Raw genomic sequence first — 115,343 nt, 5'->3', positions numbered from 1 at the left:
TTCCGTCCATTCCATGTCCCGTTCCGGCGGGCTGTCCGACAGGACGAACCAGCGTGCCGTATCCGCGCCGAAACGGTCGATGATCGTGATCGGCGCCACGGTGTTGCGCTTGGATTTGGACATCTTCTCGACCCGGCCGACCGTGACCGCGTCACCGGTGTCACGGCGGGTTGCCCCCGTGCCCGTGCGTTCGACCTCATCAGGATAGAGCCAGTTGCCAGCCGCGTCGCGATAGCTTTCGTGGTTGACCATCCCTTGGGTGAACAATCCGTCGAACGGCTCATCAACATTCAGGTGCCCGGTTTCATGCATCGCGCGGGTAAAGAAACGTGCATAGAGCAGGTGCAGGATCGCATGTTCGATCCCGCCGATATACTGGTCCACCGGCAACCACCCGTCCGCCGCCGCGACCACGGTGGGGTGTGGGGCGTGTGGGGCGGTAAAGCGGGCGAAATACCATGAACTGTCCACGAATGTGTCGCAGGTATCCGTCTCGCGCGTGGCGGGCGCGCCGCATCTGGGACAGGCGACATGCTTCCATGTCGGGTGATGTTCAAGCGGGTTGCCCGGACGGTCGAACGTCACGTCATCGGGCAGGACCACCGGAAGCTGCGCGTCGGGGACAGGTACCGCACCACAGGTCTGACAATGGATGATGGGGATGGGGCAGCCCCAGTAACGTTGCCGGGAAATGCCCCAGTCACGCAGGCGCCAGTTGACCACGCCACGGCCCACACCCAACCCTTCCAGGCGGGCGATCGCCTCTTTCTTGGCGCTTGCGATGTCGAGGCCGTCAAGAAAGGCGGAATTGAACAGCGTGCCCTGTCCGTCGGTCGCCTTGTCGGTGACGGCGAAGGTCTGTGGGTCGGCATCGTGCGGCAAGATGACGGGAATGAAGGGCAGGTGGTACTTGTTGGCGAAATCAAGGTCACGCTGGTCGCCGCAGGGGCAGCCGAACACGGCGCCCGTTCCATAATCCATCAGGACGAAATTTGCGATCCAGACCGGGAACGACCTGTCCGGCATGAAGGGATGCGACACGCGCAGGCCGGTATCGAAACCACGCTTTTCCGCGGTCTCGATGGCTTCTTCGGACGTGCCCAGGCGATGGCATTGCGCAATGAATTCACCCGCTTGCGCATTTTTCGCCGCGACCTTGGCCGCCAGCGGGTGGTCAGCCGCGATGGCGAGGAACGACATCCCGAACAGCGTATCAGGCCGTGTGGTGAACACCTCCACCGAATCAAGATCCACGTCGAATCCTGCCGGTGGCTGATGCAGGCCAAAGCGCACGCGCGCGCCCTCTGACCGGCCGATCCAGCGTTCCTGCATCGTGCGGACCCGTTCGGGCCAGCGGGGCAGGTGCGACAGCCCATCAAGCAGTTGCGGCGCGAATTTTGTGATCTTCAGGAACCATTGCGAAAGCTGTTTCTGCTCGATCAGTGCGCCTGAACGCCAGCCACGACCGTCCACAACCTGTTCATTCGCCAGTACGGTATTGTCCACCGGGTCCCAGTTGACCCAGCTTTCACGCCGTTCCACCAGGCCAGCTGCCAGCATGTCAAGGAACAGCTTCTGCTGCTTGCCGTAATATTCAGGCAGGCAGGTTGCGATCTCGCGGTCCCAGTTGAAGGAAAAGCCAAGCTGCTTGAGCGTGGTGCGCATGGCCGCGATGTTGTCCATCGTCCATTTGCCCGGATGGACCCCGCGTTCCCGCGCGGCGTTTTCCGCCGGCAGGCCGAATGCATCCCATCCCATCGGATGCAGCACGCTGAACCCCTGCGCACGCTTGTAACGCGCAACCACATCGCCCAGCGTATAATTGCGGACATGGCCCATGTGCAACTGCCCCGAAGGGTAGGGAAACATTTCCAGCACATAATATTTCGGCCGGTCGGCGGGGGGCACGTCAGGCACGTCGAAGACGCCGCTCTGTTCCCATCGCGCCTGCCACAGCGGCTCGGCGGTGGCGAAGTCATAGGCAGGGACGGCGGCGGTATCGGCGGGGGTCTTGGAATCGGTCATCTTGGTCATCTGGTCCGGGCGCGAGGAGTTAGTTCTTGTGGCCGTTATCGGCACGCAGTTGGCGCGCACGGGTCAGGATCTTGGAGGTGATGTCGGACACCGTATTGGCGGCGACGGGGGTATCGGTCCACTGACCGTCCTGCAGCACCTGGCGGAACACCGAAACGCGTACGGCGTCAGAGCGCAGGTCGCTCGACAGGATGAAGCAGGTGATCTTGAACCGTTCGTTCTGCGTGGCGGGTGGCGTGTACCAGTCCGTCAGGATGACCCCCCCGATCGCATCGGCGGAAGCGAACGGCATGAACGACAGGGTATCGATCGCCCCACGCCACAGATAGGCGTTGACGCCGCTTTTTTCCAGTTGGTCATTACCCCCCGTCGCCCCGCGGTCTTCCTTCAGGAGCTTGTTCTGGGGCCGGGCGAGGCCGGTGCTGTCATGCGGGCCTGTCGAACACGCGCCAAGCAGCGTGCCAAGCATCAGGACCGGCAACCCCATGCGCATGGCGCGGCGGGAGGGGGGGCGAAGGGCGGAAGTTGGCGGACGAAGGGTCATGATGCCTCTATGGACGCCGGGGATTGGCCCCGCATGTGGTATTTCGGCCCCGTGTGCCGCGCATCCCGTCACGATATGTCCGGATGAACGGCCACGGTCCTGCCTGTATCGATGTGCGTCCTTCATATCCCGCCGCGCCGGTCCCGCCAAGTCACGCGGCGACTTTCTGTGCCACCATCGTGACGACGTGCCCGGTGGTGCATGGGTGTGGGCCATGGCGCCGGGGCGTCGATGGTAGTACTTATGGCATCGACAGACGCCCCGTGCATGGGGCGGCAGGACCTGCGTACGGGCAGGGGAGGGCCACGGGCGCAGGCCCGGAAACGTGTGGCGGCGCAGGGCTAAGGCGACCAAAGTGCGGCGACCAGGGTAAGGCAGTCAGGGTAAGGCGATCAGGGTTAAGGCAGCCAGGGTGCAGCAAGGCAGGAGGTGTGGAAGAGCAGTGCGACATATATCGAGGGGACTGCAGGCCATCCATACCCAGATCCGCGCCGCGCCGCGCACGATGGCGGTCGCCGTGGCGGCGGCGATGGTGCCCGTATTTGTTCCCGTGCCGGGGCCTGCACCGTCCGCATGGGCGGCGACTGCGCCTTCCTCATCGGCCCAGACGCGGGCGGCGGATATGGTCGCGCGCATGCGGCCCGAAGAAAAACTGTCGGTCCTGCGTGCCTTTCCCGCCCCGCTTGGTGGTGCCATGGCGGGCGAGGGCACGGGACTGCTGACATGGCCGGGTGTGCCGCGCCTTGGCCTGCCCGCCTTGCGGATGGGCAGCTTTTCGGACCCGCATCCCACTGATCCCACCATGCCGCACCTGCCTTTCCTTGCCCTTGCCGCGAGTTGGGACCCGGTGCTGGCCCATCGCGCGGGCATGGTGCGGGCGCGTGACGAATGGGGGCGTGGCCGGGCGATGGTGCGTGTCGGTGGTGTGGACCTGCTGCCATCCGGGCGATTGCAGGCAGGCGAGGACCCGATGCTTGCGGGAACAATGGCGGGGATGGTGGCTTCGGGCCTGATGGTGGGGCATGTGGTGCCGGTCTTCGCCTCGCTCCGTGCGGAGGAACAGGGACGCGGTGACGGGGTTGTCGCCCTTCCCGCGACGCTGCCTGTCCCGGCGGATCAGTATATGGGCACCAGCCTGATGGGCCTGTCCATCGCACTGGGTACGGCGCATGGGGGGGCGATCGCATGTGGCGGCATGCATGTGTGCGGCGCGCTGTCCGGTCTGTCGGGCATCATGCGTGAACAGTGGCATTTTGGCGGCATGCTCATGGCGATGCCCGGTGCGCTGTCGGGGGCGGACGCCAGCCCTGTCGCCGCCGTGGCGGATGGCGTGGACATGGAACAGTCACCAGGGGTGGAGGACGGGGTGTATGCCGCCCCCCTGCGCCGCGCGGTTGCGACGGGCGCGGTCCAGCCCCCCCGCATTGACCAGATGGCACAGCATGTCCTGACGTCGCTGTATGGTACCGGCATCCTTGACCATCCGCCGCCATTCACCCGTGACAGGAAATCCCCCCCGGGATCTGGCCCGATGTCGGTGGACGGACTGATGGCCGAGGTCGGGGCGGAGGGGATGGTCCTGTTGCAGAACGAAAACCAGGTCCTGCCCCTTGATGACCGCAGCGGGCAGGTGCTGCTGCTGGCGACACAGGCGTTGCAGGGACCGCTTGTGGCCCTTGCGGCGGCATTGCAGCATGACGGGGTGAAGGTCAGTCAGGCCGTCGTCAACCCCGATGGCACGCCCCCGCCACAGGCCGCGCAGGCGGCGCGTATCGTGATGCTGACGGATCGTGATGCGGACAATGCGTTCATCACCGCACTTGCGGACCTTGGCGGGCATGTCGTGACCATCATGATGTCCGACAGCCCTGACCGCGCGATGCCGTGGCTGGATGTGGTGGACAGTGTGATACAGGCGTGGTCATGGCATGGGGAATATGCCGCCCCGCTTGCGGCGATGCTGACGGGAACGCGTGAATTCTCGGGCCGCCTGCCCATGACCTTTACTGGCGGGCTGTATCCCCCCGGCATGGCCTATGCCGATTACAATGCGTTCGAACGCGCCCATATCGCCCCGCTGTTTCCGTTCGGCTATGGCCTGTCGGTCGCGGGCGGCGTGTCGTATGGCGATGTCCATGTCAGCCGCGAGGACGCGACCCATCTGAGTGCGACCTTCACAGTGACCGATACGTCCGACCATCCGATCCGTGCGGTGGCGCAACTGTACCTGACCCCGCCGGTGGAGGCTGGCGGCGTCAAGCGCCTGGTGGGGTGGCGCAGTATTGCGCTGACACCCGGCCATGCAACCCGCGTCGCCATCCCGGTGGACCCGCACCTGCTGGGGCAGTGGGATACAGGCGCGGGCGGCTGGGTGGTTCCCGCGGGGACCTATACGTTCGCGGTGGGGGCGTCGTCGGTCATGCTGACACATCAGGCCAGCGTGCGCATGCCCGCGCTGCATGTGTCCGCAACGCTTGAAAACCTGCCAGTCCCTACATCCCAGGGCGAATGACAATGCACAGCAGCCCCTGGCTTTTCAGGCTGGAACACGCCTTGCCCGCCGCCGCTTCCGACAATCCGGCCAGTCGCGCGCGATAGACCTGTGTGCCGCGTGCACTGGTGACGGGGATCACCATGCTGCGTGCGCCCTGCAACGCGGTGAAGTCCCCCTGTCGCGCCATGGTTGTGGCGAAACGTGCCTGCCCCTCGGTGGAGAATGCGCCGACCTGCACGCTCCATGCGCCATAATTGACGCCCGTACCTGATATGGCCGTTACCGTCATGGCGGTGCAGCGTGCCGAAGGGTCATAGGCCGCATCGGGATCGCGCGCGCAGGCCGTTGACGCCGGTGCCGCATGCGATGTCGGTGCGGGCGGATTGAGGGTTGCGTACTGCAAGACGGCATGCTGGTTGCGTCCGCCAAGTGCCACGGGTGTGCGCGTGACAGGCTGTCCCGGCCCGGCATAGATCGCAAGAGGGCCGCTCAACGCCACGGAATTGCCGAGGTTGGGCGTAATGATGCGCAGATAGCGTACGGTCTGGCTGGGCAATGGACGCCCTTCCTCCAGATAGTCATTCAGCCGTTCGATCCCTGCATTATACGCCGCAAGGAAGCCCGGTGCGCCATACAGCCCATACAGTGTGCGGATATAGGCGGTCCCCGCAAGGATGTTGTTGCGCGGTTCGTACGGGTCCGAACCAAGGTGGTTGCGCTTTTGCATGTCACTATAGGTCGGGGCCATCAACTGCATCAGCCCCATCGCGCCACTGGCGGAGGTGATGGGATGGCCGTCCATATATTCATGGCCACCCGATTCCTTCTGGATCACGGCACGGATCCATGGCTGTGGCACAGAAAAACGGTTCGATGCCTCCTCGATATACGGCTTCCACGGGTCATCGGCTGGTCCGGGCGCGCGGTAGGCCCCGCTGGCGGGGTAATAGCGTGAATAGCGTGACGTCCCCCCCCGCGGGGTGGCGGCGCAGCCCGCCAGGACCAGTGCGGCGCATCCCATCAACGCGGTCGCGCGCAGGGCAGGGGAAATGACGCGGGGGCGGATGGCGGCGGAAGAAGTCAGATCAGGCACAACGCAGCCAGTTCGCGACGCATGTCATCGGGCAGGGTGTCTCCATCAAGGTCGAAATGGCCAAGGTCGGCCGGTGCGTCGGCCGCACGCAGGTACCGCCATCCCTGAAAGGGACGCATGCTGCGCGGGACGACTGGCACGATCAACGGGTCGAGCGTGATCAGCGCGCAGGCCACCCCGTCATCGCGTGTATCGGGGCGGATGCCGGTGATGCGCTGGCGGCACATGACCATCCCCGCGATCACGCGGTAAAGCGACCCGCCTTCCAGTATCTCTGGCGCGCGGCGGGGGAACATGCGCGTACGCAGCCATGGCTGCCCGGCGGGTGTGGTGCCATCAAGCCCGTCGCGGGGCACAGGGGGTTCGACCTGCTGGCGCAGGGCGAGTTCAGGCAGGCTGCCGACCCCCACCGCCAGCTTGACCATATGCAGCATCTTGGCCTTCCCCGTTCCTAATGGCGTGCCGGGGCGGGGGGCAGGTCGCTCTGCGCCTCCTGTGCGAAGATGGCGCGGAACCGCGTGGCGTCCACGCTGCGCACGATATGGACGCGGCGTACGCCCTGCTGTTTCGGGGCAAGCTGTTCGGGCCAGACATGGGCGTGCCCGTAATCAGGGCCGTGCGCCAGGTCGATATCCATGAACGCGTCCACCGATGACGTCACCAGTGACGGGTCGGCGGCGATGGCAGCCGTCAGTTCGTCCCACATCGGCAGCGGTTCGTAATATTTCGCAAGATACTGCGTCATCGGCGTGATCTTGCGCGTCACCTGCGCAAGGTAGTCGCGTGTCATCATCAGGTCGTTCGACACGCTGCCCACCACGGTTACCGACGCCCATGGTGCGGTCAGGACGATATGCGCGGCCTCCGGGTCAAAGATCATGTTGAAGTCGGAGGCAAAGTCCGCATTCCCCGTCACCGACATCATGCTGGTGTCAAGCATGCCGCCCATGAATACCAGTTGTTTTGCCGTCGCGGCAAAGGTCGGGTCCAGGCGGATGGCCAGCGCAAGGTTCGTCAGCGGACCCGCCGCGACGATGGTGATCTGGTGCGGATGGGCATGGACCTGTTCGATCAGGAACTGCGCCGCGTTCTGCGCCACGGGTTGCAGGTGGGGCATGCCCTCCTTCAGCGTGGGCAGGGCAGGCTGCGTGTCGGGAACATGTTCGATGCTGCCCAGTCCGCCCCACGCCCCCTTCCACGGGATTGTGCCGAACTGGTGTTCGTGTTCACGCAGGGCCGCGACAGTGTTGAGCAGGGGATAGACCGCGCCATCGGCCACCGGCACGTCGGTGCGGTGGATGATTTCCAGAAACCGGCGAAGATGGGCGGATTCCGCATTTTCCCAGTCATCGCCACTGACGACGGTAAAGCCGAGTACGCGCACATGTGGGTTGAACAGCAGCGGGATGATGGATTGCTGGTCCGACCCGCCGGGGCCGAGGAAATCATTATCTTCGATCACCAGTTCGGGGTCGGGCGCGGTCTGGGATGCAGTCCGGAAGGCCGCCTGGGATGCCGCCTGCGTGGCGGCATGGGCCAGACCCGGCAGGACAGCGCCAAGCGTCACCCCGGCGACAAGTGCGCAGGTCCTGAACATGGCGGGAAATGACGGGCGTGACATGGATGCACGGGACACAGCGGGGTTCCTTCCCTGACCTTTGGCGCGCAGTCTAGCCGGTTTATGGCCGAGTTCCATACCACCTGTTCCTTGCAAACCCTGTGGGCAGGTAAATCTGGCGATAGACTGGAATTATAAAAATTCTGGCGAAAATCTTCGAATAACCCTGAAATATGTGACCGGTTCGGGAACATAAGGTGCCCCCCGGAAACATTCGTTATTTTTATGCGGCCTTTTATGGGGATGCCGTCATCATGCGCTGAGGCGTGATGTTCTGCCGGGCAATGCCCTTTGCCGGATTTTTACATCACCAGCGCGGCCAGCAGGCTTTCCAGCCGCAACCTCCCTTCTGCCGTGGCCCGCAGGCGTGCCCCGCCTGCGTCCCATCGAAGGTAGTCTTCCTCCAGCGCGGCTTGCAGGATGCCCGGATCAGTCGCGTCGCTCAGGCTCATCCCCGTGCGCCGCGCAAAGCGCCCTGCGGCGATCCCCTCGTCAAGGCGTAATCCCATCAGCAGCATTTCGCGTGCCTTTTCACGTGGTGACAGCGCGTCTTCATGTGTTGTGCCGGTGCCGGTCCGTTCCACCCGTTCGGCCCACGGTTCTGGTGCGCGGTGGCGGCGGGTGGCATAGGTGACGCCATCGCGTGTCACGCGCCCGTGCGCCCCCGGCCCGATACCCAGATAGTCGCCATAACGCCAGTAAGTCAGGTTGTGGCGGCTTTCGGCCCCCGGACGGGCATAGTTGGAGACCTCGTAGCCCAGCAACCCGTGACGTGCGGCCACGCGGGCCGTTTCCTCATACAGCCGGGCTGCGAGGTCGTCATCGGGCAGGTGAAAGCGGTTCTGTCGATACAGGCTCTCAAAACGCGTGCCCGGTTCGATCGTCAACTGATAGAGCGAGAGATGGTCGGATGCGAGGTCGAGTGCGGCATCCAGTTCGCCCCGCCATGAGGCCAGCGACTGTTCCGGCCGGGCATAGATCAGGTCGAACGAGATCCGGCCAAATAATGCGCGCGCCTGTTCCAGTGCCGCGATCGCCTGTGGCACGGTGTGTTCACGGCCCAGAAAACGCAGGGCTTCCGGGTCAAGGCTTTGCAATCCCACTGAAATGCGGTTGACCCCCCCGTCGCGAAAGGCACGCAGGCGGGCTGTCTCCACACTGGTGGGATTGGCCTCCAGCGTGATTTCGATATCGGGGGACAGGCGGAACAGGTGGCCCGCATCCCCGATCAGGGCGGCCACCGTCGCAGGTTCCATCAGCGATGGCGTCCCCCCGCCAAAGAATATGGACCCCAGCATAGGACGCGTGTCGCGCGCCGTCCCGATGCGCGCGGCCTCATGCGCCAGTTCACGACGCAGGGCATTGCCAAAACGCGCCTGCGGAATGACGTCGCGCACATGGCTGTTGAAATCACAGTACGGGCATTTCGACAGGCAGAAAGGCCAGTGCACATACAGCGCCAGCGCCTCCCCCCCGTTCGGTGCGGCGACGGTGGGGGGGGCGTCAGATGGCAAGGCGGACGCCAAGTTCAACCACGCGGTCAGGCGGGATGCGGAAGAATTCGGTGGCGGGTGTGGCATTGCGCGCCATCAGCAGGAACAGCGACATGCGCCAGCGCGACATCTTTGGCACGGAGGAACGGACCAGCAATTCACGGCTGGTGAAATAAGATGCCTGCAATGCATCGAATTCCAGTCCGCTGGCCTTCAGGTCCTCCAGCGCGCGGGGCAGGTTGGGCGTTTCCATGAAGCCATAGCGCAGGATGATGCGGTACATATCGGGCGCGAGTTCCTGCAACGCGACACGGTGCCCGCGATCCGCTTCCGGCTGGTCAAGGGTCTGGACCGTGACGAACAGGACATGGTCATGCAGCACCTTGTTGTGCTTGAGGTTGTGCAACAGGCATGCGGGCACGAAATCCGGCGTCGCGGTCATGTATACCGCCGTTCCCGGCACGCGGATGATGCGTGACTGCGGCAGTCGCGCCAGGAAGGAGTTCATGGGCATGCTGTCCTGCTTCTGCCGGTTCATGATCAGCAGGCGGCCCTTTTTCCACGTCGTCATCATCAGCGTCAGCACAATGCCCAGCATCACCGGCACCCAGCCACCTTGCGGGATCTTCAGCGCGTTGGAGGCGAAAAAGGTGGTGTCGATGACGAAGAAACCGCCGAACGTCGTGATCGCGGCCAGGCGTGACCAGTGATACAGACGGCGGAACACCACCATCGCCAGGACGCAGGTACACATGAACGTACCCGTCACCGCGATGCCATAGGCCGAGGCCAGCGCGTCAGAACTGCGGAAGCTCAGCACCAGTAACAGCGCACCGGTCATCAGGAAGCGGTTGAACTCCGGCAGGTAGATCTGGCCCTCTTCCTCCGCATTGGTGTGGGTGATGCGCATGCGCGGCAGGTAGCCAAGCTGGATGATCTGCCGGCATAGCGAAAACCCGCCTGAAATCCCCGCCTGGCTTGCGATGACCGTCGCGCAGGTGGACAGGATGACCATCGGCACCTGCAACCAGTGCGGGCCCAGCAGGAAGAACGGGTTGGCCAGCGTGGTGGGGTGCGCGATGATCAGCGCCCCCTGACCGAGATAGTTGAGGGCGAGGCACGGCAGCACACAGAACAGCCAGGCATAGCGGATGGGCTGGCGGCCGAAATGGCCCATGTCGGCATACAGCGCCTCCGCCCCTGTGACCGACAGCACGACGGACCCCAGTGCGATGAACGACAGCCATCCGTGATAGATGATGAACTGCACCGCATAGGTGGGCGATACCGCCAGCAGGATGGTGGGATGCTGCACGATCTGCGTCAGGCCAAGGATGCCCAGCAGGCTGAACCATACCAGCATGATCGGGCCGAATATGGTCCCCACCTTGCCCGTGCCATAGGACTGCACCGAAAACAGCCCCACCAGCACCAGCAGTGCGATGGGAATGACCAGTTCACGTGCGGCGGGGAAACTGACCTCCAGCCCTTCCACCGCCGACAGCACCGAAATGGCGGGGGTAATCATGCCATCGCCGAAGAACAGGCACGCGCCGCCGATTCCCACCATGCCGAGCGCCACACGCAGGCGGTTGGTGGTGGCGACACGCTGGGCCATCGACATGAGCGAGATGATGCCGCCTTCGCCATTATGGTCGGCACGCATGATCAGGATCACATATTTCACCGTCACGATCAGCAGCAGCGACCAGATGATGAGGCTGAGTACGCCAAGGATCTCCCACGGTTCGATCCTGTGGTGTTGTGACACGACCATGATGGTCGAACGCAGGGCATAGATCGGGCTGGTGCCGATATCGCCGAACACGACGCCCAGCACCCCGAGCAGGGCGGCAAAGCCCACGGGGTTGGCGGCATGTTCATGCTGGTCCGCGCCGTATTCCGTCACCTTCGACGGGACGGGGGCGGATGCCTTGCCGTCCGGTGCCTTGCCATCCGCAGCTTGGGCGCCATGGGCTGGCGTCGTCGATGTTCCGGGGGCATCAGGCCCCGTGGCTTGCGTCATGTCGTGACGGCTCCGCGGCAGTGAATGTCAAGAAATACGGGCAGCATCATGCCCGGTACTTTCGCATACCCACAAGCGGGTAGGGCATCAAGGTCCGTATCCGTGCAGGTGCCATGCCGGTTTTCAGGTGGGATGGGTCGGACGGGGGCCGAAAATGGCGCTGCCGACGCGCACATGGGTCGCGCCGGCGGCGATGGCCTGTTCGAAATCGGCCGACATGCCCATCGAAATCACCCCCAGCCCGTGCCGCCCCGCCATGGTGGCGAGCGTGCGGAAATGTGGCGTGGGGTCCTGATCCACCGGGGGAATGCACATCAGCCCCGCCACCGCATCGCCAAAGCGCGCGATGGCGGCGGTGATGAAGGCATCAGCCTCTTCCACCGCCACGCCGGATTTCTGGGTCTCGTCCCCGGTATTGACCTGCACCAGCAATCGCGGCAGGCGACCCACCCGGTCGGCCGCGCGCGCGATGGCATCGCACAGGGTCGCGCGGTCAAGGCTTTCGATCATGTCCGCAATGCGCACGGCGTCATGTGCCTTGTTCGTTTGCAGGCCGCCGATGATGTTCAGCCTCAGGTCCGGCCATTGCGCACGCAGGGACGGGAATTTATCCGCCGCTTCCTGCACGCGGTTTTCACCGAATGTCATCTGCCCCGCGCGCAGGGCGGCGACCACGCGCGCACGCGGGTGGAACTTGGACACCGCAACCAGCGTGATGTCCGACGGATCACGCCCGGCGCGGCGGGCCGCGTTGGCAATGCGCGCGCGCACCGTCGCAAGCGCCGTGGCGATGTCATGATCTGCGGATACGTCCTGCGCCGTGTCCGCCGGCATGGGTGTGTCGTGCATGCTGTGTCCCCCCTTGTTCGTGGAAATCCGGATGCGGTGGCCTTTTCCCGGCATGACGCGGGGACGGTCATGGCCCGTCCGTGCGATATCATGGTGGCGGGCCGCTGTCATTGGGACGGGGATGGGACGGGCATCGGCATCGGTATCGGGGCGAGGGCGTCTGGCATGGGGATGGTAAAAATCATGTGCGCCGGGGGTGGCGGTGCGGGCGTGGGCGTGTCATGTGCGGGACACGTGGGGTCCGGCCACGCATGTGGTGCCGGGGTTCGCGTGGTTTGATGAGTTCCAAAGCAGGTATAGACAATGAAACAGACGTCCGCACCCCGTTCGTCCGGACGCCGCGCCACAGGCCGTGGCGCGCAGGCAGCCCCGGCCGACCCGACGCGCGATATCGCCTTTGACATCGTCACCGGCGTGATCGAGCACCGGCGTATGCTTGAAACCTCCATGGAAAATTCGCCCGTCGCGCGACAGGCGGAACCGCGCGACCGCGCCGCCGCCCATCGCCTGGGGGCGTCGGTCCTGCGTCATATGGGCACCGCGACGGAGGTGCTCTCGCCCTTCTTGAAAAAGGAGCCGCCCGAACCCGTGCGCGCGGTGCTGCTGATCGGGGTGGCGCAACTGCTGTTCCTTGGCACGCCGGTGCATGCGGCGGTGGCGACGTCGGTGGCGCTGGCGCGCAGGCGCGGACTTGCCCCGTTTGCGGGGCTGGTGAATGCCGTACTGCGCCGGATTGCGCAAAAGGGCGATGGCTGCCTTGACGGACTCGACCAGGAACGCCTCGACGTGCCGCCATGGCTGTGGGCGTCATGGGGGCGCATGGCCCGTCCCATCGCCGCGGCGCTGGGGACGGAGCCACCGCTCGACCTGTCGATGCGTCCTGGCTGCCTGCCGCCACCGGGGGGCGAACTGCTGCCCAACGGCACCGTGCGCTTTGCGGCCGGAACGCGTGTCACCGAATTGCCCGGCTTTGCCGAAGGCGCGTTCTGGGTGCAGGATGCCGCGGCAAGCCTGCCTGCACGCCTGCTGGATGCGAAGGCGGGGGAACGGGTGGCGGATCTGTGCGCCGCGCCCGGCGGCAAGACCGCGCAACTCGCCCTTGCCGGGGCGGATGTCACCGCCGTCGAACGTGACCCCCGACGGCTGGAGCGTCTGGGCGCCAACCTTGCGCGGTTGCAACTGGGCGATGTGGTCAAGGTCGTGCAGGCCGATGCAACGCAATGGCGGCCCGATGCGCCCCTCGATGCGGTGCTGCTGGATGCGCCATGTTCGGCCACCGGCACGGTGCGGCGTCATCCCGATGCACTGTGGATCAAGCGCCCGCGCGACCTTGCGGCACTTGCGGCGGGGCAGCAGGCCCTGCTGAAGGCGGCAGGCGACATGCTGCGTCCGGGTGGGCGGCTGGTTTACGCGGTATGTTCCCTCCAGCCGGAGGAAGGCCCCGCCTGTGCCCGTGCAGCCGAGGAAATGGGGCTGATCGCCGATCCCTTCACGCCGGAGGAACTGGCGTTCCTGCCGCAGGCCCACACGCCCGAAGGGTGGGTGCGCACGCATCCCGGCATGTGGGCCGAACAGGGGGGGATGGACGGATTCTTCGCCGCGCGCTTCCGCAAGGGGTGAGTGGGGCGGGGATGTCGTAAAACTATGGCCTGCCTGCGATATTCCTGATACAAAAGGAACATGGCAGCTCTATCTTCTCCCCTCATCGCGCCGAGTGTGCTTTCGGCTGATTTTTCCCGCATGGCGGACGAAGTCGCCGCTGTCGAGAAGGCGGGGGCCGACTGGCTCCATCTGGATGTGATGGATGGCCATTTCGTCCCGAACCTGTCGATGGGGCCGCAGCTTGTCCAGGCATTGCGGCCCGGGTCGCGCCTGGCGTTCGATGTGCATCTGATGGTTGCCCCCGTCGATTCGTATATCGAGGCCTTCGCCAGGGCGGGTGCCGATCATATCCATATCCATGTGGAGGCGGGTCCGCACACGCACCGTTCCTTGCAACATGTGCGCGACCATGGCGTGAAGCCAGGCATCGCGATCTGCCCCGCCACCCCGCCCGAAGCGGTGGGGGAGGTGCTGGACCTTGTGGACATGATCCTGGTCATGACGGTCAATCCAGGCTTTGGTGGCCAGAAGTTCCTGACAAGCCAGTTGGCCAAGATCCGTACCCTGCGTGAAATGGCCGACGCAACGGGGCGTGACATCCGCATTGGTGTGGATGGCGGGATCACTCCCGAAACCGCCATGCTTGCGACACAGGCGGGCGCGGATGTCCTGATTGCCGGGACCTCGGTTTACGGGCAGGCGGATTACGCGCAGGCCATCAATGCCCTGCGCACAGGCGAGGCGCCCCGCCGGGCGTGAGGGGACCTTTCACCATCGTCCGGGGCATCACCGGTCGGGACACGAGGCGCACATGGTCGTAAGGCGACTGGCGCAGGGCGCACGCCTGTCGATGGCGCGCCTGCCCTTGCTGGTGGGCAAGGGGCGGGTGCCGGTCGCGCCTGTCCATAATATCCGTGACCTGTGGCCCGGTGATGCCGCGACGGGTGCGATGCTCATCAAGGGCATGATGACGCAGGAGGGATATACCCATCCCATCGGGCCGGGGATGTGGGACAATCCCGATTTTGAACCAGCTTTCCGCGAAGGGCTGCACAGTTTCCGCTGGCTGCGCGATTTGCGCGCGATGGGCACGGATGCGGCCCGGCTGCGTGCGCGTGCGCTGGTGGATGACTGGCTTCTGAATCCGCCAATCCACCCGATGGTGCGTGACTGCACCGTGGCGGGCGCACGTGTCGCGGCATGGCTGGGGCATTATGATTTCTTCGCCGCCTCCGCCAGCGACATGTTCCGTCAACGCCTGATGGCCCGGCTTCTGGTGGAAGGACGGACCATTGCCGCCCTTCTGCCGCCCGAATGCCATGACTGGCAATCGCTGACGGCGCTGAAGGGGTTGCTGGCGGTTGCGGTGGCCATGCCGGAATATACCGGTTTCCTCAGCCGTTACCGCCGCTATATCGACGCAGAGGTGGAACGCCAGATCCTGCCCGATGGCTGGCACATCCAGCGCAGCCCGGAGGTGCAGTTGCGGGCCTTGCGTGAACTGGCGGAAATGCGCGCGATGATGCAGGCGGCACAGCATGCGCTGCCGCATTCTGTGGCGCTGGCGCTTGACAAGATGAGCCCCGTGCTGCGTGCCATGCGTCATGGGGATGGGTGCCTCGCCCTGTTCAACGGCAGCCATGAACGCAGTTCCACCCTGATTGAAATGGTGCTGTCGCAGGCTACGCGCACGCGGGTGGTGGCCAATGCCATGCCCGATGGCGGGTTTGTGCGCGCGCAGTCGGGGCGTTCGCTCCTGCTGGTGGATGCGGGGGCGCCCGCGCCGACGGGATATGACCACAATGCCCATGCGGGCACGTTGTCGCTGGAATTTTCGTGTATGCGACAGCGCCTGGTCGTCAATTGCGGCGGCGGATTCCTGCCGGAATGGAAAAAGGCGCTGCGCCAGACGGCCGCCCATTCCACGGTGGAGGTGGAGGGGCTGTCCTCCTCTGATTTCCATGAGGATGGCACGGTCGCCCGCCGTCCCGCCCATGTGGAGGTCGATCATGCAACGCGGGAGGGCGCGCATTGGCTGAGCCTGTCGCATGACGGATATTATCCCACGGCTGGCGCGACCTATGCACGGCGGTTGTACCTTGGCAGCAATGGTGACTGCCTGCGGGGCGAGGAAACCATAGAGGGCGAGCGTGATCTGGCGTTTGTCCTGCGTTTCCACCTGCATCCTTCGGTCTGTGTGCAGCCGGGGACGCAGGCCGGCACTGTCATGCTGGAGGCGGGGGAGCAGACATGGAACTTCCGCGCCACGGGCGGGGAGGTCGTGGTGGAGGAGAGCGTCTATTCCGGCGGTCTGCGTCCTGTGCCTTCGACACAGATCGTCGTGCGGGTCGCCCCCAATGCCGCCCGCCCGCCCGCGACGGGCGAGGGCACGCCACAGGTTCCCGCCGGGGTGGAGGATGCGATACCCGCAGGCCCCGGACCGGCGGCGGTGGAAACTGCACCCGGCAGAAAGCGCAGGGTGATCCGCTGGGCGCTGGAACGTGACAGGGGACCGGGCGGGGAATGAGGATACTCGAGATCACGAATGTTGATTTCGCGCTGTATCATTTCCTGTATCCCCTGATGCGTCGGCTGCGGGCCGATGGGCATGATGTCGTGGGTGTCTGTGCCGATGGCCCCTTGCTGTCGGCGGTGCGCGCCGATGGGTTCCGGGTGGAGGCCGTGGCGATGGCGCGGTCCTTTTCCCCCGTGGCGCAGATGCGCGCATTATGGGCGCTGGTGCGCCTGATCCGGCGCGAACGTCCCGATATCGTGCATGCGCACATGCCGATCAGCGGCCTTCTGGCCCGTCTGGCGGCATGGCTGTGTGGTGTGCCGTGCGTGGCCTATACCTGCCATGGTTTTTTGTTCAACCAGCCGGGGCCGTGGGTACGGCGCCGGCTGGCGCTGGTTCTGGAATGGCTGGCCGGGCGCGTGACCAATACGTATCTGACCGTTTCGTACGAGGAGGCGCGTGACGCGCGGCGGCTTGGCATTCACCCATGCGCCACGGCCATCGGCAACGGGCGTGATGGTGCGCTCTTTCGCCCGGACCCGCTGGTGCGGTGCAGGTTGCGCGCGGACCTTGGCGTGGGGGCGGGGGATGTCGTCGTCCTCGCGGTGTCGCGGTTGGTGCGGCACAAGGGATATCCCGAACTGCTTACGGCGATGCGTGATGTTCCCGATGCGGTCCTGTGGGTCGTGGGCGCGCGTCTGCCCACCGATCACGGGCCGGACATGGCGGACCTTATCATGGCGGCACAGGCGGAGCTTGGCCCCCGATTGCGTTGTCTTGGGTATCGCGCCGATGTGGCGGACCTTATGGCGGCGGCGGATATCTTTGTCCTGCCCAGCCATTTTGAGGGGCTGCCCATGACGGTGATCGAGGCGATGCTGTCGGGCCTGCCGGTTGTCGGCAGCGATATTCGCGGCATTCGCGAACAGATCGTCACGGGGCGGACCGGATACCTTGTCCCCCCTGCGGATGCGGGTGCCCTTGCGGCTGCGCTGGGGCGGCTGGTGCAGTCCGCCGGTCTGCGCCGCATCATGGGCATGGCCGGGCGCGCACGGGCGTTGCAACTGTTTTCACAAGATGCCGTGCTGGCGCGGACCTGCGCCCTGCTGGTGCAGGGCGCGCGGCGGCGTCAGGGTTGTGACAGTTGGCCGCCCATTTCCTGAATCATGGTTTCGGTTTCCTGCGGGTGGGCATTGATCAGCTTCACGTTCGCAGGGTTCAGCGCGGGCGCGCCCTTGGGCGCCTGCTGGTGCATCAGGGCGGTCGTCATGCCAAAGGTCGTGATGCCCATGACAAAGTCCGACGCGCTAAGCCCGTGTTCGCGCAGGATCGGCATCAGGCGTTCCATCTGCGCCGTGCGTTCGATCGTCTGTGACAGCGACAGGTTGCCGCTTTCGGGGGGGGTAACATTCCGTGCCTTGATCTCCTTGATGGTGGGGATCATGACCGTGAAGAAATTGTTTGGCAGGCGGTACTGCGCGGCCGCGGTGATGTCATGCATCATCATCGCCTGCTGTTCGGATGTCGGCTGCTGTCCCGCCGGGGCCTGCTGTGCCATCGCAGGCAGCACAGGCAACGACAGCGACAGGGCAGCGACAAGGAAATATGTGCGAAAAGTCATGGCTGGCTGGTCCATTCGCCCTGTTTCATCAAGGATTCACGCGTGCCGTCATGGGTGATGGCGTCCACGTCGATCTGGTTCGACCCGATCATCCAGTCAATATGGATGAAGCTGGAATTTGCGCCACGTTCAGACAGTTGCGCAGCATCAAGGGTGTCGGTGTCGAGCATGCATTTGGTATAGGACTGTCCCAGCGCGATATGGCTGGCGGCATTTTCATCGAACAACGTGTTGCGAAACAGGATGCCGCTGCTGGAAATCGGTGATGAGGCAGGCACCAACGCCACCTCGCCCAGGCGGCGTGCGCCTTCGTCGGTGTCAAGAATGCGTGTCAGGACCTCCTGACCCGTGCGTGCGCTGGCTTCGACAATGCGGCCATCTTGGAAACGCACCGCGATATCGTCAATCAGCGTTCCCTGATGGAACAGGGGCTTTGTCGCGCGCACCGTGCCATCGACGCGACGGGCATGGGGGGTGGTAAACACTTCCTCGGTCGGGATGTTGGGGTTGCAGGTGATGCCGTTGCGTGCGGGTTCCGACCCGCCTGCCCATGCGTGCCCATCGGCAAGCCCTACCGTCAGGTCCGTATCCGGCCCCCGGAAATGCAGTGCCGCAAAACGGCGGTCATTCAGCCATGCGGCACGCCGGTGCAGGGTTTCGTTATGCCGCGCCCATTCTGCCACCGGGTCGGCGGTCGTTACGCGCGACGCGGTAAAGATGGCATCCCACAGGCGGGCAAGCGCCTGTTCGGGGGGCAGGTCGGGGAACACCTGCTGTGCCCATGTGGGGGTGGCGCAGGCGACAATGTTCCAGTTGATGGCAAAATTGGTGATCAGTTCCATGGCGGGCCGCCCCGCCAGTGATGACGCGCGTGACGCACGGGCAACGCGGTCGTGGTTTTCCCCCGACAGCAGCGTGGGATTGCCCCCCGTGATTGCCATGCGGGCCGCCCCTTCGCGATAGGCCTCCGCCATGCCGTCCTGCAGCCACTTTGCCGCCATGTCGAACGTGTCGTCGGGTGCATGGCGGAAACGCGCCAGCGTGGTTTCATCGTCGCTGTAGAACGTGCTGACCAGTGATGCCCCCGCGCGATAGGCATGTTCGGTAATGCGCCGCACCAGCGGCACCGCGTCGAGCGGCGCGGTAATCAGCAGTTGCTGGCCATGGGCGATATTCAGCCCGACCCGGACCGCAACCTCGCCAAGCCGGTCGAGGAGTTCTGCGTGGTTGGAAGCTGGGGCCATGCGTGCATTCATCCTGTTTATGGCGATAGGGATGGCGGGCCGCGCTGTGCCCGCCCTGTCACGAGGTGTCTGTCACGATACGATAGACGATAGTCCACGGTTGCGTAAAATCATACCGTAACCTGTTGGGGAAAAGCGAAGGTGATGCAAATGGCGGGGATACCGGATGGTCGCGGAAATGCCGTCAGGCTGTGTGAGGTCGCCGCCGTGCGTGAACGCCCGCAACGTGTCCTCACGCAGGGGCGTGCGCTTGTGGTTTGGAGCACGCAGGACGGGCGGGTATGCGTGTTCGATGATCGCTGCCCGCATGGCAATGCGCGCCTGTCCACTGGTTATGTCCAGTATGACCGGCTTGTCTGCCCGCTGCATATGTGGACCTTTGGCATACGCGGCGACGTGGATGCGCCCGGTGGGCGGATTGAGGCGGCAAACCCCATGCCGCGCCCCTATGACGCATGGGTGGAGGGGGAAGATGTCTGGGCTGACGTACGTCCCGCCATGGGAAAGTCTGCAAATTAACGCATTGAAAAGTAGTAAAAATTTTGGTGAATCTTTTTCGCAAGCTCTGAAAGACGCTGCTTTTTTCGATTCAGGGGTGGCGCCCAAAAACTTTCATTCACTACGGCGTGCCATCAGTTAAGCCCTGAAAGCTTGAGCAGAGTGTTTGAAAACAGCTCATTGACAAAAAAGAAAAGTTTTTGGTGCCGCCTTTTGATCGGAAAAGGCGGCGTCTTCTGAAGCTTTTTGGAAAAAGCTTCACCAAAAACATTTATAATTTCAGTATGTTATAGAGCCTGATTGTTCAAACAGTCTCTGGGCTGAGGGGGTGTATTTTCTGTCGCTCTGTATGGACTGTTTTTCCGGCTTTGGAGGAGAACAATCGATGCGGCTCTATGGCTTACGTTGGCGAGCAGTGGGAGCGGATAACTGACGACACGCCGTAGAATCCGGGTCTTCGCGTAGCAGCCATCCCCGGATTACCGCGAGGATATAATTGCACTGCGCCTGTTCCAGGGCGCGCCCCTTCGCAAACCCATGCCATTTCTCTATGCAGCCGCGACAGCAGGTGCCGGTTGCATGCTGTGCGACGAAAACCGGATGCCCCCGCCATGGGGTCTGCCGCCCGTCCTTATGCGGGTGGGCGGGGGCCAGGCGTGTCGCAATGAACTCAGCCGCATGTTCGCATACATTGTGCAGCCCCTGCCGGTGCAGATAGGCCCGATCCCTTGTGTCGAGATGAAAACGTGTGCGAAAGCGCGAGCGCGACAGTCGCGCCCACAGATCCTCTGCGACATCAGGTAGTGTGGTGGACAGGGGCGTGACAGACTGGGCCGTATCAGGGTGGGTCGTATCATATTGGGCCGTGCCTGCTGGCGTCTCCCGTGATGGCGGCGGTGGCGCGAACAGGTCCGCCTGTCCCGCCGGTGGGGCCGCCGCCTGCCTGCGACGCGAGGGCGTGCGCACCGTCATGACCGGGGTGTGCTTCAGGCCGGGCGCACCAGAATGTGCTTCTTCTTGCCGGATGACAGCTTGATAACCCCGTCATGCAGGTCGCCTTCGCCGATCATGCGTCCCTCATCCGTCACCACCTCGTCATTAAGGCGTGCGCCACCCCCACGGATCAGGCGGCGTGCCTCCCCATTGCTGGCGACAAGGCCACTGTCGGCAAACAGGCGGAATGTCGGGATACCTTCATGCAGGGTGGCGGCGGCGATGCTGATGGAGGGCAGGGCGTCCGCGCTCAGCGCACCTTCCTCAAACGTGCGGCGGGCGGCCTCGGCGGCCTGTTCGGCTGCCGCGCGGCCATGGCACAGGGCGGTGGCCTCGGTTGCCAGGACCTTCTTCGCCTCGTTGATGCCTGCACCGGGCAGGGCGGCCAGACGGTCGCATTCCTCAATCGGCAGGTCGGTAAACAGGCGCAGGAAACGCCCCACATCGGCATCTTCGGTATTGCGCCAGAACTGCCAGTATTCAAAGACCGGCAGGCGTGCCGCCGACAGCCAGACCGCGCCGCGCGCGGACTTGCCCATCTTGGTCCCCGAACTGGTGGTCAGCAGCGGCGTCGTCAGGCCGAACACCTGTTGCTGGTTCATGCGCCGCACCAGGTCGATGCCCGATACGATGTTCCCCCACTGGTCCGATCCGCCCATCTGCAATGTGACGCCATGGCGGGCATTGAGTTCGCGGAAATCATAGGATTGCAATATGGAGTAATTGAACTCCAGAAAGGTCAGGCCCTGTTCGCGTTCCAGCCGGCTGCGTACCGAATCGAACGACAGCATCCGGTTGATCGAGAAATGGACACCCACATCACGCAGCAGGTCGATATAGGACAGCCGGTCCAGCCAGTCGGCGTTATTCGCCAGGATCGCGCCGGACTTGTCGTTCGCGCTGGACTTGTCATCGAATGACAGGAACTGCCGAAGGCATCCCTCAATCCCGCGCAGGTTCTGTGCAATCGTCTCGGCCGTCATCAGCTGGCGTGCTTCCTCGCGGAAGGAGGGATCGCCGATCTTCGCCGTGCCCCCGCCCACCAGCGCGACAGGCCGGTGGCCGTGTTTTTGCAGCAGACGCAGCATCATGATCTGGATCAGGCTGCCGACATGCAGGCTGTCCGCCGTGGGATCAAACCCGATATAGCCCGAAACCGGCCCCGCCTGCATGGCGGCGTCGAGCGCCTCCATATCGGTGCACTGGAAGATGAAGCCACGTGCCTCGGCCTCGCGGAGGAATTCGCTTTTGGGCATGGTCTCTACTGTATCTGCGGGTTGTCACGGGTCCACCCTGGGGTGGCGATGCGACAAGGGGTCTAGCATGATCGCGCCATGCGAAGAAACCATCCGCCAACCAATGCGTTGGCGGGGCCGGGCCTCTGTCCGGTCACGTAACCGGACAGTCAGAAGCGCGGGAGGAGACATGGCGCGACAACATGCCGGTCGGCCCTGTGACAGGGGGGTGTGCGACGGGGTGCAATACCATAGGGCACGATATGACCCCGCACCCTGCGACAGCGGGCGCTGCGCGACGGCGGCGTCGCGTATGCCCGGTATCGTGTCGTCAGGCGTCGCCCGTGCGTCAGTCGGCGGCGAGGGCCAGCGCGCGGCGGTTCATCACGGTGCTGACATGGTCTTCAAGCGCAGCGGCGACTTCATCCGCGTGGGAGGCGAAGATGTGGTCCGCGCCCTTGAAGATGCGGTAGTCCACCTCGACACCCTTTTGGGTGTTGAGCTTGTCCACCAGTTTATGCACGGCGGGTTCGGGCACCAGTTCGTCGGCATCGCCCGCGATCATCAGGCCACCGCATGGACAGGGGGCGAGGAAGCCGAAATCATAATGGTTGGCGGGGGGCGCCACGCTGATCCAGCCGGTGATTTCGGGGCGGCGCATCAACAGTTGCATGCCCACGAACGCACCAAAGGAATATCCCGCGATCCACAGGCCGCGTGCATTGGGGTTGACCATCTGCATCCAGTCGAGTGCGGCGGCCGCGTCCGAAATTTCCCCGATGCCACCGTCATAACGCCCCTGGGAGCGCCCGACCCCGCGCGAGTTGTAGCGCATGACCGAAAAGCCCATCTTTTCGAATTCGCGATACATCGCATAGGTGATGCGGTTGTTCATGGTGCCGCCATGCAGCGGGTGCGGATGAAGAACCAGTGCAAGCGGCGCGTTCGGCTCGCTTGAGTGATGGTAGCGTCCTTCCAGGCGGCCGTCAGGGCCGGCGAACATGACCTCAGGCATATATATCCCGCATATGGTTGCCCGGCTGCCTGATGGCATGGCGGCGGGGCGGTTGTCATTGTTGCCTGTCCGATGGCGATGCCCCGCACCGGACTGGCGACTGATCAAGTGGCCCGGCGGCAGCAATGCTGGCCCCGGTGGCGCCGTAGCGACCCGATGGCGGCCATGTTGCGGCGCCGGTAAACCCAAAACATATGTCTGCACCCCACGGCCCCGGATGCCGTGATGCCCGGATACCGGGACTTGAGTGTGCGCGGACCGGACATATACCGATTGGGCCTGATAATGCTGACGTGGCCTAGGGATTAAAAATGTTAGTTTGTCGGGTAAGCGTTGCGTCTGTGGCAGGCATGTCGGGGTATGGCGTTGCGTGTGCCGGCCTGTCCTTATGCTGCCTCATGGTCTGCGCTCCGCCATGTGTTGCTGCGTGATGGGGCGGGGGCTTGCCGTTGCCCGGCTCCCGCCGGGCCTCATCACACGTGTGGGATGCGCAGCTTATAGCGAGGCCAATTCACAAATTGCCACATAAATCGTAAACATGGGCCACGAAGTAATGCCGTGGTATTGGCGGGCACAGAAGGATCGGGGATTGAAATGAACGGCGCCGGCGGGGATTTTTTCTATCTGGACGCCAATGCGTCGGAGCCACTTCGCCCCGAGGCGCTCGATGCGATGACGGCGGCGGCGATGGTGTGTGGCAACCCCGCGTCGGTCCATCGGTCAGGTCGCGCCGCGCGTGCCGTCATGGAGTCCGCGCGGGAAGAAATTGCCGCCACTTTCGGTATGACGGCGGAAAACTGTGTCATGACATCCGGCGGGACGGAGGCCAATGTCCTGGCGGTTGATGCGTTGGGGCGCGGGCGGCGCATCCTGTATGGCGCAAGCGAACATGACGCCGTGCGCATGGCCGCGCAGGCGCATGGCGGGCAGGCCATTCCCATCGACGCACAGGGTGTGATCCGCCTCGACACGCTGGCGGCCCTGCTGGCGCAGCCGGGGGAGGCGCTGGTCTGCGTGATGCTGGCCAATAACGAGACGGGTGTGATCCAGCCGATTGCCGAGGTCGCGCGCCTGTGTCGCGCACATGGCGCGCGTCTGCATGTCGATGCGGTGCAGGCGGCCGGGCGCATGGCGGTGGACCTGCGCGTGCTTGGCGCGGATAGCGTGGCGGTGTCGGGGCACAAATTCGGCGGGCCGAAGGGCACCGGTGCGCTCTTGCTGGCGGGGGCGGGGTTCGTCGCCCTGTCGCCCATGCTGGCGGGTGGGGGGCAGGAACAGGGGCGGCGCGGTGGTACGCCCGCGCTGCCGGCTATCGCCGGTATGGCCGCCGCCCTGTCGGCCGCGACGCGTGACCTGGCCGATCCCACGCACCGGGCGCGCCTTGCGCGGTTGCGCGACGACATTGACCGTGTGGCGCGTGACTGTGGCGCGGTGGTCTGTTCGGCGGATGCGCCACGACTGGCGCACACCACCTGCCTTGTCCTGCCACACCGGCGTGCGCAGACGCAGTTGATCGCACTCGACATGGCGGGGTTTTGCGTCTCCGCCGGGGCGGCATGTTCGTCGGGAAAGGTCGCGCGTTCGCATGTGCTGGTCGCGATGGGGCTACTGGATCAGGCGGAATGTGCGATTCGCGTCTCCCTGCCATGGTCGGTGACAGATGCGCAGGTGGGGGCGTTCATGGCCGCATATGCCGACATGGCCGCCCGCCTGCCCCTGCGCGCGGCGGTTTGACGTGGACAACGTGAGGGCGCGCTTTACAATGGCGCGGTGACGACAGGGTTCCGGCTGCTGCCTTTTTGTGAAAAAAAGCGATGCTCTTTGAAGGTTTTTGAAAAAGCTTCATCAGGAACGTCCTTGCGCCAGCCCGGCATGGTGCCGTGCGGGAACATTGTCCTGGCATGGTGGGGATCGACCCACACGTGGCGGAGTTATGTGGCGGAGTTATGATGACAATGCTGGATATGGCACGTCCGGGCGCCCAGACGCCAGATGGGGAAATCTACCTCGATTATCAGGCGACGACGCCGTGCGATCCGCGCGTGGTCGATGAAATGCTGCCATGGTTCACTACGCATTTCGCCAATCCCCACAGTGTGGATCACGCGGCGGGGCGGCGAGTGCATGACGCCGTGGAAATCGCCCGCGCCCGTGTCGCCGCCCTGCTGGGTGCGCAGGCGCGTGAGGTTGTGTTCACGTCCGGTGCAACGGAGGCCAACAACCTTGCCATCAAGGGGGCGGTGCGTCACCTGCTGTCCACCGGCACGGCGCGACGGCGGGTCATCACGGTGGCCACGGAACATAAATGCGTGCTGGAATCCGTCCGTGATCTCCGGGCCGAAGGGTGCGAACCCGTTATCGTGCCGGTCGGGGCGGACGGGCGGCTGGACCCCGATGTGCTGCACCGTGCGCTGGAGGTGCCGACCCTGCTGGTCAGCATCATGATGGCGAACAATGAAACCGGCGTGATGCATGACATGGCCGCGCTTGCCCCGCTGGTGCGCCGTGCGGGTGCGCTGCTGCACAGCGACCTTGCACAGGCGGTGGGCAAGGTCGCGGTGGATGTGCGCGCGCTGGACCTCGACCTTGCCTCGGTTTCCGCGCACAAGATGTACGGGCCAAAGGGGGTGGGCGCGCTGTTCGTACGGCGCAGGCCGCGCGTGCGGCTGGCCGCGCTGTTTTCGGGCGGGGGGCAGGAACGCGGCCTGCGCTCGGGGACGCTGCCCGCGCCGCTGCTGATCGGTTTCGGGGCGGCGTGCGACATCGCGATGCGTGAAATGGCCGGTGATGCCGCGCGCGGGCGGATGCTGCGTGACCATCTGCTGCACCTGCTGCGTGCCGGATGTCCGGGGGTGGAGGTCAATGGTGACATGGAACATCGCCTGCCGACCAACCTGAACCTGCGTTTCGCAGACGCGACGGCCCTTGATATCATGGCGCGTGCGCCCGAACTGTGTGTGTCCACGGGGTCGGCCTGTTCCTCGGCCGAGGTGGTGCCGTCTTATGTGCTGACGGCAATGGGGCTGGATGCGGCGCAGGCGGCGCGAAGCTTGCGTCTGGCGGTCGGACGCTATACCTCACGCGCCGATATGGATCGTGCGGCGCAGATCCTGTGCCGTGCCGCGGCCGGGGGCGCATAGCGCGGGGATAGGAATGGCCCGGCATGGATGTCCGGGCGTGGAACTGTGTTCAGGATGGAATGATGGCGCATATTGTTTTTGTCGAACGTGATGGCACCCGGCGCGAGGTCGCGGCCCCGCTTGGGCTGTCGGTGCTGGAAATCGCGCACAAGAACGGGGTGGACCTTGAGGGTGCGTGCGAAGGGTCGCTGGCCTGTGCGACGTGCCATGTGGTTGTCGATCCGCAGTGGGCGGAAAAGCTGACGCCCCCGACCGAGGATGAGGAAGACATGCTCGACCTTGCCTTCGGGTTGGAAAAGACATCGCGCCTTGGCTGCCAGATCGTCATGACCGAGGCGCTGGACGGGCTTGTGGTGCGCCTGCCGCGCACATCCTGAACGCGGATGTCCCGGGCGGGGCATGTGCCGGATGCGCGCGTGCCGGACGGGCATGTTCGTGGCGGGTGGCCCGATAATTCCTTTGACGCCGGGCCTATGCCTTCGATAGGCAGGATGGCCCGGTTGTCCTCAATTCGTGTGAAAGTATAACGGACCCATGCGTATCCTGGTCGCCATGTCCGGTGGGGTGGACAGTTCGGTTGTCGCCGCCCGTCTTGTCGAAGAAGGGCATGAGGTGGTGGGGGCGACCCTGCAACTGTATGATTCGCGTGAAAGCGCGCGCAAAGGCGCGTGCTGTGCGGGACGTGACATCCATGATGCACGTCGCGTGGCCGATCGCCTTGGCATCGCGCATTACGTCATCGACGCCGAACGGCGCTTCCGCGACAGCGTGATCGAGACATTCGCCGACGCCTATGCCGAAGGGGAGACGCCAGTCCCCTGTGTCGCCTGTAACCAGGGGGTGAAATTCACCGACCTTCTGGGCATGGCGCGTGACCTTGGCGTCGATGCGATGGCCACCGGCCATTACGTCCGCCGCATCGAGGGGCCGCAGGGTGTGGAACTGCACCGTCCGGTGGATGCCGGGCGTGACCAGTCATGGTTCCTGTTTGCCACCACATTGCAGCAGCTTGGCTTCCTGCGTTTCCCGCTTGGCGACATGCCGGACAAGGACGCCGTGCGGGCAGAGGCCGAACGTTTCGGTCTGGCGGTGGCGGGCAAGCCCGACAGCCAGGACCTGTGTTTCATCCCCGATGGTTCCTATGCCAGGCTGGTGGAGAAACTGCGCCCGCAGACCAGTGGCGCGGGGGAGATCGTGGACCTTTCCGGCAATGTCGTGGGCACGCATGAAGGGGTTGCGCGGTATACCGTGGGGCAGAGCCGCCGCCTGGGTGACGCGACAATGCAGGGGGGCGAACGCCAGATGGTGGTGGGGATCGAACCCGGCCGCAGGCGTGTGGTGATCGGCCCGCGCACGCAGGGTGTGACGCGCGAACTGCGGTTACGGAACATGAACTGGCTGGTGGAACCGCCTGCTCAGGGCCTGCGCTGCAGTGTGCAGATCCGCGCGCGTGAGGCGGTGCGCCCCGCCACGGTCCGCCGCACGGAAGACGGGGCATCGGTCCTCCTTGACGAGGCGGCGGTGCCCGCACCGGGACAGGCCTGTGTGATGTATGACGGGACACGGGTGCTGGGCGGTGGGTTCATCCGCCGGCACGACAGCGCCGCCTGAAGGCCACGAAAGGACGAAGACATGGCAGAGGGAAGATTGGTCATCGGGACGCGGCGTTACTCCTCCTGGTCCTTGCGCGGCTGGCTTGCCGTCAGGCTGGCGGCGCTGGATGTGGAGGAGGTGGTGATCCCGCTTTCCAACGATGGCAACACGTCGGCCATCAGGACCATTTCCCCCAATGGCAAGGTGCCTTATCTGGAACATCGGGGAAGTGTGGTGTGGGAAAGCATCGCGATCTGTGAATATTGTGCCGATCAGGCGCCAGCCCTCTGGCCGGTCGCGCCGCGTGCGCGCGCCTTTGCACGCTCCATCGCGGCAGAGATGCATGCCGGTTTCCGTGCGGTGCGCGCGGCGATGCCGATGAATGTCGGGCGTCATGCCCGTCCGCTGGCGGGCGGCACGAATGACGACATCGATGCGGACATCGCGCGTATCGACGCCATCTGGACCGAGGCACGGCTGGATTTCGGGCAGGGCGGCGCGTTCCTGTTCGGTGCTGATTTTACACTGGCTGATGCGATGTATGCGCCCATCGTCTCGCGCTTCCTGTCCTATGGCGTGACCCCTTCGCCGGAATCAGTGGCCTATATGAACGCGGTGCGTGCGCATCCGCTGGTGGATCAGTGGTACCAGGCCGCGCTGGCGGAGCCGAAGGAATGGCGCAACGCCAGGTTCGAGGACATCCCCTGAGGGGCCGTATCGCCCGGTGTGGGGTAAACCCGGTGCGGAGTGAGTGATGCGTGTCGTGACAGTACTGCCCCGGCGGGAGGGATATTCCCCCGACGCGGTGGGCGCCATCGGGTTGCAGGTCACGGCCATGGCCGGGACGGATGATGTGGTCGTGGGCATGCCCATTACGGGCACACCGCTGTCTGGTGGCCGGTTCGTGCCGGCGGTGATGGGGTGGTGGCCACCGGGGACGGCGCTATGGCGTTATGCATGCGCGGTGGCGCGTGCGATCCGTCGCACCATACCCGCACCTGACCTGATCGAGGTGCATAACCGTCCCGACATGGCCCTGTTCCTGGCGCACCGGTTCCCCGGCGTTCCCATCCTGCTGGTGCTGCATAACGATCCGCAGGGCATGCGTTTTGCCCGCACGCCCGCGCAACGGCGTGCATTGGTTGGGCGGGTGCGTATCGCCGCCGTATCACACTGGCTGCGTGCGCGCTTCCTCGACGGCCTGCCTGACGATTGCGGCGCGCGCGTCGTGTTTTCCCCCAATGGCACCGTCGTGCCCGCAACCTGTACGCCGGCCGCCGCGCGTGAAGCGGTGGTGATGTTCGCCGGGCGCGTGGTCGCGGACAAGGGGGCGGACCTGTTCGTGCAGGCATGGGCCAGCATCCGCGCGGCCCATCCCGGCTGGCGCGCGGTGATGTATGGCGCGGACCGTTTTTTTGCGCAGGCGCCTGAAACCCCCTTCATCGCAGCACTGCGGCCGCAGGCAAAGGCGGCAGGGGTGAAGATGTTGGGATACCGCCCCCATGCCGATGTATTGGCGGCGATGGGACGGGCGGCGATCGTGGTCATGCCCGGACGCTGGCCCGAGCCCTTTGGCCTCAGCGCGCTGGAGGCAATGGCGGCGGGGGCGGCGCTGGTGTCCGCGCCGTATGGGGCGCTGTCGCGGGTGGTGGGCGATGGCGGCCTGCTGGTGCCGCCAATGCCGGTGGAGGGGCTGGCCGCCGCCCTGTCGGGCCTGATGGGTGCGCCCGCCGCGCGCGCAGCCCTGTCGGTGCGGGGACGCGAACAGGCGCGCCGGTTCGACCTGCCCCATGCCCGTGCCATCCGGCACGAGGTCCGCGCCGCCTGTATCGGCGCAGGGGTGTGATGTGGGCGCATGTTCGGGGCGCATGACCATCGCGCATGTCGGCAGCATGGGGGCTGGGTATGTGACAGGCGCACCAGTATGCCTATATGCAGGAAACGTAATTCGAGAGTGATGGAGTAACACCATGTCGGACGCCACGCAGGCATCGCTGGATACGGACAGGCTTGTGCCGGTCACGGTCCTGACCGGATTTCTGGGCGCGGGAAAGACGACGCTGCTCAATCACATCCTGACCGCCGAACATGGCCGCAAATATGCGGTTGTGGTTAATGAATTCGGCGAACTGGGTGTGGATAACGACCTTGTCGTGGATGCGGACGAGGAAGTGTTCGAAATGAATAACGGGTGCATCTGCTGCACCGTGCGGGGTGACCTGATCCGTATCCTTGGCAACCTGATGAAGCGGCGCGGCAGGTTCGACGGCATCATCGTGGAGACGACCGGCCTGGCTGATCCCGCCCCCGTTGCGCAGACCTTCTTTGTCGATGAGGATGTGCGCGGCAAGACGCGCCTTGATGCGGTTGTGACCGTTGTGGATGCCTATAACGTGCTTCAGACCCTTGAGGACAGCACAGAGGCGGTGAACCAGATCGCCTTTGCCGATGTGATCATCCTCAACAAGACCGACCTTGTGGACGAAGTGGCGCTGGCCAGCATCGAATCGCGTATCCGTGCGATCAACGGCGTGGCGCGCCTGCATCGTGCGCAGCGCGGCGATGTCGCGCTGAGCGATGTGCTCGATCAGGGCGGGTTCGACCTGCAACGCGCATTGCAGCAGGCCCCGCATTTCCTGGAAGAGACCGAACACCATCATGAGGAGGACGTAACGTCGATGTCCTTCGTGGTTGAGGAACCGCTTGACGCGGCAAAGTTCCAGGCATGGATCGGCGCGCTGTTGCAAGAACAGGGCGCGGACATCCTGCGCGCCAAGGGCATCCTGAATTACAGGGGTGAGCCCCAGCGTTTTGCGTTTCAGGCGGTGCATATGATGGCTGATGGCGGCTTCATCGGCCCGTGGAAAGCGGACGAGACCCCGCAATCGCGCCTTGTGTTCATCGGGCGCAACCTTAACCGCCCGCAACTGCGTCGTGGTTTTGAAAGCTGCCGTGCGAGATGAGTGAGCAGATGAACACGACCATGCCCGAAACCCTTCTGCAACGGCGTGGCGCCACCCGTACATTGCAGGCCCATGTGACCGGCTGCGTCATTTCGCGTGACAGCCAGCAGGTCGCCTTCGTCACGGGGGAAGGGGATATCGTCCTCGCCCCGCGTGTGGATTGGGGGCAGGCCGATGCGTGGCAGGTGATGACCATCCATGATGGTGCGATCCTGTCGGTCGCGCCCGATGCGGGGCCGGGTGGGTTCCTGACGGGGGGGGACGACAACGCTCTGCGCCGCGTGGCCGCCGATGGGTCCGTCAGTGACCTGGTCAAGGGCCGCCGCTGGATTGAACATGTCACGACCTGGACCAACCCCAGGGATGCGACGAAGGGCGGCGTAATCGCCTTTGCCGCGGGCAAGAATGTGGAACTGCGTGATGCGTCGGGGGCGAATACGCTCAAGACGCTGGAACATCCCTCCACCGTCAGCGGCATTGCGTTCGACGCCAAGGGCAAACGTATCGCCGCGTCGCATTACAATGGTGCGACGATGTGGTTCGTGCAGGCCAGGGTGGACACGCCGCGGCTGCTGGAATGGAAGGGCAGCCATATCGGCATCGCCATCCACCCAGAGGGCGAGGCGCTGGTGACGTCGATGCAGGAATCCGAACTGCATGGCTGGCGGCTGTCGGACGGGCACAACATGCGCATGAGCGGCTACCCCTCCAAGGTGCAGTCGATGGCCTTTACCCGCAATGGAAAATGGCTCGTCACCAGTGGCGCGGATGTCGTGGTGATGTGGCCGTTCTTTGGCGGTGGGCCGATGGGCAAGGCGCCCGCGGAACTTGGCGGGGTGCCGGGCGTACCCTGTACCCGTGTTGCGACCCATCCCGTCCATGACATCGTGGCGGCGGGTTTTGCCGACGGCACGGTGCTGATTGCCGACAGTGCGGCGCAAAAGATCCTGCCGGTCTGCACGGCGGGGGGCGGGCCGGTATCCGCCCTGACCTTCAGCGAGGATGGCTGCGCCCTTGCTTTCGGGACAGAGGAAGGACGCATCGCCATCGTGGACCTGTCCGCGCGTTGAGCACGGGATCGCACGCGGGCGGCATGTCCGGGTTGGATGTGCCCCCTGTGCGCGTCCTGCATATCATGGCGGGGCGGGGAAATGGCGGGGCGGAACTTTATTCCACCGATGTGATTCTCAGCCTGCAGCATGCGGGACTGTCACAATGCGTGGTGATGCGCCCGGATGCGCCGCGGGCTGCGGAACTGCGCGCGGCGGGGGTGGATGTCATCACCGATCCCCTGAATGTGCCCCTTGCGATGATGCAACGCCGGCGCGTGGGGCGTGCAATCGCGCGCTATCGGCCGGATATCGTGCATTGCTGGCTGCGCCGTGCGGCTGAACTGACGCCGCCCAATACGGGGCGGTTGGTGCAGGTCATCGGCTGGTTCGGTAATTACAAGGATCTGCGCGCGTTTTCGCACTGCCGCTGGTTCGTTGGCTGCACACCTGACATGGCGGATTCGATGCAGGCGCGCGGGGTTGCTGCCGATCATGTCGCCTATATCCCGACCTTCCCCTCGGTGGAGGACGCTGCCCCGGTATCGCGGCGGTCCCTGAAGACGCCCGATGATGCGCGCGTGCTGCTGACGCTGTCGCGCCTGCATGAGGCAAAGGGGCTGGAGACGTTGTTGCGCGCATTGCGTGACCTGCCGGACTGTTACCTGTGGATGGCAGGCGACGGGCCGCTGCGTGATGCGCTGGGGGATCTGGCTGCGACGCTGGGGGTGGCGTCGCGTGTGCGTTTCCTTGGCTGGCGGACGGACCGTGGCGCGTTGCTTGCTGCGGCGGAGGTCTGTGTGCTGCCGTCACGTTATGAACCGTTCGGGACGGTCATCCTTGATGCATGGTCGGCGCGCGCGCCGCTTGTCGCCTGTGCCAGCGCCGGGCCGCGCGCGCATGTCCGCGATGGGGAAAATGGCATGCTGGTGCCGATTGACGACGTACCCGCCCTGACGCATGCCCTGCGCGCCGTACTGGATGATCCGGCACTGCGTGCGCGGATCGTGGCGGGGGGATATGCGCAGTACCGTGCCCGTTACACGCGTGAGGCGGTGACGCAACAATGGCTGGAGTATTACCGCCGCATCTGCGTGCCGGGATGACGTCATGAAATCTGGTTTCTGTATTTTTAAAACACTATGTCTTTCAAAGATTTTCTAGAAATCAGTGCCAGGAGCATCTGGCCTTTACCGCGTGGGGGCTGCCTGTTCTGGCGCAACCGGTGCCGGAGGGGCGGGCGGTTGCTGCTTTGCCACGCCGCCGAGGAATGATTCCGCCAGCGCACTGTATAGCGAATGGTGGCAGATCATGCGTGAGACGCCATAGGCAAGGAATGCGGTGGCCAGCAGGGCCAGCGTGACTTCCTGATTGTCGCACATTTCCATGACGATGACCGACGCCGTCAATGGTGACTGTACTACGGCGGAAAAATATCCCACCATCCCTAGCAGGACGACCGCACCCGGCGTGGTGTGGGGCAGGAACTGTGCCACCCATCCACCAAACCCCGCCCCGATCGCCAATGATGGCGCGAACAGCCCACCCGGAATGCCGGAGCAGTAGGAAATGATGGTGGCGATGAATTTCAGGATGAAGAACGATGCGGGGTAATGCGCCTGTCCATCAATGATGGCATGCGCCTGATAATATCCCGTGCCGTAGGTGATGCCGTCCGATGCGATGCCAAGGATCGCCAGCATCAGGCCGCATGTGGCGGCGAACGCCACGGGATGGCTTTTGGCAAAGCGTCCCAGCGCACCCGGAAGGCCCGCCGTCGCACGGATCAGGATGGCGGAAAACACGCCACCGCCCACGCCGCCAAGGATGCCGCAGGTCAGCACCGCGATCCAGCTGATGCCGATGGGCACGCTGACGTCGGTATGGCCGAAATAGGTATAGTTGCCGACCAGCGCGATGGCGGTGACACCAGACAGGATCACACCCGTCAGCATGGTGCCACTGGTACGCTGTTCGAAAGAATGGCTCAATTCCTCAATGGCAAAGACGATCCCGGCAAGCGGCGTGTTGAAGGCCGCAGCCACGCCCGATGCCCCCCCCGCCAGGATCAGGCCCCGCCGCATGCTGACGGTGGACAGGTTCAGCCAGCGCCCGCAGGTATGCATGATGGCCGCCCCCACCTGCACCGTTGGTCCCTCACGCCCGATCGACGCCCCGGCCAGAAGGCCCAGCGTCGTCAGTGCGATCTTGCCAAACGCGATCCGCAACGTCAGCAACCGGTCCACCACCGCGAAGTTCGTCAGGTTCAGTGTCGCGATGGTCTGCGGGATGCCGCTGCCCTGTGCGCCACGGAACCATGTCCGCGTCAGCCATGATGACAGGGCAAGCCCACCTGGCGTGACAATCAGCATGACCCACGGGTTCCATGCGATCAGGTGCGTGCGGATGGCCGCCGCCCTGTCCGCCGCAAGGGCAAAGACGACCGCCACGATTCCCACGGCGATGGCCGCCGTCCAGCAGGCAAGCTTGCGCCGCCACTGTTCCGTGGTGATCCGTGCGGAACGCCGCAGGTGACGCCTGCGGGCCGGGGTAAGGTCAGGTTTCATAGCCGGACAGGGCTTTCAGTAATGACGTGGAACCGGAACCGGTATCTGCTGTGCAAAGATGGAGATAACGTTATCAGACGGGCGTACTGTTCCAGGGTGCGCCGTGCTGATGGTGCGTTGTGGCGCGCAGGGGCCGTTCGGGGTGGGGTGACATCGTGCATGACCGCCACAATGACCCCAAACCCGTGTGTTGGTACAGGGTTGCCGGATCATGTCGCCGTGCCACTGCATGGCTGCCATCCCCGTTGCAACAGTCATCAGGGCAGGACAATGATGCCGTTATGCTTGGCCTTGCGTTCGGGTTCAACATGAATATTGATCAGCGCACTGCCCAGTTCCCGGCGTAATGCCTCCTCGATACGGTCACAGATCTGATGGGCGGCCTCCACACTCATGTCGCCAGCAACGACGAGGTGAAATTCGATGAAGGTCATCGCGCCGACGATACGCGCGCGGATGTCATGCGCCTCGATCGCGCCCGTGGCGTTGATGGAGATGATCCGGCGGATCTGCGTCAGCGTGGCCGGTTCGGGTGCCGCGTCCATCAGGCCGGAGATGGAGGTGCGCATCATGTCCCACCCGGTGCGCAGCACATTAAGCGCGATCAGCCCGGCAAGGATGCTGTCCAGCCTGTCCCATCCCGTCAGCGGGATCAGCACAAAGCCCGCCACCAGCGCGGCTGACGCCCATACGTCGGACAGCACATGCTGTGCCCCCGCGATCAGGGTGGGCGACTGGTGGCGTCGCCCTGCCGCCATCATGACCGCCCCCCATACGAGGTTGAGAATACCCGCCCCGCCATTGAAGATTACGCCGATCATGGAATTGGTCGGCAGGTGGGGGTCGAACCATCCCTTCCATGCCTCATGCCCGATGGTTATGGCGGTCATGACCACCAGTACCCCTTCGGCCACGGCGGACAGGTATTCGGCCTTGTAATGGCCATAGGTGTGGTTTTCGTCCGGCGGCAGGCTTGCGACATGCAGCGCCCACAGCCCCGCCACGGCGGCAACGACATTGATGATCGTCTCCAGCGTGTCGGAATACAGCGCGACACTGCCGGTTGCGCGCCACGCCATGTATTTCATCGCCAGCGCAAGGATGCTGACCGCCAGCGTCACCCAGGCGATCAGGTTGCGTGATGCCCCAGAACTGGAACCGGAACCGGGGGCGGTGGTCGGCATCGCCGTGTCTGGGGATGTGCTGATCATACGCTATGCGCCGCCGCAAGCATGCACAGCGTTGCATCATGGCGGGTTTCCATCTGCAACGTGGGATGGACGATCCTGAAGCGCGCCTTGAGTTCGCGGGCGATATCATGCAGCGTACGGCTGTTCATCGCGGGGGCATGTTCATCGCGGACAAGATGAACCGTAAGCGCGGTTTCAGTCGTGCTGATGGGCCAGATATGCAGGTCATGCAGGTCCACGATATCAGGCAGGGTGCGCAGATACTCTTCCACCTGCATGCGATCAACCGAACGTGGCACCCGGTCGAGTGCCATATCCAGCGAATCCCGCAGCAGCGACCACGTCCCCGCCACGATGGAGATGGAGACCAGCAGGCTGACCACCGGGTCCATCCACAGCCATCCCGTCATGACGATGATGCCGCCCGACACCACCACCGCCAGCGACATCAGCGCATCGGATGCCATATGAAGGAACGCGCCCCGCAGGTTCAGGTCCCCTTTGCCCCCGCTGGCGAACAGCATTGCCGTCACCCCGTTGACGGCAATGCCGATGGCGGCGACGACCATGACCGTCATGCCCGCAACCGGATGCGGATGGGCAAGGCGCAGCACGGATTCCCAGATGATCCCCCCCGTCACCAGCAGGAGGGCGACCGCATTGCCAAGCGCCGCAAGGATGGAGGAGCGGCGCAGGCCATAAGTGAAATTGGCGGTGGGGGAACGCCGTGACAGGATTTCCGCCAGCCATGCGGCCCCAAGCGCCAGGACATCGGACAGGTTATGCCCCGCATCGGCAAGCAGCGCGAGCGCATGCGACGCGACGCCCCATGTGGCCTCTGCGATGACGTAAATCAGGTTCAGCGCGATCCCGAAGGCAAAGGCCCTGCCATACGAGGCCGGGGCATGGGCGTGGTGATGGCCGAACGCGCCGTGGGCATGGTCATGACCCGCATGTCCATCCTCCTCATCATGGTCATGGCTGTGCCCATGACCGTCATCATGATGGGGGGAATGATCATGCCCATGACCATGACAGGATTCGTCGTGATGCTCGTCGCCCATTGGCGCGCTCTTTCCTCGGTCTGTGTCCCGGCGATGCTGCGCCATGGAACGCGAACTTTCAGCGGCTGGGGACATGCGGCGCGCATGGGGCACCCGCATTAATGCGACATGCCGCCCTCGCCCCATCCGGGTCGGCATGATATGGCAGGCGCGCCGCACACGGGCAATGGGTGATTGCAGATCACATGCCCATTCATGTCATACCCCCTGCCGGAGCATCATCGTGTCGATGGACCCTTTCCCGATGATCAGACTTACCGAACTGCGCCTTCCCCTTGGTCATGACCGCGCGGCGCTGGAACAGGCCATTGTGGAACGCCTGGATATCGCCCCTGACGCGCTGGAGGGGTTCGAGATATTCCGTCGTGGCCATGATGCGCGCAGGCGGGGGCGGGTGGTGATGGTCTATACCATCGACTGCCGGGTGCGTGACGCGGATGTGGTGCTGGCGGCGCATGCGCAGGACCGCAATGTGGTCGTGGCGCCCGACACCCGCTATCGCATGTGCATTGATGATGGCGCACGCCTCGCCACGCGTCCGGGTTACAGCCGTCCGGTCGTGGTCGGTGCGGGGCCATGCGGGCTGATGGCGGCACTGGTTCTGGCGCAGATGGGGTTGCGGCCCATCATTGTCGAACGTGGCAAGGTGGTGCGCGAACGCACCGTCGATACGTTTGCGTTGTGGCGCAAATCCGTCCTCAATCCCGAAAGCAACGTGCAGTTCGGCGAAGGCGGGGCAGGGACGTTTTCCGACGGCAAGCTTTACAGCCAGGTCAGCGATCCACGCCATTATGGCCGCAAGGTGCTGGAAGAGTTCGTGCGCGCTGGCGCGCCGGAGGAAATCCTCTATATCTCCCACCCGCATGTCGGCACGTTCCGCCTTGTCTCCATGGTGGAACATATCCGCGCCCAGATCGAGGCGCTTGGCGGGGAATACCGCTTTGACGCGCATGTGGATGAACTGCTGATCGATGTGGCGGTGGATGGCGCGCGCCACGTCAGGGGGGTGCGGCTGGGGGATGGGCAGGTCATTGCGGCCACGCATGTCATCCTTGCCATCGGGCACAGCGCGCGCGACACGTTCGCCCGCCTGCACGCCAGCGGGGTGGAAATGGTGGCAAAGCCCTTTTCCATCGGCGTGCGTATCGAACACCCGCAATCAGTCATTGATGTCGCGCGATATGGCACCCGCACGCCGGACCCGGTGGTCGGGGCGGCGGATTACCGGTTGGTGCATCATGCGTCCAATGGGCGTGCGGTCTATTCCTTCTGCATGTGCCCCGGCGGCACGGTTGTCGCCGCCACGTCGGAGGAAGGACAGGTCGTGACCAATGGCATGAGCCAGTATTCCCGCGCCGAACGCAATGCAAATGCCGGAATTGTGGTGGGTGTCACACCGGATGTGGATTATCCCGGCGGCCCTCTGGCCGGGATTGCGTTCCAGCGTCACTGGGAACGTCAGGCGTTCCTGGCAGGGGGTGGGCGTTATTTCGCCCCGGCGCAGACGGTGGGCGATTTTCTGGCCGGCCGCGCCTCCACCTCGCTTGGCGATGTCGTGCCGTCCTATCGCCCCGGCGTCACGCCAACCGACCTTGCCGCCTGCCTGCCGGATTTCGTGGTCGCCGCCCTGCGTGAGGCGTTGCCGGCCTTTGAACGTAAGCTGGAGGGATTCGCCATGGCCGACGCCGTCATGACGGGGGTGGAGACACGGACTTCCTCCCCCTTGCGTATCCTGCGGGGTGTGGATGGGCAAAGCGTCAATACCGGCGGCCTTTATCCGGCGGGTGAGGGGGCGGGGTATGCGGGCGGTATCCTGTCGGCGGGGATTGATGGCATCCGCATGGCAGAGGCCGTTGCCCTGTCGCTGGCGGGACGCTCGGTGGACGGATTGGTGCGCAAGGGGATGGTACATGCGTCCGAAGCGCGCTAAGGCAGGATTTTCATAAAATCCTGCCTGACGCAGATCTGTGTTCGCAGGCTGTCGGGTTGGGAGATCAAATGGACATCATTCATAACTTATGAAAATGTATTTCTGTTTTTTGCTGAAAAATTATATTATTTTCATAATTTAAGAAATGTTTTTTGCGTAAAATCTCGATCCAGCAGTCTCCAACAGCCTGTCGGATCGGCTCCGGGATTTGACCAAAAGTGCAATATGGATGTCCCTATGGGTGCAAATTGATCGTTCGCTCAGGACCGGGATAATCAAAGTTGTCAGGTATCACTTTTTCCAAAAATCCTGTGATGGTCTTTGGATCTTTTGAAAACCACCCCACCAAAGACCTTGTTGCTGTTCATGGCGTGTTTCAGAGAGTGTTTGAAAAGTCAGTCTTGATAACATTCTGAAATTATAAAGGTTTTTGGTGAAGCTTTTTCCAAAAAGCTTCAGAAGACGCCGCCTTTTTAAAAAAAGGCGGCACCCAAAAACTTTTATTATTTTTTATCAATGAGTTATTTTCAAACAATTTCTAAGGCAGGTAGACCTTTGTGCTTCTGTCCTACAGGAACGAAATCGGGTCGATATCCACATCCACGCGCGCCCCGCGTTCGGGTTTCACACGTGACAGCCATTCGCGCATGATCGGCTGGACCGGGATGTTGCGCCGCGCGCGCAGCAACAGGCGTTGCCTGTGACGTCCGCGCAGGATGGCAAGTGGCGCGGGTGCGGGGCCAAGCACCTGCACACCATCAAGGTGCGGGGCCGCATGCCCCAGTGCGCGGGCGGTCATGTCGGCGGCTTCGGGGGTGTCAGCACTTACGATCAGGGCGACAAGGCGGCCGAAGGGGGGCCAGAAACCGGGGCGGCGCTGTTCGGCTTCCTGCTCCATGAAGCTTGTGAAATCGCCCGAAACCAGCGCTTCCATCACCGGATGGTCGGGCACATAGCTTTGCAACAGGACATGTCCCGCTGCCTCTGCACGGCCTGCGCGCCCGGCCACCTGGTGCAGCAGTTGCACCGTGCGTTCGGCCGCGCGCAGGTCGCCACCGCCAAGGCCAAGGTCCGCATCGACGATCCCCACCACCGTCAGGTGCGGGAAATGCCACCCCTTGGCGACGATCTGCGTGCCGATCACCAGGTCGATTTCGCGACGGGCGATGCGTTCGACCGCGTCTGCGGTGGCCGCAGGACCGTGGAGTGTATCGCTGGCCATTACCAGGATACGGGCGTCGGGAAAGGTCGCGCGCGCTTCTTCTGTAATGCGTTCGACGCCGGGGCCTATGGGGGTCAGGCTGTCTTCGGCGTTGCATGACGGGCATGCGGGCGGCATCTGTTCGTTATGCCCGCAGTGATGGCATGTCAGGATATGACGCGCGCGATGTTCCACCAGCCATGCAGTGCAGTTCGGGCACTGCATCCGGTGCCCGCAGGTGCGGCACAGTGTCAGCGGCGCATAGCCACGGCGGTTGAGGAACAGCATCGCCTGTTCCTGCCGCTCGATCGCATCCCTGATCGCGCCGGTCAGCACGGGGGATAAAAACAGCCCGCGTTCGGGCGGGTCGGCACGCATGTCGAGTGTCCGCACCTGTGGCATGGATGCATTGCCATGCCGCGCGCCCAGACGCAGGTGGCGGTACCGTCCCGCGCCGACATTGGCCAGTGTCTCCAGGCTGGGCGTCGCGGAAACCAGCACGATGGGGGCCGCGTCCATGCGTGCGCGCACCACCGCCATGTCCCGCGCGTTGTAGGTGACGCCCTCTTCCTGCTTGAAGGAGGTTTCGTGCTCCTCATCCACAATGATAAGGCCAAGGCGTGCGAACGGCAGGAACAGGGCCGAACGCGCGCCCACCACCACCCGTGCCGCGCCATCGGCGACCGAACGCCACGTCACGCGCCGCAACCTCGTGCCAAGGTCGGAATGCCACAATGCGGGCTGTGTGCCAAAACGCCGCGCGAAACGTCCCGTCCATTGTGATGACAGCGCAATTTCAGGCAGCAGGACCAGCGCCTGCAATCCTTTTTCAAGGCATGCGGCAATGGCCTCCATATAGATTTCGGTTTTGCCCGATCCTGTCACCCCTTCAAGCAGCGTGATCGAGAACCGGTCCTCCGCCACCGTGTTGCGCAGGGCGCGCGCGACGTCGGCCTGCTCCCCCTCCAGCACGGGGGGGGCGTGGGTGGGGTCGGGCATGCCAAAGGCGGGGGGTGTCGGCAATGCCACTTCACGCAGGCAACCCGCCTGTGCAAGGCCACGCACGACGCTGGCCCCGACACCCGCCCGGTTTGCCAGTTCGGTTGTGGATAGTGGCGTCCCGAGACGCGCGATCTCAAGAACCCTGTGCCGTGCGGGGGTCAGGCGCAGGTCAGGGGGGAGCGTGTCCGTGACCGCCCATCCGGCGGCTGGACGCGGGGCGGCGGCCATGGCATTGGCCCGTAACGCCATGGCCAGCACCATGCCCGGCGGTGATAGCGTATAGGCCGCGACCCAGTCGATGAACTGGCGCAGGGCGGCCGGCAGGGGGGGCAGGTCCAGCCGTGCGCTGACGGCGCGCAGGCGGCCGGTGGCGACGGTGGGCATGGGCGGCGGCATGAATTCAGGGGGCAGGCGCAGATGTGTGTCCCACACCACGCCGGTTTCGGTGCGTCGGCCCAGGGGGACTGTCACGATATCCCCGGGATGCAGTGTGCCCGCCGGGGGCATGCGGTAATCCAGCGCACCAGCGAATGGCAGCGGCAGCATGACGCGCACCCGTTGTGGCGCGTTCTGTGCCCCGTCTCGTGCCCCGTTTCGTGCCCCATCCCGTGTCCTGTCGCGTGCCCCGTCATGGGGCGTGTCATGGGCAGGATCAGGACGCGCATCGGCGGAGGCGGCAGGCGAGTCCGGTTGCGACTCCAGCAGGTCGGGCATGTGGTTACGACGCGGCATGAATGTTTTCTAGCGTCGTGGCGGGCGGATGTCTTGCCTGCTGTTGCATGGGGGGGCACATGGGATCATGAACGCGGTGTACAGCCAGACATAACAGGCTGGGCATAAAAGACCGGGCATAAAGGGGACGACGCGCCATGATGGCCATGCAGGCATGCGCATGTTTTCTGGACTGGATGGCCGATGAACGCCGTGCCTCCCCCCGCACGACCGAGGCCTATCGCGGGGACCTGCACCGCTTCCTCGATTTCCTTGGCGGCCATCTGGGCGGGGAGGTTGATGTCGCGGCACTTGATGCACTCAGCCTTGCGGACCTGCGGGCATGGCTGGCGTTTGAACATGACCAGGCGTTGCGCCCGCGACCGGGCCATCGTGTCACGACCCGCGACCGCGCGGCCCGAACGCGGGCGCGACGGGTTTCGGCCCTGCGTTCGTTCTTTCGCTACCTTGCGCGGCATCATGGGGTGGATAACCCCGCGCCTGCGCTGCTGGCGGCCCCGCGTGTAAAGAAAACCCTGCCCCGTCCCCTGAGCCATGAAGACGCGCTGGAGGTGCCGCAGGGCGTGGGCGAAATCGCGCATACCCCCATGGCCCGCATGCGCGACGGTGCGCTGTTCCTGCTGCTATATGGCTGTGGTTTGCGTATTTCAGAGGCACTGTCGCTTGATGTGGCGGATCTTGACCGCGCCATGGCGCTTGGTGGGGGCGCGGACGAAGGTGTGCTGCGGATCATGGGCAAGGGGGGCAAGGAACGTATGGTGCCCCTTCTGCCGGTCGTGGGCCGCGCCCTGCGTGAATGGCGACGCCATCATCCCGCGCCGGTTGCCGGGGCGCCACTGTTCCCCGGTGTGCGCGGTGGCCGACTGCAGGCAGCCGTGGCGCAGCGCGCGATGCGGACGTGGCGGCATATGGCGGGCCTGCCGGACCATGCAACCCCGCACGCGCTGCGTCATTCATTTGCAACGCACCTGATGGAAGGGGGGGCGGACCTGCGTGTGATTCAGGAATTGCTGGGCCATGCCAGCCTGTCCACGACGCAGCGTTATACCCTGGCCGATGAATCGCGCCTGCTGGACGTATGGACACGCGCGCACCCGCGCGCCGGGGCATGAGGGGACTGTCGCAGCATGATGGCCCGTTGGTATCCCCCGGCGTGGCGTTTCATATGCCCGTCAGGCGGTATCGGGTGTGATCGGGTGGCCCCGTTGCGGCCCGGATGGGGGATGGGGAAATAATGGGGCACAGCCCTGTCCGCGAAAGCCCTGTCCGCAAAAGCCTTGTCCGTGCGCAGATGAGGGATAAGGATATCCCAGCAGGAAACCGGAGTTTTTGATTGTCATGAACCAGCTTCCCAGACAGCCCTATCCCCCGATCGAACCCTATGACCACGGATATCTTGATACCGGGGATGGGCATCGGGTTTATTGGGAATTGTGCGGCAATCCCGATGGCATACCCGTCGTGTTCCTCCATGGGGGACCGGGGGGGGGATGTTCCGCGTTGCAACGGCGGATGTTCGATCCCGCGCGCTATCGCATCTTGCTGTTCGATCAGCGTGGGTGTGGCCGTTCGAAACCGCATGCCGCGCTGGATAACAACACGACATGGCATCTGGTGGGCGATATCGAACGCCTGCGTGAAATGACGGGTGCGCCCGCATGGATGGTATTCGGCGGGTCGTGGGGATCGACGTTGGCGCTGGCCTATGCGCAGACGCATCCCGACCGGGTCAGTGCGCTTGTGCTGCGTGGGATCTTTACCCTGCGGCGGGCTGAACTGCTGTGGTATTATCAGGAAGGCGCGTCATGGCTGTTTCCCGACAGGTGGGAACGGTTCATCGCCCCCATCCCGCCTGACGAACGCGATGACCTGATCGCGGCCTATCGCAGGCGTCTGACCGGCCCGGAAGGGGAGGAACGTGACCGTGCCGCCCTGGCGTGGAGCCTGTGGGAGGGGGAGACGCTGACGCTTTTGCCGGTGCCTGACATCGCGGCGCAGCATGCTGACATCCGCTATGCCCTCGCATTTTCACGTATCGAGAATCATTATTTTGTCCATGGCGGCTGGCTGGAGGAGGGGCAGTTGATTCGCGATGTCGGGTTGATCCGCCATATTCCCACCGTGATCGTGCAGGGCCGCTATGACGTGGCCACGCCCATGCGCACGGCATGGGATCTGCACCGTGCATGGCCGGAGGCGACGTTCCGGCTGGTTGATGCGGCGGGACACGCCATGTCGGAAGAGGGGATCATGGCCGCCCTGCTGGATGCGACGGATTCGTTTGCCGACCGGCTGTAACGATGGCCATCCCCCGCCATTTCCGTCCGGTATGTGGTGTCGTGGCCGGCCTGGCCATGCTGCTCGCCTGCGTGCAGGTGCCGCCGGTCCGTCATGCCCATGCACAGGATGCGGCGCGACTGTGTTCGCGCCGTCATGTCGCGCAGGTGCCGTTGCGTAATGATGGCGGGTATCTGTCGATTGTGGCGCAGGTGGCCGGGCGTGACCTCAGCCTGCTGGTGGATACAGGGTCCGATGGTGGGTTGCTGACACCGGAAATGGTGCATCGCCTGCGCCTTGCCCTCGACCCGGATCAGCAGACGGTGGTCCATGGGACAGGCGGCACCGCACATGCCACGCCCAATGCCATCGTGCCGGATCTGCGCATTGGCGGGATTGATTTTGGCGTCATGTCCGCCCCGGTGGGTATCCTGCCGGGACAGCCGATGATTACGCCCCCTGTGGGGGGGCTGCTTGGCGGGGATATCCTGTCGCGCTTCGACCTCGACATGGATGTCCCCAATGGGCAGCTTGGCCTGTGGGAGGTGCATGCGGCCTCGCTGGCCTGCGCACAGCCCCCGGCCTGGGCGGGATGGTATGACACCCTGCCGCTGCAACGTCAGGAAAACCGGTTCATGCTGAATGTGCGTATCAACGGGCAACCGGTGATGGCGCTGCTCGACAGTGGTGCGCGCTCCCGTATTGTCTCGCCCCATGTGGCGGCCCGCCTTGGCGTGCCCGCACAACAGCTTGAGACCGATCCCGGCGGGATTACCAGCGGGATTGACGGGCATGAGGATGTCTATCACTGGCATCGTTTCAGCAGCCTGCAGATCGGTCATGAACTGGAACGCAATACCGTCATGACGGTGGCCCCCCTGCGCGAAGGGCTGGAGATGCTGCTTGGATCGGACTGGTTTGCGACGCACCGGGTCTGGATTTCATATGCGACGGGACAGGCGTTTGTCAGGCCCGCGCTGCATACGCCCGTACCTGCCCGTCTGGCGTCTGATCCCGTCATGATGCCGGTGGCGCCACGTCATGCGCCCCATCCCGCATCCGGCACGCGGCCATAGGGGCGGCACCCTGGTACGAAGCCTCATATGGCTGGTGGAGATTTTTAAAAACCTCCGAAATACCAGATATCCCCAAAAGACTGTTTGAAAGGGTAAGACCGATAAGATCGGAAAATGATGAAAGTTTCTGGTGAAGCTTTTTTCAAAAATCTTCAGAAGGCACCGCCTTATTTCAAGAAAGGTGGCACCGAAAAACTTTTATCATTCAGTGGGATGCCGGCTCTGATTTTTTAAACCGCGTCCCTGACGCCTCTGTGCAGGCTCCTTGTGTGATGTGGCGACTGGCAGCCCCCGTTCCCCGGGGACGGGAAACGGGGGCGTGTGTCGATCAGCCCTTCAGGTGGGCATTGCACACGCTGTAATACCCGCCACCGCGTTCGATCCAGCGCAGGCCGCCATTGGCATTGGTCGATTTGTTCGCGTTGTACTGGTCAAGGCAGGTATGCAGGCGGGCCTTGCCTGCCGTTTCCTTGGCGTATTTGGCTGAAACCGCGCTGGGCAGGGTGGCATTCGTCGCGACCGGGGCGGTGGCTGCGGGCGTTGCCTGTGCTGTCGTCGCGGGCTTGGGGGCTTCGGCAGGGGCCGTGGTGGCTGCGGCGGGGGTGGCCGGTGCCGCGGTCGTGGCCGGGGTGGCGGCGTCGTCGCACTGTGCGGTCTTGAACGCCTTATAGGTCTGCCCGTTCAGGGTGCCGGCGGTGCGGGCGGCCACGAATTTCTGGTGGCAGGCCTTTGACGTCTCGCGGGCATGGCCGGTGGCGGGGGAGAGCGCCATTGCAGCAGGCAGGCCCAGGGCCATGGCTGCGGTCAGGTAGGTGCGGCGGGAAAGAATCATGAAAAAACAGTCCTCCGATATGATGCGCCAAGGCGATGATGAAACCAGGGCGATGATGAAAACGGTGGGTGATACGGCCGCGCCGGGCAGGCGCTATAGCGCGCTGTCGCCAGTTTCACGGGTGCGGATGCGTACCACGCTTTCAAGGGGGGTAATGAAAATCTTGCCGTCGCCGATCTTGCCGGTATGGGCGGCCTGCACGATGGTTTCGATGGTCTGTTCCACAAGGTCATCGGGCACCGCGACCTCGATCTTGATCTTGGGCAGGAAGCTGACATGGTATTCCGCGCCGCGATAGATTTCGGTCTGGCCTTTCTGGCGCCCGAATCCTTTGACCTCCGATACCGTAAGACCCTGGATTCCCAACGGGGTCAGGGCCTCGCGCACGTCGTCGAGCTTGAAAGGCTTGATGATGGCTGTAACAAGCTTCATCGCACCGTATCTCCATTCCTGTCGTTGCGGACGGGGGCAGTATTATATCGGGGGCCAGTATATCGTTCGTGCATCCGGTCCTATCCTATATCGCGAGTGTGCGCATCGTGTCATCCGATTACGTCACCTGTCGGTGCGTGTCGTTTGGACAGAGGGTGCGTTGCATGCCATATCTGCGGGGCACAGCGCGTGAACACCCCGGCAGGGTCCGGGGTTCCCCCACGGTGGCCACGATCAGGATACAGGAAGACCATGAGCGAACACATGACAGCCCCCCCGTCCCCCCCGGCGGCCGCGATGGAGGTGGATGTCTGCATCGTGGGGGCTGGCCCTGTGGGCGCGACCCTTGCGTGTCGCCTCGCGGTGGAGGGGATGCGCGTGGTCATCATCGACCGTGCGGCCCTGCCGCCGATGGAACATCCCGCCTTTGACGGTCGTGCCTATGCCATTGCGGCGGGGTCGCGCCGCCTGCTGGAGGCGGCGGGCGTGTGGCGGAACCTGCCGATGCCATCATGCGACATTCGCGAAATTCGCGTGACCGATGGCCGGCCGGGGCAGCGACCTTCACCATTATTCCTTGAATTCGGGCGTGAGGACGCGTCCGAGCCATTCGGGTCCATGATCGAGGCGCGTGCCCTGCGTGTCGCGCTGAACGCCACGTTGCACGCGACGCCGGGGGTAAGTGTCCTTGCCCCGGACGAGGCCACGGTCGTGCGCAAGGCCGATGGCGCGGTCATCACCACGCGCAGTGGACGCACGATTTCCGCCCGCCTTGTGGTTGCGGCCGAGGGACGGCGCAGTCCGCTGCGCACGCAGGCGGGCATCGTGGTGACGCGCCTGCCGTATCACCAGTGCGGGATCGTGTGTGCCGTGGCCCATGAACGCCCGCACGAAGGCCGTGCGCTGGAACATTTCCTGCCTGCCGGTCCCTTTGCGCAATTGCCCATGGCCGGGACGGCGGAACATCCCAACCTGTCCGCGCTGGTCTGGACGGATGGGGAAAAACTGGCCCATCGGCTTGCCGAACTGCCTGCTGATGCCTTCACCCATGAAATCCACCGGCGCATGGGCGACTGGCTGGGGGCGGTGACGCCGGTGGGACGGCGCTGGGTCTATCCGCTGTCGGCACAGTATGCGCAGCGTTATATCGATACGCGCCTCGTGCTTGTGGGGGATTCGGCGCATGGGATCCATCCCATTGCGGGGCAGGGGCTCAATCTTGGTTTTCGCGACGTGATTGCGTTGTCGGATATCCTGGCGGGCGTGCATGCGCGTGGCGGCGATGTGGGCGATCCGTCCGTCCTGCGGGATTATCAGGCGCGCTGCCGTCCGGCCAATATGCTGATGCTGGCGGCGACGGACGTGCTGGAACGGCTGTTTGGCAATGATAATCCCGTGCTGCGCCTGGCGCGGGATGTCGGGCTGGCGGGGGTGAACCGCATTACCCCGCTGCGCCGGGCATTCGCACGCCATGCCATGGGCCTGTAAGGGGCGTGGTGGCACCATGTCCACCAGGTGCGCTATGATTGCGCGATGATGATGTCCTTTCGCCTTTTCTGAACGGATGCCCCGACATGTCTGAACGTCAGCCTTCCGCCCCTTCGATGACCGAACAGCGTCGGCCGCCGGTCCTGCCGCCCACGCTGTCAGGTATTGATGTCGATGCCCTGTGGCATGAAATCGTGGAGCCGGCCTGCGGGTGCTGCGACCCGCTGGTGAAGGGGCTGCTTGCCACCGGGATACGCAACCACGCCACCTTTGGCGCGGCGCTGGCGGCGTTGATCGGGCGCAAGCTGGGCGATCGGGCGGTGGCGGATGATGCGTTGTCCGAACTGGTGACAGAAGTGTTTGAGGCGGACCCTGATATCGTTGCGGCAGCGGCGGCGGACCTTGTCGCGATTCGCGAACGTGACCCCGCGACCGGCAATTATGCGACGCCCTTCCTGTTCTTTAAGGGATATCATGCGGTGCAGAGCCATCGCGTCGCGCACTGGCTGTGGAACAACGGGCGTGAATATCTTGCGCTGCATCTGCAAAGCCGGTGTTCGGAACTGTTCGCGGTGGATATCCACCCTGCCGCGCGGCTGGGGCGGCGTATCCTGTTCGATCATGGTACGGGCATCGTCATTGGCGAAACCTCGGTGCTGGAGGACGATGTGTCCCTGTTGCAGGGGGTGACGCTGGGGGGAACCGGTAAGAATGTGGGGGACCGCCACCCCAAGGTGCGCCGTGGTGTCCTGATCGGGGCGGGGGCCAAGATTCTGGGCAATATCGAAATTGGCGAAGGGGCAAAGATCGGCGCGGGGTCGATCGTGCTGGAATCCGTCGCCCCCTATACCACCGTTGTCGGCAATCCCGCGCGTTCGGTTGGTACACGGCATTCGTCGCTTCCTGCCTTTACCATGGACCAGATGCTGCCGCCGCTTGACTATATCATCTGATGGCTGGACCCGGTGTGCCTGGTGGTGGCGATGATAGGGGGGACGGGGCAGAGGTCATTGTGATCGGCGGTGGCCCGGCGGGGCTGGCCGCGGCGGAAGTTCTGTCGGCAGCGCGATGTCGTGTGCGTGTGCTTGAACAATGTCCCACCGTGGGGCGCAAATTCATGATGGCCGGGCGTGGTGGCCTGAACCTGACGCATTCCGAACCGATGGCGCGGTTCATGGCGCGCTATGGCGCGGCGCGGCCCCACCTTGCCGAAGCCCTTGCGGCTTTTGGTCCCGATGACATGTGCGACTGGGCGCGGGAATTGGGACAGCCCTGTTATGTCGGCAGCAGTGGCCGGATCTTTCCCGTGGCGATGAAGGCATCGCCCCTGCTGCGGGCGTGGGTTGCACGGCTGGAGGGGGCGGGGGTGCGGATCATGACGCGGCATCGCTGGCTGGGCTGGGACGCGGCGGGGCAGCTCCGTGTGGCGGGGCCGGATGGGGCGGAGGTTGCATTGCGCGCCGATGCGCTGGTGCTGGCGACAGGCGGGGCAAGCTGGGCGCGGCTGGGTGCCAATGGGGCGTGGAGTGATATCGTGGCATCGCGTGGCGTGGCGGTCGCGCCATTCCGGCCCGCCAATTGTGGTTTTCGCATCGGCTGGTCCGATCTGATGCGCGCACGTTTCGAAGGTGCGCCGCTGCATGGGATTGCCATGCGGATCGGCGAAACCCACGCACGGGGGGAGGCCGTTGTCACCCGAAACGGGATCGAGGGGGGCGTCGTCTATGCCCTGTCCACGCCCATCCGCGATGCACTTGCGCGCCAGCAGGGGCAGGTGCGCATCCATATCGACCTGCGCCCCGACATGGATATCGCACAGGTGACGCAGCGCCTTGCCCGCGTGCGGGGACGGGAAAGCGTGTCGAACCTGCTGCGCAAGGGGGTGCGCCTGTCGCCCGTCATGCTCGCGCTGCTGCGTGAGGGCGGGGGCGTCAACCTGCCGCGCGAACCACGGGCGCTGGCGATGCTGCTCAAGGATGTGCCGCTGGTGGTGGAGGGGACGGACGCTATCGACCGCGCGATTTCGGTGGCGGGTGGCGTGCGCTGGGACGATGTGGATACGCGCCTGATGCTGCGCAAGCTGCCCGGTGTGTTTGTCGCAGGCGAAATGGTGGACTGGGAGGCACCGACCGGTGGCTACCTGTTGCAGGCCTGTATTGCGATGGGGCGTTGGGCTGCGGCCGGTGCGGTGCAATGGTTGCGCGACACCCCCAAGGGGCTGTATCCGTCAGCCCCATGACGGTAGCGATCACGATTGGGGAACGACGGGGGGCCACCGCAGGGGACGCCCCCGTCACGATGGACCTTGCGGAACTGCTGTCCACGCGCCTGCTGGTGCAGGGCAATTCGGGGTCGGGCAAGTCACACCTGCTGCGTCGGCTGCTGGAACAGTCCGCCCGCCTGGTGCAGCAGGCGATCATTGACCCCGAAGGCGATTTCGTAAGCCTGGCAGAGCATTATGGCCATCTGGTCATCGACGCCGCCGAACATACCGAGGCCGCGTTGCAGGCGGCGGGCGAGCGCATGCGCGTGCATCGTGCCTCTGTCGTGCTGAATCTGGAAGGCGTGGACGCAGAGGTGCAGATGCGTCGTGCCGCGGCCTTTCTGGGGGGCATGTTCGAAGTGCCGCGCGAATACTGGTATCCTGTGGTTGTCGTGGTCGATGAGGCGCAGATGTTCGCCCCCGCCGCCGCGGGCGAGGTTTCGGACGAGGCGCGGCGGGCATCGCTGGGTGCGATGACCAACCTGATGTGCCGTGGGCGCAAGCGTGGGCTGGCGGGTATCATCGCGACGCAGCGCCTGGCGAAGCTGGCGAAGAATGTCGCGGCCGAAGCCTCCAACTTCCTGATGGGGCGGACCTTTCTCGATATCGACATGATGCGTGCGGCCGACCTGCTGGGCATGGAGCGCAGGCAGGCCGAAAGCTTCCGCGACCTGGAACGTGGCTGTTTCGTTGCCCTCGGCCCCGCCATCAGCCGTCGCCCCCTTGCCGTGCGGATCGGGGCGGTGGAAACCGAAAGCCGTTCCGCCGGGCCTGCGCTGATGCCGTTCGAGCCCACCGCCCCGGCGGAAGAAATCCGCGAACTGATCCTGACACCCGTTCCGGAACGTGAACTGCCTGCGCGCGCGCCGCGTCCTGCCACCCCGCCGCCCGATATTCTGGCCCAGCTTGCGGCGCATGCCGATGTCGCCCGTGCCGAGGCAGAGGTCGAGGTCGAAGCCCCGCCCGATATCGATCCCGTGGAGCAGAAACAGCGTTTCGCCGCGATTCTTGCTGATATCTTGCAAGATGAGGAGGCCGGATTCCGGCCGGTCCATGTGCTGTATCAGGATTTCCTTGTCCGTTGCCGGATCGAGGGGATGGGGCGGCAGGCGTTGGACATGCCGCGTTTTCGCCGCGCACTGGCCACCGCACGCGCCGGTGTCGACGCCCGCATGGCACAGACGGATGTGTGGAAGCAGGCTGAACAGATGGCCTCGGCCCTGCCTGAGGACGTGCAGGGGATTTTCCTGCTGATTGCCCGCAGTGCGCTGGAAAAACTGCCCTGCCCATCGGATGCAACGATCGCGCGTGCCTATGGCACCCACTCGCTGGGTCGGGCGCGGCGGCAGTTGACCTATCTGGAGGAACAGAACGTCATCGTCCTGCGCATGGATGGGATGGGCCGCCGCAGTGCTGTCATCGTCGGCCTTGGCTGGGAAACCGCCCCGGCATTGCCCGATGCACCCGCGTAAGGGGTGAAAGGCACTCATCCCGAAAAGCTTCGGCGACTGTCGTTGCACAAAGCGTCAAAAGGCGGTCTTCGGTTGAAAAAATAACACCCAGGTACTTTTCTGGGGGATGGCAAAAGTGTGTTCGCAGCCAGTCTGGAATGCGCATCGGGATGAAGTGGGAAACATATGCGACGTCGTGATTTCATGGCATGCGGATCGGCTTTCATACTGTCGCCAGCCCATGCCCATGCCGATGCGGCGGTTCCTGCTGTCCTGTCCGGTTATGAACGTGCCACGGGCGGCCATGTCGGGGTTTATGCCCATAATATCGTAACCGGGCGGAAACTGCTGTGGCGGGCAGACGAACGTTTTGTCATGTGCAGTACGTTCAAGGCGTCGCTTGTCGCATGTGTGCTGTCGCATGTGGATCAGGGGCGTGATGGGCTGGACCGTGTCATTCCCCTGACCGGCGCAGATATCCAGGACTGGTATGCCCCGGTGGCAAAGGCCGCGCTGGCGCAGGGACATGCGGGTATGTCCGTGGAAGATATGTGCAAAGGCGCGGTGGAGCTGAGCGATAATAGCTGCGCCACGCTCCTGCTGTCGCGTATTGGTGGGCCGCCTGCATTGACGGCGTTCTGGCGGGCGATGGGCGATGGGACGACGCGGCTTGATGACCCAGAACCCTTCCTGAATCGCACGCCTGCCGGTGGGGTGCGTGATACGACGACCCCTGCCGCAATGGCGGGGATCATGCAGGGGCTTGTACTGGGGGCGATGCTGTCGCCGTCGTCGCGTGCGCTTCTGACGCGTTGGCTGATCGGGTGCCAGACCGGGAAGAACCGTCTGCGTGCGGGATTGCCCGCGAACTGGGTGGTGGGGGACAAGACCGGGAACAATGCCCGTGATGCGGCAGGCGACATTGCGGTGGCATGGCCCCACCCCGATATGCCCATCGTCATGTGCGTCTATACGCGGGGTGGGACACCCACAGAACCGCAGTTCGCCAATGTCTTTGCCGGTGTGGGGCGGCTTGTGGCGCGGACCCTGACGACAGGCTGAAAACTGTCGGCATGTCGGGGGACTGTTCCCAAAAACATCAAAAGGATGTTGCCGTGTTGAACCCGGGCGGCATCCGTGAATGTTTTTCGTTTTTGTAATCAGGTCCCTGTTTTCGGGCGGGTGGGTTGGATCGCAGCCTCTTGCTGGGTACCTTCTGGTGCCGTCATGTTCCTTGTCGTCCAGCGTTCGCGGGTCAGGCGATAGAGGACCTGCCGGCGCAACGGGTGTCCCAACGCGATGTGCGGATGATAAAAATCATCCTGTGGGTCACGCATCATTCCCAGCTTTTCCATGACGTGACGCGAACGTTGGTTATCTGGCGCCGTGTTTGCGACGATTTCCGGCAGTTGCAGCGTTTCAAACCCGAAACGCAGGCAGAGGGCTGCGGCCTCTGGTGCGTAACCCCGGCCCCAGAAAGGGTGCGCCACGCGCCAGCCAATTTCCACCGCCGGGGTAAACGGGGCATCATATCCCACCCGGTGCAGTCCAACCGTGCCCACGAATGTACCGTCCGTACGATCTTCCACGGCCCAGAAACAAAAGCCATGTTCGTGTTGGTGCGCGCGCTGGGTGTCGATCCATGTCGTATAGGCGGCCTGTCGTGTCATGGGCAGCATGTATTCCATGACCGCGGGATCGGCCGACATGTCCGCAAAGGCGGCCCGGTGCCTGTCTTCCCATGTGCGCAGGATCAGCCGTCGCGAATGAAGCTCCACGGTTTTGTTCTTTCTTGGAAGCTGTTTGAAAAGTCAGGCTCAATAACATACTGAAATTATAAAAGTTTTTGGTGAAGCTTTTTCTAAAAAGCTTCAGAAGACTGCTACCTTTTTGAAATAAGGGGCACCCAAAAAACCTTTCTTATGTTTATCAATGATTTGTTTTCAAACAATCTCTTATGTCGCGTTCCTCAGGAACCGACCCAGCCTGTCCGGCAAGGGCAAGGGCAAGGGCAAGGGCAAGGGCAAGGGCAAGGGGTGGGAAGTGTCCAGATGTCGCATTGGCCAAAAAGGCGATATCCCGCAGGGGGCTATGGGCAAGCCTCGCCACAGGACCAAAGGAATGTGATTCCAGGCTGTGTCTGGGCTGCTGTTTTTTAAGATGTCCCTGAAACAATAAACCCTGCCCCCATATCTGGGGGCAGGGTCTGTTGCATCACTCATGCCCTGGAAAGGCAGCGTGGATCAGCGTTTCCACCAACCCGTACGCCGCTTTGGGGCGGGGGCGGCTTCGGCATCCACCGGTTCCGCCGGTGTGGCCTCAGGCGCGGGGGCGGTTTCCACTTGCTTGCGGCGGGTCCGGGTCGCCTTGCGGGCCGGGGCCTTTTCTTCCGCTGTGGGCGCGGCCTCTGTGGTCGGGGCGGCGGCGGGTTCGGCCTCCACCTCCACCTCCACCTTCTTGCGACGCGTGACGCGACGGGCCTTGGGTTTTTCCTCGGCCTTTTCCTCCACAACCGGGGCTGTGGCCTCAGTAACCTCCGCCGCGTCGTCCTTTACGGCCTTGGCCGTGCTGGTGCGACGGCGTGCGGGGGCTTTGGCGGCCGCAGTGCGGGTCGTGGCCGTGCGCCGACGGCGGGGCTTTTCCTCTGCTACCGGTTCGTCGGCCTTTTCCACTTCCGGCGCAACCGTCACGGGCGGGGCTTCCACCGGTTCGACGGCCTCGTCCTTTTTGGCGCGGCTGCGCGTGGTGGTCGTGGTCGTGGCCTTGCGCGTTGTCGTGCGACGGCGGCGCGGCTTCACCTCGGCAGCCTCTTCGGCCACGGGCTCAGGCTGTGCCTCGGTTTCGGCGACGGGTTCCGGCGCCTCGGCTACCGCATTATCCGCCTGCGCGGGTGCCACCGTTGTCACGGGCGCTTCGGCCTCTGCTTCGACGCTGGGTTCCACGCTCATGCCCGTTCCCGTCGTCGTGATGGGACGGTTCGTACGACGGGTGCGCCGACGTGGCGTACGGCGTGGCTTCTTCTCCTCCGTGACGGGGTCTTCCACCGTTTCATCCTCAACCACCACAACTGGGGCTTCCGGTTCGATGACAGGTGTCGAAGCGGGGAGGGTGGTCGTCTGTTCGATCACGTCAAAGATGTCGATGATCGCATCGCCAAACGGATCGGCGGGCGTCGGGCCTTTATACCCGATCTCGACCACCGGTTCGGGCAGGGCGGTGATTTCGGTTTCGGCCGTTTCCACACCCTGCTGCTCGGCTTCGCGGTTGGTGCCGCCACGACGGCGACGACGGCGGCGACGGCGGCGATGGTCCGTCCCCGATGCCGCATCCTCGTCCACAACAGGGCTGGCATCCGTGGGGGTGGGGGCGCCTTCTTCCGTGGTTGCGGGCGGTTCGCTGTGGATCGGGATTTCACGCACGCCCGTCGCATCGGCGCGCGCGGCCTCCGGCTCGGCCGTGATGGCCGGGGTGGGGGCGGGTTCAAACTGTGCGGTCTGCGCCCGGGTGCGTTCGATGCGCGATTCCGCCGCATGCAGTGTGGAATCGGCGGCGAACGTCACATGCATCTTGTGACGTTCCTCAATCTCATGCAGCCATGCGCGCTTGTTATTGAGGATATAGAGCGCGATTTCCGGGGCGACATGCACCGCGATTTCTGCCGCGCGACGCTGCATTCCCTCGTCCTCGATCGCGCGCAGGACATGCAGGGCAGAGCTTTCGACCCCACGGATGATGCCCGTTCCCTCGCAATGCGGGCAGGGCATGAAGGTCGATTCCGCGATGGATGGGCGCAGTCTCTGGCGCGACATTTCCAGCAGGCCGAAATGCGAGATATGGCCAACCTGAATGCGTGCGCGGTCATTGCGCAGCGCTTCCTTCAGGCGACGTTCCACCATGCCATTATGCTTGCGGCTTTCCATGTCGATGAAATCGATCACGATCAGGCCCGCAAGGTCACGCAGGCGCAACTGCCGCGCCACTTCGTCCGCTGCTTCGAGGTTCGTGCGCAGGGCCGTTTCCTCGATATTGCGTTCTTTCGTCGCCCGGCCGGAGTTCACGTCGATTGCGACAAGTGCTTCGGTCTGGTTGATGACGAGATAGCCGCCCGAACGCAACTGTACCGATGGCGACAGCATGGAATCCAGCAGCCCCTCCACCCGGTAGTGGGAGAACAGCGTCTGTCCGTGATCCTGCCACAGACGTACCTTCTGCGCGTTCTGGGGCATGAGCATGCGCATGAACTCACGCGCGGATTTCCACCCGGCCTCGCCATCGATCATGATCTCACCCACTTCGCGGGTATAGATGTCGCGGATCGCGCGCTTGATCAGGCTTGCTTCCTCATAAATCAGGGCCGGGGCCACGGATTTAAGGGTGTGTTCGCGGATGTCATCCCACAGGCGCAGCAGGTATTCGCAGTCGCGCATGATTTCCGCGCGCGGACGCTGTGCGCCTGCGGTGCGTACGATCATCGCCATGCCATGGGGGATCTGAAGTTCGGAGATGATGTCACGCAGGCGGCGGCGGTCGGCCACCGACGTGATCTTGCGCGATACCCCGCCGCCACGCAGCGAATTGGGCATCAGCACGCAGTAACGCCCCGCAAGCGAGACATATGTCGTCAGCGCGGCGCCCTTGTTGCCACGTTCTTCCTTGACCACCTGGACCAGCAGGATCTGGCGGCGGCGGATGACTTCCTGGATCTTGTAATTGCGCAAGAAGCGCGCGATGCGGCGCTGGGCCTCGGGCTCGTCACCGGTGTCGTTTTCACCACCCACGGTTTCGGGCTCCGCCTCATCGGCGTCACCTTCGCGGGGGGGCGCGTCGTCCGTGGCGTCGTCGTCGCCTTCGGCCTTTTCGTCATCCTCGCGCGCGTTGCGGGCTTCTTCGGCGCGGCGCTCTTCTTCCTGAAGCGCCAGCAGCTTTTCACGGTCGGCAACAGGGATCTGGTAATAGTCGGGGTGAATTTCGCTGAAGGCGAGGAAGCCGTGGCGGTTGCCGCCGTAATCGACAAAGGCAGCCTGCAGGCTGGGTTCGACCCTGATTACCTTGGCAAGGTAGATATTGCCCTTGAGCTGCTTTTTCGCCGATGCTTCGACATCGTAGTCTTCAAGCCTGTTACCATCCATCACGACCACGCGGGTTTCTTCCGCGTGGGTCGTGTCGATCAGCATGCGTTTGGTCATTAAAACGGGAACTCCGGTATGTCCGGTTCGTGCGTCCGGCCCGCGCGGTGCCCCAGGGAATGCCCGGGAGGCGGCGGGAACGGGAATGGGAACGGACAGCAACATCAATGAAAGGGTGACCCCATCCGGTCGTGACCCCATGGTGGTCGTCACGCGCGACGGCGACGGCATGCGTGGCATCGTGGCCCGGCGTGGCGCCGTGCCATGACATGCATGTTCCTGTCGCGTCGGCGGATATGTCCACCGTGGCCATCACTCCATCCTCGGTCATCTTGGGGAAGGCCCGGTCCTGCCATGGCGGGAGGGAGCCTTCGTGAAAAAAATATCGACGGGTCCGTGTCACCTGGCCTCCTGTCGATCGGGAGCGTCGGTGCGGTGGCCTTCTGTCGCGCGCATGATCCGCTGAAGCGGCATTTCCGTGACATGGATTCGGTCCGGAAAAGGCTTGCGGGCGCGCGCCTGCTGGCTGCCGGATGGATTTGCGCCGTCGAACGGCGTGTCAGGGCACGGGCAAGTTCCCGTCGGCCTGACGTTCGGACGTCGCACGCCCACCACTGTCAGGCACCATGGCGCAACCGCGCGCTTCCTGCAAGCCTTGGGAATGTTTATCCCGCTGACGCGGGCGCGTCGTGGTGATATCGTGGCCTGATCCTGACACCAGACCCGTCCGATGAAGGCCGTATCGCAGCATGCGCACCGTATCTTCCGCCGATATGCACGCCCGCGACATTCCCGCCGCGCACACCGTGGGGAAACCCGTCGTCACGACTGCGGCAACCACAGGGCCCGCCATTACGGCGCCTGTCGCGATGCCCGCTGGCGGGGCATGCGAAAATGGCGGGTTGGGGACAGGTCCGCTATCGGTGCGCGCGGCGGTGCGCCGGCGGGCGTTGCTGGCGGGTATCGCCATGGCCGTCATCGCCCCGCGCCGTGCGATGTGCGCCACCACGCATCATCCTGCTGCCCATAATCCCGTATTTCATGCTTCATCCCACGTCCCCGGCCATGCCGCGGCATCCAATGTCGCCGGGGGTGGGGGGCTGCATCGTCCGGCCATCGTGGGGCGGGCGCAGCCGCCGCGTCCGCTGATCATGCTCGACCCCGGCCATGGTGGAAAGGACCCGGGGGCGATCGGCGTTTCGGGCACCTATGAAAAACACGTGGCGGAGGCCGCCGCCGCGGAGCTGGAGCGCCAGCTTGTCAGCAGCGGGCGTTACCGCGTGGCGATGACGCGCGCCGATGACCGCTTTATCCCGTTGGAAGGGCGTGTTGACCTTGCGCATGCGCACAAGGCGTCCCTGTTCATTTCCATGCATGCCGATGCGCTGCATGACCGCCTTGTGCGTGGGGCCAGCGTCTATACCCTGTCGTCGCACGCATCCGATGCACAGGCGGCGGCGATCGCGCGATCGGAAAACAGTGCGGACCGGTTTGGCGGCCCGCAGGTGCATGCGACCTCGCCCGAGGTGCAGGAAATCCTCGCCAGCCTTGTAACCGAGGAAACCCGCCATGGCGCGGCACACATGGCCAGCAGCATCGTGTCCTCCTTCCGCCCGCGCATCAGCCTGCTGACGCATCCGGCGCGGCATGCCTCCTTCGTGGTGCTGAAATCGGCGGATATTCCGTCGGTTCTGGTGGAAATGGGGTTCATGTCCAACCATCTCGACGAAGCCGCGCTGCGGCAGTCGGCGCACCGGATGGTCGTGGCGGGCGCCATGGTGCAGGCGATCGACCGGTATTTCGCCTCCGCCTCCATGGTGACACGGGTTACGGGATAAAGCGGCAGAGGGCGCATTATGTGTTGCAATCGGGCATTTGCGCTGTATTGTGCCCGCCATGGCAACCAACTGGCACATTCAGGCAGGTCTGACCGGCGCGCACGCGCCAGTGTCCCTGCGTGCCCGCGACCACGCCGGACTTCTTCGTCTTCTACGACTTATCCGCCCCTGAGCGATCAGGGCCGGCATGTTCCGGTGCGCCCAGGGGAAAGTCGGGCCGCGTCCCGCGGTCATCATGAAACGAAATGACGCATTCCCGCCCGGCATGGCCCGGTGTGGAATGCCGGTCCCACATCCGGATATGTCCGAGGTATTTCAATGACCATCAACCATCCGTCCTTTGGGCGCATCGACGAAAACCGTGTCATCATTTTCGACACGACCCTGCGTGACGGGGAACAGTCGCCCGGTTTTTCCATGAACATGGCTGAAAAGCTGCGGATGGCCGAGGCGCTGGGCGATCTGGGCGTCGATGTGATCGAGGCGGGCTTTCCCGTCGCGTCAAAGGGCGATTTCGACAGCGTGGCGCAGATCGCGCGCACCGTGAAGACAGCGGTTGTCTGCGCGCTGGCCCGCAGTGGCGGCAAGAATGACATCGCAAGCGCGGGCGAGGCGATCCGCGAGGCGAAACGCGGGCGCATCCACAACTTCATCTCTACTTCCCCGCTGCACATGAAATACAAGCTGCGCATGGAGCCGGAGACCGTGCTGGAGGTCATCAAGGCAGGCAACATGGCCGCGCGCCAGTTCACCGATGACGTCGAATGGTCGGCGGAGGACGGGTCACGCACCGATCCCGACTTCCTGTGCCGTTGTGTGGAGGCGGCGATCAAGGCCGGGGCCACGACGATCAACATTCCCGACACGGTGGGATATTCCACGCCGGAAGACATGGCGCGCATCTTTGCCGACCTGCGCGCGCGCGTGCCGGGGGCGGACGGGGTCATTTTCTCCACCCACAATCATAACGATCTCGGCCTTGGGGTGGCGAACACGGTCGCGGCCCTGCGCGCGGGCGCGCGGCAGATCGAATGCACGATCAACGGCATTGGCGAACGCGCGGGCAATGCCGCGCTGGAGGAAATCGTCATGGTCCTGCGCACGCGCCATGACGTCCTGCCCTATACCACCGGTATCCAGACCGAAAAACTGCTGAAGATGTCGCGCATGCTGTCCACCATCACCGGGTTCGATGTGCAGCCGAACAAGGCGATCGTCGGGCGCAATGCCTTCGCCCATGAAAGTGGCATCCATCAGGACGGTATCCTCAAGAACGCCGCAACCTATGAGATCATGACGCCCGAAAGCGTTGGCTGGACGCGTTCGTCACTGGTGCTGGGCAAGCATTCGGGGCGCGCGGCCTTCCGCGACAAGCTGAAGGCGATGGGGTACGACGCGCTGGATGAGGCGCAGTTCAATGATGCGTTCAACCGTTTCAAGGATCTGGCCGACCGCAAGAAGGTCATTTATGACGAGGACCTGGTCGCGCTGGTCGATGACGAAGTCCGCGATCATGCCCGCATCCGCTTTGTCGCGCTGGACATATCCGCGGGGTCGCGCCGCCCGGCGCAGGCCGAACTGACGCTGGAGGTCGATGGCAAGGAAGAACATGCGACCGTCGCGGGGCAGGGGCCGGTCGATGCGGCGTTCAATGCCATTCGTGCCATCGTCGCCCATGATGCGACGCTGCAACTCTATTCCGTTGGCGCGGTGACGGAGGGTAGCGACGCGCAGGCCCGCACCACCGTGCGGCTGGAGGAAGGTGGCAAGATGGTGGACGGGCAGGGGGCGGATGCCGATACCCTGGTGTCGGCCGTGCGCGCCTATGTCCATGCGCTGAACAAGCTGCTGGTCAAGCGTGACCGTGCGGAGCCTGCCGAACTGACGGCCTGATTGGGCGGTTTCCCCTGATTTCGAGATTTTGCAAAACGACAGACGGTCCCCGGTGTCCGCATTGTCCCGAACGGGCGGGGCCTGTCGAAGCCGCCCGGTGAAAATCCCGGTGAAAATCGTTTTCCTGTAGATAAAACAAAGGGCTTTGCCATTGCGGCAAAGCCCTTTTTCATATTCCACGCGGAAGGGGGGGGGGAGGCTTACTGCTGGTAATATCCGCCCTGTTGCGAATATCCGCTCTGGGGATAGGCCGATCCCTGCGGATAGGCCCCGGGGGGATAGGTTTCCTGCTGCGGATATCCTTCCTGTGGATAGCCCTGCGAATAGGACGGCGTGGCGTAGCCGTAACCGGATGGACGTGCCCCGGGGCAGTTCTGGGGCGAGTATCCGGGGGGCAGCACGGTCCCGTTGGGACAGATATAGCTTGGCGGCCCGCCAGAGGAACGGGGCCTGCGCGGGGTGGTCGCGGCACCCACGGCCGCGCCGCCCCCCGCCCCGGCCAGCGCACCGATCGCGGCACCTTCGCCCCCACCGGCCAGCGCGCCGATCGCCGCGCCGCCCCCTGCGCCGATCAGCCCGCCGGCCAGCGCACGCTGACCGGGATCATAATTGTCGGTGCATGCGGCCATCGTCATGCAGGATATGGCAAGGGTCGCGATGGCAAGGGGCCGATGCAGTAAATCGTGAAGGGTCATTCTCTTCAATCTCTTGGGCAGGGGCGGCGGAACTGCCGCATCCGGCAGGTTGTCATATTGTAGTGTGCGTCGCACAGGATAAGGATGTCTTGCGTGATAAAATTTGGGCATTTTGTAACAAAGCGCCTTGGCGTCCAGAAATTAACGAATTAAAACCATGTCTCCTCTTGCTCCCATCCGTCAGCACCGGTAAGTCCTCGACCTGATCCAGATTTTTCGACAGGCGACGGGCGCGTCATGGCCGTGTCGCCGGGTTGAAGCTGTGGAATGGGTCATGGCTGGTTTGTTGTCGGGAGTTTTGGATGTTTGCTCGTGTGCTGGGTCTGCTGTCCGCTGATATGGCGATTGACCTCGGCACGGCCAATACACTGGTTTATGTCAAGGGGCGCGGCGTCGTCCTGAATGAACCTTCGGTCGTTGCCCTGGCCGAGGTACGGGGCAAGAAACAGGTTCTGGCCGTTGGGGAGGAAGCCAAGCTGATGGTTGGCCGTACCCCTGGCAATATTACGGCCATCCGCCCGCTGCGCGATGGCGTCATCGCCGATTTTGAAGTTGCGGAAGAAATGATCAAGCATTTCATTCGCAAGGTACATAATCGACGCATGTTTGCCAGCCCGCTGATTATCGTATGCGTCCCGTCGGGGTCAACCGCGGTGGAACGCCGCGCGATTCAGGAAAGCGCCGAAAGCGCGGGCGCGCGCAAGGTCTTTTTGATCGAGGAACCGATGGCCGCCGCGATCGGTGCGGGCCTGCCTGTGACCGAACCATCGGGCAGCATGATCGTCGATATCGGCGGCGGCACGACCGAGGTTGCGGTCATCTCCCTCGGGGGGATCGTCTATGCCCGCTCCGTCCGGGTGGGCGGCGACAAGATGGACGAGGCGATCATCTCCTACATCCGGCGCAACCATAACCTGCTGATCGGTGAAAGTTCGGCAGAGCAGATCAAGATCGGCCTTGGGTCCGCCATTCCCCCCGATGACCCGGATGATGCCGGGCCGTGGCGGGAGGTTAAGGGGCGTGACCTGATCAATGGCGTGCCGCGCGAAGTCGTGGTGTCGCAGGCGCAGATCGCCGAAAGCCTGGCCGAACCGGTCAGCCAGATCCTTGATGCGGTGACAACGGCGCTGGAAAACACGCCGCCCGAACTGGCCGCTGATATCGTGGACAAGGGGATTGTCCTGACGGGTGGCGGCGCGCTGCTATATCGTCTTGACGAGGTGCTGCGCCGTGCGACCGGCCTGCCGGTGACGGTGGCCGAAGACGCGCTGTCATGTGTTGCGATGGGCACCGGCCGCGCGCTTGAGGAAATGAAGCGGTTGCGCAATGTGCTGACAAGCATGTACTGACGATGACCTGCGCCACGCCGCCGATGGTGTGCGGTGGCAGGGCACAAGATGAAATGAGGGGAAAGCAGGACGATGGGGGGCCGGCTTTCAGGCACGTTCGATAGGTCCGGCCAATGCGTGGGCAGGGGGGCGACAGGATCATGGTGATGCCGGTTTCCATCCAGTCCCGTCAGGCGATGGGCAAGCTTGTCCTGCCATTCCTTATCCTTGTCGCCTGTGGTGTCATCCTGCTTGGCAAGGCGGACCGTCCCCTGATCGAACATATGCGCATGCAGGTAGCCGACATGCTGGCCCCGGCCTATGGGCTTGTGGCATGGCCACAGGCCCGCCTGCGTGAGCTGTCAGGCAATCTGCAGGACATCCGCAATCTGGAGGCGGAAAATATCCGTCTGCGCACCGAAAATGCCAATTTGCAGCATTGGTACGATGTGGCCGCCGCGCTGGCGGATGAAAATGCGACGCTGAAGGCCAACCTGCACTGGATTCCTGACGAGGCCCCGTCCTATGTCACCGGGCGTGTGGTGCGCGATACCAGCGGGCTGTATGCGCGCGCGGTGCTGCTGTCCATCAATCCAGATACCAATGTGCGCAAGGACGGTATCGCCCTTGATGGCGCGGGCCTTGCGGGGCGTGTGACGGAGGTGGGCAAGCGTTCGGCGCGCGTGCTGCTGATTACTGATTCCTCCAGCCGCCTGCCCGTCACGCTGGAATCCAGCCATGCGGCGGCGATCATGGCGGGGGATAATTCAGGCACCCCGAAAATCATCTATTACCCGCAGGACAATATGCCGGTGGAAGGGGAACGCGTCGTGACCAACGGCGAAATTGAATCCCTGCCTGCCGGCCTTCCGGTCGGGCATGTCCATTACCTGCGTCCGGGCACGCCGGTGGTGATCCCCGCCGCCGGTCTGGAACACCTCGATATCCTGCGGATATTCAACTATGCCGATGCGGTGGTGCCGCCTGATGCGCCGGGGCGCATACCGTTGCCCACCCTTGGGCGGACCATGACCCTTCCGCCGCAGTTCCAGCCAAAGCGGGGATGAAGGGGTGCATGTATGAAACCGCTTTCCCCACCATCGCTGAAGCCGGAAATCCAGCCACGTTCCGGGTTGGCCCATGGCACGGACCTGTTGATGCGGCATTGCCTGCCGTGCCTGTTCGTGCTGCTGGTAACGCTGGTGCTGTCGGCGCCGCTCAATATCCCGGCGCAGGCGGAACTGATGCCTGCCATCGTGCAGGTGTCGGTTTTCCTGTGGTCGGTGTTCCGCCCGTCGCTGATGCCATCGGTGGCGGTGTTCGGGCTGGGGATGTGCGTCGATCTGCTGAGTTTCGAGCCACCGGGCGTCATGCTGCTTATCATGCTGGTGGTGCATGGGGTGGGGCTGTCGGGGCGTTACGTCCTGGCGCGGCTGAACGTCTTTGTGTTGTGGCTGGTGTTTGGCATTGTCATGGTGTTCGCGACCGCGCTTCAATGGGTATTATGCTCGGCACTTGCGCTGCATCTTGTGGAAACGCTGCCGTTCATGTTCGAATGCATCTTGGCATTTGGCAGCTTTCCGGTGCTTTATGTCATATTCGTCTGGACTTACCACTTTATCGTCAACGACGCGAATCGCGCCTGAACAGGGCTATGGATCAGACGTCTTCCGATCTGCCCGGATGGGTGAATGAAGTTTCGCACTAAGAAAACAGGTACGCGATTGATGACCCGCCCGGAGGAAGGCAAGAATCCTTCCCGGGGTGTTTTTACGCGTCGCGCATTGCTGCTGATGGCGGCGCAGGGGGCGGTGCTGGGCACGCTGGCGCAACGCCTGTATGGCCTGCAGGTTCGTGATGGCAGCCATTATGCACGGCTGGCGGAAAACAATCGGTTAAGCAAACGCTTTTTTGCGCCGCCGCGTGGGCGCATCACGGATCGTTTCGGCATTGCTGTCGCGGCGAACAAGGTGAACTGGCGCGCGCTGTTGCTGGCGGAAGAGACGAATGACCTGCCCGGCACGCTGGAGCGTTTTTCCCAGCTTGTCCCGCTGGAGCCCCGCGACACCGCGCGGATCGAGCGTGAATTGCGGCATAAGCGACGCTTCATCCCCATCATGCTCCGCGATTTCCTGTCATGGGATGACATGGCGCGGCTGGAACTCAACATGCCTTCGCTGCCGGGCGTGCTGATTGATGTGGGCACCACGCGCGTCTATCCCTTTGGCCCGCTTCTGGCGCATGTGGTGGGGTATGTGGCTCCGCCGTCGGAAAAGGACGTGGCGGGGGATGCCGAACTTGCGCTGCCGGGCATGCGCGTCGGGCGTTCAGGGATCGAGCAGACACAGGACCAGGGCCTGCGCGGGCAGGTCGGTTCGGTGGAGATGGAGGTCAATGCCGTTGGCCGCATCATGGCCGAACTGGACCGTGACGAGGGGCGGCCGGGGAACGAGATCGCCTTGACCCTCGACAGCGGGCTGCAACAGCAGGTGCTGGGCCGGATCGCGGATCAGTCCGCAAGCGCGGTGGTCATGGACTGCCGCAATGGCGAAGTGCTGGCCATGGTCAGCAATCCCTCCTTTGATCCGTCCCTGTTCGATAGTGGCGTCAGCCAGGCGCAGTGGGTCGAATGGACGAACAACAGCCAGACCCCCCTGATTAACAAGGCGGTGTCGGGCCTGTATCCGCCCGGTTCCACGTTCAAGCCTGCGGTGGCGATGGCGGCGTTACGTGCGGGCACGCTGTCGCCAACCGACCGGATCAACTGCCCTGGCTATATTGATGTCGGCGGTACGCGTTTTCACTGCTGGTCGCGCTATGGGCATGGGTCACTGACGCTGAAACAGGGGCTCAAATTTTCCTGCGACGTGTTTTTCTATGAGGTTGCGCGCCGCACGGGCATGGACCCGATTGCGATGACATCGCATCAGTTCGGGCTTGGTGCGCCACTCGACATTGAATTGCCGCATGTGCGTCAGGGGCTGATCCCGACCCCGCAATGGCGGCGCGCGCATGGCCATCACTGGAACGGGGGCGACACCATCGTCAGCGGCATCGGGCAGGGCTTCATGCAGGTCACGCCACTCCAGCTTGCCACCTATGCCTCGCGCATTGCCAGTGGACGCGACGTGCAGCCGCATCTGGTGCGCGCGGTTGGCGGCAGGCTTGGCGATATGGCGGGGCTGGACCATGCCGGGCCGATGGCGAACATGCCCGATCATTTCCTAAACGCGATCCGCGAGGGCATGTATGCCGTCGTGAATGAGGAAAGCGGCACCGCGCCCAAGGCGCGTCTGGCCATTCCGGGCGTGCAGATGGCGGGTAAAACGGGTTCGGCGCAGGTGCGCCGTGTTTCGCGCGCCATGCGTGAAAGCGGTCATTTCAATTCCGCCAACCTGCCGTGGGAATATCGCCCCCATGCCCTGTTCATCTGCTTTGCCCCCTATGACGCACCGCGTTATGCGGCGGCGGTGGTGGTGGAACATGGCAATGCAGGGGCGGAGGTCGCGGCCCCGCTGGCGCGTGACATCATGACCGATACGCTGATGCGCGATCCGGTCAACCACAAGGAATCGCCGGGCCAGGAAGTGGCGCAGGCGGACGTGGATCAGGGATAACGGTCGCGCCATTGGCGTGGGGCGGCCCATCGCATACGTTATCGCGACGGCCATGGCTGCCGTCGGGGGACTGACATGAACTTCCAAAAACGCCTGCTGCGGGCGGAACCCAATTTCCAGATCCTTGCCAAGCTGTGGCAGGTCAACTGGATTTATGTCGTGCTGATCTGCCTGCTGGCGGCGGTGGGGTATGGGGCGTTGTACTCCGCGGGTGGCGGGACATCACGCCCGTTTGCCGAACCGCAGACGATCCGTTTCTGCTTCGGGCTGGTGATGATGCTGGGGGTCGCGTTGATGAGCCCGGCGGTGCTGGTCCGTCTGGCATGGCCGCTTTATGGCGTATCGCTGCTGCTGCTTGTTGCGGTGCTGCGTATGGGGCATGTGGGCAAGGGGGCGGAGCGATGGTTGATGATCGGGGGATTGCAGGTCCAGCCCTCGGAACTGGCGAAGATTGCGCTGGTGCTGGTGCTGGCAAGCTGGTTTCACAAGATCAGTTACCGTGACATTGGCAATCCGCTTTATCTGTTACCGCCCGCGCTGCTTGTGCTGGTGCCGGTGGGGCTGGTGCTGAAGGAGCCAAATCTTGGCACCGCGGTCATTATCGCCACCGTGGGGGCCAGCCTGTTCTTTGCCGCAGGGATGCGCCTGTGGCAGATCGCGTTGCTGGCCGCGCCGCTGCCGTTCCTGACCAGGATTGCCTACAGCCACCTTCATGATTACCAGAAGGCGCGGGTCATCACCTTCCTGCATCCTGAGAATGACCCGCTGGGGGCGGGTTACAACATTATCCAGTCGAAGATCGCGCTGGGGTCGGGGGGGATGTGGGGGCAGGGATACCTGCATGGCACACAGGGGCAGCTTAACTTCCTGCCTGAAAAACAGACCGACTTCATCTTCACCATGATTGCGGAGGAATGGGGGTATGTCGGTGGGGCGGCGGTGATCGGGCTGCTGCTGGTGATGATCCTGGGCGGAATGCTGATCGCGATCCGCAGCCGCAACCAGTTCGGGCGGCTGCTCGGGCTGGGGATCAGCATGAACTTTTTTCTTTATTGCGCGGTTAACCTGTCCATGGTGATGGGGGCAATCCCGGTGGGGGGCGTGCCCCTGCCGCTGATTTCCTATGGCGGGTCGGCCATGCTGATGGTGATGTTTGGGTTCGGGCTGCTGCTGTCTGCGTGGGTGCATCGCAATTCCACCTTTGGCGAAACGACGGATGGGGATGCATGAGCGGCATCCTGCCTCCGTCTGCCGCCACCTGCCGGTCCTATCGCCTCAGTACCTATCATGCCGCCTCCCTGCCGGTTGTCCGGGTGGGACAACGTCCCGACGATGCGGGCCTGCCCCGGCGGGGGACCGTCGTGATGCTGAGTGCGTGCAATCCGGGTGGGCGTCGGCGGACGGATGGATGGAATACCCGCATGATGGCGCGCCTGGCCCATGATTTGCGCCATGTGCCCCATTACCCCGGCGAAGGGCGGCTGGGCCGATGGTCCGAACCGCTCTATGCGGTGAAAATGGGCCTTGCCCCGGCATTGCGCCTTGCCCGGCGATATCGGCAGAATGCGGTGGTGGTGGTGCGGCGTGGGCAGGCGGCGCGTCTTGTATATCTGGCGTAGTGACGCCCGGAGAGTGTTGGAAAACAACTCCTTGATAAAAAAGAAAAGTTTTTGGGTGCCGCCTTTTTTCAAAAATGCGGCGTCTTCTGAAGCTTTTTGGAAAAAGCTTCACCAAAAACCCTTTATCATTTCAGGATGTTATCGAGCCTGACTTTTCAAACAGCCTCTCTGTCTTCCGGTGCGCGATGTCGCCGCATGCAGGGACCATCCGGGCTCTGCCCATCCCCTGCATCCCGCATCGTTGAGGAAGTTATGGTTTCCAGAGGCTTGTGACCTTTGGTGGGGCGCGGGGGCAGAGCCCCAGAGAAAGACGCCCCCGTGGTTATAGTCACGGGGGCGTGGGATCAGCCTTCGATCTGGCTGAAATCTGCGATCAGTACGGTCATGCGGCGCAGTTCCGACAGCAGGCGCAGGCGGTTGCGACGTATGGCGGCGTCTTCGGCGTTGACGGTGACGTCCTCGAAAAACCGGTCCAGCACGGGACGCAGGTGGGCGACATCGCGCATGGCGTCGGCGAAACGTTCCTCGCTGATGGCGCTTTCCACGGCGGGGATCGTGTGGGCCAGCGCATCGGCAAGGGCGCGTTCCTCGTCCTGTGCATACAGGGCGGGGTCGGGCGCGCCTTCGTGGGGGCCATCCTTGCGGTCCTCGATACGCAGGATGTTGGCTGCGCGCTTTGTCGCGGCCAGCAGGTTGCGCCCATCCTCCGTCGCCAGCATGTCGGCCAATGCATCGCTGCGTGCCAGCAGGCGTGTGATGTCGGTATCGGTATTGCCCACTGACACGGCGGCCAGGATATCGTGGCGCGCGCCCTCGTTACGCAACTGCACACGCAGGCGTTCGGCCACGAATTGTGGCAGCAGGTCGAGGTCCGGCGCCAGCCGCAGGTTTTCAGGCAGGCCATGGGCGGCCATGACGAAAATTTCCGCAAGGTCGAGGCGCAGGTGGTTTTCGCGGATGATGCGAATCAGCCCAAGGGCCGCGCGGCGCAGGGCGTACGGATCGCCGGAGCCACCGGGTTTTTCCCCCGCCGCGAAGAATGCGACAAGGCTGTCGATCTTGTCCGCCAGTGCCACGGCAATGGAGACGGGGGCGTGGGGGACGCCGTCATGCTGCCCGCGCGGCATGTAATGTGCGCCAATCGCATCGGCAACCGCGCTGTCCTCCCCATCATGGCGGGCGTAATAGGCGCCCATCGTGCCCTGAAGTTCGGGGAATTCGCCCACCATGCCGGTGGTCAGGTCCGCCTTGCACAACAGGGCGGCGCGTTCGGCCTGTTTCGTGTCCGCGCCCACCATGGGGGCGATCAGCCCGGCAAGGCGCACGATACGCCGCACCCGTTCCCCCTGACTGCCAAGGGCGGCATGAAAGACGATGCGGTCCAGTTGCGCCACCCGGCTGTCCAGCGTGTGGGTGCGATCCAGATCCCAGAAATGCCGGGCATCGGCAAAGCGCGCGCGCAGCACGCGTTCATTGCCCGCGATTGTCAGCGCGCCACCGTCCGATGGTTCCATGTTCGCGACGAAGGCAAAGCGCGGGGCGGCGGAGCCATCGGCGTTGCGCAGCGCGAAATAGCGCTGGTTGACGCGCATCGACACCTGCATCACCTCGGGCGGGAGGGTCATGAATTCGTCGTCGATCTGTCCCAGGAACGGCACCGGCCATTCCGTCAGGCCCGCGACCTCGTCAATCAGGGCGGGGTCAGAGACAACACCCAACCCCTCCTCGGCGGCAAGGCGCGCGACGCCTTCGGCGATGGTGGTACGGCGGGCGACGGCGCAGGGTTCGACCTGGCGTGCGCGCAGGCCCGACAGCCAGTCCTGCGTTCCGGTCACGGCAAACGCGCCCGGCGCGGTAAAGCGGTGCCCTTCGGTCAGGTTGGCGGCCACCAGCCCATGCCCGTTATCGTCCCCTTCGGCCAGGGTGAAGGGCACGACCTGCCCATCAAGCACGCATGCAATCCGGCGCAGCGGACGCACCCATGTAAAGCTGCTGCCGACACCCCAGCGCATCGACTTGGGCCAGGGGAAACGGCGCAACAGTGCAGGGATGGTGACGGCGATGTGGGCTGCGGCCTGTACGGCGGGCACATCACGCCGCAGGACCCAGAACCCGTTTTCCAGCACCAGCGCATCACGTTCGACCCCATGTTTGCGCATGAAACCGGCCAGTGCCTTGTCCGGTGCGCTTTCACGTGGGCCGCGTTCGTCCACGGTGCTGCCCGGCACGGTCGCGTCAACCTCCAGCGAGATTGCGATGCGGCGTGGCCCTGCAAAGGTGCGGGCATCGCGCGGGTCAAGCGGGGACAGCGCCTCCGTCAGCAGGCGTTGCAGATCCTCTGCCGCGCGTTGCTGCATGCGGGCGGGGATTTCTTCGGAAAAGAGTTCAAGCAGAAGTTCGGGCATGATCTTGTTATCCTTCGCCCGCCAGCCACGCTTCGCAGCATCGCTTCGCCAGCGTGCGCACGCGACCGATATAGGAGGCGCGTTCGCTGACGCTGATGACGCCACGCGCATCGAGGAGGTTGAACAGATGGCTGGCCTTCAGGCACTGGTCATAGGCGGGCTGGGCAAGGCCCTGTTCGGCAAGGGAAGTGGATTCGCGTTCCGCATCGACGAAATGGCGGTGCAGCATCTCCACATCCGCGACCTCGAAATTATGGCGTGAATAATCGCGCTCCGCGCGCAGGAACACGTCGCCATAGGTCAGGCCCTGCCCGTTGAAGTCGAGGTCATAGACGTTCTCGATCCCCTGTACGTACATCGCCAGGCGCTCAAGCCCATAGGTCAGTTCCGTGGAGGGCATGACGGTGGGAATGCCGCCGACCTGCTGGAAATAGGTGAACTGCGTCACCTCCATCCCGTCGCACCAGACCTCCCAGCCCAGCCCCCATGCCCCGATGGTGGGGTTTTCCCAGTCATCTTCCACAAAACGGATGTCATGTTCCATCGGGTCGATCCCGATGGCGCGATAACTGTCAAGCAGCAGCTTCTGGCTGTCTTCGGGCGTGGGCTTCAGCAGGACCTGATACTGGTAATAATGCTGAAGCCGGTTGGGATTTTCCCCGTACCGGCCGTCTGACGGGCGGCGGCAGGGTTGTACGTATGCCGCCTTCCACGGGCGTGGGCCAAGCGCGCGCAGCGTGGTGTGCGGCGACAGGGTGCCGGCCCCCACTTCCGTATCATAGGGCTGGAGAATGGCGCAGCCCTGTTCGGACCAGAACTGGTGCAGTTTCAGGATAAGCCCCTGGAACGACAGGGGGCGCGTACGGGATGATCGGGGCACGGGGGCCGGGTCCATGAACAGGATGCTCCGTTGAACGGGGTCGGGTCTGCACCATCTGGCGCAATTGCTGCGAACAGCATACCGTCATGTCGCCCCGACCGGAAGGCGGGGCATGCCGTGTGGCTGTCTGTTGCCTGCATGGCGCGGGGTCTTGCGCATTGTCGCGTCGCGCGCCACATGATTGATGGCTGGATCAGTATCCTTGTGTGGAGCAGGATGGAATTACGATGAATATTCAGGAACGCGATCTGATCGCACAGTTCTTCGCCCGCGTTGGCGGCGCGACCACCGGCAGCGTACCGCAGACGGCGTCCGCGCTGCCGCCGATCGATCCGCAGGCCGACCAGTATATCGGGGAGATGTTCCAGAAATACCCCGAGGCCCGCTATCGCATCACCCAGATGGCCGTGGTGCAGGAAGCGGCCCTGGCGGAGGCGCAGAACCGCATCCGGCAGTTGCAGTGGGAAGTGCAGCAGGCGCAACAGCAGCTTGCCGCGGCACAGCAGACCCAGCCACAGGCGGCACAGCCCGCACGTCCGGGCGGGTTCTTCAGCGGCATGTTCGGTGGTGGCGGCGCGCAGCAGTCCGCACCGCGCCCGGCCGCCGCTCCGCCGCCGGGCTGGGGTGGGGGCGCCGCCCCTGCCGCCCCGCCGCAGCCGGTCTATCCGCCGGGGATGCAGCCTGGCATGTTCCCGCAGCGTGGTTCGGGTTTCCTTGGGTCCGCCCTGACGACGGCGGCAGGTGTCGCTGGCGGCATGATGGTGGGTAACGCCCTGACGGGCCTGTTCAGTGGCCATCATGACAGTGATGCCGGCTTTGGCGCGGGTGGGGTGCCCGGTGGTGGTGAAACCATCATCAACAACAATTATGGCGATTCCGGCGCGGGTGGCGCATCCGCTGATCCGTTCGCGGGCAGCGGCACGACCGCCGATCAGGGCTTTGACGCCGGTGGCGACAATGCAGGCGGGTTCGATGATGGCGGCGGTTTTGATGCGGGTGACGACAACAGCTTCTGACGCAACCATCCCAACATGACGATGAAAAGGCCATCCAGGTGCGATGGCCTTTTTTATGATGCTATCCCCATCTGGCGCCACAGATGGAAAATCCCGGCCAGACATGCCGTGGCATCGTATTATTATGGGCCTTGTTATTATGCGCCTTGCCGGGAGGTGGTTCGATGACGCAGGGCATCTTGTTCAATACGGAGGAACCGCCGGGCCGCAGGGATGCCCCCGCACAGGCGCTGTCGCCCGGTGCATGGCTGTTGCCCGGCCTTGTCCACGACCGGGCAGGCGTACTCCTGTCGATTATCAGCGATATCGTACGCCGTGCGCCGTTACGGCATATGGCGACGCCCGGTGGGGGCCGCATGTCGGTGGGCATGAGCGGGTGTGGCGTGCGTGTCTGGGTCAGTGATGCGGCGGGATACCGTTATGAAACGCATGATCCCCGGACGGGACGGCCGTGGCCGCCTATGCCTGCCCTGTTGCGTGACCTTGCGGGGGAATGCGCGCAAAAGGCGGGATATGCACGGTTCGTGCCAGATTCTGGCCTGATCAACCGTTATGGCCCGGGTGACCGGATGGGGCTGCATCAGGATCGTGATGAACGGTATGACGCGCCCATCGTCTCCATCTCGCTCGGGGTGGCGGCGGTGTTCCTGTGGGGCGGCCCAACACGTGCGGCCCCTGTGCGCCGCATTGTGGTGCGCCATGGGGATGTCGTGGTGTGGGGCGGGGCGTCACGCCTGACATGGCACGGGATCGCGCCACTGCCCCTGGCGCATCATCCGCTGTGTGGGGATGTGCGCTATAACCTGACATTCCGCCTGACCACCTGACCGCCTGACGACGCGGGGTGCGTGCCCGCCCTGTCAGGCGATCGGCCTGCTAAAGTGATGGGGGATCAGGCCGTAAGTGCCGCAGCCGCGCGGGCACGGGTGGTGATTTCGGTTGCATCCGGGCTGCCTGACGGCACCAGCCATGACCCGCCCACGCACAGTACTGATGGCAACGCCAGCCAGTTTGCTGCTGTGTCCTGACGGATCCCCCCTGTGGGACAGAAACGGACCTGTCCGAACGGGGCCGACAACGCCTTGAGCGCTGCAATCCCGCCTGACGCCTCGGCAGGAAAGAATTTGAAGCGTGTCAGGCCAAGGTCAAGCCCGCGCATGATGTCGCCCGCATTGGCGATGCCCGGCAGCAGCGGTACGTCCGCGTCCCGCGCCGCATGCGCCAGCGGCTTGGTCAGGCCGGGGCTGACGATAAAGCGTGCGCCTGCCCGCACGCTGGCATCGAGGTCGGCCTTGTTCAGCACCGTGCCCGCACCGACGACCGCGCCTTCGACCTTTGCCATTTCCGCGATGACATCAAACGCGCGCTCCGTACGCAGCGTAACCTCCAGCGTGCGCAGCCCCCCCGCGACAAGGGCCTCGGCCACGGGACGGGCATGAGCAGGGTCATGGATGACAAGCACCGGAATGACCGGGGACAGTGTCATGATGTCTTCGATGGTAGCCACGATGGTGTTTCCTTGGTTTTCTCTGGTCCCGGCGGGGCGGGGATGACGGTATCTTATGCCCGGCTTTACGTCCGGGTTCTGTGTGCGGATTTTACGACAGCCCTTCGGCTTCGGCCATATGGTCCATCGCGGCAAGAATGGCCGAAGCCCCGCGTTCGGGGCTGTCCACACCGTCACGCATCAGCGCGAACAGTTCGCGTCCCGTGCCGAAACCACCCCTTGGTCCGGTGGCGGGCGTACGCTGTTCCCATTGCGCCGCATCCATCATCACGTCGATGCGCCCGGATCGCGCGCATACCCGCACCATGTCCCCATCGCGCAGGCGCGACAGCGGGCCGCCGGCATGGGCCTCTGGGCCGATATGGATGGCGGCGGGTACCTTGCCACTGGCCCCGGACATGCGGCCATCGGTCATCAGCGCGACCTTGTGGCCGCGATCCTGAAGGACGCTGAGTGTCGGTGTCAGGCGGTGCAGTTCGGGCATGCCGTTGGCAGCCGGTCCCTGAAAGCGCACGACGACGATCACGTCACGATCAAGTTCGCCTGCCTTGAACGCGTCGATCACGTCCTGCTGGTCTTCGAATATCCGGGCCGGGGCCTCAATCGTCCAGCGTTCTGGCGCCACGGCGCTCGTCTTGTAAATGCCGCGCCCGAGGTTCCCCTGCATCAGGCGCATGCCGCCATCCTTGCGGAACGGGTTGGCTGGTGCGCGCAGGACCGTGTCGTCGCGTGATGGCCCGGCTTCTTCCCATACCAGTCTGTCGTCGCGCATATGCGGTGCGGTGCGGTAACGGGTGAAGCCACCTTCGGTGACGGTCAGGATATCGGGATGCAGTAGCCCGGCATCAAGCAGGGAGCCAATGAGGCTGGACATGCCGCCTACCTGATGAAAGCCGTTCACATCGGTCGATCCGTTGGGATAGACGCGCGTCAGTTGCGGCACCACGGCGGACAGGCGGTCGAGGTCTTCCCAGTCGATGATGATGCCCGCTGCGCGCGCCATCGCCGGGATGTGGATGGCAAGGTTTGTGGACCCGCCCGTCGCCAGCAGGCCAACGGCGGCGTTGACGATGGCGCGTTCGTCAACGCAATGGCCCAGAGGGCGGTAATCGTTGCCGTTCGGCCCGATCTGCGTCAGCCGGTGGATGGCCGCGCGCGTCAGTTCCTGACGCAGTTTCGTGTTGGGCGGCACGAAGGAGGAGCCGGGCAGGTGCAGGCCCATGACCTCCATCAGCATCTGGTTGGTGTTGGCCGTGCCATAGAACGTGCAGGTGCCCGGCGCGTGGTAGGACGCTGCCTCTGCATCCATCAGGCGTTCGCGGTCCACCTTGCCTTCGGCATAAAGCTGGCGGACACGCTGCTTTTCGCTGTTGGAAATGCCCGAAGGCATCGGCCCCGACGGGATCAGGATGGTGGGCAGGTGCCCAAAGCGCAGCGCCCCCATCAGCAGGCCCGGTACGATCTTGTCACAGATGCCAAGCATCGCGACGCCTTCGTACATCCCATGGCTCAGCCCGACCGCGGTGGACATCGCGATCACGTCACGGCTGAACAGCGACAGTTCCATCCCCGGCTGACCCTGTGTCACGCCGTCGCACATCGCGGGCGTGGCCCCGGCCACCTGTGCCGTGGCCCCGACCTCACGGGCGAACAGCTTGATCTGGTCCGGGTACCGCCCATAGGGCTGATGCGCGGAAAGCATGTCGTTATAGGATGTGATGATACCGATATTCATCGCGCGCTGCGCCCTGATACCGGCTTTGTCCTCTCCTGCCGCGGCAAAGGCGTGGGCAAGGTTGCCGCAGGCCAGGTGCGGGCGCGATATGCCGGCGTCCTTTTCCCGTGCGATCAGGTCAAGGTAATGGCGACGCGATCGTGCGGAACGTTCGATCACACGATCGGTTACGGCAGTCAGGACAGGATTCAGGCTCATCAGTTCTCACAGAATGTCATGTGGCCGCAGATTGCTGTTGCAATCCCGATGATACATTTTCTGTTGCGTCCGGCCGCAAAGGAACAGGGCGGAACGCGGTATTTCGGCCGGATTGATATCGTCATGGCATGGCGATATATCAGAATGAAGTTATATATGACATAATATTAACAAAAACAAGACATAAAATTATAATTAATGTCTCGTTTTGGTATTTTAATTATTTATGCGTGCTGTTCGTCACCAGATTTACAAAATTCCGTTCCCGATCCGGGTTATGGGGGCGGCACCATATCCAACCAATCGCCGCATGGGTGCAACGCTGTGGCAGCGCGATATTTGCATGGGGGATTCATGAAATGATCATGGGGCATGAAAACAGGTGGTGCCGGGCATGGATGCTGGCGGTTGGGCTGGTCCTTGTGGTGCAGGTGTTGTCGCCCGGGGTTCTGCGGGCCGCCCCACAGGAACCGTCACCGCCACAGTTTACCTACCATCATATGTGGACCGATGCACAGGGTGTCAGCCATATCGCGACCTGTCCGCTGACACGGTTCGTGTTGAAGAGCATGTCCCCACCCGCGGGCCCGCAATGGCAGGACCGGCAGCCAGACGGCCGTGCGACGGTGCTGATGACGGTGCAGCCCCCACATTGGGACGGGACATGGCATGAAGATCCGAAGGTGCAGTGGATTGTGCCCCTGCATGGGCGTTGGTTTGTGCAGGCGATGGATGGCACGCGTGTCGAAATGGGGCCGGGGGACGTCCTGCTGGGCGAGGATCAGAATACCCGCCCGTTTCGCACCGGGCCGATGCAGGGGCGCAGGGGACATCTGGGGGGCAATGTTGGCGACGGTGCGGTGGACCTGATGGTCGTGCAGATGGATATATCCCCAACCATCGGGCAACCCTGTCATTTCCACTGATAAACAGGTGATAAACAGGTGTTTCGGCATTCAGGGATGACAATGAACAGCAAGCCCCGGGGAAGCTTTTTCAAAAGCTGCAAAAGACATCGCCCCTTTGGGAAAAGGCAGATCCCAGAGATTTTATGATTTTTATGTCAGATGGTTATGTGGAACTGACCATTCCAGCCCCTGTCCCGGAATGGTGTCAGGGCACAGGCGTAATCACAGACGTGAGCACGATATATCGTATCGGATATATGCGTGGTGCCTGAAATAGGGGGCGCCAGGGCAAGGAAAAAGGCGTGCCCGGGAAAATATTGGGAAAATGATGGTGAGCCGGGTGGGATTCGAACCCACGACCATTCGATTAAAAGTCGAATGCTCTACCGACTGAGCTACCGGCTCACGATAAGGGGATCTGGCCTGCCGTAACAGGGGTCAGGTCATGGACGACCCGACGCGCCTTGACGTCCCTTTACTGCTCAAGCGGGGGTGTAGGCGGCCTGATGCGGACTGTCAAGGAGAAGATGAAAATATACCCGCGAACTAAATCGCTGATATTAAGGGGAGTTGTTGTCCGTTACGCCACGAATTGATGATCGTGACCCTGCAGGATTGTTTCAGGACACCCTGCGGCGCACGGTAATGGCAAACGGGAATACCGGGGCGGGGTCTGGGGATCGGGGTGCTTTTTTACCGGCAGGTTGTCTTTTCAGGACGTTCTGGCCAAAAGCTGCCCTGAAAACTTCTTTATGATTTCAATATGTTCCCTGACGCGCCTTTCGGCGGTGCCCGTGTTGGGGACCATGATGACATGGTCCCCATGTGCGGCTTGCGTGTGCCGCACCGGTGTCTGGGTTCAGGCTGCCGCGTCGTCGGCAGGACGCATCTTGATGATGCGGTCGGGCTCCTGCACCATGCCGCTATGTCCCGCGCCACGCTTGATCTGGTCGATATGGTCCATGCCTTCGATCACCTGGCCGACGATCGTGTACTGGCCATCAAGGTGGGGGGAGGGTTCGAACATGATGAAGAACTGGCTGTTGGCGCTGTCGGGGTTCATGGTGCGGGCCATGCCGAGCGTGCCGCGTTCGAACTTTGCCTTGTTGGTGAATTCAGCCTTCAGGTCCGGCAGCTTGCTGCCCGACGTGCCGGTGCCGGTCGGGTCGCCGCCCTGTGCCATGAACCCATGGATGACGCGGTGGAACGGTGTGTTGTCATAAAACCCTTCGGCCGACAGCGTGCGGATGCGTTCCGCCGCCAGGGGCGCGAGGTCGGGACGCAGGCGGATGACCACGCGCCCGGTCTTGAGGTCCATGTTGATAAGGTCGGCCTTGTTCGTGTCAGACATGACGGTCCGTTTCCTGTCGCTTGTGATTGAAAAAAACTGGCGGGCGTCCCATGCGCGCAGGGGACGCGCAGCCAAGGGCTGCTTTCAGCGGCCCTGCAGGCGCGCCAGAACGCACTGACGGGTGGAGGGGGAGACAAAGTCCGTAATGTCCCCCTCCAGCCGCGCGATCTCCTTGACCAGGCGGGAGGAGATATACTGGTTCCCCTGTCGCGCCATAAGGAAAACGGTCTCGATATCCGGGGCCAGATGCGTGTTCATTGCTGACATCTGGTTCTCGTAATCGAAATCCGCAACCGCCCGCAGGCCACGAAATATCGCATGTGCCCCATGCGCATGGGCGGCGTTGACCAGCAACCCTTCGAATCCCACCACCTCGATCACGGTCGAAGGGGGCAGGCCAAGGGCCGCGATATCGGTGCGCAGGCACGCAATCCGCTCTTGCAGTGAAAGCAGGGGCTGCTTGGTCGTGTCCTTTGCCACCCCGATCACCAGACGCCCCACCAGACGGGCCGCCCGCGCGATGATATCGAGGTGGCCATTCGTCACCGGGTCAAAGGTGCCGGGGTAAAAGCCGGCGCGCACACGCGCGTCAGTCATCGTGGCCGTCCGTTGCGGCACCGGTTTCGCCGGTCGCGTTTTCATCCGTGCCTGTCGCGTCGGTCTCATCATCTTCGCCATCATCCATGACAGGGAAGACGCTGGTGACTTCTTCGGTATCGTTCAGGCGGAACAGGGTCACGCCGCTGGCCTGTCGGGACATGATGCGGATCTGGTCCACCGGCAGGCGGATCAGGCGGCCCGCATCGGTGACAAGCATGACATCCGTTCCCGCGAGCACCGGCAGGGTCGCAACCACCGCGTTGCCACGCCGCGCGGTGGGAAAGGACATGTTGTTGATACCCAGCCCGCCGCGTCCGCTGACACGGTAGTCATAGGCGGAGGAACGACGGCCAAACCCGGCATTGCTGACGATCAGGAGGATTTCCTCCGCCCCTTCCATTTCCATCACGCGTTCGGGGGGCAGGGCGAGGTCGGTGGCCGTTTCCTCGTCATCGCTGGCGATATCGGGGGTGGTGTCGGTGTCTTCGCCGTTCTGGGCGGCATTTTCGGCGCGGCGGCGTGCGTTGGCAATCCGCAGATAGGCGGACCGTTCCTCCACCGTGGCGTCAACATGGTTCAGCACGCACAGGCTGTTGACCTCGTCCCCTTCGGCAAGGCGGATGCCGCGCACGCCCGAACTGCCGCGTCCGGCGAACACGCGCAGGGTATCGTCCGTGATCTGGAACCGGATGCAGCGCGCATTGCGCGTGCCAAGGAAGACGTCCTGCCCTTCGCGGCAGGTGGCGACGCCGATCAGCCTGTCGCCGTCATCCAGCTTCATGGCGATCAGCCCGGAGGAGCGGATATTGCGGAAATCGCTCAGCCTGTTGCGCCGCACGTTCCCTGATGATGTGGCAAAGACAAGGTGCAGGTTCTCCCACAGATCCTCGTCCTGCGGCAGGGGCAGCACGGCAGTGATCGAATCCTCGCCAAGGTCGGGCAAAAGGTTGACCAGTGCGCGTCCCTTGGCCGTGGGGCTGGCTTCGGGCAGGCGCCAGACCTTTTCACGATAGGCCTTGCCGCCGGAGGAGAAGAACAGCACCCATTGATGCGTATGGGCATTGAACGAACGGATGATGATGTCATCGCCCCGCCGTCCCGCCGCCGTGCGCCCGCGCCCGCCACGGTTCTGCGCGCGAAAGACGTCAAGCGGCGTGCGTTTGATGAAACCGTCACGCGTGATGGTCACGACCATCTGCCCCGGTTCAATCAGGCTTTCATCCGTCTGGTCGCCTGCGTAATCGGCGATGTCTGTGGCACGCGGCGTTGCGATTTCGGCGCGCACCGTCGCCAGTTCGTTGCGCATGACCTCCATGCGGCGCGGACGGCTGGCGATGATTTCCAGCAGTTCGTTGATGCGTGTCGCGACTTCGGACAGTTCCTGCTGGATCTTGTCACGTTCCAGTCCGGTCAGGCGCTGCAGGCGCAGTTCCAGGATGCCGCGTGCCTGTGCCTCCGTCAGGTGGACGCGCTGGTCCACCACCACATTGCCCTCATCATGGATCAGCGCAAGCAGCGGGGCGATGTCACCCGCGTCCCATGCGCGTTCCATCAGGGCGGCGCGCGCGGTGGCGGCATCCGGGGCCGCACGGATCAGTGCGATGACCGCGTCGATATTGGCCACCGCAATGACCAGCCCGACCAGCAGGTGCCCACGGTCGCGCGCCTTGTTCAGGTCAAAGCGTGCGCGGCGCAGGATGACTTCCTCGCGAAAGCGGATGAAGGCCTGCAATACGTCCTTCAGGCCCATCAGGCGCGGCTGCCCGCCATCAAGGGCGAGCATGTTGACCCCGAATGAAGTCTGCAACTGCGTAAAGCGGTACAACTGGTTCAGCACCACTTCGGGCGTCGCGTCACGCTTGATCTCGATGACGATGCGCATGCCCGAACGGTCGCTTTCGTCGCGGATGTCGGAAATGCCCTCCACCTGCTTGTTACGGACCAGTTCGGCAATGCGTTCCTGCAAGGTGGCCTTGTTCACCTGATACGGGATTTCGGTGACGATGATGGCCTTGCGGTCACGGCGGATTTCCTCGACCTCGGCACGGGCGCGGATGATGACGGACCCGCGTCCCGTTTCGAACGCACTGCGGATGCCCGCGCGGCCCAGGATCGTCCCGCCGGTGGGAAAATCGGGGCCGGGGACGTACTGCAAAATGTCGTCGAGCGTCATGTCGGGACGTTCGATCATCGCCAGCGTGGCGTCGATGATCTCGCCGGGGTTATGCGGCGGGATGTTGGTGGCCATGCCGACTGCGATGCCCGATGCACCGTTGACCAGCAGGTTGGGGAACGCGGCGGGCAGGATCTGGGGTTCCTGCTCGCTCTCGTCATAATTGGGCTGGAAATCGACGGTGTCGCGGTCGATATCGTCAAGCAGGAAAGAGGCCGCCCGCGCCAGGCGTGCCTCGGTATAACGCATGGCGGCGGGGGAATCGCCATCGACCGACCCGAAATTGCCCTGCCCGTCGATCAGCTTGACCCGCATCGACCATGACTGCGCCATGCGCACCATGGCGTCATAGATGGAGGAGTCGCCATGGGGGTGGTATTTACCCATGACGTCACCGACCGCACGGGCCGATTTGCGGTACGGCTTGTCATGGGTAAAGCCGCTTTCGCGCATGGAATACAGGATGCGTCGATGCACCGGTTTCAGTCCGTCGCGCACATCAGGCAGCGCGCGGCTGACGATGACGGACATGGCATACGCCAGATAGGAGGAGCGCATCTCCTCCTCAATGGTCACCGGCAGCATGTCGGAGGGCGGAGTCTGTTCGGGAATTTCGGTCAAGGCAGTTCCGTCATGGCTGGTTTTCGCACGCATTCGGGGGAAAGCGGGCGGGGGCGGGCATCAGGACTCGCATCGCGCATGGCGTGCGGGTTTGTTGCCCTCCAATAGCAGAATTGCGCCCATGCGCGAAGCATGTCGCGCATGGGAACGTACGGGCGGGGGCGCGGGCGTGCAAGTGCCTATCCCGCATCGCATTGCGTATGCGCCTGTTCCCCTGATGTCGCAGCGCGCGCCGCCCCCGTGCGGCCGCATGCGCATCAGGCGAAAGAGAGATAGCATGGCGGCACGCCGTCGGTCAGCCAGACGCCATTATCCGCCCGCCATAATGTCAGGCCCTCGTCATGCATCCGCCCTGCCGCGACGCGCATGACCACGGCCCGGCCATGGCGTGTCCCAACCGTCATGGCCGTGGCCTCGTCGTTGGAAAGATGGACATGCCGCCTGCGTCCGGGCAGCAGCCCGTCACGGAAAATCGATTCCAGGCTGGTGCGTGCCGTGTCATGCCACAGGACGGCAGGCGGGATGGCGGGGGGCAGCGCCAGGTCCACTGCGATGGAATGGCCCTGTGCCGCGCGGATCCGTGTGCCGTCGGGCGACAGGGTAAAGCGCTGCTTGTCATTGTCGCGCACCACGCGTTGCAGGCTCGGCAGGTCGAATGTCTGGCCATGCCTGCGGGCCTGACGGATCAGGATGGTGGTTTCCACCCACCCCTGCGGGTCGAGGCTGATAGCGATCCGCTCCGGTGCGTGGCGCAGTACAAGGCTGAGGAATTTGCTGATTTCGCGATCGGTCAGGGGCCGTCGCGTGCGGGGGGCGTCCGTCTTCATGGGGCCTGTTCCGTTCTTTGCGGCTCCGCTCTCTATGTGCTGTGCCCGGCGATACGGGCCACCTGTGAAAAAGGGCGCATTTGCGCGCCCTCCTTCAGTCGTGGATTTTGAATATATATTTTTGAATATATATTTTCAGGCAGCCTTCGCGGCCTGTCAGACGCGGCGCACTCAGAACGGGATTTCATCGTCAAGGTCGCTGCCGCCCGACGGCGCGTCCCATCCGCCGCCGCCACCTGCGGGTGGCGTGGAACGGGGGGCCTGCGCCGGGCGGGGCGCGCCACCGCCATACCCGCCACCCCCACCGGGGCCGCCGCCATACCCGCCGCCTTCGCCACCCTCACCGCCGCGATTGCTGTCGAGCAGGACGAGTTCGCCACGGAAACGGTCGATCACCACCTCGGTGGTGTAACGCTCCATCCCCGACTGGTCCGTCCATTTACGGGTCTGCAACGTCCCTTCAAGGTAGACCTTGCGCCCTTTGCGCAGGAAACGTTCGGCCACATCGCCAATGCGTTCGTTGAAGATGACAACGCGGTGCCATTCCGTACGCTCGCGCCGTTCGCCAGAGGCGCGGTCGTTCCATGTCTCGCTGGTTGCCAGGGTCAGGGATACGATTTTTGCGCCGTTCTGGCTGTTGCGGATCTCCGGGTCCTTGCCCAGATTACCTACGAGGATGACCTTGTTGACGCTACCCGCCATTTGATGTCCTGCTTGCTGTTCGGGTTCGCGGGCGGCTGCCTTGCATCCCGGTATCGGGGGCAGGGGCCGGTCCGTCGGAAACCGCCATGTCCGCCGCTGGGCGGTCCGGCCGGTCGTGATCCCCCATCCTAGAACAGATTGGGCCGGAACGGCAAAGCCCTGCTTTGGCGATATGCTGCGTCTTCCCCGATGCAGTGGTGGAAAGGCAATCGGGAAAAAATCGGCGACTTCCCTCACGGACCCTTGCCCTATGAGTGGGATGGGGACAGAACAACATGGCAACATCACATTCGGTCCCCACGCGGCGTCGGTGGGGCAGGAGGATAATATGGACGATTCTTCTCCCGCACGGGCGGGGGCCGGTGTGCAGCACGTAACCGGCCCGGCGATTCGGGTGCGGGGCGCACGCGCGCACAACCTCAAGGACATTGATGTCGATATCCCGCGCGACGCGCTGACGGTCATGACGGGCCTGTCGGGGTCGGGGAAATCGTCGCTGGCGTTCGACACCATCTATGCCGAAGGGCAGCGCCGCTATGTGGAAAGCCTTTCGGCCTATGCGCGGCAGTTCCTGGAACTGATGGGCAAGCCGGATGTGGATTCGATCGAAGGCCTGTCCCCCGCCATTTCCATCGAGCAGAAGACCACGTCGAAAAACCCGCGTTCCACCGTGGGTACGGTCACGGAAATCCATGACTACATGCGTCTTTTGTGGGCGCGCGCGGGTGTGCCCTATTCCCCCGCCACCGGCCTGCCGATCGAGGCGCAGACCATCAGCCAGATGGTCGATCGTGTGATGGCCATGCCGGAGGGGACGCGTCTGATGCTGCTTGCCCCGGTTCTGCGTGACCGCAAGGGCGAATGTCGCAAGGAACTGGCCGACCTGCAGCGCAAGGGCTTTACCCGGGTGAAGGTGGACGGGACGCTGTATGAAATCGCCGATGTGCCGGACCTGAACCGCCGCCTGCGCCATACGGTGGAGGCAGTGGTGGACCGCATCGTCGTGCGCGAAGGGCTGGAATCACGCCTTGCCGACAGTTTCGAAACCGCGTTGTCGCTGTCCGATGGGCTTGTCTATGCCGAGGAGGTGCGGCGCGCGACGGATGAATCCGATGACACACCCACGGAGCGCACCGTTTTTTCCTCGCGCTTTGCCTGTCCCGTCAGCGGCTTTACGCTGGAGGAGATCGAACCACGGCTGTTTTCCTTCAATGCACCGCAGGGCGCCTGCCCCGCCTGTGACGGAATCGGGCTGGAGACGTTCTTTGACCCCCACCTCGTGGTCCCGGACGAGGGGCTGTCGCTTGCCGGCGGGGCCATTGCGCCCTGGCGCAACAGCCAAAGCCCGTATTACCAGCAGACGCTGGCTGGTGTGGCCGCACATTACGGTGTCAGCATGGACACGCCCTGGCGCGACCTGCCGCAGGAGGTGCGCGACGTCATCCTTGATGGCGGGCGTGATCCCATCGCCTTCACCTACCGTGATGACCGCCGCAGCTATACCCTGACCAAGCCGTTCGAGGGCGTTGTCACCAACCTGCGCCGCCGCATGGCGGAAACCGACAGCGTCTGGGTGCGCGAGGAGCTTTCGCGTTATCAGTCTGAAAAGCCGTGTCATGTCTGCCATGGTGCGCGCCTTCGGCCGGAGGCGCTGTCGGTGAAGGTGGCGGGCCTGAACATCGCGCAGGCGTCCGACATGCCCATCCGCCGCGCGCTGGAATGGTTTGCCACCGTGGAGGAAACGTTAAGCCCGCAGCGCGCGGAAATCGCGCGGCGCATCCTGCGTGAAATCCTTGACCGGTTGCGGTTCCTTGATGATGTGGGGCTGGATTACCTGACGCTGTCGCGCGGGTCGGCCACGCTGTCGGGGGGGGAAAGCCAGCGCATCCGCCTTGCCAGCCAGATCGGCTCGGGCCTGACGGGGGTGCTGTATGTCCTTGACGAACCGTCCATCGGGCTGCACCAGCGCGACAATGAACGCCTGCTGGGCACGCTGGAACGGCTCAAGCGGCTGGGCAATACGCTGATTGTCGTCGAACATGACGAAGATGCGATCCGTGCCGCGGACTGGTTGATCGACATGGGGCCGGGTGCTGGCGTCAATGGCGGGAATGTCGTTGCGTGCGGCACACCGCAGCAGGTCGCCGCCAATCCCGACAGCCTGACGGGGGCGTATCTGTCGGGGCGTAAACGTATCGAGGTCCCGGCACAGCGCCGCCCCATCGACCCGGCGCGTGAACTCGTCCTGCGTGGGGCGTGCGGCAACAACCTCAAGGATGTGACTGCGCGCTTCCCGCTGGGCACGTTCACCTGCGTCACGGGGGTTTCGGGCGGGGGCAAGTCCACACTGGTGATCGACACGCTGTACAAGGCCCTGTCGCGCCGCCTGATGGGATCGGGACAGAACCCCGCCCCGTATCGGGACATCGACGGGATCGAACAGCTCGACAAGATCATCGACATCGACCAGTCCCCCATCGGGCGGACCCCGCGTTCCAATCCCGCGACCTATACCGACCTGTTCACCCCGATTCGCGACTGGTTCGCCGAACTGCCCGAAAGCAAGGCGCGGGGTTACAAGGCGGGACGTTTTTCCTTCAACGTGAAGGGCGGGCGGTGCGAGGCGTGCCAGGGGGATGGCGTGCTGAAGATCGAGATGCACTTCCTGCCCGACGTGTTCGTCACCTGCGATACGTGCAAGGGCGCGCGCTATAATCGCGAAACGCTGGAGGTGAAGTTCCGTGGCCAGTCGATCGCCGATGTGCTGGCGATGTCGGTGGACGAGGCGCTGCCTTTCTTTTCCGCCGTGCCGCGCATCCGCGACCGCCTTGCCATCCTGCAGAAGGTGGGGCTGGGTTATGTTGCGCTGGGGCAGCAGGCGACGACCCTTTCAGGGGGGGAGGCGCAGCGTGTGAAGCTGTCGAAGGAATTGGCGCGGCGTGCGACGGGACGCACGCTCTACATCCTTGATGAACCGACGACCGGCCTGCATACCGAGGATGTGCGAAAGCTGCTTGAGGTGCTGCATGCGCTTGTGGCGCAGGGCAATACGGTGGTGGTGATCGAACATAACCTGGAGGTGATCAAGACCGCCGACTGGGTGATCGACATGGGGCCGGAAGGGGGCGACGGCGGTGGCCGTATCGTGGCCGAGGGCACGCCGGAGGACATTGCCGCGACTTCCGCAAGCCATACCGGCCGGTTCCTGCGTCCGCTCCTGCGGGGGGCAGGCGCCAAGGCGGCGAAGGCGGCACTTGCGCAGCAGCCGGGCGATGCGCCTGCAAAGCAGAGTCCCGGGCGCAAGGGCGTGAAAAAAACTCCCGCCGCGTCGAAAACGCGCACTGTGGCGGCCAAGGTCACGCCAAAGGCGAAAAAAGGCGGAAAAAAGCCGATGAAGGGCGGATAGAACCCGCCATGGCGGGACGCGGTTGCACGCGTGATGGGAAAAAACAAAAAATATTGTGCCCATCATGCGGAAAATGCTTGCGTTCCGCCCGGCAGAAGCCCTATCAGCGGCGCTCTTGGCCCAAGGGGGCAATGTCTGCCCAACAGGCTGTCTACTGGTTTGGGGGTACGTGATGAACGCACTTGCTCAACTGGGGATGGTCTCGGAACTCCCGAGCGATAACCAGATCTCTTCAGCGCCGTTTTCGTCCGACGACGACCGGAAAGATTACTTCGTCGAAAAAGACGGGATGAAGTTTGCGGGAACGCATCTTCTTGTCGATCTTTGGGATGCGCACAATCTTGACAATCCGGAACAGATTGACCGCACCCTGTGTGAAGCCGCAGTGACGGCCGGGGCGACAATCCTGCACAGTCACTTCCATCATTTCACGCCCAATGGTGGCGTGTCGGGTGTGGTCGTGCTGGCGGAAAGCCACATTTCCATCCATACGTGGCCGGAGCGTAACTTCGCCGCCGTGGATATCTTCATGTGCGGCGCATGCGACCCGCACCTTGCGATTCCGGTCATGCAGCGCCTGTTTCAGGCCGGCCGGATCGAGGTCGATGAACAGCGTCGCGGCCGCGTCGCGCTGTAATGCGTGCGTATGGGAACACGTCATGTGTTCCCATGCCGTGGCGTGTTTTTCCCGCCCATAACCGATACTTCCCGCATGGGAAAGAATGGCAGGCCGGACCCTTGTGTCCGGCCCGCTTTCGCATGGATATTTTTCAAGGAGTACCGTGATGTCCGACATCTGGATCAGCGAAACCCTCTATGGTGGCTGGCGGCAGCAGTTTCGTGTCAACAAGATGCTGGCCCAGACCAAGAGCGCGTTCCAGGACATCGCGGTGTTCGAGAACGAGGATTATGGCCGTGTCCTGATGCTCGATGGTGTTGTGCAGATCACCGGGCGTGATGAGTTCGTGTATCAGGAAATGCTGACACATGTGCCGCTGCTTGCGCATGGGGCGGCGCGCAATGTCCTGATTATCGGGGCGGGGGACGGCGGTGTCCTGCGTCGTGTGCTGCAACATGGCACCGTCGAACGCGCGGTCATGGTGGAAATCGACGGGGAGGTCATTTCCCTGTCCAAGCAATTCCTGCCCGACATCGCAGGGGATGCATGGAACGATCCGCGTGCCGAGGTGATCGTGGGCGATGGCATCGAATATGTTGCCACCGCGCCCGATGCCTCCTTTGACGCGATCATCGTCGACAGCACGGACCCGATTGGCGTGGGCGAAGTCCTGTTTACCGATTCGTTCTATCGTCATTGCGCGCGAATCCTGACGGATAACGGCCTGATCGTGAACCAGTGCGGGGTGCCCTTCATGCAGGCCGATGAACTGCGTGACACCAGCGCGCGCCGTGCGCAGTTCTTCCGCCATGTCTCGGCCTATGTCGCGGCGGTTCCGACCTATGTCGGCGGGTTCATGACACTGGGCATCGCGGCCAAGGGGGATGCACCGGGCACGCAGGACGTCGCGACGATCCGTGAACGTGCGCGCAAGGCAGGCATTGGGGAGTGCCAGTACTGGACGCCCGAAATGCACGTCGCCTCCTTCGTGTTGCCGCCCTACATCGCGCGGAACCTGCCTGGTTATACCCCCAGAGGCTGATCCCGTACGGGTGGGATGTCGCACGTCCCGCCCTTTGGCCTGACCTTCATAAATGGCTGTTTGAAAATGACAGCGTGGTCGGGAATGACAGACGTTCCTGAATGTCGCCTTTGATTTTACAGGCGACATCTTTGGGTGATTTTTAAAAAAGCTGCGCCCAAAACTTTTGCTGTTCCGGCAAGTCGCAGGTTCCACCGTTTCAGGCATCCCTTTTGGTAAGGTTCCAAAGGGGGCGCATGTTTGAAAATAGCGGCACCCGGAACCCCTTATCAGACGCTGTTTGATAAAGTCAGACTCAATAACATCCTGAAATTATAAAGATTTTTGGTGAAGCTTTTTCTAAAAAGCTTCAAAAGACGCTGCCTTTCTGAAAAAAGGCAGCACCCAAAAACGTTTCTTATTTTGTATCAATGAGTTGTTTTCAAACGCTCTCTTATTTGGGCGCTGGTATGTTGCGTACCGTCCTGCGCACACTTACGAGGCGTATCTTCAGCGTGTCCACCGCATTGCTGAACGCCTTGAAATGTGGCGTCGCCTGATGGGCGTCGAACGCTGCGGGGCTGTCATAGACCTCGTGCAGGATCACCGTATCCGGTTCATCCGGCGTGGTCAGCACGTCAAAGCATGAACATCCCGCCTCATCCGTGACCGACCGGATGCTGTCCTCGATGCAGGCTGCGAGGAAGGGCGCGCGCGTGGCGGCCGTGGTTTCGAATTCCGCGATGATGATCAGGGGCGTGTCGGTCATGTCTGGCATCCTTGTCACAAGGGAATCAGATGCCCCGCACCGGTGCATGCCAGCGTGGGCGCATGGACGCGGGACATCAGGCGTTTTCATGGATTGACTTGTGTTCGGGTGTCATGTCAAGCAGTCGGGTATCGATACGGGAGAGACTGGCCATGTGCCGGCGCCGAAGGAGCAACCGCCCCGGAAACTCTCAGGCAAAAGGACCGGTCGATGATAACTTCTGGAAAGAGGCGCCCGGTTCCGGTGCGCCCGCCGACGGGATAGCGATCTCAGGCACAGGTGACAGAAGGGGCAGGTGATATCCATTACGGAGTCGCAGGAGCCCTTTTCATGTCCACGCCTTCGGCACAGATCATAACGATTTCGCAATTTCCTGCATCCCCCCGCACATGTCCCGCCTGTGCGCGCCATGATGCCGTGATCCGTACCCTGCCGGCATCCGTGCCGTCGCGGGGCGTGGGTCATGGCGCGTGCGCTGTCGGGTCATATCGCAATGACGAGGTAGTCTTCGCATGACCGAGGGTCTTTTGCGCACGCCGCTGCACGCGCTGCATCTTGAACTGGGGGGGCGCATGGTGCCCTTCGCCGGGTATGACATGCCGGTTCAGTATGAGGCCGGTGTCATGGCCGAACACCTGCATACCCGCGCGGCGGGCAGCATCTTTGACGTCTCGCACATGGGACAGGTGCGCGTGCGCCCGCGTTCGGGCGTCATGGCGGATGCGGCGCTTGCGCTTGAACGTCTGGTTCCTGCCGATATCCTCGCCCTGCGCCCCGGACGGCAGCGTTATGCGCTGCTGATGCGCGAAGATGGCGGCATCAGCGATGACCTGATGATCGCCAACATGGGGACATGGTTCCTGCTGGTGGTCAATGCGGCGTGCAAGGATGCGGATTTTGCCCTGATACAGGCGGGAATTGCCGATGTATGCGAGGTGGAGTTCCTGTCGGATCGCGCGCTGATCGCGGCGCAGGGGCCTGCGGCGGTTGCGGCGATGGCCGAACTGGCCCCCGCGACGGCGGCCATGCGGTTCATGGACGTGATCGAAACCGATATCGCGGGCGTTGCCTGCATCGTCTCGCGCTCGGGCTATACCGGGGAGGACGGGTTCGAGATCGGCATGCCTGCCGGACAGGCGGAAGATGTTGCCCGTGCGCTGCTGGCCTGTACGGATATCGCGGCGGCCGGGCTGGGCGCGCGCGACAGCCTGCGGCTGGAGGCCGGGTTGTGCCTGTATGGGTCGGATATCGACACCACGACGTCGCCGGTCGAAGGCGCGCTGGAATGGTCGATCCAGAAAAGCCGCCGCCCCGGTGGCGTGCGCGCTGGTGGCTATCCCGGTGCTGATATCGTGGCAAAGCATCTCTCCGAAGGGGCCGCGCGCCGTCGCGTCGGCCTGCGGGGGGAGGGGCGTGCCCCGATCCGTGGCGGTGCGCCGTTGTTCAGTGATGCCGAAGGCACGCACCAGGTCGGGCATGTGACATCGGGTGCGTTCGGCCCCAGCGTCCCCGGACCGGTTTCGATGGGATATGTCGATACGGCATCGGCGGCCATCGGCACGCCGCTGTTCGCGGGTGTGCGGGGGCGTGTCCTGCCGGTTCATGTCGTGGCGCTGCCGTTCGTGGCGCCGACCTTCCGGCGCTAGGTCCCGGTTTTCCACCCCGGTTATTTTCAACCCCCAACATTACGGAAGAATGGGCGGATCATGAGCATCTATTACACCAAGGAACATGAGTGGCTGCGCATCGAGGGTGACGAAGTCGTCGTCGGCATCACGCAGCACGCGGCAGATGAGCTGGGCGAACTGGTCTTTGTCGAAGGCAAGGATGCAGGCACCGACGTCGCGCAGGGCGACAGTGTCGCGGTTGTGGAATCGGTGAAGGCCGCCTCCGACATCTATGCCCCGGTTGGTGGCACGGTCACATCCTTCAACGACGCGTTGTCCGATGATCCGTCGCTGATCAACCGCGAGCCGGAGGCCGGCGGCTGGATCGTGCGCATGAAGATGGCTGACAGGTCGCAGCTTGACGGCCTGCTGGATGCCGCGGCCTATGCCGCGCTGCTGGCCTGACATTCCTGCTGCCTGTGACCTGACGGAGTTCCCGATCATGACGTCTTCCACCGATAATTCCCCCCTGTGGCAGGGTACGGGCAGCGATCCTGACGCGTTTTGTGCGCGTCATGTTGGCCCCGACGCCCACGATGTGCGCGACATGCTTGATGTCGTGGGGGCCGAAAGCCTTGAGGACCTGATGGCGCAGACCGTCCCCGGCGATATCCGCCTGAAGGGGGAAATGGGTCTGGGTGCCGGCATGTCCGAAACGCAGGCCCTTGAACGCCTGCGTCAGATCGCGGGCCGCAACAAGGTGATGACGTCCCTGATCGGGCAGGGATATTACAATACGTTCCTGCCGGGTGTGATCCAGCGCAACGTGCTGGAAAGCCCGGCCTGGTACACGGCCTATACCCCGTACCAGCCCGAAATCAGCCAGGGCCGGCTGGAGGCGCTGCTGAACTTTCAGACGCTTGTGACCGAACTGACCGGGCTGGACGTGGCCAATGCCTCCCTTCTGGATGAGGCGACGGCGGCGGCGGAAGCGATGGCCATGGCCCGTCGCGTCGCACGCAGCAAGGCAATGTCGTTCTTTGTCGATGCGGACTGTCACCCGCAGGTGATTTCCGTCCTGCGGACCCGTGCCGAACCGATGGGCTGGACGCTGGTGGTGGGCGATCCGGCGCATGACCTGCACGCGGACGAGGTGTTTGGCGCATTGTTCCAGTATCCGGGGTCGTCCGGGCAGGTGCGTGATCCGCGTGCCGCGATCGCGGCCCTGCATGCGGCTGGTGCGATCGCGGCGATGACGGCGGACCCGATGGCGCTTCTGCTGCTTGAAAGTCCGGGCGCGCTGGGGGCTGATATCGCGGTCGGTTCGATGCAGCGTTACGGCATGCCGATGGGCGCGGGTGGCCCGCATGCGGCATATATGGCGGTGCGTGATGCGTTCAAGCGCAACATGCCCGGTCGCCTTGTCGGCGTATCGATCGATTCGCGGGGCGAGCCTGCCTATCGTCTCGCATTGCAGACGCGCGAACAGCACATTCGCCGTGAAAAGGCGACGTCGAACATCTGTACCGCGCAGGTGCTGCCTGCCGTCGTATCGTCGATGTATGCGCTGTATCATGGGCCGGACGGGCTGCATGCCATCGCCACGCGTATTCATCGCCTGTGTGTCGTGGCGGCGGCGGGTCTGCGCGCGCTGGGCGAGGATGTGCGCACGGATGCGTTCTTTGACACGCTGACCATCGCGACGGGTGAACGCACGGCGGACATCGTCAATCGTGCGGTGGCGGCGGGAATGAACCTGCGCCGGGTTGATGCGCATACCCTTGGCCTCAGCCTTGACGAAACCACGACACCCGAAGTGGTGCGTGCGATCTGGACCTGTTTTGCCGGTGATGCGGCCCGCGTGGCCGCGATGGAAGGGACGCTTGACGCCCCGGCCACCGCAATCCCACAGGCGCTGGCGCGTACGGGCGTGTTGCTGACGCAGGCGGTCTTCAGTGCCTATCGCTCTGAAACTGACATGCTGCGTTACCTGCGCCGCCTGGCGGACAAGGATCTGGCGCTGGACCGTTCGATGATCCCGCTGGGGTCATGCACGATGAAGCTGAACGCGACGGCGGAGATGATGCCGATCACGTGGCCCGAATTCTGTGACATCCATCCCTTTGCCCCGGCGGACCAGATGGAGGGGTATGCCGAACTGTTCGCGGAACTGCAGCAGATGCTGTGCCGCATCAGCGGGTATGACGCCGTCTCGCTCCAGCCCAATTCGGGTGCGCAGGGCGAATATGCCGGGCTGCTGGCGATCCGTGCCTATCACCGCGCACGCGGCGAGGCCGGGCGTGACGTGTGCCTGATCCCGGCATCCGCCCATGGCACCAACCCGGCTTCGGCGCAGATGGCGGGGATGAAGGTTGTCGTCGTCAAATGCGATGAACATGGCAACGTGGACATGGATGACCTGAAGGCCCGCATCGCGCAGCATGCGCAGCAGCTTGCCGCGATCATGATCACCTACCCCTCCACCCATGGCGTGTTTGAACAAAGCGTGCGCGAACTGTGCGATCTGGTCCATGCGGCGGGTGGGCAGGTTTACCTGGATGGCGCGAACATGAATGCGCAGGTCGGGTTGTCACGGCCGGGGTCATATGGGTCGGACGTCAGCCATTTCAACCTGCACAAGACGTTCTGCATCCCGCATGGCGGTGGTGGGCCGGGCATGGGGCCGATCGGGGTTGGTGCGCATCTGGCGCCTTTCCTGCCCGGTCGCCCCGAACTGGGCGAAGCCAATGCCGTGTGCGCGGCCCCATTCGGTTCAGCCGATGTGTTGCCGATTTCATGGACCTATATGAAAATGATGGGGGATGCGGGCCTGCGTCGCGCGACCGAGGTTGCGATCCTGAATTCCAATTACATTGCGGCGCGGCTGTCGGATTATTACCCGGTGCTGTATCGCGGGGTGAACGGGCGGGTGGCGCATGAATGCATCATTGACCTGCGTCCCGTGCGCGATACGGCCGGGGTCACGGTCGATGATATCGCCAAGCGCCTGGTCGATCATGGCTTTCACGCCCCGACCGTCAGCTTCCCCGTCGCGGGCACCTTCATGATCGAGCCGACGGAGTCCGAGGGCCTGCGTGAGCTTGACCGTTTCTGTGAGGCGATGATCGCCATCCATGAAGAAATCGGCGAGGTCATGGACGGCAGGATCAAGGTGGAGGACAGCCCCCTGCGCCATGCGCCGCATACCGTGCGTGACGTGACCGACCCGGAATGGGACCGTGCATATGACCGTGCGCGCGGGTGCCTGCCCGGTGCGGTGCAGGCAGGAAGCAAATACTGGTCGCCGGTCAACCGGCTGGACAATGCGTATGGGGATCGTAACCTCGTCTGCTCATGCCCTGACCTTTCGACCTATGCCGAGGACTGATCCAGGGATGCGCTGGCGCATCTGAGGGTATTTCGAAAAGCCGCCCTTTACCGGGGCGGCTTTTTTTCTGGAAATCCGTCTGTGCGATATCCATGAAAAGCGTTCAGGGGCTGTTGGAGCGACTGTTTTAAAACACTCCATCAAGAGAGAACGCGAACATTTCAGGCGTTATCCTGTTTTTTTGCAAAATCAGGCTCAATAATATCCTGAAATTATGAAAGTTTTTGGTGAAGCTTTTTCTAAAAAGCTTCAGAAGACGTCGCCTTTTTGAAAAAAGGCGACACCCAAAAACTTTTCTAATTTTTATCAATGGTTTATTTTTAAATGTAATATCATAATTTTTTTCAGTATATATATCTTAAAAACCCTTAAAAATATAACTCATTAAGAAAATAATGCGATATTAAGGGGTATTTTTCTTTTAATAATTTTGAAAAATCTGCACAATTATCTTTTATTTTTTCAGAAATCTGTTCATTTTGTATTTATAATAATTTCTATACTAAAAAAATTGCCTTGGAATGCCCATTTTACGTCTGTGTTCGCGGTCTTATGCCATGTGGAGCGATCGCCTCTGGCCGGGGATGTATCCGATGGGATATATCGGGATCATCAGGTTACAGGGAGCGGGCATGCGGTATCCACGGACATGGTGCATGGGTGTGATCGGCGCGATGATGCTGTCGGCATCTTTCGTTATGGCGCCCATCGGGCATGCGGCAGGGGATGGCATCACCCATGGTGTGGCCGACATGACGGGGCAGGTGCAGCAGGTGCCTGCGCGGCCCGGACATATCGCGGATCTTTGGTTTGCGCATAACGAACTGACCATCATGCTCGGCGCGGCGGACAGGATTGCGGTTACGGTGGACCGGCCCGATACCCGGCCGTGGATGTTCCTTGTCGCGCCTGCACTCTATCATGCCATCGGGGTCAATGGCCCGGCGGTCAACGCCGAAAGCCTGCTGAAGGCCGGGGTGGATGTCGCCTTTGTCCCCAACGGCTCGGCCATGGCGGCGGCCCTGCGTGCGGTGGGGATTCCGGTGCTGGTGGCCGGGTTCACCGATGCCGCAAGCCTGCGTCGCTCGCTGGAGATGACAGCACAGGTGATCGGCACACGGCAGGCGCAGGAGGTAACGCGCGCCTATGAAACATTGCTTGACGGGGTGATCCACGATACCCGCGCGCGCACCGACGCATTGGCCCCGGATGCACGGCCGCGCGTGGTGCATATCCAGTCCCTGCATCCGCTGCGTGTGGACGGGGCGCATACGATCATTGACGAATGGCTGTCGATCGCGGGGGCGCGGAATGCGGCGGACGGGGTGGATGGCAATATGAAGCCCATTTCGGTCGAGCAGTTGGCCGCATGGAATCCTGATGTCATCATCCTTGGCCCTGATGCCGGGACCTTTGACCCGATGGCTGATGGCGGCGTGTGGCGCAATATCACCGCCGTGCGCACGGGACATGTGATCCATAACCCGGCGGGCGTGTTCCCGTGGGACCGGTATGGCAGCGAATTCCCGTTGCAGGTCGCATGGGCGGCGCAGGTGCTGCATCCTGACCTGTTCCCGGCCACCGATATGGTGGAACGGACCTGTGCGTTCTATCGCACCTTCTTTCATTACGACCTTGATGTTACGCAGGCGCGGCGGATACTGGCGGGGCTGCCCCCTGCCGGGGCGACGAAGGACGGGGGGGCCTCTCCCCGTTGATCCTGCGTATGATGGGGCGTTCTGCCGGATGGCTGGTGTTCGGCGGACTTGTGCTATGCCTCCTTGTCTCTGCCTGCCTTGGGCGTTACGCCATTGCGCCGGGTGTGATCGCCCGTTTTGTGGTGACGGCCATGGGCGGGCAGGCATTGCCGCAGGCGCAATATGACATGGTGCATGCGATCCTGATGGGCGCGCGCCTGCCGCGGATCGGGGCGGCGGTGTGCGTGGGGGCTGCTTTGTCGGTCTCTGGCGCGACATATCAGGCGGTATTTCGTAACCCGCTGGTTTCCCCCGGCCTGCTGGGCGTGCTGGCGGGGGCGGGGTTTGGCGCCGCGCTGGGGATTGTCAATGGCATGGGCACGACGGGCGTACAGGCGCTGTCGTTTGCGGGCGGTATCCTTGCCGTATCGTTCGGGGTGGGGGTCGCGCGCATGTTCGATGCGGCCTCCCTGCTGATGCTGGTATTTGGCGGGTTGATCAGTTCCGCCCTGTTCACCGCGCTGATGTCCATGCTGAAATATGTTGCCGACCCGCAGCAGCAGTTGCCCGACATCGTGTTCTGGCTGCTGGGCAGCCTGACGCAGGTTGATGTGCTGCGGCTGGAGGTCATGGCGGTCCCGGTCTTGCTGGGGATTGTGGTTCTGTCGGCCTGCGGGCGGATGCTTGATGCATTGGCAATGGGCGATGAAGAGGCGCGTACCCTTGGCGTGCCGGTTACGGCATTGCGTTATGGCACGATCGGTATTGCAACAGGGCTTTCGGCGCTGACGGTGTCGGCGGTGGGAATGATTGGCTGGATCGGGCTGATCATCCCGCACGTGGCGCGCCTGCTGGCGGGGCCGTGCAATGCGCGTGTCATTCCGCTGAGCGCCGGGCTGGGCGCAATTTTCCTGCTGGTATGTGATGACCTCGCACGATGCCTGTCGGCCGAGGAAATCCCCGTCGGGCTGCTGACGGACCTTCTTGGCGTCGTGGTGTTCATTTCCGTGCTGCGCCTGTTGCGGCGGGGGTGGCGGTTATGAAGGGGACGGTGCTGGATGTGCGTCGTGTCGGGCTGCGCCGTAATGGGCGATGTGTGCTGGATGACGTATCACTGTCGATCGTGGCGGGGCGGATAACCGGGCTTCTGGGGCCGAACGGGGCGGGGAAAAGCACGTTGCTGCGTGTGCTGCTGGGGGTGTTGCGGCCGGATGCGGGGCAGGTCCTGCTGGATGGGCGCGACCTGTCGCAATGGCACCGGCGCGAGGTCGCGCACCGGATCGCCTATGTCCCGCAGGGGCATATATCGCTGTTTCCCTATACCGTACGTGACGTGGTGGCGCTGGGGCGGGTGTCCTATACACCCTTTGCGCGGAAGGTCGGGGCAGAGGACGCGGCCATCGTGGCGGATGCGCTGGTGCGGCTGTCGATCAGCCACCTGGCGGCACGGTCCTATACCGACCTGTCAGGCGGCGAACGTCAGGCCGTGCTGATCGCGCGTGCGCTGGCGCAGGGGGGGCGGATACTGGTGTTGGATGAACCAGAAACCGGCCTTGATTATGGGCAGCAGCAGCGGCTGTATGCATTGCTGCGCGAACTGGCGGATGATGGATATGCAATTGTTGCGACAACACATGACCCCGTGCGGGCCGCTGTTGCGTTTGACCATGCACTCCTGTTGCGGTGCGGGCGGGTGATGCGTGACGGCCCGGCCGCACAGGTGCTGGATGCGCAGGGGATCGCACGGCTGTATGCGCGCGGACCTGATGACGAATGCACAGGGGCAGCATCACCAGAAGAAATATCATGACCTTACAAAAAACTTGCAGGATATTGCCTTGGCAGGCTGTCTGCAAAGTCAGGATCTATAACATACTGAAATTATAAAGTTTTTTGGTGAAGCTTTTTCTAAAAAGCTTCAGAAGACGCCGCCTTTTTGGAAAAAGGCGGCATCCAGAAACTTTATCTTGTTTTCAAACAATCTTTCTTATGACCTGAAACAGGCAATGCCTTTTGGAGCATTCTGAAAAAAGCTGATGTCACGGCCCCGGCTGTTTGCAGACAGCCTTTGGATGTTTTCGAAATCGTCCTAACGGGTGGGTGTGGCCGGGACATTATCGACGCGGATCGCCTTGCCCGTGCTGTCGTAATAGACGATGGCCCCGCCATGGCGTTCGGCATAGCCATCGGGCGTACCATGCTGCGTCCAGAACAGCAGCCGGTTGACGTCGGGCTGTTCCTTTACCTTGTCACCGGGGGGGATGAAGCGGTACTGGCTGTAATCCATATGCAGGCGTGGCAGCGGCGGGTGACGCGAAAGCTGATGCATGGACTGGTGGCGTTTGAAATCGGCCTCGTCCTCGTCTTCCTGCGCCATGGCGGGAATGGATGACAGAAGAAGCGGGAGAAGCCCAAGGGCCACGCATCCGGCAATCCTCCAGTGTCGTTGCTTTACCGGCATATGCGTCGCGCCCTTTCGCCTTATCCACACAGGAGGGGGCAACATCCCCCTTTTTCGATGCGGGTGCAAGGCGCAGGCGTCATGGCCTGTGTGGTGGCGATCCGCAGGGGATTACTGGAATGGCAGATAGCGGAAATCAAAGAAGATCTCGCTCATGCTCGTGGTGGGGGCCCCCCCGATTCCGCCCCATGTATGCACGCGCGAATAGGCAAGCTGCGTGCCTGCCTGCACGGTGCCATACTTGCCCTTGATGAAGCGGTACCATGCCCCGATCGTGAATTCCTCCACCGATTTTATGCTTGCGGTGCAGGCTGATGACCCTTCGGTCCAGCACCCGCTATTGTCGGAGAGCGGGTTGCCATAGCCATAGGCGGTGCCATCGGAATCGAAATATCCGCGTCCCGAACGCTGCATCCCGAAATAGCCATAGACGTCGACCAGGCGGTTGGGATGGGCGATCACGCCCGCCGTGGCCTGCGCGCTGCTAAGCAGGTCGGGCGCGCCATTGGCCTTCAGCGTGGCATCAGGCAGCAGGACGGAGCCATAACGCCCGATCCCCTTGCCCGCCAGTCCGGCCAGCCGTATTTCGAGCGTGTGCGGGATGACCGGCAGGATCATCGACCCGCCGCCACCCCATGCGATGGCGGTATGGTTCTGCCCCTCGCCACCGATGACCGAACGGTCATGCGGGAAATGGACGATACCTTCCATTTCATAATGGCCCCATGACGGGTCGCCTGCGATCTTTGCGATGATGTCGGGGGCGATTTCGTTGGAATAGTTCGTGCTGGATCCCGTCAACCCGACGCCGTTCGATCCCACCTTGGCATAGTTGCCGCTGCCGGGGAGGGCATATTCGCCATTGTCGCTATAGGCTGAAAAACCGGTGGTGTCATAGATCGTGGCCGGGTTTTCGATCGACAGACCCGCCCACAGCCGGTGTTCGAGGAAGTCCTTGACCAGGCGCACCTGCCACTGCCGCGTCCATGTCTGCCCCGCAAGGATGGAGGATTCGATGGTTTCGGGCAGGCTTTCCTGTCGCGGTATGATGCCGACGCGATCCGGGGTCAGCATCGTCCATGCCTGTCCGATCAGGAAGTGCCAGTTGGTCTTGGCATCATCCAGCGTCAGGTACGCCTGACGCAGGCGCGGGACGTAGGAATTGCTTTCATAAGGATTGGTTGTTTCCGCACTGGCGCCAAAGTCGCTTTCGACAAATCCCGCCACCGTCACGTGCGTGCCCAGCGGCGCGCGCGCCATGAGGGAGAAGCGGGTATAGCGCGCATCGCCGTTGAAATTGTCGGTGTGGAAGTTCGAACTGTTGCGGAAGGGAATGTTTGCCCACGAATTGAAGATGCCCGAGGCAACATGGCGGTTTTCCTCCAACGCGGCGGCGTCGAAGAAACCACCAAGGATGATGGATACCGCCCCGGCATGGAAGACCTTGCTGCCCAGTGCGCCGGCAGACTGCGCACCGACGGTTTCACGGGTGTGGGGGCCGACATTATTGTTGGCCATATGGGAAATCAGATCCTCGTCACGATGGGCGACGACGGATTCGAATGTCGGGGTGTCAAGGAACGACCCGTTCGGATTGTCGGAATGCCCCCCGATATGCGGCGCGCCCATGCCCGGCGGCGTGCGTTCACCCATGGCGGTGATACGCCCCTCATGCGGGGTCCAGCCACCGCGCACATGCCCTGCGCTGCCTGATACCTGCAGGGAATGTTCCCCCGTGCCCGTGCCGGTACCGGCATGGGCGCGGTGCTGTGCGATCTGCTTGCGCATCATCGTCAGGTCGCGTTGCAGTTCCATCTGCTGTTGCTGGATGCGTTCCATCTGTCGCTCCATGATATCGAGCGATTCCGGGTCATCATCGGCCCATGTGGCGGATACGGGCACCATGACAGAGCACAGAAGCAGGGCGGCCGACAGACGGTGCCAGCCAGCGCGACGGGGGGGGAAATTCCGCATATATTACCAGTGGGCCTCGGACTACGGGTCAAGACTATTCTGTGTCAAAACATTTCCCGGCGTCGGCGTAAATGATAATTTCTTTTAAGAAGGATATTTTTACCTTCTGCAATATTCGGCCCATGCCCCGTGGGGCCGTCATGCCGCGCCTTCGTCCCGGCGCGCCGTCACGCCATAGACCGTGTCGTGCCAGACGGCATCGTTGGGCGGTGGGGTGACGCTGCCGGTATCGGTATGGGCAAAGCCTGCGCGCTGCATCACGATACGCACCAGACGCTGGCGTTCCTCCGTTTCAATCGCCTGCCATAATGCCACGGCTTTTTGCGGTACAAAACCATTGCCGTAGGTAACGAGTACCAGCCCCCCGGGTTGCAGCACACGGGCAATTTCACGAAACAGCGCGACAGGATGGCGCAGGTAGGGCACGACATCGCACAGGCACACGGCGTCAAGCGATTCATCGGCCAGGGGCAGTTCGGTCGTGTCATTGAGGTCCTGCACGATCCGTTGTGTCAGGCGCCCGTTGGCGTCAAGTGCCGGGGCATCCACCCCGATGCCGATTACGGCGTCAAAGGCGACATTATCTGGCAGGTGGCTGTCACTTCCGGCCATCAGGTCAAGGATGCGTCCCCCTTCGGGCAGCATGGTGCGGTACAACGCCGTGACGGCCGTGCATGCCCCGGGGTCCAGCATCGGGCCGGAGGGACGTGCGGACCAGAAAACGGTGTCGGAGTCGTGCGACGCGCTGAGGAAGGCGCCAGGATGAAAGCCGTGCAGATCGTTCATGAATGTGCCAGATGCGACGGGGTGGGACGAAACGGCCGGTCGCCTGCACGTTTCGCCATGCGCGAAAAGACGCCACGGCATGTTGAGAATGCCGCCGGTTGCCGCCATTTACGACAGATTGAACCAAAGGAGAAACCGCAGACATGGCCCGAATGATCCATTCCATGATCCGCGTGCGTGACGCAGCCGCCAGCGAGGCGTTCTATGACCTTGCCTTTGGCCTGCGGCCAGTGGACCGGCTTGTGTTCGATACGTTCACGCTTATCTACCTTGCGAATGCGGAGCAGACGTTTGAACTCGAACTGACGCTTAACCATGATCGTGACCATCCGTATGACCTTGGTGACGGATATGGCCACCTTGCGGTGTCGGTTGCGGATGTGGACGCGGAACATGCGCGCCTGTCCGCCGCCGGGCTGTCGCCGCAACCGGTGAAGGACATGTCATGCGGGGCACGGTTCGTGGGGCGGTTTTTCTTTATTACCGATCCTGATGGATACCGGATCGAGGTTCTGCAACGTGGCGCGCCGGGGCGTTTCCTGTAAAAACGCGTCAGCGGGCGACTCGCACAGGGGCGGGCATTTCGCGGCCGGGACGATGTTGGCGTATATAGGGCACAGATGAAGACCAGCTTTTACAAGATGCATGGCCTGGGGAATGATTTCGTCATCATGGACGAACGTGCCAGCCGCCTTGACCTGACGCCCGCGCGCATCGCCGCCCTGTCGGATCGTCAGCGCGGCATTGGCTGTGACCAGTTCGTGGTGCTGCGCCCCGCCTGCCGTGATGGTGCGGATGTGTTCGTACGCTTTTTTAATGCCGATGGCACGGAATCCGGGGCGTGTGGCAATGCCTCGCGCTGTGTCGCGGCCCTGATCGGGGATGAACGCGGGACGATGGCCCCCGTATTGCAGACGCGCGCGGGCCTGTTGCCAACCCGGATTGCCGGTGATGGCGTCATTACCGTCGATATGGGCCTCCCCGCGCTGGACTGGCGCGATATCCCCCTCGTGCGGGAGGTCGATACCCTGCATCTGCCATTGTGGGGGGACCCGGCCGCGGCATCTATGGGCAACCCGCATGCCACCGTGTTTCTTGATGTGGGGGATACCACCGACCCGCGCGTGCGTGGGCCGGCAATGGAATGCGACCCGCTATTTCCCGAACGGGCCAATATCGGCTTTGCGCAGGTGCGCGCGCGCGATGACATGCGGCTGCGGGTATGGGAACGTGGCGCGGGCCTGACACTGGCATGTGGGTCCGGTGCGTGTGCCGCCGTGGTCAATGCCGTGCGGCGTGGGCTGGTCGGGCGTACATGCGTTGTGGAAATGGATGGCGGCGTGCTGTCGGTGACGTGGCGTGAAAGCGATGGCCATGTCCTGATGAGTGGTCCCGCCGTGATGAGTTTCGAAGGCACTGTGGCGCTGGATACCTATCCCCGATGAAAAAGCCTGAAATCCTGACATTTGGCTGTCGGCTCAATACCTACGAAAGCGAGGTGATGCGCACCCATGCCGCCGGGCTGGACAATGTCGTGATCGTCAACACCTGCGCGGTCACGGCGGAGGCCGAGCGCCAGGCCCGTCAGGCGGTGCGTCGCGCCCATCGTGACCGTCCCGACGCGCGCATCGTCGTGACGGGGTGTGCGGCACAGATCGACCCTGACCGCTGGGCTGCGCTGCCTGGTGTCACACGGGTGCTGGGCAATCGCGAAAAACTGGCCGCCGAAAGCTGGAGTGAAGCCGCGTTGTCGCAGGGCAATGCGGTATCCGACATCATGGCCGCCCGTGAAAGCGCGCCGCATCTGGTGACGGAGTTCGCAGGCCGCACCCGCGCCTTTGTGGAGGTGCAGCAGGGGTGTGACCATCGCTGCACCTTCTGCATCATTCCCTTCGGCCGGGGGCCGTCACGTTCCGTTCCCGTCGGCGTGGTGGTTGAACAGGTGCGCGCGCTTGTCGCCTCGGGCTATCGCGAGGTGGTGATGACCGGGGTGGATATCACATCATGGGGTGGGGACCTGCCGGGACAGCCCTCGCTGGGGCAGTTGTGCCGCAGGCTGCTGGCCCTGGTGCCCGAACTGGAACGGTTGCGCCTGTCGTCGGTTGACCCGGTGGAGATTGATGACGGGTTGTGGCAACTGCTGGAACATGAACCCCGCTTCATGCCCTATCTGCATCTGTCGTTGCAGGCAGGGTCGGACATGATCCTCAAGCGCATGAAGCGGCGTCACCTGACGCATGATGTCGCCGCCGTCATCGCGCGCGCGCGCGGATTGCGGCCCGATATCGGGATCGGCGCGGATGTGATCGCCGGTTTCCCGACCGAAGACGAAGCGCTGTTCAATGAAACACTGGATTTCATCGCAGGACAGGCGCTGCCTTACCTGCATGTCTTCCCCTATAGCGAGCGGCCCGGAACGCCCGCGGCCCGGATGCCCGCCATTCCCATGGCACAGCGGCGCGAGCGCGCCGCGCGCCTGCGTGCGGTGGGGGCGCAGGCGGCACGTACCTATCACGCGGGATTGCTGGGGCGGCCGTTGCGGGTGCTGATGGAGACGCAGACATCCGGGCATTCCGAGGAATTCGCCCCGGTGCGGCTGGCGGATGGTGTTGCGCCGTCGCAGGCGGGACGGATCGAGACGGTGCGGCCTGTGGCTTTTGACGATAACGGACTGGTGGCGGAATTACCCTGACATGGCTCTTGGCTTTTTCTCACGACTCAAGGCGGGGCTGTCGCGCTCCACACAGAAACTCAGCGGTGGGCTCAGCGCGGTTTTCACCCGACGCAAGCTTGATGATCAGGCGCTGGAGGATCTGGAAGACCTGCTGATCTCTGCCGATCTGGGGCCGAATGTCGCGGCGAAGGTGATTGATTCCTTCCGTTCCTCCAAATTCGGCAAGGAAGTGACGGACGAGGAAGTCCGCACCGCACTGGCGGAAGAAATCGCGAAGATCCTTGAACCTGTCGCCATCCCGTTCGAACCCGATCCCGCGCACAAGCCGCATGTCGTGCTGGTGGTGGGGGTCAACGGCACGGGCAAGACCACGACGATCGGCAAGATGGCCCGTTATTATGGCGAGCAGGGCAAGAAGGTCATGATGGTCGCGGGCGATACGTTCCGTGCCGCCGCAGTGGAACAGTTGCAGGTCTGGGGCGAGCGTGTGGGCGCGCCGGTCATTGCTGGCCCCCCCAATGCCGATGCCGCCGGTCTTGCGTTCGAGGCGTTGAAGAAAGGCAAGGCGGAAGGTGCGGACCTGCTACTGGTTGATACTGCGGGGCGCCTGCATAACAAGGGCGCGCTGATGGAGGAACTGGCGAAGATCATCCGCGTGATGCGCAAGTTCGATGAAACCGCCCCCCATTCCGTCTTTCTGGTGCTGGATGCCACCACGGGCCAGAACGCGATGGAACAGGTGCGGGTGTTCAAGGAACTGGTGAACGTCACAGGACTGGTGGTGACGAAGCTGGACGGTTCTGCGCGCGGGGGGATTGTCGTGGCGCTGGCCGATGCGTTCGGCCTGCCGGTCCATATGGTCGGTGTGGGCGAACAGGCGGAGGATCTGCGCCCCTTCTCCGCGCAGGCCTTTGCGCAGGGGCTGGTGGGTGACGATATCAAGGTGATCGACCGCGAAACCCCGGCGGACAATGGGGAAAACAAGGAAGGCGCATCACCCGATGCAGGGCAGTAAAAGGCGTTTTAAAACAACACATTGATAAGTAATGATAAAAGCTCTGGTATGTTGCCTTTCCCCAAAGGGGAATGCCGTTCAGGGCTTTTATCATTCAGCAGACTGCTGGCCCTGTCTTTAGCTGCCCCTGTCTTTACAGGCAGCCTTGGAAGAAGTTTCAGGCGAAGATTTTTCCTGAAAAGCTGCGCAGCAAGGCGCATGCCTGAAAATCGCGCCTCCAGAAACTTTGAAACTGTTTGAAAAGTCAGGATCGATAAAACTCTGAAATTATAAAGGTTTTTGGTGAAGCTTTTTCTAAAAAGCTTCAGAAGAGGCCGCCTTTTTGAAAAAAGGCAGCACCCAAAAATTTTTCTTGTTTTTTATCAATGACTTGTTTTCAAACAATCTCTTTGTCTTTCCCCCACTACGCGTTATGAAAAAAGGGGATCATCCTGCAAAGGATGATCCCCCGTTCCCGTCAGGGCGGTCGTGAAACGACCGTTCAGATCGGCAATGCGCGTTCGAACACGGATTCCAGCGCCATGATGCCCGGCAGGGTCTTGCCCTCCAGCCATTCAAGGAATGCGCCGCCCGCGGTGGAGATATAGGAAATATCCTTCGTTACACCCGCATGGCGCAGGGCGGAGACGGTATCCCCCCCACCGGCGATGCTTTTCAGCCTGCCTTCCTGCGTCAGGCGACCAACTTCCTGCGCCACCGCGTTCGTACCTGCGTCAAACGGTGCGATTTCGAATGCGCCCAGCGGGCCGTTCCATACCAGCGTTTTCAGCGTCGCGATCTTTGCACACAGGTCGCGGACGGTCTGCGGACCGACATCAAGGATCATCGCATCGTCGGGAATGGCGTCGATCCCGACAACGCGCGTGGGCACGTTGGCCTTGAATTCAGTCGCGGTTACGGCATCGACCGGCAAGATGACCTCGCACCCTTTTTCCTTGGCCTTCGCCAGGATGGCGCGCGCGGTGTCGTGCATTTCCCCTTCCTGCAGGGAACGCCCGACCTTCACGCCCTGCGCCGCAAGGAACGTATTGGCCATCGCCCCGCCGATAATCAGCACCTGTACCTTTTCAAGCAGGTTACCGATCAGGTCGAGCTTGGTGGAGATTTTCGCCCCGCCAATGATCGCCCCCACCGGACGTTCGGGATTTTCCAGCGCGATGTTCAGCGCGTTCAACTCCGTCTCCATCAGGCGTCCGGCAAAGGACGGCAGGTGACGGGCCACCCCCTCGGTGGAGGCATGGGCGCGGTGGGCGGCGGAGAACGCGTCATTGACATAGAAATCCGCCAGTGACGCCAGCGATTTGGCAAGGTCTGGGTCGTTGGCTTCCTCGCCAGCATGGAAACGGGTGTTTTCCAGGACCACCACGTCGCCATCCTGCATCGCATCGACGGCGGCCTGCGCCACCGGGCCGATACAGTCATCGGCAAAGGTCATGGGACGGCCCAGCGCATCGCCCAGCGCATCTGCGATCGGGGCGAGCGACATTTCAGGCACGCGCTTGCCCTTGGGGCGGTCGAAATGGCTGACCACAATGACGCGCGCGCCCTTCTGCGCCAGTTCCTGTATGGTCGGCAGCAGGCGCAGCAGGCGGGTGGCGTCGGTAATCTGCCCGCCATTTACCGGAACGTTCAGGTCCGCGCGCAGAAGAACCTTCTTGCCCGCGGGTTGAAGCTGATCCAGCGTCTTGAACGCAACCGTCGCCATTACAGGCTGCCGAACAGGGCGGCTGTGTCGGACATACGGTTGGAGAAGCCCCATTCGTTGTCATACCAGCTGCAGATGCGCACCAGCCTGCCGCCGTCGATGACCGCCGTCTGTGTCGCATCAAAGGTGGAGGATGCAACCGAATGGTTGAAATCCGAACTTACCAGCGGTGCTGTGTTGTAATCGAGGATGCCCTTGAGCGGCGCCTCGCTCGCGGCCTTGCGCACCGCCTCGTTCACTTCCTCGACGGAGGACGGCGCGCGCTGTGGCACGAAATCAAGCGAGACGAGGGAGACGTTGGGCGTCGGCACGCGGATGGCGGTCCCGTCAAGACGTCCCTTCAGGTGCGGCAGCACGAGGCCCACGGCACGGGCTGCCCCGGTGGAGGTCGGGATCATGTTCAGCGCGGCGCCACGCGCGCGGCGCGGGTCCTTGTGCAGGGTATCCACCGTGCGCTGGTCGCCGGTATAGGAATGGATTGTCACCATGTAGCCGCATTCGATGCCGAATGCATCGTCCAGCACCTTGGCCACCGGGGCCAGACAGTTGGTCGTGCATGATGCGTTGGAAATGACGGTCATATCGGATGTCAGTACATCCTGGTTGACGCCATAGACGATCGTTGCATCGACGCCCGATGCCGGGGCGGAGACGATGACCTTGCGCGCGCCTGCCTTGATCAGTTGCGCGGCACTTTCCTTGTCGGTGAAGCGACCGGTGCATTCCAGCGCCACATCCACGCCCGTGAACCCGACCTTGGTCGGGTCCGCCTCGGCAGAGACATGGATCGGGGCATAGGTACGGCCATTGGCCGTGATGATGATGCTGTTGCCTTCGACACGGACTTCGGCCGGGAAGCGGCCATGCACGCTGTCATAGGACAGGAGGTGGGCATTTGCCTCGACACTGCCGAGGTCGTTGATGGCGACAGGGACGACATCCGTGCGTCCGCTTTCGATAATCCCGCGCAGGACGAGGCGACCTATGCGACCGAAACCGTTGATCGCGACTTTGACAGCCATTTCTTATTCTCCGTTAAGGTCAGTTCTGTAGTGCAGCGCTTCGGGATGACGTGTCCGGAAAAGGCAGATCCCCGTCATCATGCCGCCGGTTGCCGATGGTCCCGGCAGGGCCGTTGCCGTGTGCGTGGAGGACCTCCAGCGCGCGGGCGACGATATGTTCGGGTTCGATGGTCACGTTACGCACCTGCCGTGTGCCGGCGGTGACGTTTTCACCAAAACCATCAATCCCGATGAATGTTCCTTCCTGTCCCAGCCAGCGTTCCCACCCGAACCCGGATGCGGCCTCCACGCCAATCCGGGGTGCCGTTCCCAGCACCTGTTCACGATAGGATATTTTTTGCGCCGCGAACAGTTCCCAGCATGGCAACGACACCAGGGCCGCGCCAATTCCCTGTTCACATAACAGCAGTTGCGCCGCGCGGGCAGTCGCGACCTCCTGTCCCGTGGCGATCAGCGTGACCTGCCGGGGAAGGGTGGGGGAATCGGCGACCACATATCCACCCCGCGCACACAGGTTCGTCAGTGGGTGCGCATTGGGCATGGAGGCGTCAGCGGCCATGTCGCTGGCCGGGATGAACGGGCACAGCGTCAGCAGGCTTGGGCCGTTGGTCCGTTCAAGGGCGAGTTCCATGCACTCCATCGTCTCGCGCCGGGTGGCGGGACGGAATACCGCGACGTTTGGCATGGCGCGCAGGCTGGCGAGCTGTTCCACTGGCAGCCAGGCCGGCCCGTCCTCTTCGGGCGACAGGCCCCCATCGGTCAGGAAATAGATGACCTGGCGTTTCATCATGGCGGCAAAGCGCAGGGCGGGACGCATGCGGTCCACGGCGACGAAGGTTGCCGCCCCGCATGGCAGGAACCCGCCATGCAACGCGATCCCGTTCAGCAGTGCGGCCATGCCATGCACCTGTGTGTCGCACCGTGTCGGCAGGGCGGCGGGGCCATGGCCCGTCGTCGCACCGGATGCCAGCCCCAGGCGTGAACGCAGGCACAGTAACTCAGGCAGCAGTTCGCGCAGGATATCAAGGCCACGCCGGGCATAGCTGGTGGTGGGGAGTGCGGGATGGGACACGCGATGCCGCCCCGTGCCCTGCCATGACCGCCGCCAGTCGGTACGCCACAGGGCCGGGCGTTCGCCAGAGATGAGGCGTTCGAAATCTATGCGCTGCCGGTCCTTGGCCAGCCTGCGCAGCCATGACCGGCGCGCGGTGGCGCCACGCCGCGCCGCCGACGCCCACAGGCCGGGATCATCGACGAAAGGTTCCGCCGTTTCCGCATCGGGCGCGGGGGACAGGCATGCGATCAGGCAGGGGCGGTGCGTGCGGATGGAGGATGCGATGGCGGCGGCGATCTGTTCGGGCTGATTGGCTGCGACCTTGCGTACGGACCATCCCGACGCGGCATAGCGGGGCAGGGCGGCTTCGGCCTGTACGCGTTCATGTTCCGACAGGCCAACCAGCACCGTGATGCGATCCAGCCCCATCTGCCCCGCCAGTACCGCCGCCTCCAGCGCCACACCGGTGGACAGTTCGGACCAGCAGCTGACGGCCCATATGCGGTGATTGACCAGCGTACGGCCAAAACGCGCGGCCATGTGCTGTTCCGCCATGGCCATGCCGATGGCGGCACCCAGTCCCTGCCCGCTGGGGCCGAATCCCATGGCGGTTGCGGGGTGGGGGGTATCGTCCATGCGGATCGCCGCCTGTCCCGACAGTGTGACCAGCGCATCGACAAGCGTACGGTAACGGACGGATGACACCACGAAACGGTCACGGTCGAACCATGTGGGACAGGCGGGGTCGAATCTCAGATACCGGCTCCACAGCACGGCGCAGGCATTCGCCATCGCGCAGGCATGGATGACATGGTGGCTGTCGGGTTCGTTCGTGCGGATGATCTGCCGGATGGAGGCTGCGATCCGGCCCGTCTGGTCCAGCGGCGCATCGTCCCCTACCGCCGGGGGCGGGGATTGCGGCATGGTCTGGACGGGGTCGGGAGGAGGGGGCTGTTCCATGCCGTCTGGCCTGATCCACCTGTTGGTTCATGGGGAAGGCGAATGGGCCGCAGGCGGGGGCGGCGTTGTGCCATGCGGGCTCAATGTCCGGGTGATGCCGTATCGGGGCATCGTGAGTGTTCCACGACTACAGGATGAAGCTTCCTGATCGCAAGTCCCGTGAATGCATGCATGGTCACAGGCGTTTGATGGTCTTGGTGCAGCCGGCGTGCCGGTTATGGCCCTGCCCGCGGCATCCGCTGCGGCAGGGCAGGCATGGCGTGCGGTGTCACGATGCGTGCGGAAATGCAGGCCGGGCGACAGGTGGGGAGGGTGGGGAAGGTTTTTTCGCGGTGCGGGGGGCATGGATTTGGTGAAGCCGGCAGGCATCGGGGATTTTGGGTATTTTCATCCGTTGGGTCTTCGTGGCGGTGGGATTTGTGGCGGCGCGCGTAACGCGGGATTTGCAGGGCGATATTTTTCTCCCCTTGCCCCGCGACGTGGATGCTGTATCGCTTGGCGGTCATGCCTGTATCATGCCGCACCGCACTGCCCGTCTGTGTTGTCCTTGCCTCCAGCATGTTCTGGCTTGGGGGGTGTACTCTGGTGGGGCAAAAGACGTTCAACCGCCATGCCGGGGATCCGCCGCGCGTGGTGATCCCGCCGCCGCCGCCGGTGGAGGTCCGCCACGTTCCGCCATTGCTGGAAATCCGGGCAGGCACACCGCCACAGCAGTGGCAGCCCGACCTGAAGACAGCCGTGGCCGAGGCGCTGGCGCGGAAACCTAACGTCCTGTTTACCATCGTCACCGCCATTCCCGATGCCCTGTCCCCTGATGAGCAGGCCTCATTGCTGTCGCGCCTTGTCGCGACCGATGCGCAATCTGTCGCGGCAGAGGTCGTCCATGATGGTGCCGCCCCCGCGCAGATGGAGATGACAGGCATGACAGATCCGGGCGTTGATGCCCCCATGATCCGCCTTTATGTCCGCTAGGACGCGCCGGAAAGTGGATGTTTTTTAAATTTACAAGACCGCCCTGCCATAGTGACCCGGCGGCCGAACGCTTATAAGACAGGATGGAGAGGGAAATACTCCTGCCTTGGGGCGTCGTTGCGTGACATCGCCGTCCCACGCCGTGGGACGCCCGGCCAGATCCGCCGTACATGGTGTGGTGTGGCTGCGTCCGGCGCTGGAATGACGGTTCGGTGCGGGTATGGAGCGAGGTTCGCATGGAAAGGAAGATCAGTGTCCAGTAATCATCCGGACGGCCATCCGTTTTACCGGTACTGCCGCACCGCACTGGTGGATATCCGTAAGCAGGGCCGGTATCGCCAGTTCACCCCCCTGGCGCGCGAAGCGGACAGGTATCCCGTGTATGAGCAGGAAAAGGCCCCCGCCACGCCCGCGACCCCCGCGTGCGATCATGACCGCGAGGTCGTGGTGTGGTCATCGAACGATTACCTGGGCATGGGGGTGGAACCCGTTGTGATGGACGCCGCCATTACCGCGATCCGCGAACATGGCGCGGGGGCGGGCGGCACGCGCAACATCGCAGGCACCAGCCCCTTTCACACAGCACTTGAACACGAACTGGCCGACCTGCATGGCAAGGAAGCCGGACTGCTGTTCGTGTCGGGCTACGTCTCCAATCAGGCAAGCCTTCAGACCATCTTGACCAGCATGCCGGGTTGGATCTGTTTTTCCGATCGCCTGAACCATGCTTCGATGATCGCGGGCATCAAGGGCGCGCGCGGTTCGACGACCGTCATCTTTGAACATAACGACCTTGAGGACCTGGAGGCCAGATTGGCCGCGGCCCCCCCCGAGGCGCCAAAGCTGATCGCGTTCGAAAGCGTCTATTCCATGGATGGCGACATTTCCGACATTGCCGGGATCTGTGCGCTGGCGCGGAAATACAATGCCATGACCTATCTGGACGAGGTCCATGCGGTTGGCCTTTATGGCGCGCAGGGCGGCGGCATTTCTGAACGCGATGGTGTGGCGGACCAGGTGGACATTATCGAAGGCACCCTTGCCAAGGGGTTCGGCGTCCATGGGGGCTATATTACCGCGTCGAGCGACGTTGTCGAATATCTGCGCCTTGCTGCATCCGGCTTTATCTTTACCACCGCGTTGCCGCCTGCCGTGGTTGCCGCCGCGCTGACCAGCGTGCGGCAGGTGCGCAAGGATGCATGGCGTCGTGAAAGGATGTTCGAACGGGTCAACGCCTTCCGCACGCGCCTGCGTAAGGCCGGGATCCCCTTTACCATGACACCCAGCCATATCGTCCCCATTCCCGTGGGTGATGCGCAGCGCTGTCGTGACCTCAGTGACCGGTTGCTTGATGAATACGGGCTGTATGCCACGCCCATCAATTATCCCACCGTTCCACGCGGGACCGAACGGCTTCGTCTGACGCCCGGGCCATTCCACACGGACGAGATGATGGACCAGATGGTCGAGGCACTGTCACGTTTGATGCGGATCAACGCACCGGTGGAGACCACGCAGAAGGTGGCTGAGCCGGTGAAGTGATGGCTTGGGGAGGAAAGGGACATGTCGCCTTTCCTCCCTGAAGATAAGCAGAGTGCCTGAAAACAGATCACCGATAAAAACAGGAAAAGTTTTTGGGTGCTGCCTTTTGATCGAAAAAGGCGGCGTCTTCTGAAGCTTTTTGGAAAAAGCTTCACCAAAAACCTTTATGATTTCAGGATGTTATTTGTCCTGACTTTTTGAACAGCCTCTAAAAACTCTGGTGTGCGGTTGTTCCCGGAAAAGGGGCGCCAGAAACTTCTATTGTTTTTATCCGCAGGGTGTTCTCAGGCTGTTTCTATCCCTTTTCCGCCGCGCGCCAGCGCATCGCGCAACGCGATCCCGGCGGAAGGCCATGTGCCTCTTCTTGCGCCAGTAATTCCGCAAGCCAGAGGGCGGGGGATGTCAGTTCCTCGAACCCCATCGCGCGATAGAACGGCGCATTCCACGCGACATCATGAAAAGTCGTCAGTGTAAGGCCGCCCGGCATGTGCGTTTGCTGTACCCTGAGCATCGCGGCATGCAGCAGCGCGCGTCCCATGCCCTGTCCCTGCATGTCCTGACGGACCGAAAATTCAAGGATATGCAGGCAGTCATGCCGTATGCCTGCGCTTAGAAAACCGGCAATCGCGCCATCGGTGTCTTCTGCAACCCAGCATGTGCCTGCCGCTATGCAGGGCAAATGTGCCTCTGCTGGCATGACATCCCCCGTTGCCAGCCATGCCAGCGCCGGAATGCTGGCGAAGCGTTGCGCGGCCGAACGTTCCGTTGCGGGCAGGGCCGCTGCATCTGTGGGGCGGCCCGTGCGAATGACCGGGCCGCCCTGTGGGATCGTGGGGTCAGCGGGTATGGGCGATGGCTTTCTTGAGTTCATCATAATCCACCGCGCCGGGAATGATCTGACGGGCGTTGAAAACAAAGGTTGGCGTTCCATCCAGACCAATGCCGTGGGCAAGTTCCATGTTCGCCTGCAATACGGCGGTGACTTTCTCGCCGTTCATTTCCTTGGCGATCTGGTCGGCATCAAGTCCGCACTGTTTCGCCAGCGCGCGCATGCGATCAACGGTAGGATGTTCCGAATCCGTCATGATCGCGTGCTGCATCTTGAAATACGCGGCCTGTCCGCCCTGCTGGAATGCGGCAACAAGGGCCTGTGATGCAATCAGGCTGCCCTGTCCCAGGACAGGAACGACTTTTTCAATGATGCGGACACTTTTGTCTTCCGCCACGATCCGGTCCAGATCGGCCAGCACCTTGCGGCAGTAGGGGCAGCGCGGGTCATAGAATTCAACCACGGTTGTCGTGGCCTGCGCATTGCCAAGGATCGCGTCCGACGCCACCGGGTTGAGCAGTTGCGCGCGATGCGTGGCCAACGCCCCCTGCGCCGAGGCCTGAGCCTGGTTGGCGGCATTCTGCCGCAGTGCGGTGATCGCATCGGTCAGGATGGACGGATCGGTCTTCAGCGCATCGCGCACGATTTCCACGATCGCCTTGCGCTGTGCCGGGGTGAAGGTGTCGCTGGCGCTTTGTGCGGATGCCACGGTCGGGACATACAGCCCCCCCGTCAGGAGGGCCGCTGCCATGGTGGCGGGCAACAGGCGGCGCAATCGGTAGGTGCGGCGAGAAAAGGGCACAGGCGGCCTCCGTCAATCGGGTCAGGATGGGGTATGTAAAGGATGCAGGAGGGTAAGGAAAGAAGTCGGCATGTTAAACATGCGCCATGTGTGATGGCATATGACGGGGATGCCCGAATCGCGCAACATGGCATGGCACGGTAAAATCCATGGCGGCAACTGCTATCGTGGCAGCGATGGGTGGAAGATAACAAATCAGTAAAAATCATGATATTTAAGGTAATATGGCAATATAAATAAGTATTTCAAATATTTTTATTTAAAGTTTTTGTAAATGTTTGATTTTAATAAAAATAATATAATTTAATGTGCTTTAAATTATATTTTTAAAGTTATTGTAAAATTAAAAACCTTATATTTATCTCATATATTTTTAAATTTAATTTGCAATCACATGAAAATTTATTTATATTTTTTGATACTTTAATGTTTATATAATAAGTTACAAATTAATTTTACGGAATTTGTTTTTATGTTTTAAAAAATAATAAAACTTATCATGGTTATAATATAAAATTGTCGTGTAATTTCGGAAATGGCATATATAAATTAAATTAACTATATTTATTATGTTGATTAAACAATACACCATCTATAATTAAATTATGAATTTATTATGTATATTTGTTTTATGTTATAATATCACTGATATCAGATGCGCTGGCTATAAATTATATATAGTCTTCCTGCCAGCATTCGCGCAGGCCAGAAGTAAAGCCTTCCTCATCTGTTTTGGGTCCATGGGGTGGGGGGTGATATTGCATGAAACTGGCTGCCCGATGCCTTGGGCCTGCCGTCATGCCCAAGGCTTGCGATCATGCAAAAGCCTGCTTGCCCCATGCGCGCAAGACCGCTAATGGCGGAATGCCGGTGTGCCGATGCCTTGGGGGTGGGGCTTCCGCGGTTATGGTCGAATGGAGAAGAAGACGCGTGCCAGAGCATTCCACGAATTTCTTTGCGCGCAGGTCCGCCCGGATCGCGTTTTCGGCAATGCTCGCGGTTTCCGTCGCCGGATGCGGCCATTCCTCGCCCATGCATCTTGTCACCCACATGTTTGGTCCGTCGCCCGGCGCACTGATCGGTACCGTGGCCGCCGATGAACCACAGGCCGTCATGGTCGGGCGTGATATCCTGTCGCGCGGTGGCAATGCGGCGGATGCGGCGGCGGCAATGGGCATGGCGCTGGCGGTGACGCTGCCATCACGGGCGTCGATGGGGTCGGGTGGGGCCTGCCTTGCCTATCGCCCTGGCGATACCGAAGGGGGCCGCGCCTTCATCTTTACCCCGCGCGCGGGCACGGTCGATGGCATTCCCGGCGCGCCCCATGCCGACCGCCCGGCGGCTGTGCCGATGCTGGCGCGTGGTATGTATCTGATGCATCTGCAATATGGCACCACGTCCTTTGCGGCCATCCTGCCTGATGCCATGTCGCTGGCGGTCAATGGCGTCAATGTCAGCCATCAGTTGGCAAGCGATCTTGCCACTGTGCAGGGGCCGCTGCTGGCGGACCCGGGGATGCGCGCGATCTTCAGCCGGACCGATGGCACGGCCCTTGTCGAAGGGGATGCGCTGGTACAGACGCACCTGTCGGGTGTGCTGGACCAGATCCGCAGCATGGGCGTGGGCGACCTGTATAATGGTGCGCTGGCGCAATCCTTTACCGCAGGCAGCCAGGCGGCTGGCGGCGGGTTGCAGACCAGCGACCTGCGTGCGGCCATTCCTTCCGAACGCCTGCCCCTGCGGGTCAATGCCGCAGGGGGGCTGACGGTTGCGTTCCTGCCGCCGCCCGCCGATGGTGGCCTCGGCAGTGCCGTTGCCTTCCGCGCGCTGCTTGCGGGACAGGGCAACCCTGAATCCCTGTCGCAGGGGGCCGTCGCCGCATGGCGTGCGCGGGGTGGCGATACGCAGGGCAAGCAGACCAATGATGACCTGACGGCGCGGGCGCAGGCTGTCCTTGATTCCGGGACACCAAGCAGCGGCAGCCTGCCGTCACTTCCGGCCTCGACCTCCTTTGCCGTGGTGGACCATGCGGGAATGGCGGTGGCATGCAGCCTGACGATGAACAACCTGTTCGGCACGGGGCGTATTGCGGGGAATACGGGTATCGTGCTTGCGGCATCACCCGCGCGCGTGCCTGCGCCCCTGCTGTCGGCTGCGATCGCCAATGATGGCCATGCCTTCCGCGCGGCTGTGGCCGGATCGGGACAGAATGACGCCGCCGCTGCCGTGGCGGAGGAAATGAAGCTGGTCCTGTCGGGTCAGGCCCCGGCATCGCGCGCCGTCACGGCCGAAGGACGCGTCAACGCGATTGCGTGCCCCCGTGGCCTGCCCGGTGACGGCACGTCATGCGTTGCGGGGTCGGACCCGCGTGAAACCGGCCTTGCGGTTGGCCCGCGGTAATGCGGTGCCGCCCGCTTTGTAAGGGAGCGGGAGAAATGCTGCGGCAAATGACAGGGGCAAGGTTGTAAATGATCTTGTTTTGTTCCATATTGGGAACTGCATCGCAGCTTCCATGTGAAGACACCCCGGACACGCCCATCCTGTCCGGCAGGTCCTGTCCCGATTCACTGACAGGAACATGGAATGCGCGAAACACAGCTTCGTCGAAAAGGTAAGCAGGCCATGGCACAGGCTCCGGGTATTGACAAAGGCAAGGCTCTTGAAGGCGCGCTGAGCCAGATTGAACGCGCGTTTGGCAAGGGGTCGATCATGCGCATGGGCGAGCGGCCCAAGACGGAGGTCGATGTGATCTCCACCGGTTCGCTCGGCCTTGATATCGGCCTTGGCATTGGTGGCCTGCCGCGTGGGCGCATCGTGGAAATCTATGGCCCCGAAAGTTCGGGCAAGACGACAATGGCCCTGCATGCCATTGCCGAA

98 protein-coding genes, 1 tRNA gene and 1 riboswitch (2 of these 100 only partly in view) are annotated in these 115,343 nt (G+C 63.0%); of the genes, 56 read left to right on the top strand and 43 right to left on the bottom strand.

Features of this window, described 5'->3' with window-relative positions; all coding sequences use genetic code 11:
- Both leuS and IFJ82_RS13625 read right to left on the bottom strand, forming a co-directional pair.
- A protein-coding gene (leuS, locus tag IFJ82_RS13630; RefSeq protein ID WP_192264930.1) for a leucine--tRNA ligase crosses the window boundary here: on the bottom strand, nt 1-2,025 show its 5' portion. Its footprint begins 612 nt before the window's first position; only the first 2,025 of its 2,637 coding nucleotides appear in the window; the start codon lies at nt 2,023-2,025; its stop codon lies beyond the left edge, outside the window.
- Nucleotides 2,026-2,053: 28 nt separating this feature from the next.
- A complete protein-coding gene (locus tag IFJ82_RS13625) occupies nt 2,054-2,578 on the bottom strand; it encodes a DUF3576 domain-containing protein (RefSeq protein ID WP_040511456.1) in 525 nt (174 codons plus the stop codon).
- Between the two features lie 442 nt (nt 2,579-3,020).
- Here IFJ82_RS13625 and IFJ82_RS13620 point away from each other — a divergent pair, with 442 nt between their 5' ends.
- Nucleotides 3,021-5,090 carry a glycoside hydrolase family 3 C-terminal domain-containing protein gene (locus tag IFJ82_RS13620; protein ID WP_081380372.1) on the top strand — a complete coding sequence of 690 codons (2,070 nt, stop codon included), beginning with the start codon at nt 3,021-3,023 and terminating at the stop codon, nt 5,088-5,090.
- On the opposite strand, the gene IFJ82_RS13615 is transcribed toward IFJ82_RS13620, so the two are convergent.
- From IFJ82_RS13615 to IFJ82_RS13590, 6 genes are all read right to left on the bottom strand, one after another.
- Nucleotides 5,071-6,165: a transglycosylase SLT domain-containing protein gene (locus IFJ82_RS13615; protein ID WP_408887684.1), complete on the bottom strand. Its 1,095-nt coding sequence runs from the start codon at nt 6,163-6,165 to the stop codon at nt 5,071-5,073. The two genes, IFJ82_RS13620 and IFJ82_RS13615, sit on opposite strands and share 20 nt — an antisense overlap.
- A complete protein-coding gene (locus tag IFJ82_RS13610) occupies nt 6,153-6,599 on the bottom strand; it encodes a DUF1489 family protein (RefSeq protein ID WP_003617814.1) in 447 nt (148 codons plus the stop codon). Before IFJ82_RS13610 ends, IFJ82_RS13615 begins: the two co-directional genes overlap by 13 nt.
- A gap of 17 nt (nt 6,600-6,616) precedes the next feature.
- Nucleotides 6,617-7,801 carry a nucleoside hydrolase gene (locus tag IFJ82_RS13605; RefSeq protein ID WP_192264929.1) on the bottom strand — a complete coding sequence of 395 codons (1,185 nt, stop codon included), beginning with the start codon at nt 7,799-7,801 and terminating at the stop codon, nt 6,617-6,619.
- 284 nt (nt 7,802-8,085) lie between these two features.
- Nucleotides 8,086-9,297 (bottom strand): radical SAM family heme chaperone HemW, encoded by a 1,212-nt coding sequence (hemW, locus tag IFJ82_RS13600; RefSeq protein ID WP_192264927.1) that lies wholly within the window; start codon nt 9,295-9,297, stop codon nt 8,086-8,088.
- Nucleotides 9,287-11,302 (bottom strand): potassium transporter Kup, encoded by a 2,016-nt coding sequence (locus IFJ82_RS13595; RefSeq protein WP_003617817.1) that lies wholly within the window; start codon nt 11,300-11,302, stop codon nt 9,287-9,289. Before IFJ82_RS13595 ends, hemW begins: the two co-directional genes overlap by 11 nt.
- A 123-nt stretch (nt 11,303-11,425) precedes the next feature.
- The gene (locus tag IFJ82_RS13590) at nt 11,426-12,151 is read right to left on the bottom strand and encodes a YggS family pyridoxal phosphate-dependent enzyme (protein WP_408901690.1); all 726 of its coding nucleotides are present in this window, start codon (nt 12,149-12,151) and stop codon (nt 11,426-11,428) included.
- 36 nt (nt 12,152-12,187) lie between these two features.
- On the opposite strand from IFJ82_RS13590, the gene IFJ82_RS13585 reads away from it, so the two are divergent.
- From IFJ82_RS13585 to IFJ82_RS13565, 5 genes are read left to right on the top strand one after another with little or no spacing between them, the layout of a single operon-like run.
- Nucleotides 12,188-12,430: a hypothetical protein gene (locus IFJ82_RS13585; RefSeq protein ID WP_192264925.1), complete on the top strand. Its 243-nt coding sequence runs from the start codon at nt 12,188-12,190 to the stop codon at nt 12,428-12,430.
- Between the two features lie 24 nt (nt 12,431-12,454).
- On the top strand, nt 12,455-13,771 hold the full coding sequence (locus tag IFJ82_RS13580; protein WP_192264923.1) for an RsmB/NOP family class I SAM-dependent RNA methyltransferase: 1,317 nt from the start codon (nt 12,455-12,457) through the stop codon (nt 13,769-13,771).
- Between the two features lie 60 nt (nt 13,772-13,831).
- Nucleotides 13,832-14,512 carry a ribulose-phosphate 3-epimerase gene (rpe, locus tag IFJ82_RS13575; RefSeq protein WP_192264921.1) on the top strand — a complete coding sequence of 227 codons (681 nt, stop codon included), beginning with the start codon at nt 13,832-13,834 and terminating at the stop codon, nt 14,510-14,512.
- A gap of 52 nt (nt 14,513-14,564) precedes the next feature.
- Complete coding sequence (locus IFJ82_RS13570) at nt 14,565-16,280, top strand: heparinase II/III family protein (RefSeq protein ID WP_192264919.1); 1,716 nt, start codon at nt 14,565-14,567, stop codon at nt 16,278-16,280.
- Nucleotides 16,277-17,431, top strand: coding sequence for a glycosyltransferase family 4 protein (locus IFJ82_RS13565; protein ID WP_192264917.1), 1,155 nt, complete (start codon nt 16,277-16,279; stop codon nt 17,429-17,431). The genes IFJ82_RS13570 and IFJ82_RS13565 overlap by 4 nt, the downstream gene beginning before the upstream one ends.
- Here IFJ82_RS13565 and IFJ82_RS13560 read toward each other — a convergent pair.
- Nucleotides 17,398-17,889, bottom strand: a complete 492-nt coding sequence (locus IFJ82_RS13560) for a hypothetical protein (RefSeq protein ID WP_040511466.1) — start codon at nt 17,887-17,889, stop codon at nt 17,398-17,400. The two genes, IFJ82_RS13565 and IFJ82_RS13560, sit on opposite strands and share 34 nt — an antisense overlap.
- A complete protein-coding gene (locus tag IFJ82_RS13555; RefSeq protein ID WP_075595984.1) occupies nt 17,886-19,133 on the bottom strand; it encodes an aminopeptidase in 1,248 nt (415 codons plus the stop codon). Before IFJ82_RS13555 ends, IFJ82_RS13560 begins: the two co-directional genes overlap by 4 nt.
- A gap of 150 nt (nt 19,134-19,283) precedes the next feature.
- Here IFJ82_RS13555 and IFJ82_RS13550 point away from each other — a divergent pair, with 150 nt between their 5' ends.
- Nucleotides 19,284-19,652: a Rieske (2Fe-2S) protein gene (locus tag IFJ82_RS13550; RefSeq protein ID WP_225578675.1), complete on the top strand. Its 369-nt coding sequence runs from the start codon at nt 19,284-19,286 to the stop codon at nt 19,650-19,652.
- A gap of 372 nt (nt 19,653-20,024) precedes the next feature.
- On the opposite strand, the gene IFJ82_RS13545 is transcribed toward IFJ82_RS13550, so the two are convergent.
- The 3 genes from IFJ82_RS13545 to IFJ82_RS13535 all read right to left on the bottom strand — a co-directional run bounded on the left by IFJ82_RS13545 (nt 20,025) and on the right by IFJ82_RS13535 (nt 22,874).
- Nucleotides 20,025-20,603, bottom strand: a complete 579-nt coding sequence (locus IFJ82_RS13545; protein ID WP_192264915.1) for a DUF4186 domain-containing protein — start codon at nt 20,601-20,603, stop codon at nt 20,025-20,027.
- Between the two features lie 14 nt (nt 20,604-20,617).
- Nucleotides 20,618-21,880 (bottom strand): tyrosine--tRNA ligase, encoded by a 1,263-nt coding sequence (gene tyrS / locus IFJ82_RS13540; protein WP_192264913.1) that lies wholly within the window; start codon nt 21,878-21,880, stop codon nt 20,618-20,620.
- Between the two features lie 328 nt (nt 21,881-22,208).
- A complete protein-coding gene (locus IFJ82_RS13535; protein WP_003617827.1) occupies nt 22,209-22,874 on the bottom strand; it encodes an alpha/beta hydrolase in 666 nt (221 codons plus the stop codon).
- A gap of 594 nt (nt 22,875-23,468) precedes the next feature.
- On the opposite strand from IFJ82_RS13535, the gene IFJ82_RS13530 reads away from it, so the two are divergent.
- A complete protein-coding gene (locus tag IFJ82_RS13530) occupies nt 23,469-24,608 on the top strand; it encodes a cysteine desulfurase family protein (protein ID WP_192264911.1) in 1,140 nt (379 codons plus the stop codon).
- 23 nt (nt 24,609-24,631) lie between these two features.
- Here IFJ82_RS13530 and IFJ82_RS15925 read toward each other — a convergent pair whose 3' ends face one another.
- Nucleotides 24,632-24,766 carry a hypothetical protein gene (locus IFJ82_RS15925; RefSeq protein ID WP_003617829.1) on the bottom strand — a complete coding sequence of 45 codons (135 nt, stop codon included), beginning with the start codon at nt 24,764-24,766 and terminating at the stop codon, nt 24,632-24,634.
- A gap of 63 nt (nt 24,767-24,829) precedes the next feature.
- Here IFJ82_RS15925 and IFJ82_RS13525 point away from each other — a divergent pair, with 63 nt between their 5' ends.
- The 8 genes from IFJ82_RS13525 to IFJ82_RS13490 all read left to right on the top strand — a co-directional run bounded on the left by IFJ82_RS13525 (nt 24,830) and on the right by IFJ82_RS13490 (nt 32,725).
- Nucleotides 24,830-26,014, top strand: a complete 1,185-nt coding sequence (locus tag IFJ82_RS13525; RefSeq protein ID WP_081378504.1) for a cysteine desulfurase family protein — start codon at nt 24,830-24,832, stop codon at nt 26,012-26,014.
- A 62-nt stretch (nt 26,015-26,076) separates the two neighbouring features.
- Complete coding sequence (locus IFJ82_RS13520) at nt 26,077-26,391, top strand: ferredoxin family 2Fe-2S iron-sulfur cluster binding protein (protein ID WP_075595989.1); 315 nt, start codon at nt 26,077-26,079, stop codon at nt 26,389-26,391.
- Between the two features lie 157 nt (nt 26,392-26,548).
- A complete protein-coding gene (mnmA, locus tag IFJ82_RS13515; RefSeq protein WP_003617832.1) occupies nt 26,549-27,625 on the top strand; it encodes a tRNA 2-thiouridine(34) synthase MnmA in 1,077 nt (358 codons plus the stop codon).
- A 21-nt stretch (nt 27,626-27,646) separates the two neighbouring features.
- Nucleotides 27,647-28,315, top strand: a complete 669-nt coding sequence (locus IFJ82_RS13510; protein WP_192264909.1) for a glutathione S-transferase family protein — start codon at nt 27,647-27,649, stop codon at nt 28,313-28,315.
- 46 nt (nt 28,316-28,361) lie between these two features.
- Nucleotides 28,362-29,453, top strand: a complete 1,092-nt coding sequence (locus tag IFJ82_RS13505; protein ID WP_192264907.1) for a glycosyltransferase family 4 protein — start codon at nt 28,362-28,364, stop codon at nt 29,451-29,453.
- 124 nt (nt 29,454-29,577) lie between these two features.
- Nucleotides 29,578-30,570 carry a CobW family GTP-binding protein gene (locus IFJ82_RS13500; protein WP_192264905.1) on the top strand — a complete coding sequence of 331 codons (993 nt, stop codon included), beginning with the start codon at nt 29,578-29,580 and terminating at the stop codon, nt 30,568-30,570.
- Nucleotides 30,571-30,578: 8 nt separating this feature from the next.
- The gene (locus IFJ82_RS13495; protein ID WP_408901689.1) at nt 30,579-31,640 is read left to right on the top strand and encodes a WD40 repeat domain-containing protein; all 1,062 of its coding nucleotides are present in this window, start codon (nt 30,579-30,581) and stop codon (nt 31,638-31,640) included.
- A gap of 47 nt (nt 31,641-31,687) precedes the next feature.
- Complete coding sequence (locus IFJ82_RS13490) at nt 31,688-32,725, top strand: glycosyltransferase (RefSeq protein ID WP_192266563.1); 1,038 nt, start codon at nt 31,688-31,690, stop codon at nt 32,723-32,725.
- A gap of 84 nt (nt 32,726-32,809) precedes the next feature.
- On the opposite strand, the gene IFJ82_RS13485 is transcribed toward IFJ82_RS13490, so the two are convergent.
- The 3 genes from IFJ82_RS13485 to IFJ82_RS13475 form a co-directional block, all read right to left on the bottom strand.
- Nucleotides 32,810-34,186 (bottom strand): chloride channel protein, encoded by a 1,377-nt coding sequence (locus IFJ82_RS13485; protein ID WP_003617838.1) that lies wholly within the window; start codon nt 34,184-34,186, stop codon nt 32,810-32,812.
- A 257-nt stretch (nt 34,187-34,443) separates the two neighbouring features.
- Nucleotides 34,444-35,370 (bottom strand): cation diffusion facilitator family transporter, encoded by a 927-nt coding sequence (locus tag IFJ82_RS13480; protein WP_075631568.1) that lies wholly within the window; start codon nt 35,368-35,370, stop codon nt 34,444-34,446.
- 23 nt (nt 35,371-35,393) lie between these two features.
- Entirely contained in the window at nt 35,394-36,440 is a 1,047-nt protein-coding gene (locus tag IFJ82_RS13475; protein ID WP_003617841.1) for a cation diffusion facilitator family transporter, read from the bottom strand.
- 244 nt (nt 36,441-36,684) lie between these two features.
- Between IFJ82_RS13475 and IFJ82_RS13470 the strand changes: the two genes are divergently transcribed.
- Entirely contained in the window at nt 36,685-38,370 is a 1,686-nt protein-coding gene (locus IFJ82_RS13470; protein WP_192264901.1) for an NAD(P)/FAD-dependent oxidoreductase, read from the top strand.
- 568 nt (nt 38,371-38,938) lie between these two features.
- On the opposite strand, the gene IFJ82_RS13465 is transcribed toward IFJ82_RS13470, so the two are convergent.
- Nucleotides 38,939-41,119, bottom strand: coding sequence for a primosomal protein N' (locus IFJ82_RS13465; protein ID WP_239026134.1), 2,181 nt, complete (start codon nt 41,117-41,119; stop codon nt 38,939-38,941).
- Between the two features lie 323 nt (nt 41,120-41,442).
- On the opposite strand from IFJ82_RS13465, the gene IFJ82_RS13460 reads away from it, so the two are divergent.
- The 3 genes from IFJ82_RS13460 (at nt 41,443) to IFJ82_RS13450 (ending at nt 44,658) form a co-directional block, all read left to right on the top strand.
- Nucleotides 41,443-42,417: a tyrosine recombinase XerC gene (locus IFJ82_RS13460; RefSeq protein WP_003617844.1), complete on the top strand. Its 975-nt coding sequence runs from the start codon at nt 41,443-41,445 to the stop codon at nt 42,415-42,417.
- Nucleotides 42,418-42,643: 226 nt separating this feature from the next.
- Nucleotides 42,644-43,603 carry a prolyl aminopeptidase gene (pip, locus tag IFJ82_RS13455; protein ID WP_192264899.1) on the top strand — a complete coding sequence of 320 codons (960 nt, stop codon included), beginning with the start codon at nt 42,644-42,646 and terminating at the stop codon, nt 43,601-43,603.
- 2 nt (nt 43,604-43,605) lie between these two features.
- Entirely contained in the window at nt 43,606-44,658 is a 1,053-nt protein-coding gene (locus IFJ82_RS13450) for a retroviral-like aspartic protease family protein (RefSeq protein ID WP_192264897.1), read from the top strand.
- A 328-nt stretch (nt 44,659-44,986) separates the two neighbouring features.
- On the opposite strand, the gene IFJ82_RS13445 is transcribed toward IFJ82_RS13450, so the two are convergent.
- Together IFJ82_RS13445 and IFJ82_RS13440 are read right to left on the bottom strand one after the other, a co-directional pair.
- Nucleotides 44,987-45,490, bottom strand: coding sequence for a hypothetical protein (locus tag IFJ82_RS13445; RefSeq protein WP_062808599.1), 504 nt, complete (start codon nt 45,488-45,490; stop codon nt 44,987-44,989).
- 93 nt (nt 45,491-45,583) lie between these two features.
- Nucleotides 45,584-45,922, bottom strand: a complete 339-nt coding sequence (locus IFJ82_RS13440; RefSeq protein ID WP_003617852.1) for a P-II family nitrogen regulator — start codon at nt 45,920-45,922, stop codon at nt 45,584-45,586.
- Between the two features lie 252 nt (nt 45,923-46,174).
- On the opposite strand from IFJ82_RS13440, the gene IFJ82_RS13435 reads away from it, so the two are divergent.
- From IFJ82_RS13435 to bla, 5 genes are all read left to right on the top strand, one after another.
- On the top strand, nt 46,175-47,410 hold the full coding sequence (locus IFJ82_RS13435) for a UbiH/UbiF/VisC/COQ6 family ubiquinone biosynthesis hydroxylase (RefSeq protein WP_175575119.1): 1,236 nt from the start codon (nt 46,175-46,177) through the stop codon (nt 47,408-47,410).
- A gap of 86 nt (nt 47,411-47,496) precedes the next feature.
- Nucleotides 47,497-48,363 (top strand): serine O-acetyltransferase, encoded by an 867-nt coding sequence (gene cysE, locus IFJ82_RS13430; protein WP_062809785.1) that lies wholly within the window; start codon nt 47,497-47,499, stop codon nt 48,361-48,363.
- On the top strand, nt 48,363-49,649 hold the full coding sequence (locus IFJ82_RS13425; RefSeq protein WP_192264896.1) for a TIGR03862 family flavoprotein: 1,287 nt from the start codon (nt 48,363-48,365) through the stop codon (nt 49,647-49,649). Before cysE ends, IFJ82_RS13425 begins: the two co-directional genes overlap by 1 nt.
- Entirely contained in the window at nt 49,646-51,145 is a 1,500-nt protein-coding gene (locus IFJ82_RS13420) for an ATP-binding protein (protein ID WP_192264894.1), read from the top strand. The genes IFJ82_RS13425 and IFJ82_RS13420 overlap by 4 nt, the downstream gene beginning before the upstream one ends.
- A 165-nt stretch (nt 51,146-51,310) precedes the next feature.
- Entirely contained in the window at nt 51,311-52,186 is an 876-nt protein-coding gene (bla, locus tag IFJ82_RS13415) for a class A beta-lactamase (protein ID WP_192264892.1), read from the top strand.
- 98 nt (nt 52,187-52,284) lie between these two features.
- Here bla and IFJ82_RS13410 read toward each other — a convergent pair whose 3' ends face one another.
- On the bottom strand, nt 52,285-52,902 hold the full coding sequence (locus IFJ82_RS13410) for a GNAT family N-acetyltransferase (protein ID WP_192264890.1): 618 nt from the start codon (nt 52,900-52,902) through the stop codon (nt 52,285-52,287).
- A 465-nt stretch (nt 52,903-53,367) separates the two neighbouring features.
- Nucleotides 53,368-56,310: an Rne/Rng family ribonuclease gene (locus tag IFJ82_RS13405; RefSeq protein WP_192264888.1), complete on the bottom strand. Its 2,943-nt coding sequence runs from the start codon at nt 56,308-56,310 to the stop codon at nt 53,368-53,370.
- Between the two features lie 85 nt (nt 56,311-56,395).
- Here IFJ82_RS13405 and IFJ82_RS15920 point away from each other — a divergent pair, with 85 nt between their 5' ends.
- The 4 genes from IFJ82_RS15920 (at nt 56,396) to IFJ82_RS13390 (ending at nt 59,981) form a co-directional block, all read left to right on the top strand.
- Nucleotides 56,396-56,518 carry a hypothetical protein gene (locus tag IFJ82_RS15920; protein WP_003617860.1) on the top strand — a complete coding sequence of 41 codons (123 nt, stop codon included), beginning with the start codon at nt 56,396-56,398 and terminating at the stop codon, nt 56,516-56,518.
- An 86-nt stretch (nt 56,519-56,604) separates the two neighbouring features.
- Nucleotides 56,605-56,946: a hypothetical protein gene (locus IFJ82_RS13400; protein ID WP_192264887.1), complete on the top strand. Its 342-nt coding sequence runs from the start codon at nt 56,605-56,607 to the stop codon at nt 56,944-56,946.
- A gap of 272 nt (nt 56,947-57,218) precedes the next feature.
- Entirely contained in the window at nt 57,219-58,088 is an 870-nt protein-coding gene (locus tag IFJ82_RS13395) for an N-acetylmuramoyl-L-alanine amidase family protein (RefSeq protein WP_192266558.1), read from the top strand.
- Between the two features lie 318 nt (nt 58,089-58,406).
- Entirely contained in the window at nt 58,407-59,981 is a 1,575-nt protein-coding gene (locus IFJ82_RS13390; protein WP_003617864.1) for a 2-isopropylmalate synthase, read from the top strand.
- Nucleotides 59,982-60,181: 200 nt separating this feature from the next.
- Here the strand turns inward: IFJ82_RS13390 and IFJ82_RS13385 are convergent, their stop codons facing one another.
- Complete coding sequence (locus tag IFJ82_RS13385) at nt 60,182-60,676, bottom strand: hypothetical protein (protein WP_003617865.1); 495 nt, start codon at nt 60,674-60,676, stop codon at nt 60,182-60,184.
- A 302-nt stretch (nt 60,677-60,978) separates the two neighbouring features.
- On the opposite strand from IFJ82_RS13385, the gene IFJ82_RS13380 reads away from it, so the two are divergent.
- From IFJ82_RS13380 to IFJ82_RS13355, 6 genes are all read left to right on the top strand, one after another.
- A complete protein-coding gene (locus tag IFJ82_RS13380) occupies nt 60,979-62,025 on the top strand; it encodes a rod shape-determining protein (RefSeq protein ID WP_003617867.1) in 1,047 nt (348 codons plus the stop codon).
- A 146-nt stretch (nt 62,026-62,171) separates the two neighbouring features.
- Nucleotides 62,172-63,071, top strand: a complete 900-nt coding sequence (gene mreC / locus IFJ82_RS13375; protein ID WP_040511490.1) for a rod shape-determining protein MreC — start codon at nt 62,172-62,174, stop codon at nt 63,069-63,071.
- A gap of 12 nt (nt 63,072-63,083) precedes the next feature.
- The gene (locus IFJ82_RS13370; protein WP_003617871.1) at nt 63,084-63,650 is read left to right on the top strand and encodes a hypothetical protein; all 567 of its coding nucleotides are present in this window, start codon (nt 63,084-63,086) and stop codon (nt 63,648-63,650) included.
- Between the two features lie 45 nt (nt 63,651-63,695).
- Complete coding sequence (mrdA, locus tag IFJ82_RS13365) at nt 63,696-65,621, top strand: penicillin-binding protein 2 (protein ID WP_040510452.1); 1,926 nt, start codon at nt 63,696-63,698, stop codon at nt 65,619-65,621.
- Between the two features lie 75 nt (nt 65,622-65,696).
- A complete protein-coding gene (rodA, locus tag IFJ82_RS13360; protein WP_048859137.1) occupies nt 65,697-66,851 on the top strand; it encodes a rod shape-determining protein RodA in 1,155 nt (384 codons plus the stop codon).
- Nucleotides 66,848-67,240, top strand: a complete 393-nt coding sequence (locus IFJ82_RS13355) for a DUF3293 domain-containing protein (RefSeq protein WP_075595931.1) — start codon at nt 66,848-66,850, stop codon at nt 67,238-67,240. Before rodA ends, IFJ82_RS13355 begins: the two co-directional genes overlap by 4 nt.
- Nucleotides 67,241-67,584: 344 nt before the next feature.
- Here the strand turns inward: IFJ82_RS13355 and glyS are convergent, their stop codons facing one another.
- A complete protein-coding gene (gene glyS / locus IFJ82_RS13350) occupies nt 67,585-69,645 on the bottom strand; it encodes a glycine--tRNA ligase subunit beta (protein ID WP_192264886.1) in 2,061 nt (686 codons plus the stop codon).
- A gap of 7 nt (nt 69,646-69,652) precedes the next feature.
- Nucleotides 69,653-70,540, bottom strand: coding sequence for a glycine--tRNA ligase subunit alpha (locus tag IFJ82_RS13345; RefSeq protein ID WP_003617875.1), 888 nt, complete (start codon nt 70,538-70,540; stop codon nt 69,653-69,655).
- Nucleotides 70,541-70,752: 212 nt separating this feature from the next.
- Between IFJ82_RS13345 and IFJ82_RS13340 the strand changes: the two genes are divergently transcribed.
- Both IFJ82_RS13340 and alkB read left to right on the top strand, forming a co-directional pair.
- Nucleotides 70,753-71,541, top strand: coding sequence for a DUF2076 domain-containing protein (locus IFJ82_RS13340; RefSeq protein ID WP_003617876.1), 789 nt, complete (start codon nt 70,753-70,755; stop codon nt 71,539-71,541).
- 164 nt (nt 71,542-71,705) lie between these two features.
- Nucleotides 71,706-72,368, top strand: coding sequence for a DNA oxidative demethylase AlkB (gene alkB / locus IFJ82_RS13335; RefSeq protein WP_192264885.1), 663 nt, complete (start codon nt 71,706-71,708; stop codon nt 72,366-72,368).
- Between the two features lie 65 nt (nt 72,369-72,433).
- On the opposite strand, the gene eda is transcribed toward alkB, so the two are convergent.
- Together eda and edd are read right to left on the bottom strand one after the other, a co-directional pair.
- Nucleotides 72,434-73,048, bottom strand: coding sequence for a bifunctional 4-hydroxy-2-oxoglutarate aldolase/2-dehydro-3-deoxy-phosphogluconate aldolase (eda, locus tag IFJ82_RS13330; RefSeq protein WP_192264884.1), 615 nt, complete (start codon nt 73,046-73,048; stop codon nt 72,434-72,436).
- A gap of 91 nt (nt 73,049-73,139) precedes the next feature.
- Nucleotides 73,140-74,981, bottom strand: coding sequence for a phosphogluconate dehydratase (gene edd, locus IFJ82_RS13325; RefSeq protein ID WP_075595934.1), 1,842 nt, complete (start codon nt 74,979-74,981; stop codon nt 73,140-73,142).
- Between the two features lie 359 nt (nt 74,982-75,340).
- Here edd and IFJ82_RS13320 point away from each other — a divergent pair, with 359 nt between their 5' ends.
- Nucleotides 75,341-75,907 (top strand): cupin domain-containing protein, encoded by a 567-nt coding sequence (locus tag IFJ82_RS13320; protein ID WP_192264883.1) that lies wholly within the window; start codon nt 75,341-75,343, stop codon nt 75,905-75,907.
- 311 nt (nt 75,908-76,218) lie between these two features.
- Here the strand turns inward: IFJ82_RS13320 and IFJ82_RS13315 are convergent.
- The 6 genes from IFJ82_RS13315 to ssb form a co-directional block, all read right to left on the bottom strand.
- Nucleotides 76,219-76,294, bottom strand: a tRNA-Lys gene (locus tag IFJ82_RS13315).
- 454 nt (nt 76,295-76,748) lie between these two features.
- Nucleotides 76,749-77,240, bottom strand: coding sequence for a peptidylprolyl isomerase (locus IFJ82_RS13310; protein WP_003617886.1), 492 nt, complete (start codon nt 77,238-77,240; stop codon nt 76,749-76,751).
- An 84-nt stretch (nt 77,241-77,324) separates the two neighbouring features.
- Entirely contained in the window at nt 77,325-77,837 is a 513-nt protein-coding gene (coaD, locus tag IFJ82_RS13305) for a pantetheine-phosphate adenylyltransferase (protein WP_192264882.1), read from the bottom strand.
- Nucleotides 77,830-80,667, bottom strand: coding sequence for a DNA gyrase subunit A (gene gyrA / locus IFJ82_RS13300; protein WP_408891882.1), 2,838 nt, complete (start codon nt 80,665-80,667; stop codon nt 77,830-77,832). The genes coaD and gyrA overlap by 8 nt, the downstream gene beginning before the upstream one ends.
- Nucleotides 80,668-80,891: 224 nt before the next feature.
- A complete protein-coding gene (locus IFJ82_RS13295; protein WP_192264881.1) occupies nt 80,892-81,461 on the bottom strand; it encodes an RNA 2'-phosphotransferase in 570 nt (189 codons plus the stop codon).
- A 171-nt stretch (nt 81,462-81,632) separates the two neighbouring features.
- The gene (gene ssb, locus IFJ82_RS13290; RefSeq protein ID WP_003617890.1) at nt 81,633-82,163 is read right to left on the bottom strand and encodes a single-stranded DNA-binding protein; all 531 of its coding nucleotides are present in this window, start codon (nt 82,161-82,163) and stop codon (nt 81,633-81,635) included.
- A 328-nt stretch (nt 82,164-82,491) separates the two neighbouring features.
- Here ssb and uvrA point away from each other — a divergent pair, with 328 nt between their 5' ends.
- From uvrA to speE, 3 genes are all read left to right on the top strand, one after another.
- A complete protein-coding gene (uvrA, locus tag IFJ82_RS13285) occupies nt 82,492-85,569 on the top strand; it encodes an excinuclease ABC subunit UvrA (RefSeq protein WP_225578673.1) in 3,078 nt (1,025 codons plus the stop codon).
- Nucleotides 85,570-85,741: 172 nt separating this feature from the next.
- Complete coding sequence (speD, locus tag IFJ82_RS13280; RefSeq protein ID WP_040510456.1) at nt 85,742-86,206, top strand: adenosylmethionine decarboxylase; 465 nt, start codon at nt 85,742-85,744, stop codon at nt 86,204-86,206.
- Nucleotides 86,207-86,354: 148 nt separating this feature from the next.
- On the top strand, nt 86,355-87,230 hold the full coding sequence (gene speE / locus IFJ82_RS13275; protein ID WP_040511500.1) for a polyamine aminopropyltransferase: 876 nt from the start codon (nt 86,355-86,357) through the stop codon (nt 87,228-87,230).
- Between the two features lie 433 nt (nt 87,231-87,663).
- Here speE and IFJ82_RS13270 read toward each other — a convergent pair whose 3' ends face one another.
- The gene (locus IFJ82_RS13270; protein WP_062809790.1) at nt 87,664-87,978 is read right to left on the bottom strand and encodes a putative quinol monooxygenase; all 315 of its coding nucleotides are present in this window, start codon (nt 87,976-87,978) and stop codon (nt 87,664-87,666) included.
- Between the two features lie 126 nt (nt 87,979-88,104).
- Nucleotides 88,105-88,194, top strand: a riboswitch (glycine riboswitch).
- Between the two features lie 114 nt (nt 88,195-88,308).
- On the opposite strand from IFJ82_RS13270, the gene IFJ82_RS13265 reads away from it, so the two are divergent.
- From IFJ82_RS13265 to IFJ82_RS13235, 7 genes are all read left to right on the top strand, one after another.
- The gene (locus IFJ82_RS13265) at nt 88,309-88,494 is read left to right on the top strand and encodes a hypothetical protein (RefSeq protein WP_192264880.1); all 186 of its coding nucleotides are present in this window, start codon (nt 88,309-88,311) and stop codon (nt 88,492-88,494) included.
- The gene (gcvT, locus tag IFJ82_RS13260; RefSeq protein WP_003617899.1) at nt 88,491-89,624 is read left to right on the top strand and encodes a glycine cleavage system aminomethyltransferase GcvT; all 1,134 of its coding nucleotides are present in this window, start codon (nt 88,491-88,493) and stop codon (nt 89,622-89,624) included. The genes IFJ82_RS13265 and gcvT overlap by 4 nt, the downstream gene beginning before the upstream one ends.
- Nucleotides 89,625-89,684: 60 nt before the next feature.
- Complete coding sequence (gene gcvH, locus IFJ82_RS13255; RefSeq protein WP_003617900.1) at nt 89,685-90,050, top strand: glycine cleavage system protein GcvH; 366 nt, start codon at nt 89,685-89,687, stop codon at nt 90,048-90,050.
- Between the two features lie 37 nt (nt 90,051-90,087).
- Nucleotides 90,088-92,973: an aminomethyl-transferring glycine dehydrogenase gene (gcvP, locus tag IFJ82_RS13250; protein ID WP_192264878.1), complete on the top strand. Its 2,886-nt coding sequence runs from the start codon at nt 90,088-90,090 to the stop codon at nt 92,971-92,973.
- 593 nt (nt 92,974-93,566) lie between these two features.
- Entirely contained in the window at nt 93,567-94,691 is a 1,125-nt protein-coding gene (locus IFJ82_RS13245) for an ABC transporter substrate-binding protein (RefSeq protein WP_225578672.1), read from the top strand.
- Between the two features lie 2 nt (nt 94,692-94,693).
- The gene (locus tag IFJ82_RS13240; RefSeq protein ID WP_408887735.1) at nt 94,694-95,713 is read left to right on the top strand and encodes a FecCD family ABC transporter permease; all 1,020 of its coding nucleotides are present in this window, start codon (nt 94,694-94,696) and stop codon (nt 95,711-95,713) included.
- Nucleotides 95,710-96,480: an ABC transporter ATP-binding protein gene (locus tag IFJ82_RS13235; RefSeq protein WP_192264877.1), complete on the top strand. Its 771-nt coding sequence runs from the start codon at nt 95,710-95,712 to the stop codon at nt 96,478-96,480. The genes IFJ82_RS13240 and IFJ82_RS13235 overlap by 4 nt, the downstream gene beginning before the upstream one ends.
- A gap of 279 nt (nt 96,481-96,759) precedes the next feature.
- On the opposite strand, the gene IFJ82_RS13230 is transcribed toward IFJ82_RS13235, so the two are convergent.
- The 3 genes from IFJ82_RS13230 to IFJ82_RS13220 form a co-directional block, all read right to left on the bottom strand.
- Entirely contained in the window at nt 96,760-97,092 is a 333-nt protein-coding gene (locus tag IFJ82_RS13230) for a hypothetical protein (RefSeq protein ID WP_003617905.1), read from the bottom strand.
- 150 nt (nt 97,093-97,242) lie between these two features.
- Nucleotides 97,243-99,105: a hypothetical protein gene (locus tag IFJ82_RS13225; protein WP_075624238.1), complete on the bottom strand. Its 1,863-nt coding sequence runs from the start codon at nt 99,103-99,105 to the stop codon at nt 97,243-97,245.
- 138 nt (nt 99,106-99,243) lie between these two features.
- A complete protein-coding gene (locus tag IFJ82_RS13220; RefSeq protein ID WP_040511512.1) occupies nt 99,244-99,891 on the bottom strand; it encodes a class I SAM-dependent methyltransferase in 648 nt (215 codons plus the stop codon).
- Between the two features lie 143 nt (nt 99,892-100,034).
- Here IFJ82_RS13220 and IFJ82_RS13215 point away from each other — a divergent pair, with 143 nt between their 5' ends.
- The 4 genes from IFJ82_RS13215 (at nt 100,035) to ftsY (ending at nt 103,580) form a co-directional block, all read left to right on the top strand.
- Nucleotides 100,035-100,436, top strand: a complete 402-nt coding sequence (locus IFJ82_RS13215; protein ID WP_062808617.1) for a VOC family protein — start codon at nt 100,035-100,037, stop codon at nt 100,434-100,436.
- Between the two features lie 75 nt (nt 100,437-100,511).
- Nucleotides 100,512-101,336: a diaminopimelate epimerase gene (gene dapF, locus IFJ82_RS13210; RefSeq protein WP_192264876.1), complete on the top strand. Its 825-nt coding sequence runs from the start codon at nt 100,512-100,514 to the stop codon at nt 101,334-101,336.
- Nucleotides 101,333-102,583, top strand: coding sequence for a tRNA (N(6)-L-threonylcarbamoyladenosine(37)-C(2))-methylthiotransferase MtaB (mtaB, locus tag IFJ82_RS13205; RefSeq protein ID WP_003617910.1), 1,251 nt, complete (start codon nt 101,333-101,335; stop codon nt 102,581-102,583). The genes dapF and mtaB overlap by 4 nt, the downstream gene beginning before the upstream one ends.
- A gap of 1 nt (nt 102,584) precedes the next feature.
- Entirely contained in the window at nt 102,585-103,580 is a 996-nt protein-coding gene (gene ftsY / locus IFJ82_RS13200; RefSeq protein WP_075624240.1) for a signal recognition particle-docking protein FtsY, read from the top strand.
- Nucleotides 103,581-103,588: 8 nt separating this feature from the next.
- Here ftsY and IFJ82_RS13195 read toward each other — a convergent pair whose 3' ends face one another.
- From IFJ82_RS13195 to IFJ82_RS13180, 4 genes are all read right to left on the bottom strand, one after another.
- On the bottom strand, nt 103,589-103,780 hold the full coding sequence (locus tag IFJ82_RS13195) for a hypothetical protein (protein WP_192264875.1): 192 nt from the start codon (nt 103,778-103,780) through the stop codon (nt 103,589-103,591).
- A gap of 281 nt (nt 103,781-104,061) precedes the next feature.
- Entirely contained in the window at nt 104,062-105,285 is a 1,224-nt protein-coding gene (locus tag IFJ82_RS13190) for a phosphoglycerate kinase (RefSeq protein WP_192264874.1), read from the bottom strand.
- Nucleotides 105,285-106,307, bottom strand: coding sequence for a type I glyceraldehyde-3-phosphate dehydrogenase (gene gap, locus IFJ82_RS13185; protein ID WP_192264873.1), 1,023 nt, complete (start codon nt 106,305-106,307; stop codon nt 105,285-105,287). Before gap ends, IFJ82_RS13190 begins: the two co-directional genes overlap by 1 nt.
- Nucleotides 106,308-106,326: 19 nt before the next feature.
- Nucleotides 106,327-108,321, bottom strand: a complete 1,995-nt coding sequence (locus IFJ82_RS13180; protein WP_192264866.1) for a transketolase-like TK C-terminal-containing protein — start codon at nt 108,319-108,321, stop codon at nt 106,327-106,329.
- Nucleotides 108,322-108,825: 504 nt separating this feature from the next.
- Here IFJ82_RS13180 and IFJ82_RS13175 point away from each other — a divergent pair.
- The gene (locus IFJ82_RS13175; RefSeq protein ID WP_225578858.1) at nt 108,826-109,293 is read left to right on the top strand and encodes a hypothetical protein; all 468 of its coding nucleotides are present in this window, start codon (nt 108,826-108,828) and stop codon (nt 109,291-109,293) included.
- Between the two features lie 252 nt (nt 109,294-109,545).
- Nucleotides 109,546-110,835 carry a 5-aminolevulinate synthase gene (gene hemA / locus IFJ82_RS13170; protein WP_192264864.1) on the top strand — a complete coding sequence of 430 codons (1,290 nt, stop codon included), beginning with the start codon at nt 109,546-109,548 and terminating at the stop codon, nt 110,833-110,835.
- A 295-nt stretch (nt 110,836-111,130) separates the two neighbouring features.
- Here the strand turns inward: hemA and IFJ82_RS13165 are convergent, their stop codons facing one another.
- Both IFJ82_RS13165 and IFJ82_RS13160 read right to left on the bottom strand, forming a co-directional pair.
- On the bottom strand, nt 111,131-111,709 hold the full coding sequence (locus IFJ82_RS13165; RefSeq protein ID WP_225578671.1) for a GNAT family N-acetyltransferase: 579 nt from the start codon (nt 111,707-111,709) through the stop codon (nt 111,131-111,133).
- Nucleotides 111,672-112,466 (bottom strand): DsbA family protein, encoded by a 795-nt coding sequence (locus tag IFJ82_RS13160; RefSeq protein WP_062808623.1) that lies wholly within the window; start codon nt 112,464-112,466, stop codon nt 111,672-111,674. Before IFJ82_RS13160 ends, IFJ82_RS13165 begins: the two co-directional genes overlap by 38 nt.
- 990 nt (nt 112,467-113,456) lie before the next feature.
- Here IFJ82_RS13160 and IFJ82_RS13155 point away from each other — a divergent pair.
- On the top strand, nt 113,457-114,866 hold the full coding sequence (locus IFJ82_RS13155) for a gamma-glutamyltransferase (RefSeq protein WP_192266549.1): 1,410 nt from the start codon (nt 113,457-113,459) through the stop codon (nt 114,864-114,866).
- 222 nt (nt 114,867-115,088) lie between these two features.
- Nucleotides 115,089-115,343, top strand: partial view of a recombinase RecA gene (gene recA / locus IFJ82_RS13150; protein WP_040511528.1) — the 5' portion only. It continues 786 nt past the right edge of the window; only the first 255 of its 1,041 coding nucleotides appear in the window; the start codon lies at nt 115,089-115,091; the stop codon falls past the right edge of the window.

This window comes from Novacetimonas hansenii, from assembly GCF_014843995.1.
In the GTDB taxonomy this organism is placed as follows: domain Bacteria; phylum Pseudomonadota; class Alphaproteobacteria; order Acetobacterales; family Acetobacteraceae; genus Novacetimonas; species Novacetimonas hansenii.
Note: the sequence above shows the minus strand (reverse complement) of the source record. Positions and strands in the feature narration are given on the sequence as shown.

Coding starts and splice junctions, on each gene's coding strand:
- rpe (WP_192264921.1), top strand. CDS start 13,832: ATGGCAGCTCTATCTTCTCCCCTCATCGCGCCGAGTGTGCTTTCGGCT.
- IFJ82_RS13425 (WP_192264896.1), top strand. CDS start 48,363: ATGGCTGGACCCGGTGTGCCTGGTGGTGGCGATGATAGGGGGGACGGG.
- pip (WP_192264899.1), top strand. CDS start 42,644: ATGAACCAGCTTCCCAGACAGCCCTATCCCCCGATCGAACCCTATGAC.
- IFJ82_RS13460 (WP_003617844.1), top strand. CDS start 41,443: ATGATGGCCATGCAGGCATGCGCATGTTTTCTGGACTGGATGGCCGAT.
- speD (WP_040510456.1), top strand. CDS start 85,742: ATGAACGCACTTGCTCAACTGGGGATGGTCTCGGAACTCCCGAGCGAT.
- IFJ82_RS13215 (WP_062808617.1), top strand. CDS start 100,035: ATGGCCCGAATGATCCATTCCATGATCCGCGTGCGTGACGCAGCCGCC.
- IFJ82_RS13510 (WP_192264909.1), top strand. CDS start 27,647: ATGGCAGAGGGAAGATTGGTCATCGGGACGCGGCGTTACTCCTCCTGG.
- IFJ82_RS13345 (WP_003617875.1), bottom strand. CDS start 70,540: ATGGACCCGGCCCCCGTGCCCCGATCATCCCGTACGCGCCCCCTGTCG.
- IFJ82_RS13220 (WP_040511512.1), bottom strand. CDS start 99,891: ATGAACGATCTGCACGGCTTTCATCCTGGCGCCTTCCTCAGCGCGTCG.
- IFJ82_RS13440 (WP_003617852.1), bottom strand. CDS start 45,922: ATGAAGCTTGTTACAGCCATCATCAAGCCTTTCAAGCTCGACGACGTG.
- IFJ82_RS13565 (WP_192264917.1), top strand. CDS start 16,277: ATGAGGATACTCGAGATCACGAATGTTGATTTCGCGCTGTATCATTTC.
- IFJ82_RS13475 (WP_003617841.1), bottom strand. CDS start 36,440: ATGGGCGACGAGCATCACGACGAATCCTGTCATGGTCATGGGCATGAT.
- gcvH (WP_003617900.1), top strand. CDS start 89,685: ATGAGCATCTATTACACCAAGGAACATGAGTGGCTGCGCATCGAGGGT.
- mtaB (WP_003617910.1), top strand. CDS start 101,333: ATGAAAAAGCCTGAAATCCTGACATTTGGCTGTCGGCTCAATACCTAC.
- IFJ82_RS13270 (WP_062809790.1), bottom strand. CDS start 87,978: ATGACCGACACGCCCCTGATCATCATCGCGGAATTCGAAACCACGGCC.
- IFJ82_RS13380 (WP_003617867.1), top strand. CDS start 60,979: ATGTTTGCTCGTGTGCTGGGTCTGCTGTCCGCTGATATGGCGATTGAC.
- IFJ82_RS13320 (WP_192264883.1), top strand. CDS start 75,341: ATGATCATGGGGCATGAAAACAGGTGGTGCCGGGCATGGATGCTGGCG.
- IFJ82_RS13225 (WP_075624238.1), bottom strand. CDS start 99,105: ATGCGGAATTTCCCCCCCCGTCGCGCTGGCTGGCACCGTCTGTCGGCC.
- IFJ82_RS13610 (WP_003617814.1), bottom strand. CDS start 6,599: ATGCTGCATATGGTCAAGCTGGCGGTGGGGGTCGGCAGCCTGCCTGAA.
- mrdA (WP_040510452.1), top strand. CDS start 63,696: ATGAAGTTTCGCACTAAGAAAACAGGTACGCGATTGATGACCCGCCCG.
- IFJ82_RS13265 (WP_192264880.1), top strand. CDS start 88,309: ATGTCCACGCCTTCGGCACAGATCATAACGATTTCGCAATTTCCTGCA.
- IFJ82_RS13155 (WP_192266549.1), top strand. CDS start 113,457: ATGCTCGCGGTTTCCGTCGCCGGATGCGGCCATTCCTCGCCCATGCAT.
- gcvT (WP_003617899.1), top strand. CDS start 88,491: ATGACCGAGGGTCTTTTGCGCACGCCGCTGCACGCGCTGCATCTTGAA.
- mnmA (WP_003617832.1), top strand. CDS start 26,549: ATGCGTATCCTGGTCGCCATGTCCGGTGGGGTGGACAGTTCGGTTGTC.
- IFJ82_RS13545 (WP_192264915.1), bottom strand. CDS start 20,603: ATGACGGTGCGCACGCCCTCGCGTCGCAGGCAGGCGGCGGCCCCACCG.
- uvrA (WP_225578673.1), top strand. CDS start 82,492: ATGGACGATTCTTCTCCCGCACGGGCGGGGGCCGGTGTGCAGCACGTA.
- IFJ82_RS13445 (WP_062808599.1), bottom strand. CDS start 45,490: ATGATTCTTTCCCGCCGCACCTACCTGACCGCAGCCATGGCCCTGGGC.
- IFJ82_RS13550 (WP_225578675.1), top strand. CDS start 19,284: ATGGCGGGGATACCGGATGGTCGCGGAAATGCCGTCAGGCTGTGTGAG.
- alkB (WP_192264885.1), top strand. CDS start 71,706: ATGACGCAGGGCATCTTGTTCAATACGGAGGAACCGCCGGGCCGCAGG.
- IFJ82_RS13435 (WP_175575119.1), top strand. CDS start 46,175: ATGAGCGAACACATGACAGCCCCCCCGTCCCCCCCGGCGGCCGCGATG.
- dapF (WP_192264876.1), top strand. CDS start 100,512: ATGAAGACCAGCTTTTACAAGATGCATGGCCTGGGGAATGATTTCGTC.
- IFJ82_RS13195 (WP_192264875.1), bottom strand. CDS start 103,780: ATGCGCCTTGCTGCGCAGCTTTTCAGGAAAAATCTTCGCCTGAAACTT.
- IFJ82_RS13560 (WP_040511466.1), bottom strand. CDS start 17,889: ATGACTTTTCGCACATATTTCCTTGTCGCTGCCCTGTCGCTGTCGTTG.
- IFJ82_RS13570 (WP_192264919.1), top strand. CDS start 14,565: ATGGTCGTAAGGCGACTGGCGCAGGGCGCACGCCTGTCGATGGCGCGC.
- IFJ82_RS13355 (WP_075595931.1), top strand. CDS start 66,848: ATGAGCGGCATCCTGCCTCCGTCTGCCGCCACCTGCCGGTCCTATCGC.
- coaD (WP_192264882.1), bottom strand. CDS start 77,837: ATGACTGACGCGCGTGTGCGCGCCGGCTTTTACCCCGGCACCTTTGAC.
- IFJ82_RS15925 (WP_003617829.1), bottom strand. CDS start 24,766: ATGTTCCCGCACGGCACCATGCCGGGCTGGCGCAAGGACGTTCCTGAT.
- gyrA (WP_408891882.1), bottom strand. CDS start 80,667: ATGCGTGCGAAAACCAGCCATGACGGAACTGCCTTGACCGAAATTCCC.
- IFJ82_RS13580 (WP_192264923.1), top strand. CDS start 12,455: ATGAAACAGACGTCCGCACCCCGTTCGTCCGGACGCCGCGCCACAGGC.
- IFJ82_RS13370 (WP_003617871.1), top strand. CDS start 63,084: ATGAAACCGCTTTCCCCACCATCGCTGAAGCCGGAAATCCAGCCACGT.
- edd (WP_075595934.1), bottom strand. CDS start 74,981: ATGAGCCTGAATCCTGTCCTGACTGCCGTAACCGATCGTGTGATCGAA.
- mreC (WP_040511490.1), top strand. CDS start 62,172: ATGCCGGTTTCCATCCAGTCCCGTCAGGCGATGGGCAAGCTTGTCCTG.
- IFJ82_RS13340 (WP_003617876.1), top strand. CDS start 70,753: ATGAATATTCAGGAACGCGATCTGATCGCACAGTTCTTCGCCCGCGTT.
- IFJ82_RS13470 (WP_192264901.1), top strand. CDS start 36,685: ATGATCAGACTTACCGAACTGCGCCTTCCCCTTGGTCATGACCGCGCG.
- ssb (WP_003617890.1), bottom strand. CDS start 82,163: ATGGCGGGTAGCGTCAACAAGGTCATCCTCGTAGGTAATCTGGGCAAG.
- IFJ82_RS13385 (WP_003617865.1), bottom strand. CDS start 60,676: ATGACCCTTCACGATTTACTGCATCGGCCCCTTGCCATCGCGACCCTT.
- IFJ82_RS13165 (WP_225578671.1), bottom strand. CDS start 111,709: ATGATGAACTCAAGAAAGCCATCGCCCATACCCGCTGACCCCACGATC.
- IFJ82_RS13520 (WP_075595989.1), top strand. CDS start 26,077: ATGGCGCATATTGTTTTTGTCGAACGTGATGGCACCCGGCGCGAGGTC.
- IFJ82_RS13595 (WP_003617817.1), bottom strand. CDS start 11,302: ATGACGCAAGCCACGGGGCCTGATGCCCCCGGAACATCGACGACGCCA.
- IFJ82_RS13190 (WP_192264874.1), bottom strand. CDS start 105,285: ATGGCGACGGTTGCGTTCAAGACGCTGGATCAGCTTCAACCCGCGGGC.
- IFJ82_RS13180 (WP_192264866.1), bottom strand. CDS start 108,321: ATGGAACAGCCCCCTCCTCCCGACCCCGTCCAGACCATGCCGCAATCC.
- IFJ82_RS13535 (WP_003617827.1), bottom strand. CDS start 22,874: ATGCCTGAGGTCATGTTCGCCGGCCCTGACGGCCGCCTGGAAGGACGC.
- IFJ82_RS13465 (WP_239026134.1), bottom strand. CDS start 41,119: ATGCTGCCGCTGCCATTCGCTGGTGCGCTGGATTACCGCATGCCCCCG.
- IFJ82_RS13505 (WP_192264907.1), top strand. CDS start 28,362: ATGCGTGTCGTGACAGTACTGCCCCGGCGGGAGGGATATTCCCCCGAC.
- IFJ82_RS15920 (WP_003617860.1), top strand. CDS start 56,396: ATGGGAACGGACAGCAACATCAATGAAAGGGTGACCCCATCCGGTCGT.
- speE (WP_040511500.1), top strand. CDS start 86,355: ATGTCCGACATCTGGATCAGCGAAACCCTCTATGGTGGCTGGCGGCAG.
- IFJ82_RS13235 (WP_192264877.1), top strand. CDS start 95,710: ATGAAGGGGACGGTGCTGGATGTGCGTCGTGTCGGGCTGCGCCGTAAT.
- IFJ82_RS13525 (WP_081378504.1), top strand. CDS start 24,830: ATGCTGGATATGGCACGTCCGGGCGCCCAGACGCCAGATGGGGAAATC.
- tyrS (WP_192264913.1), bottom strand. CDS start 21,880: ATGCCCAAAAGCGAATTCCTCCGCGAGGCCGAGGCACGTGGCTTCATC.
- IFJ82_RS13390 (WP_003617864.1), top strand. CDS start 58,407: ATGACCATCAACCATCCGTCCTTTGGGCGCATCGACGAAAACCGTGTC.
- IFJ82_RS13175 (WP_225578858.1), top strand. CDS start 108,826: ATGCCTGTATCATGCCGCACCGCACTGCCCGTCTGTGTTGTCCTTGCC.
- IFJ82_RS13450 (WP_192264897.1), top strand. CDS start 43,606: ATGGCCATCCCCCGCCATTTCCGTCCGGTATGTGGTGTCGTGGCCGGC.
- IFJ82_RS13480 (WP_075631568.1), bottom strand. CDS start 35,370: ATGCCGACCACCGCCCCCGGTTCCGGTTCCAGTTCTGGGGCATCACGC.
- glyS (WP_192264886.1), bottom strand. CDS start 69,645: ATGCCCGAACTTCTGCTTGAACTCTTTTCCGAAGAAATCCCCGCCCGC.
- IFJ82_RS13495 (WP_408901689.1), top strand. CDS start 30,579: ATGAACACGACCATGCCCGAAACCCTTCTGCAACGGCGTGGCGCCACC.
- IFJ82_RS13530 (WP_192264911.1), top strand. CDS start 23,469: ATGAACGGCGCCGGCGGGGATTTTTTCTATCTGGACGCCAATGCGTCG.
- cysE (WP_062809785.1), top strand. CDS start 47,497: ATGTCTGAACGTCAGCCTTCCGCCCCTTCGATGACCGAACAGCGTCGG.
- IFJ82_RS13590 (WP_408901690.1), bottom strand. CDS start 12,151: ATGCACGACACACCCATGCCGGCGGACACGGCGCAGGACGTATCCGCA.
- IFJ82_RS13555 (WP_075595984.1), bottom strand. CDS start 19,133: ATGGCCCCAGCTTCCAACCACGCAGAACTCCTCGACCGGCTTGGCGAG.
- IFJ82_RS13405 (WP_192264888.1), bottom strand. CDS start 56,310: ATGACCAAACGCATGCTGATCGACACGACCCACGCGGAAGAAACCCGC.
- IFJ82_RS13625 (WP_040511456.1), bottom strand. CDS start 2,578: ATGACCCTTCGTCCGCCAACTTCCGCCCTTCGCCCCCCCTCCCGCCGC.
- gcvP (WP_192264878.1), top strand. CDS start 90,088: ATGACGTCTTCCACCGATAATTCCCCCCTGTGGCAGGGTACGGGCAGC.
- IFJ82_RS13500 (WP_192264905.1), top strand. CDS start 29,578: ATGTCGGACGCCACGCAGGCATCGCTGGATACGGACAGGCTTGTGCCG.
- IFJ82_RS13395 (WP_192266558.1), top strand. CDS start 57,219: ATGGCCGTCATCGCCCCGCGCCGTGCGATGTGCGCCACCACGCATCAT.
- IFJ82_RS13245 (WP_225578672.1), top strand. CDS start 93,567: ATGGGATATATCGGGATCATCAGGTTACAGGGAGCGGGCATGCGGTAT.
- IFJ82_RS13400 (WP_192264887.1), top strand. CDS start 56,605: ATGGCGGGAGGGAGCCTTCGTGAAAAAAATATCGACGGGTCCGTGTCA.
- IFJ82_RS13310 (WP_003617886.1), bottom strand. CDS start 77,240: ATGTCTGACACGAACAAGGCCGACCTTATCAACATGGACCTCAAGACC.
- rodA (WP_048859137.1), top strand. CDS start 65,697: ATGAACTTCCAAAAACGCCTGCTGCGGGCGGAACCCAATTTCCAGATC.
- gap (WP_192264873.1), bottom strand. CDS start 106,307: ATGGCTGTCAAAGTCGCGATCAACGGTTTCGGTCGCATAGGTCGCCTC.
- IFJ82_RS13485 (WP_003617838.1), bottom strand. CDS start 34,186: ATGAAACCTGACCTTACCCCGGCCCGCAGGCGTCACCTGCGGCGTTCC.
- bla (WP_192264892.1), top strand. CDS start 51,311: ATGCGACGTCGTGATTTCATGGCATGCGGATCGGCTTTCATACTGTCG.
- ftsY (WP_075624240.1), top strand. CDS start 102,585: ATGGCTCTTGGCTTTTTCTCACGACTCAAGGCGGGGCTGTCGCGCTCC.
- IFJ82_RS13420 (WP_192264894.1), top strand. CDS start 49,646: ATGACGGTAGCGATCACGATTGGGGAACGACGGGGGGCCACCGCAGGG.
- IFJ82_RS13295 (WP_192264881.1), bottom strand. CDS start 81,461: ATGAAGACGGACGCCCCCCGCACGCGACGGCCCCTGACCGATCGCGAA.